118 protein-coding genes, 6 tRNA genes and 1 riboswitch (1 of these 125 running past the window's edge) are annotated in these 115,343 nt (G+C 43.5%); of the genes, 92 read left to right on the top strand and 32 right to left on the bottom strand.

Annotated elements, in window-relative coordinates:
- From P6709_RS14345 to P6709_RS14330, 4 genes are all read left to right on the top strand, one after another.
- Positions 1-313, top strand: the 3' end of a protein-coding gene (locus tag P6709_RS14345) for an ABC transporter ATP-binding protein (RefSeq protein ID WP_278241622.1). 713 nt of this gene lie to the left of the window's left edge; only the last 313 of its 1,026 coding nucleotides appear in the window; the start codon falls outside the window, past its left edge; it ends in the stop codon at positions 311-313.
- Positions 310-1,932, top strand: a complete 1,623-nt coding sequence (locus P6709_RS14340) for an ABC transporter substrate-binding protein (protein WP_278241621.1) — start codon at positions 310-312, stop codon at positions 1,930-1,932. The genes P6709_RS14345 and P6709_RS14340 overlap by 4 nt, the downstream gene beginning before the upstream one ends.
- Positions 1,933-2,021: 89 nt before the next feature.
- Positions 2,022-3,026: an ABC transporter permease gene (locus P6709_RS14335; protein WP_278241620.1), complete on the top strand. Its 1,005-nt coding sequence runs from the start codon at positions 2,022-2,024 to the stop codon at positions 3,024-3,026.
- 29 nt (positions 3,027-3,055) lie between these two features.
- The gene (locus tag P6709_RS14330) at positions 3,056-3,952 is read left to right on the top strand and encodes an ABC transporter permease (protein WP_278241619.1); all 897 of its coding nucleotides are present in this window, start codon (positions 3,056-3,058) and stop codon (positions 3,950-3,952) included.
- A gap of 455 nt (positions 3,953-4,407) precedes the next feature.
- On the opposite strand, the gene mscL is transcribed toward P6709_RS14330, so the two are convergent.
- The 3 genes from mscL to P6709_RS14315 all read right to left on the bottom strand — a co-directional run bounded on the left by mscL (position 4,408) and on the right by P6709_RS14315 (position 6,130).
- Positions 4,408-4,821 carry a large conductance mechanosensitive channel protein MscL gene (gene mscL / locus P6709_RS14325; RefSeq protein WP_278241618.1) on the bottom strand — a complete coding sequence of 138 codons (414 nt, stop codon included), beginning with the start codon at positions 4,819-4,821 and terminating at the stop codon, positions 4,408-4,410.
- Between the two features lie 28 nt (positions 4,822-4,849).
- Positions 4,850-5,650 (bottom strand): alpha/beta fold hydrolase, encoded by an 801-nt coding sequence (locus P6709_RS14320; protein ID WP_278241617.1) that lies wholly within the window; start codon positions 5,648-5,650, stop codon positions 4,850-4,852.
- A gap of 141 nt (positions 5,651-5,791) precedes the next feature.
- Positions 5,792-6,130, bottom strand: coding sequence for a CHY zinc finger protein (locus P6709_RS14315; RefSeq protein ID WP_278241616.1), 339 nt, complete (start codon positions 6,128-6,130; stop codon positions 5,792-5,794).
- A gap of 147 nt (positions 6,131-6,277) precedes the next feature.
- On the opposite strand from P6709_RS14315, the gene P6709_RS14310 reads away from it, so the two are divergent.
- A complete protein-coding gene (locus P6709_RS14310; protein WP_278241615.1) occupies positions 6,278-8,029 on the top strand; it encodes a sensor histidine kinase in 1,752 nt (583 codons plus the stop codon).
- Positions 8,030-8,031: 2 nt separating this feature from the next.
- A complete protein-coding gene (locus P6709_RS14305) occupies positions 8,032-8,757 on the top strand; it encodes a LytR/AlgR family response regulator transcription factor (RefSeq protein ID WP_278241614.1) in 726 nt (241 codons plus the stop codon).
- A 57-nt stretch (positions 8,758-8,814) separates the two neighbouring features.
- On the opposite strand, the gene P6709_RS14300 is transcribed toward P6709_RS14305, so the two are convergent.
- The gene (locus P6709_RS14300; protein WP_278241613.1) at positions 8,815-9,588 is read right to left on the bottom strand and encodes a hypothetical protein; all 774 of its coding nucleotides are present in this window, start codon (positions 9,586-9,588) and stop codon (positions 8,815-8,817) included.
- Between the two features lie 223 nt (positions 9,589-9,811).
- Between P6709_RS14300 and P6709_RS14295 the strand changes: the two genes are divergently transcribed.
- The 3 genes from P6709_RS14295 (at position 9,812) to P6709_RS14285 (ending at position 13,516) form a co-directional block, all read left to right on the top strand.
- Entirely contained in the window at positions 9,812-11,269 is a 1,458-nt protein-coding gene (locus P6709_RS14295; RefSeq protein ID WP_278241612.1) for a carbon starvation CstA family protein, read from the top strand.
- A 173-nt stretch (positions 11,270-11,442) separates the two neighbouring features.
- A complete protein-coding gene (locus tag P6709_RS14290) occupies positions 11,443-12,000 on the top strand; it encodes a methyltransferase family protein (protein WP_278241611.1) in 558 nt (185 codons plus the stop codon).
- 19 nt (positions 12,001-12,019) lie between these two features.
- A complete protein-coding gene (locus P6709_RS14285) occupies positions 12,020-13,516 on the top strand; it encodes a phytoene desaturase family protein (protein WP_278241610.1) in 1,497 nt (498 codons plus the stop codon).
- 41 nt (positions 13,517-13,557) lie between these two features.
- Here P6709_RS14285 and P6709_RS14280 read toward each other — a convergent pair whose 3' ends face one another.
- The gene (locus P6709_RS14280) at positions 13,558-15,087 is read right to left on the bottom strand and encodes a glycine betaine uptake BCCT transporter (RefSeq protein ID WP_278241609.1); all 1,530 of its coding nucleotides are present in this window, start codon (positions 15,085-15,087) and stop codon (positions 13,558-13,560) included.
- 390 nt (positions 15,088-15,477) lie between these two features.
- On the opposite strand from P6709_RS14280, the gene rsgA reads away from it, so the two are divergent.
- The 10 genes from rsgA to P6709_RS14230 all read left to right on the top strand — a co-directional run bounded on the left by rsgA (position 15,478) and on the right by P6709_RS14230 (position 27,187).
- A complete protein-coding gene (rsgA, locus tag P6709_RS14275) occupies positions 15,478-16,554 on the top strand; it encodes a ribosome small subunit-dependent GTPase A (protein ID WP_278241608.1) in 1,077 nt (358 codons plus the stop codon).
- A gap of 138 nt (positions 16,555-16,692) precedes the next feature.
- Entirely contained in the window at positions 16,693-16,995 is a 303-nt protein-coding gene (locus tag P6709_RS14270) for a hypothetical protein (RefSeq protein WP_278241607.1), read from the top strand.
- A 467-nt stretch (positions 16,996-17,462) separates the two neighbouring features.
- Positions 17,463-18,380 carry a DoxX-like family protein gene (locus P6709_RS14265; RefSeq protein WP_278241606.1) on the top strand — a complete coding sequence of 306 codons (918 nt, stop codon included), beginning with the start codon at positions 17,463-17,465 and terminating at the stop codon, positions 18,378-18,380.
- Positions 18,377-19,018: a DUF4166 domain-containing protein gene (locus P6709_RS14260; RefSeq protein WP_278241605.1), complete on the top strand. Its 642-nt coding sequence runs from the start codon at positions 18,377-18,379 to the stop codon at positions 19,016-19,018. Before P6709_RS14265 ends, P6709_RS14260 begins: the two co-directional genes overlap by 4 nt.
- Positions 19,015-20,685 carry a YndJ family protein gene (locus tag P6709_RS14255; RefSeq protein WP_278241604.1) on the top strand — a complete coding sequence of 557 codons (1,671 nt, stop codon included), beginning with the start codon at positions 19,015-19,017 and terminating at the stop codon, positions 20,683-20,685. Before P6709_RS14260 ends, P6709_RS14255 begins: the two co-directional genes overlap by 4 nt.
- Before the next feature lie 150 nt (positions 20,686-20,835).
- On the top strand, positions 20,836-21,846 hold the full coding sequence (locus P6709_RS14250) for a LacI family DNA-binding transcriptional regulator (protein ID WP_278241603.1): 1,011 nt from the start codon (positions 20,836-20,838) through the stop codon (positions 21,844-21,846).
- A gap of 88 nt (positions 21,847-21,934) precedes the next feature.
- A complete protein-coding gene (locus tag P6709_RS14245; protein ID WP_278241602.1) occupies positions 21,935-24,043 on the top strand; it encodes an amylo-alpha-1,6-glucosidase in 2,109 nt (702 codons plus the stop codon).
- 72 nt (positions 24,044-24,115) lie between these two features.
- On the top strand, positions 24,116-25,372 hold the full coding sequence (locus P6709_RS14240) for an ABC transporter substrate-binding protein (RefSeq protein WP_278241601.1): 1,257 nt from the start codon (positions 24,116-24,118) through the stop codon (positions 25,370-25,372).
- A gap of 73 nt (positions 25,373-25,445) precedes the next feature.
- Positions 25,446-26,345, top strand: coding sequence for a carbohydrate ABC transporter permease (locus tag P6709_RS14235; RefSeq protein ID WP_278241600.1), 900 nt, complete (start codon positions 25,446-25,448; stop codon positions 26,343-26,345).
- 26 nt (positions 26,346-26,371) lie between these two features.
- A complete protein-coding gene (locus tag P6709_RS14230; RefSeq protein ID WP_442905337.1) occupies positions 26,372-27,187 on the top strand; it encodes a carbohydrate ABC transporter permease in 816 nt (271 codons plus the stop codon).
- A gap of 83 nt (positions 27,188-27,270) precedes the next feature.
- Here the strand turns inward: P6709_RS14230 and P6709_RS14225 are convergent, their stop codons facing one another.
- Positions 27,271-28,680 (bottom strand): MBL fold metallo-hydrolase, encoded by a 1,410-nt coding sequence (locus P6709_RS14225; RefSeq protein ID WP_278241598.1) that lies wholly within the window; start codon positions 28,678-28,680, stop codon positions 27,271-27,273.
- Between the two features lie 188 nt (positions 28,681-28,868).
- Between P6709_RS14225 and P6709_RS14220 the strand changes: the two genes are divergently transcribed.
- From P6709_RS14220 to P6709_RS14200, 5 genes are all read left to right on the top strand, one after another.
- Complete coding sequence (locus tag P6709_RS14220) at positions 28,869-29,684, top strand: amino acid ABC transporter substrate-binding protein (RefSeq protein ID WP_278241597.1); 816 nt, start codon at positions 28,869-28,871, stop codon at positions 29,682-29,684.
- Positions 29,671-30,369, top strand: coding sequence for an amino acid ABC transporter permease (locus P6709_RS14215; RefSeq protein WP_278241658.1), 699 nt, complete (start codon positions 29,671-29,673; stop codon positions 30,367-30,369). Before P6709_RS14220 ends, P6709_RS14215 begins: the two co-directional genes overlap by 14 nt.
- A 15-nt stretch (positions 30,370-30,384) precedes the next feature.
- The gene (locus P6709_RS14210) at positions 30,385-31,131 is read left to right on the top strand and encodes an amino acid ABC transporter ATP-binding protein (RefSeq protein WP_278241657.1); all 747 of its coding nucleotides are present in this window, start codon (positions 30,385-30,387) and stop codon (positions 31,129-31,131) included.
- A 351-nt stretch (positions 31,132-31,482) separates the two neighbouring features.
- Positions 31,483-32,283, top strand: coding sequence for an HAD family hydrolase (locus P6709_RS14205; protein WP_278241596.1), 801 nt, complete (start codon positions 31,483-31,485; stop codon positions 32,281-32,283).
- 93 nt (positions 32,284-32,376) lie between these two features.
- Entirely contained in the window at positions 32,377-32,841 is a 465-nt protein-coding gene (locus tag P6709_RS14200) for a DUF4064 domain-containing protein (protein ID WP_278241595.1), read from the top strand.
- A 41-nt stretch (positions 32,842-32,882) separates the two neighbouring features.
- On the opposite strand, the gene P6709_RS14195 is transcribed toward P6709_RS14200, so the two are convergent.
- Genes P6709_RS14195 through P6709_RS14185 form a run of 3 tightly spaced genes read right to left on the bottom strand, consistent with a single transcriptional unit; the run spans position 32,883 to position 35,667 of the window.
- On the bottom strand, positions 32,883-33,611 hold the full coding sequence (locus tag P6709_RS14195; RefSeq protein ID WP_278241594.1) for a (2Fe-2S)-binding protein: 729 nt from the start codon (positions 33,609-33,611) through the stop codon (positions 32,883-32,885).
- Positions 33,608-34,669 (bottom strand): FecCD family ABC transporter permease, encoded by a 1,062-nt coding sequence (locus P6709_RS14190; protein ID WP_278241593.1) that lies wholly within the window; start codon positions 34,667-34,669, stop codon positions 33,608-33,610. The genes P6709_RS14195 and P6709_RS14190 overlap by 4 nt, the downstream gene beginning before the upstream one ends.
- Positions 34,666-35,667: a FecCD family ABC transporter permease gene (locus P6709_RS14185; protein ID WP_278241592.1), complete on the bottom strand. Its 1,002-nt coding sequence runs from the start codon at positions 35,665-35,667 to the stop codon at positions 34,666-34,668. The genes P6709_RS14190 and P6709_RS14185 overlap by 4 nt, the downstream gene beginning before the upstream one ends.
- A gap of 156 nt (positions 35,668-35,823) precedes the next feature.
- Between P6709_RS14185 and P6709_RS14180 the strand changes: the two genes are divergently transcribed.
- Positions 35,824-36,795, top strand: a complete 972-nt coding sequence (locus tag P6709_RS14180) for an ABC transporter substrate-binding protein (RefSeq protein WP_278241591.1) — start codon at positions 35,824-35,826, stop codon at positions 36,793-36,795.
- 149 nt (positions 36,796-36,944) lie between these two features.
- Complete coding sequence (locus tag P6709_RS14175; RefSeq protein WP_278241590.1) at positions 36,945-37,370, top strand: pyridoxamine 5'-phosphate oxidase family protein; 426 nt, start codon at positions 36,945-36,947, stop codon at positions 37,368-37,370.
- A gap of 15 nt (positions 37,371-37,385) precedes the next feature.
- On the opposite strand, the gene P6709_RS14170 is transcribed toward P6709_RS14175, so the two are convergent.
- On the bottom strand, positions 37,386-37,526 hold the full coding sequence (locus P6709_RS14170; protein WP_278241589.1) for a hypothetical protein: 141 nt from the start codon (positions 37,524-37,526) through the stop codon (positions 37,386-37,388).
- 94 nt (positions 37,527-37,620) lie between these two features.
- Between P6709_RS14170 and P6709_RS14165 the strand changes: the two genes are divergently transcribed.
- Together P6709_RS14165 and P6709_RS14160 are read left to right on the top strand one after the other, a co-directional pair.
- The gene (locus P6709_RS14165; RefSeq protein WP_278241588.1) at positions 37,621-38,091 is read left to right on the top strand and encodes a GNAT family N-acetyltransferase; all 471 of its coding nucleotides are present in this window, start codon (positions 37,621-37,623) and stop codon (positions 38,089-38,091) included.
- Position 38,092: 1 nt separating this feature from the next.
- The gene (locus P6709_RS14160) at positions 38,093-38,254 is read left to right on the top strand and encodes a hypothetical protein (protein ID WP_278241587.1); all 162 of its coding nucleotides are present in this window, start codon (positions 38,093-38,095) and stop codon (positions 38,252-38,254) included.
- Positions 38,255-38,327: 73 nt separating this feature from the next.
- Here the strand turns inward: P6709_RS14160 and P6709_RS14155 are convergent, their stop codons facing one another.
- The gene (locus P6709_RS14155; protein WP_278241586.1) at positions 38,328-38,516 is read right to left on the bottom strand and encodes a DUF2187 family protein; all 189 of its coding nucleotides are present in this window, start codon (positions 38,514-38,516) and stop codon (positions 38,328-38,330) included.
- A 269-nt stretch (positions 38,517-38,785) separates the two neighbouring features.
- Between P6709_RS14155 and P6709_RS14150 the strand changes: the two genes are divergently transcribed.
- The 3 genes from P6709_RS14150 (at position 38,786) to P6709_RS14140 (ending at position 40,377) form a co-directional block, all read left to right on the top strand.
- On the top strand, positions 38,786-39,241 hold the full coding sequence (locus tag P6709_RS14150; protein ID WP_278241585.1) for a hypothetical protein: 456 nt from the start codon (positions 38,786-38,788) through the stop codon (positions 39,239-39,241).
- A gap of 51 nt (positions 39,242-39,292) precedes the next feature.
- Positions 39,293-40,045: a hypothetical protein gene (locus P6709_RS14145; protein ID WP_278241584.1), complete on the top strand. Its 753-nt coding sequence runs from the start codon at positions 39,293-39,295 to the stop codon at positions 40,043-40,045.
- A 68-nt stretch (positions 40,046-40,113) separates the two neighbouring features.
- Entirely contained in the window at positions 40,114-40,377 is a 264-nt protein-coding gene (locus P6709_RS14140; RefSeq protein ID WP_278241583.1) for a hypothetical protein, read from the top strand.
- Positions 40,378-40,462: 85 nt separating this feature from the next.
- Here the strand turns inward: P6709_RS14140 and P6709_RS14135 are convergent, their stop codons facing one another.
- The 3 genes from P6709_RS14135 to pulA all read right to left on the bottom strand — a co-directional run bounded on the left by P6709_RS14135 (position 40,463) and on the right by pulA (position 43,610).
- Entirely contained in the window at positions 40,463-40,651 is a 189-nt protein-coding gene (locus P6709_RS14135) for a hypothetical protein (protein WP_278241582.1), read from the bottom strand.
- Positions 40,652-40,815: 164 nt separating this feature from the next.
- On the bottom strand, positions 40,816-41,004 hold the full coding sequence (locus tag P6709_RS14130) for a YqaE/Pmp3 family membrane protein (RefSeq protein ID WP_278241581.1): 189 nt from the start codon (positions 41,002-41,004) through the stop codon (positions 40,816-40,818).
- 47 nt (positions 41,005-41,051) lie between these two features.
- Positions 41,052-43,610: a type I pullulanase gene (gene pulA, locus P6709_RS14125; protein ID WP_278241580.1), complete on the bottom strand. Its 2,559-nt coding sequence runs from the start codon at positions 43,608-43,610 to the stop codon at positions 41,052-41,054.
- A gap of 312 nt (positions 43,611-43,922) precedes the next feature.
- Between pulA and P6709_RS14120 the strand changes: the two genes are divergently transcribed.
- Together P6709_RS14120 and P6709_RS14115 are read left to right on the top strand one after the other, a co-directional pair.
- Positions 43,923-44,546, top strand: a complete 624-nt coding sequence (locus P6709_RS14120; protein ID WP_278241579.1) for an FMN-dependent NADH-azoreductase — start codon at positions 43,923-43,925, stop codon at positions 44,544-44,546.
- A gap of 384 nt (positions 44,547-44,930) precedes the next feature.
- A complete protein-coding gene (locus tag P6709_RS14115; protein WP_278241578.1) occupies positions 44,931-45,551 on the top strand; it encodes a flavodoxin family protein in 621 nt (206 codons plus the stop codon).
- A 121-nt stretch (positions 45,552-45,672) separates the two neighbouring features.
- On the opposite strand, the gene P6709_RS14110 is transcribed toward P6709_RS14115, so the two are convergent.
- Both P6709_RS14110 and P6709_RS14105 read right to left on the bottom strand, forming a co-directional pair.
- Complete coding sequence (locus tag P6709_RS14110; protein ID WP_278241577.1) at positions 45,673-45,999, bottom strand: DUF4870 domain-containing protein; 327 nt, start codon at positions 45,997-45,999, stop codon at positions 45,673-45,675.
- A 102-nt stretch (positions 46,000-46,101) separates the two neighbouring features.
- On the bottom strand, positions 46,102-46,911 hold the full coding sequence (locus tag P6709_RS14105) for a DUF368 domain-containing protein (protein ID WP_278241576.1): 810 nt from the start codon (positions 46,909-46,911) through the stop codon (positions 46,102-46,104).
- A gap of 168 nt (positions 46,912-47,079) precedes the next feature.
- Between P6709_RS14105 and P6709_RS14100 the strand changes: the two genes are divergently transcribed.
- The 3 genes from P6709_RS14100 to yidC all read left to right on the top strand — a co-directional run bounded on the left by P6709_RS14100 (position 47,080) and on the right by yidC (position 49,189).
- Complete coding sequence (locus P6709_RS14100; protein WP_278241575.1) at positions 47,080-47,988, top strand: diacylglycerol/lipid kinase family protein; 909 nt, start codon at positions 47,080-47,082, stop codon at positions 47,986-47,988.
- Positions 47,989-48,091: 103 nt separating this feature from the next.
- Positions 48,092-48,391, top strand: a complete 300-nt coding sequence (locus tag P6709_RS14095) for a hypothetical protein (RefSeq protein WP_278241574.1) — start codon at positions 48,092-48,094, stop codon at positions 48,389-48,391.
- Positions 48,392-48,415: 24 nt separating this feature from the next.
- The gene (yidC, locus tag P6709_RS14090; protein WP_278241573.1) at positions 48,416-49,189 is read left to right on the top strand and encodes a membrane protein insertase YidC; all 774 of its coding nucleotides are present in this window, start codon (positions 48,416-48,418) and stop codon (positions 49,187-49,189) included.
- Between the two features lie 176 nt (positions 49,190-49,365).
- On the opposite strand, the gene P6709_RS14085 is transcribed toward yidC, so the two are convergent.
- On the bottom strand, positions 49,366-49,926 hold the full coding sequence (locus P6709_RS14085; protein WP_278241572.1) for a sugar O-acetyltransferase: 561 nt from the start codon (positions 49,924-49,926) through the stop codon (positions 49,366-49,368).
- 96 nt (positions 49,927-50,022) lie between these two features.
- Here P6709_RS14085 and P6709_RS14080 point away from each other — a divergent pair, with 96 nt between their 5' ends.
- From P6709_RS14080 to P6709_RS14065, 4 genes are all read left to right on the top strand, one after another.
- Positions 50,023-50,784, top strand: a complete 762-nt coding sequence (locus P6709_RS14080; protein ID WP_278241571.1) for a (S)-benzoin forming benzil reductase — start codon at positions 50,023-50,025, stop codon at positions 50,782-50,784.
- 190 nt (positions 50,785-50,974) lie between these two features.
- Positions 50,975-51,226, top strand: a complete 252-nt coding sequence (locus P6709_RS14075; protein ID WP_278241570.1) for a hypothetical protein — start codon at positions 50,975-50,977, stop codon at positions 51,224-51,226.
- Positions 51,227-51,464: 238 nt separating this feature from the next.
- Positions 51,465-51,722 (top strand): hypothetical protein, encoded by a 258-nt coding sequence (locus P6709_RS14070; protein WP_278241569.1) that lies wholly within the window; start codon positions 51,465-51,467, stop codon positions 51,720-51,722.
- 149 nt (positions 51,723-51,871) lie between these two features.
- Entirely contained in the window at positions 51,872-52,477 is a 606-nt protein-coding gene (locus tag P6709_RS14065) for a pyroglutamyl-peptidase I (protein WP_278241568.1), read from the top strand.
- A gap of 2 nt (positions 52,478-52,479) precedes the next feature.
- Here the strand turns inward: P6709_RS14065 and P6709_RS14060 are convergent, their stop codons facing one another.
- A complete protein-coding gene (locus P6709_RS14060; protein WP_278241567.1) occupies positions 52,480-53,622 on the bottom strand; it encodes an MFS transporter in 1,143 nt (380 codons plus the stop codon).
- Between the two features lie 1,181 nt (positions 53,623-54,803).
- The gene (locus tag P6709_RS14055; RefSeq protein ID WP_278241566.1) at positions 54,804-55,220 is read right to left on the bottom strand and encodes an organic hydroperoxide resistance protein; all 417 of its coding nucleotides are present in this window, start codon (positions 55,218-55,220) and stop codon (positions 54,804-54,806) included.
- A 304-nt stretch (positions 55,221-55,524) separates the two neighbouring features.
- On the opposite strand from P6709_RS14055, the gene P6709_RS14050 reads away from it, so the two are divergent.
- From P6709_RS14050 to P6709_RS14015, 8 genes are all read left to right on the top strand, one after another.
- Positions 55,525-56,907: a PTS mannitol transporter subunit IICB gene (locus tag P6709_RS14050; RefSeq protein WP_442905336.1), complete on the top strand. Its 1,383-nt coding sequence runs from the start codon at positions 55,525-55,527 to the stop codon at positions 56,905-56,907.
- Between the two features lie 17 nt (positions 56,908-56,924).
- The gene (locus P6709_RS14045) at positions 56,925-59,033 is read left to right on the top strand and encodes a BglG family transcription antiterminator (protein ID WP_278241564.1); all 2,109 of its coding nucleotides are present in this window, start codon (positions 56,925-56,927) and stop codon (positions 59,031-59,033) included.
- On the top strand, positions 59,030-59,464 hold the full coding sequence (locus P6709_RS14040) for a PTS sugar transporter subunit IIA (protein ID WP_278241563.1): 435 nt from the start codon (positions 59,030-59,032) through the stop codon (positions 59,462-59,464). The genes P6709_RS14045 and P6709_RS14040 overlap by 4 nt, the downstream gene beginning before the upstream one ends.
- The gene (locus tag P6709_RS14035; RefSeq protein WP_278241562.1) at positions 59,461-60,621 is read left to right on the top strand and encodes a mannitol-1-phosphate 5-dehydrogenase; all 1,161 of its coding nucleotides are present in this window, start codon (positions 59,461-59,463) and stop codon (positions 60,619-60,621) included. The genes P6709_RS14040 and P6709_RS14035 overlap by 4 nt, the downstream gene beginning before the upstream one ends.
- Before the next feature lie 152 nt (positions 60,622-60,773).
- The gene (locus P6709_RS14030) at positions 60,774-61,631 is read left to right on the top strand and encodes a M15 family metallopeptidase (RefSeq protein ID WP_278241561.1); all 858 of its coding nucleotides are present in this window, start codon (positions 60,774-60,776) and stop codon (positions 61,629-61,631) included.
- Between the two features lie 112 nt (positions 61,632-61,743).
- Complete coding sequence (locus tag P6709_RS14025; protein ID WP_278241560.1) at positions 61,744-62,688, top strand: ABC transporter permease subunit; 945 nt, start codon at positions 61,744-61,746, stop codon at positions 62,686-62,688.
- On the top strand, positions 62,685-63,575 hold the full coding sequence (locus tag P6709_RS14020; RefSeq protein ID WP_278241559.1) for an ABC transporter permease subunit: 891 nt from the start codon (positions 62,685-62,687) through the stop codon (positions 63,573-63,575). Before P6709_RS14025 ends, P6709_RS14020 begins: the two co-directional genes overlap by 4 nt.
- 11 nt (positions 63,576-63,586) lie before the next feature.
- The gene (locus tag P6709_RS14015) at positions 63,587-64,576 is read left to right on the top strand and encodes an NAD-dependent epimerase/dehydratase family protein (RefSeq protein WP_278241558.1); all 990 of its coding nucleotides are present in this window, start codon (positions 63,587-63,589) and stop codon (positions 64,574-64,576) included.
- 616 nt (positions 64,577-65,192) lie between these two features.
- Here the strand turns inward: P6709_RS14015 and cls are convergent.
- The 5 genes from cls to P6709_RS13990 all read right to left on the bottom strand — a co-directional run bounded on the left by cls (position 65,193) and on the right by P6709_RS13990 (position 71,376).
- Positions 65,193-66,641, bottom strand: coding sequence for a cardiolipin synthase (gene cls / locus P6709_RS14010; RefSeq protein ID WP_278241557.1), 1,449 nt, complete (start codon positions 66,639-66,641; stop codon positions 65,193-65,195).
- 1,012 nt (positions 66,642-67,653) lie between these two features.
- A complete protein-coding gene (locus tag P6709_RS14005; protein ID WP_278241556.1) occupies positions 67,654-68,853 on the bottom strand; it encodes a M20 family metallopeptidase in 1,200 nt (399 codons plus the stop codon).
- Between the two features lie 17 nt (positions 68,854-68,870).
- Complete coding sequence (locus tag P6709_RS14000; RefSeq protein ID WP_278241555.1) at positions 68,871-69,689, bottom strand: MetQ/NlpA family ABC transporter substrate-binding protein; 819 nt, start codon at positions 69,687-69,689, stop codon at positions 68,871-68,873.
- 18 nt (positions 69,690-69,707) lie between these two features.
- The gene (locus P6709_RS13995) at positions 69,708-70,358 is read right to left on the bottom strand and encodes a methionine ABC transporter permease (protein WP_278241554.1); all 651 of its coding nucleotides are present in this window, start codon (positions 70,356-70,358) and stop codon (positions 69,708-69,710) included.
- Positions 70,348-71,376 (bottom strand): methionine ABC transporter ATP-binding protein, encoded by a 1,029-nt coding sequence (locus P6709_RS13990; RefSeq protein ID WP_278241553.1) that lies wholly within the window; start codon positions 71,374-71,376, stop codon positions 70,348-70,350. The genes P6709_RS13995 and P6709_RS13990 overlap by 11 nt, the downstream gene beginning before the upstream one ends.
- A gap of 141 nt (positions 71,377-71,517) precedes the next feature.
- A riboswitch (SAM riboswitch) is annotated at positions 71,518-71,620 on the bottom strand.
- Positions 71,621-71,797: 177 nt separating this feature from the next.
- Here P6709_RS13990 and P6709_RS13985 point away from each other — a divergent pair.
- The 3 genes from P6709_RS13985 (at position 71,798) to P6709_RS13975 (ending at position 74,878) form a co-directional block, all read left to right on the top strand.
- Entirely contained in the window at positions 71,798-72,139 is a 342-nt protein-coding gene (locus tag P6709_RS13985; protein ID WP_278241552.1) for a metal-sensitive transcriptional regulator, read from the top strand.
- 14 nt (positions 72,140-72,153) lie between these two features.
- Positions 72,154-72,363 carry a copper chaperone CopZ gene (gene copZ / locus P6709_RS13980; protein ID WP_278241551.1) on the top strand — a complete coding sequence of 70 codons (210 nt, stop codon included), beginning with the start codon at positions 72,154-72,156 and terminating at the stop codon, positions 72,361-72,363.
- Positions 72,364-72,466: 103 nt separating this feature from the next.
- The gene (locus P6709_RS13975; protein WP_278241550.1) at positions 72,467-74,878 is read left to right on the top strand and encodes a heavy metal translocating P-type ATPase; all 2,412 of its coding nucleotides are present in this window, start codon (positions 72,467-72,469) and stop codon (positions 74,876-74,878) included.
- A 107-nt stretch (positions 74,879-74,985) separates the two neighbouring features.
- Here P6709_RS13975 and helD read toward each other — a convergent pair whose 3' ends face one another.
- Complete coding sequence (gene helD / locus P6709_RS13970) at positions 74,986-77,286, bottom strand: RNA polymerase recycling motor HelD (RefSeq protein ID WP_278241549.1); 2,301 nt, start codon at positions 77,284-77,286, stop codon at positions 74,986-74,988.
- Between the two features lie 366 nt (positions 77,287-77,652).
- Positions 77,653-78,057, bottom strand: coding sequence for a CBS domain-containing protein (locus P6709_RS13965; protein WP_278241548.1), 405 nt, complete (start codon positions 78,055-78,057; stop codon positions 77,653-77,655).
- 250 nt (positions 78,058-78,307) lie between these two features.
- Here P6709_RS13965 and P6709_RS13960 point away from each other — a divergent pair, with 250 nt between their 5' ends.
- Together P6709_RS13960 and P6709_RS13955 are read left to right on the top strand one after the other, a co-directional pair.
- Positions 78,308-78,442, top strand: a complete 135-nt coding sequence (locus P6709_RS13960) for an Lmo0850 family protein (protein WP_278241547.1) — start codon at positions 78,308-78,310, stop codon at positions 78,440-78,442.
- A gap of 139 nt (positions 78,443-78,581) precedes the next feature.
- Positions 78,582-79,478: a diacylglycerol/lipid kinase family protein gene (locus tag P6709_RS13955; RefSeq protein WP_278241546.1), complete on the top strand. Its 897-nt coding sequence runs from the start codon at positions 78,582-78,584 to the stop codon at positions 79,476-79,478.
- Between the two features lie 25 nt (positions 79,479-79,503).
- Here the strand turns inward: P6709_RS13955 and P6709_RS13950 are convergent, their stop codons facing one another.
- Positions 79,504-80,688, bottom strand: coding sequence for an FtsW/RodA/SpoVE family cell cycle protein (locus tag P6709_RS13950; RefSeq protein ID WP_336619000.1), 1,185 nt, complete (start codon positions 80,686-80,688; stop codon positions 79,504-79,506).
- A 278-nt stretch (positions 80,689-80,966) separates the two neighbouring features.
- Between P6709_RS13950 and P6709_RS13945 the strand changes: the two genes are divergently transcribed.
- From P6709_RS13945 to P6709_RS13915, 7 genes are all read left to right on the top strand, one after another.
- The gene (locus tag P6709_RS13945) at positions 80,967-81,740 is read left to right on the top strand and encodes a hypothetical protein (protein WP_278241544.1); all 774 of its coding nucleotides are present in this window, start codon (positions 80,967-80,969) and stop codon (positions 81,738-81,740) included.
- A gap of 295 nt (positions 81,741-82,035) precedes the next feature.
- Positions 82,036-83,277 (top strand): ABC transporter substrate-binding protein, encoded by a 1,242-nt coding sequence (locus P6709_RS13940; protein ID WP_278241543.1) that lies wholly within the window; start codon positions 82,036-82,038, stop codon positions 83,275-83,277.
- Positions 83,258-84,124 carry an ABC transporter permease gene (locus P6709_RS13935; protein WP_278241542.1) on the top strand — a complete coding sequence of 289 codons (867 nt, stop codon included), beginning with the start codon at positions 83,258-83,260 and terminating at the stop codon, positions 84,122-84,124. The genes P6709_RS13940 and P6709_RS13935 overlap by 20 nt, the downstream gene beginning before the upstream one ends.
- A gap of 10 nt (positions 84,125-84,134) precedes the next feature.
- The gene (locus tag P6709_RS13930) at positions 84,135-84,932 is read left to right on the top strand and encodes an ABC transporter permease (protein ID WP_278241541.1); all 798 of its coding nucleotides are present in this window, start codon (positions 84,135-84,137) and stop codon (positions 84,930-84,932) included.
- Positions 84,929-85,909 carry an ABC transporter ATP-binding protein gene (locus tag P6709_RS13925; RefSeq protein ID WP_278241540.1) on the top strand — a complete coding sequence of 327 codons (981 nt, stop codon included), beginning with the start codon at positions 84,929-84,931 and terminating at the stop codon, positions 85,907-85,909. Before P6709_RS13930 ends, P6709_RS13925 begins: the two co-directional genes overlap by 4 nt.
- A 1-nt stretch (position 85,910) precedes the next feature.
- Positions 85,911-86,579, top strand: coding sequence for a TVP38/TMEM64 family protein (locus P6709_RS13920; RefSeq protein ID WP_278241539.1), 669 nt, complete (start codon positions 85,911-85,913; stop codon positions 86,577-86,579).
- Between the two features lie 21 nt (positions 86,580-86,600).
- Positions 86,601-87,182: a CDP-alcohol phosphatidyltransferase family protein gene (locus tag P6709_RS13915; protein WP_278241538.1), complete on the top strand. Its 582-nt coding sequence runs from the start codon at positions 86,601-86,603 to the stop codon at positions 87,180-87,182.
- Positions 87,183-88,602: 1,420 nt separating this feature from the next.
- On the opposite strand, the gene P6709_RS13910 is transcribed toward P6709_RS13915, so the two are convergent.
- Positions 88,603-89,688 carry an FAD-dependent oxidoreductase gene (locus P6709_RS13910; protein WP_278241537.1) on the bottom strand — a complete coding sequence of 362 codons (1,086 nt, stop codon included), beginning with the start codon at positions 89,686-89,688 and terminating at the stop codon, positions 88,603-88,605.
- Positions 89,689-89,824: 136 nt separating this feature from the next.
- Here P6709_RS13910 and P6709_RS13905 point away from each other — a divergent pair, with 136 nt between their 5' ends.
- Genes P6709_RS13905 through P6709_RS13895 form a run of 3 tightly spaced genes read left to right on the top strand, consistent with a single transcriptional unit; the run spans position 89,825 to position 91,066 of the window.
- Positions 89,825-90,385 (top strand): TetR/AcrR family transcriptional regulator, encoded by a 561-nt coding sequence (locus P6709_RS13905; RefSeq protein ID WP_278241536.1) that lies wholly within the window; start codon positions 89,825-89,827, stop codon positions 90,383-90,385.
- An 18-nt stretch (positions 90,386-90,403) separates the two neighbouring features.
- The gene (locus tag P6709_RS13900) at positions 90,404-90,748 is read left to right on the top strand and encodes a DMT family transporter (protein WP_278241535.1); all 345 of its coding nucleotides are present in this window, start codon (positions 90,404-90,406) and stop codon (positions 90,746-90,748) included.
- On the top strand, positions 90,749-91,066 hold the full coding sequence (locus tag P6709_RS13895) for a DMT family transporter (RefSeq protein ID WP_278241534.1): 318 nt from the start codon (positions 90,749-90,751) through the stop codon (positions 91,064-91,066).
- Positions 91,067-91,191: 125 nt separating this feature from the next.
- Here P6709_RS13895 and P6709_RS13890 read toward each other — a convergent pair whose 3' ends face one another.
- Together P6709_RS13890 and P6709_RS13885 are read right to left on the bottom strand one after the other, a co-directional pair.
- A complete protein-coding gene (locus P6709_RS13890; RefSeq protein ID WP_278241533.1) occupies positions 91,192-91,434 on the bottom strand; it encodes a DUF2651 family protein in 243 nt (80 codons plus the stop codon).
- Between the two features lie 325 nt (positions 91,435-91,759).
- On the bottom strand, positions 91,760-92,947 hold the full coding sequence (locus tag P6709_RS13885) for a dicarboxylate/amino acid:cation symporter (RefSeq protein WP_278241532.1): 1,188 nt from the start codon (positions 92,945-92,947) through the stop codon (positions 91,760-91,762).
- Positions 92,948-93,232: 285 nt separating this feature from the next.
- Here P6709_RS13885 and P6709_RS13880 point away from each other — a divergent pair, with 285 nt between their 5' ends.
- The 4 genes from P6709_RS13880 (at position 93,233) to P6709_RS13865 (ending at position 98,426) form a co-directional block, all read left to right on the top strand.
- Entirely contained in the window at positions 93,233-94,315 is a 1,083-nt protein-coding gene (locus P6709_RS13880; protein WP_278241531.1) for a D-alanine--D-alanine ligase, read from the top strand.
- A gap of 12 nt (positions 94,316-94,327) precedes the next feature.
- Complete coding sequence (locus P6709_RS13875; protein ID WP_278241530.1) at positions 94,328-95,701, top strand: UDP-N-acetylmuramoyl-tripeptide--D-alanyl-D-alanine ligase; 1,374 nt, start codon at positions 94,328-94,330, stop codon at positions 95,699-95,701.
- 116 nt (positions 95,702-95,817) lie between these two features.
- Positions 95,818-96,537 carry an alpha/beta hydrolase gene (locus P6709_RS13870; RefSeq protein ID WP_442905333.1) on the top strand — a complete coding sequence of 240 codons (720 nt, stop codon included), beginning with the start codon at positions 95,818-95,820 and terminating at the stop codon, positions 96,535-96,537.
- 395 nt (positions 96,538-96,932) lie between these two features.
- Entirely contained in the window at positions 96,933-98,426 is a 1,494-nt protein-coding gene (locus P6709_RS13865; RefSeq protein ID WP_278241528.1) for a DEAD/DEAH box helicase, read from the top strand.
- 41 nt (positions 98,427-98,467) lie between these two features.
- Here P6709_RS13865 and P6709_RS13860 read toward each other — a convergent pair whose 3' ends face one another.
- The gene (locus tag P6709_RS13860) at positions 98,468-99,025 is read right to left on the bottom strand and encodes a hypothetical protein (protein ID WP_278241527.1); all 558 of its coding nucleotides are present in this window, start codon (positions 99,023-99,025) and stop codon (positions 98,468-98,470) included.
- A gap of 246 nt (positions 99,026-99,271) precedes the next feature.
- On the opposite strand from P6709_RS13860, the gene P6709_RS13855 reads away from it, so the two are divergent.
- Both P6709_RS13855 and P6709_RS13850 read left to right on the top strand, forming a co-directional pair.
- Positions 99,272-99,754 (top strand): PH domain-containing protein, encoded by a 483-nt coding sequence (locus P6709_RS13855; protein WP_278241526.1) that lies wholly within the window; start codon positions 99,272-99,274, stop codon positions 99,752-99,754.
- The gene (locus P6709_RS13850) at positions 99,747-101,264 is read left to right on the top strand and encodes a PH domain-containing protein (protein WP_278241525.1); all 1,518 of its coding nucleotides are present in this window, start codon (positions 99,747-99,749) and stop codon (positions 101,262-101,264) included. Before P6709_RS13855 ends, P6709_RS13850 begins: the two co-directional genes overlap by 8 nt.
- Positions 101,265-101,539: 275 nt before the next feature.
- Here the strand turns inward: P6709_RS13850 and P6709_RS13845 are convergent, their stop codons facing one another.
- A complete protein-coding gene (locus tag P6709_RS13845; RefSeq protein ID WP_278241524.1) occupies positions 101,540-102,133 on the bottom strand; it encodes a rhomboid family intramembrane serine protease in 594 nt (197 codons plus the stop codon).
- Between the two features lie 76 nt (positions 102,134-102,209).
- On the opposite strand from P6709_RS13845, the gene acpS reads away from it, so the two are divergent.
- The 23 genes from acpS (at position 102,210) to P6709_RS13730 (ending at position 115,343) form a co-directional block, all read left to right on the top strand.
- Complete coding sequence (gene acpS, locus P6709_RS13840) at positions 102,210-102,569, top strand: holo-ACP synthase (protein WP_278241523.1); 360 nt, start codon at positions 102,210-102,212, stop codon at positions 102,567-102,569.
- Positions 102,570-102,696: 127 nt separating this feature from the next.
- Complete coding sequence (locus P6709_RS13835; RefSeq protein WP_278241522.1) at positions 102,697-102,864, top strand: hypothetical protein; 168 nt, start codon at positions 102,697-102,699, stop codon at positions 102,862-102,864.
- Between the two features lie 72 nt (positions 102,865-102,936).
- Positions 102,937-103,953 (top strand): LolA family protein, encoded by a 1,017-nt coding sequence (locus tag P6709_RS13830; RefSeq protein WP_278241521.1) that lies wholly within the window; start codon positions 102,937-102,939, stop codon positions 103,951-103,953.
- Between the two features lie 69 nt (positions 103,954-104,022).
- A complete protein-coding gene (gene alr, locus P6709_RS13825; RefSeq protein WP_278241520.1) occupies positions 104,023-105,180 on the top strand; it encodes an alanine racemase in 1,158 nt (385 codons plus the stop codon).
- A gap of 158 nt (positions 105,181-105,338) precedes the next feature.
- Positions 105,339-105,620 (top strand): antitoxin endoai, encoded by a 282-nt coding sequence (locus P6709_RS13820; protein ID WP_278241519.1) that lies wholly within the window; start codon positions 105,339-105,341, stop codon positions 105,618-105,620.
- A 4-nt stretch (positions 105,621-105,624) separates the two neighbouring features.
- Positions 105,625-105,975, top strand: coding sequence for a type II toxin-antitoxin system PemK/MazF family toxin (locus tag P6709_RS13815; RefSeq protein ID WP_041056367.1), 351 nt, complete (start codon positions 105,625-105,627; stop codon positions 105,973-105,975).
- Positions 105,976-106,099: 124 nt separating this feature from the next.
- Positions 106,100-106,933, top strand: a complete 834-nt coding sequence (locus tag P6709_RS13810) for an STAS domain-containing protein (protein WP_278241518.1) — start codon at positions 106,100-106,102, stop codon at positions 106,931-106,933.
- Complete coding sequence (locus P6709_RS13805; RefSeq protein WP_041056372.1) at positions 106,930-107,286, top strand: STAS domain-containing protein; 357 nt, start codon at positions 106,930-106,932, stop codon at positions 107,284-107,286. The genes P6709_RS13810 and P6709_RS13805 overlap by 4 nt, the downstream gene beginning before the upstream one ends.
- Positions 107,287-107,290: 4 nt before the next feature.
- Positions 107,291-107,692 carry an anti-sigma regulatory factor gene (locus P6709_RS13800; protein WP_278241517.1) on the top strand — a complete coding sequence of 134 codons (402 nt, stop codon included), beginning with the start codon at positions 107,291-107,293 and terminating at the stop codon, positions 107,690-107,692.
- Positions 107,693-107,707: 15 nt separating this feature from the next.
- The gene (locus tag P6709_RS13795; RefSeq protein WP_278241516.1) at positions 107,708-108,718 is read left to right on the top strand and encodes a PP2C family protein-serine/threonine phosphatase; all 1,011 of its coding nucleotides are present in this window, start codon (positions 107,708-107,710) and stop codon (positions 108,716-108,718) included.
- 77 nt (positions 108,719-108,795) lie between these two features.
- A complete protein-coding gene (locus P6709_RS13790; RefSeq protein ID WP_278241515.1) occupies positions 108,796-109,131 on the top strand; it encodes an anti-sigma factor antagonist in 336 nt (111 codons plus the stop codon).
- Positions 109,131-109,601, top strand: coding sequence for an anti-sigma B factor RsbW (gene rsbW / locus P6709_RS13785; RefSeq protein ID WP_278241514.1), 471 nt, complete (start codon positions 109,131-109,133; stop codon positions 109,599-109,601). Before P6709_RS13790 ends, rsbW begins: the two co-directional genes overlap by 1 nt.
- Positions 109,579-110,373, top strand: coding sequence for an RNA polymerase sigma factor SigB (gene sigB, locus P6709_RS13780; RefSeq protein WP_278241513.1), 795 nt, complete (start codon positions 109,579-109,581; stop codon positions 110,371-110,373). Before rsbW ends, sigB begins: the two co-directional genes overlap by 23 nt.
- Positions 110,373-110,966 (top strand): PP2C family serine/threonine-protein phosphatase, encoded by a 594-nt coding sequence (locus P6709_RS13775; RefSeq protein ID WP_278241512.1) that lies wholly within the window; start codon positions 110,373-110,375, stop codon positions 110,964-110,966. Before sigB ends, P6709_RS13775 begins: the two co-directional genes overlap by 1 nt.
- A gap of 106 nt (positions 110,967-111,072) precedes the next feature.
- On the top strand, positions 111,073-113,253 hold the full coding sequence (locus P6709_RS13770; protein WP_278241511.1) for a Tex family protein: 2,181 nt from the start codon (positions 111,073-111,075) through the stop codon (positions 113,251-113,253).
- A 16-nt stretch (positions 113,254-113,269) separates the two neighbouring features.
- The gene (locus P6709_RS13765; RefSeq protein ID WP_278241510.1) at positions 113,270-113,683 is read left to right on the top strand and encodes a hypothetical protein; all 414 of its coding nucleotides are present in this window, start codon (positions 113,270-113,272) and stop codon (positions 113,681-113,683) included.
- Positions 113,684-113,804: 121 nt separating this feature from the next.
- The gene (locus P6709_RS13760) at positions 113,805-114,299 is read left to right on the top strand and encodes a SprT family protein (RefSeq protein ID WP_278241509.1); all 495 of its coding nucleotides are present in this window, start codon (positions 113,805-113,807) and stop codon (positions 114,297-114,299) included.
- A 505-nt stretch (positions 114,300-114,804) separates the two neighbouring features.
- Positions 114,805-114,879: transfer RNA gene (locus P6709_RS13755), tRNA-Asn, on the top strand.
- Positions 114,880-114,886: 7 nt separating this feature from the next.
- Positions 114,887-114,977, top strand: a tRNA-Ser gene (locus tag P6709_RS13750).
- A 22-nt stretch (positions 114,978-114,999) separates the two neighbouring features.
- A tRNA-Glu gene (locus P6709_RS13745) sits at positions 115,000-115,074 on the top strand.
- 30 nt (positions 115,075-115,104) lie between these two features.
- Positions 115,105-115,180, top strand: a tRNA-Asp gene (locus P6709_RS13740).
- Positions 115,181-115,189: 9 nt separating this feature from the next.
- Positions 115,190-115,264 (top strand) — tRNA-Gln (locus P6709_RS13735).
- A gap of 3 nt (positions 115,265-115,267) precedes the next feature.
- Positions 115,268-115,343: transfer RNA gene (locus P6709_RS13730), tRNA-Lys, on the top strand.

Genomic DNA, 115,343 nt, shown 5'->3' with positions numbered 1-115,343 from the left:
AATCACGTCCAGTGAAAAACTGTACGATAATCCGCTTCATCCTTACACACAAGCGCTGTTATCAGCTGTTCCGATTCCCGATCCGCTTTATGAAAAGAAATCGGTTGTGTTAGAGGGAGATATACCGAGCCCGTCAAATCCGCCTTCAGGCTGCACCTTTCACACAAGATGTCCGTTTAAAATGGATGTCTGTGAAAAGCTTGTACCGCAGCTGCTGGAACATGAAGAAGGACATTACGTTGCTTGTCACCTTTATTCAAAGGAAAAACAGTCAACGAGTCAAAATAAAGAGATGGTTGGAGGGGTAGTATGAATAAGAAAACTTGGTTACTGTTTTTTGTGCTTTTACTAACAGTTTCAACTGCTTTGTTCGGTTGCGCTAGTGATGATGGGGAAGACACCGGCGGAGAATCAGGCAATGATTCGGGAGAAAGCAGCAGTCAGGACACACTCATTTTTGGCCGCGGAGGTGACTCAGTCGGTCTTGATCCGATCACGGTGACCGATGGTGAGTCCTTTAAAGTAACGAAAAACGTGTTTGAAACCCTAATCGAATTTGGCCGTGAAGATACGGAAATCAACCCGGGTCTGGCAGCTGAATGGGATGTTTCAGAAGATGGGCTGACATATACTTTTACGCTTCAGGAAGGCGTAACTTTCCATGATGGAGAAGCCTTTAACGCGGATGCCGTTGTTTACAACTTTGAACGATGGGCGTCTGGTACAGAAGACAAGTTTTATTACTACAAATCTATGTTCGGCGGCTTTGGTGATGATGAAGGCCACGTGATTGAATCAGTCACAGCTGCAGACGACATGACGGTTGAAATTAAGCTTAAGCGTCCACAGGCGCCATTCCTAAAAAATCTTGCGATGAGTCCGTTTGGGATCGCAAGTCCTAAAGCCTTAGATGAAATGGGAGACGAGGCTTTTAATGAAAGCCCTGTAGGAACCGGACCATTTAAGTTTGTGGAATGGAGACGAAATGACAGAATCGTTCTTGAGAAAAACGAAGACTACTGGCAGGAAGGTTTGCCTAAATTAAACGAAATTATTTTCCGTTCCATTCCTGAAAACTCAGCACGTCTGAATGCGCTGCAAAGCAATGAAATCGACCTTGCAGACGGTGTAAATCCAAGTGATGCCGCCATGATCGAAGAAAATGCTGATCTTCAATTGTTTGAGCGTCCTTCTATGAATGTCGGGTACCTTGGATTAACGACTACACGTGAACCGTTTGATGACCCTAAAGTACGTCAGGCAATGAATCATGCAATTGACCGCCAATCGATTGTCGATGCGTTTTTTGAAGGCCGCGCAGAAGTAGCAAAAAATGCAATGCCGCCTGTTATCGCAGGATACAATGATGACATTGAAGGCTACGAATATGACCCTGAAAAAGCCAAACAGCTGCTTGAAGAAGCTGGATTGGGAGACGGTTTTGAAATGGACCTATGGGCAATGCCGGTTCCGCGTCCTTATATGCCGGACGGACAAAAAGTGGCTGAAGCCATCCAAAACAATCTGGCAGATGTAGGAATCACAGCTGAAATCGTGAACTACGAATGGGCAACGTATCTTGAAAAAGCACGTATGGGTGAAGCAGACGCGTTCCTATTAGGCTGGACAGGCGATAATGGAGACGCAGATAATTTCCTTTATGTATTGCTTGATCAGGACAATATCGGAAGCAATAACTACACGTACTATGAAAATCAGGAGCTGCATGATCTGTTAATTGAAGCGCAGTCTGAAGTAGATGAAGATGCACGCAGTCAGCTTTATATGGAAGCACAGGAAATCATTCATGAAGATGCACCATGGGTTCCGCTAGCACACTCCACGCCTCTAATGGCAGGAAGCTCGACACTAAAAGATTTTGTTGCTCATCCGACAGGATCAGATAATTTAATGGATGTATATTTTGAATAATTCATTCTGATTCAGGGGGAAGGTGGACATTCGCCTTCCCCTTTTTACTTGAAAACCGAACAACAGATTATGAAACAGGGGTGAAGAAAATGCTCCAATACATTGTCAGAAGGCTATTGCAATTGATTCCGGTGCTTCTTGGAATGACGTTTATTGTGTTTTTAATCATCCGCGCCATACCAGGCGACCCGGCTATCGTGATATTAGGCCAGCAGGCAACTAAGGAAGCGGTTGCTGCATTACGGGAAACATTAGGTTTAAACAATCCATGGTACATACAATATTTTGAATACCTGAAAAACCTGGCCACAGGAGATCTTGGGAATTCTCTGCGGACACGGACGCCTGTAAACGAGGAAATCTGGCCGTATTTAGCTGCCACATTTGAGCTTTCCCTGTTTGCCATTGTGATTGCGGTGTTCATTGGAGTAAACGCCGGCATAATTTCTGCCTGGTTTCAAAATTCCTGGTTTGATTATGCGGCCATGATTCTGGCACTAGTTGGTGTTTCTATTCCTATTTTTTGGCTGGGGCTTATGATGCAGTATCAGTTTTCTCTTCAGTGGGACTGGTTTCCGACGACAGGACGGGAGAATGTCCGTGACCCTGTTAATGCGATAACGAACTTATATATACTTGATACGATCATTCAAGGGCGCTTTGATCAGACACTTGTCGTACTGCGTCATTTAGTTATGCCGGGAGTGGCGCTTGCAACGATTCCAATGGCGATCATTGCCAGGATGACCCGTTCGAGCATGCTTGAGGTAATGAAGTCAGATTACATTCGTACTGCCCGGGCAAAGGGTGAAAAAATGTTCTGGGTTGTATACAAACATTCTTTGAAAAATGCTGTGATTCCTGTGCTGACTGTAATCGGACTTCAAACAGGACTGCTGCTTGGAGGAGCCATTTTAACAGAAACGATATTTGGTCTTCCGGGTATTGGACGGTATATTTACGAAGCAATTTCCTCCCGTGATTATCCGGTAATTCAATCAGGTATTCTTGTTGTGGCATTTATCTTTGTCATGATCAACCTGATTGTGGATATTCTGTATTCGATTATCGATCCAAGAATACGATACAGCTGAGAAGAACTGTTTAATAGAGGAGTGAGAACATGGCAGAGCCGGCAAAACTTCCGGAACAAGAGTGGGAAGAACAGCAGGAAGAAACACTTTCACCCTGGAAAGAGGGATGGAAGAAATTTAAGAGAAATAAAATTGCACTGGCAGGCTTAAGTATCGTCTCGTTTTTTATTATTCTTGCCATTACATCTCCCTGGATTGCTCCTCAGGGCATAGATGAACAAAATCTATCAATCAGGCTTCAGCCTCCATCATCTGAATTTTGGTTTGGAACCGATGACTTCGGACGCGACGTTTTTTCAAGAGTTATTCACGGAGCGAGATTATCTCTTACAGTCGGCTTTTTAGCTGTAGTAGGGTCGGCAGTAGTCGGCAGTCTGCTTGGCATTCTGGCAGGCTATTACGGGAAATGGGTAGATGCGATTATTTCAAGGTTATTTGATATTCTTCTTGCGTTTCCCAGTATTCTTCTTGCCATCGCAGTTGTGGCGATTCTAGGACCATCCTTGCAGAATGCATTGATTGCAATAGCCATCATTAACATTCCGAACTTTGGCAGGTTGATCCGATCCAGGGTGCTGAGCGTGAAAGAAGAAGAATATATTATGGCGGCACGGGCCGTTGGAATGAAAGATTCACGGATTCTATTCTCTCATGTGCTGCCCAATTCGATGACGCCGATCATTGTCCAGGGTTCATTAGCCGTGGCGACTGCTATTTTAGAAGCAGCCGCACTTGGCTTCCTCAGTCTTGGGGCACGGGCTCCGCAGCCTGAATGGGGAGCCATGCTGTCCGCTTCAAGGGCGCTGCTGGTACAGGCGCCATGGACGCTTGTTTTTCCGGGTCTTGCCATCATGCTGGTTGTTCTCGGGTTTAATTTGCTGGGGGATGGGTTACGGGATGCGTTTGATCCTAAGATGAAGACGTAAGTCTAGAAGAGCTGGCAAGCGCCCGCATTCATCGTTGCTCATTCCGTGCCGGATGCTCATTACCAGCTAAGGTAACTGCGCTCCGTCCCGGCATTCGCGCCTCGAATGACAAACGCTTTCAGCTCTTCTTGCAGAAGAGCTGGCAAGCGCCCGCATTGGTCGTTGCTCATTCCGTGCCGGATGTTCATTACCAGCTAAGGTAACTGCGCTCCGTCCCGGCATTCGTGCCTCGAATGACAAACGCTTTCAGCTCTTCTTGCAGAAGAGTTGGCAAGCGCCCTCATTCGTTGTTGCTCATTCCGTGCCGGATGTTCATTACCAGCTAAGGTAACTGCGCTCCGTCCCGGTATTTGCGCCTCGAATGACAAACGCTTTCAGCTCTTTTTTCAGAATAGCTGGCAAGCGCCCGCATTCGTCGTTGCTCATTACCAAAGCAACACGAAAAATCCACTGGATTATTCCAGTGGATTTTGTTTTGAGTCGGGTTCGTTTTCTTTTTTTAATAGATCCCGGATTTCACGCAGAAGCTCTGTTTGGGGATCAGGAATCGGGACAGGCTTTTCTTCTTCTTTTTTGCTTTTAAAACGGTTTAGTAGTTTTATAAATAGGAAGATGGCAAATGCAATAATAATAAAATCGATGACTGCCTGAATAAATAAACCATATGTAATAACAGCATCGTTGACCGGAAAGGATAAATTTTCAAACGATATGCCGCCAAGCAAGATGCCCATAATCGGGGTAATGATATTATCCACGAGTGCCGTGACGATTTTGCCAAACGCCGCGCCAATGACTACGGCAATGGCAAGGTCCATCACATTGCCTCTCATAGCGAACTTTTTAAATTCCTTCAGCAATAGACTCACCTCCTAAAATAAAACCATCTGAACCCAATCAGATGGTTTTAGATGTACTGATTAATGATTCAATTTCTTTAATATATGCAATGGTTTTTTCATTATAGGTCTGCGGCTGATCGATATTGCAGACATGACCTGCTTTTTGAATCGTGATAAGACCCAGCGTTGAATCGCGGCGCACAAGTTCTTCTACAGGGGCACGGAATAAATAATCTTCTTCCCCCATGATAAACATTGTCGGCAGGCCATTGGTTTCCATCTGCAGCCGGTCAAGGTAAGGGTTGATCACTTTTGTAAGTGAAAACCAGCGGATAAATTCTTTTTGGCACATTTTTTTAGCCGAATTCACAAAGGCAAGCCGTGATTCCTCGTGTGAGCGGTTAGGCATGATAATCCATGCGAAAAGTTTATACAAAAGCATATATGGCACAAATTGTTTAGTTGTACGTCCGATCCACAGCAAAAGCTTTGTACGGATGTCGAGCTTGATGATCGCACCGCTGAGTACTAGTGAACTTACATACTCGGGGTGATGAGTAGATAATGTTTGAACCACAATAGTCCCAAGCGAAACGCCGACGAAATGAGATTTTTTTATAGAAAGATGATCAAGAACATCAATCACTTCTTTAGAGACTTCTATGAAGCTGTCGCCTTTTTTCCAGCGGCCGCGTTCAGACTGTCCGTGTCCTCTTAGATCAACTACCAGCACGTTAAAATGTTTTCTGAATTCTTTAATTTGCTTAAACCAGATGCTGGAACTTCCTCCGGCACCATGGATAAATGTTACCCAGGGAAGCACCGGATCGGATTTATATGAACGGTAATGTAACATTTGGATTAACTCCTTTTATAGTTATCCTATTAATCTAACCATGAATAATAGGGAGATTACAAGATACAACTTTAACTTGGTTTAAAGTTCATAGAAACGACAAAAAGGTATAGTGTGACTGATGCCTGTTTATTTACATGCTCAGCGATCCTGAGTTTCAAAATAATAAGAAGCATGCAGAGTGCAGCCTGGATTAAATAAGGATGAACAGGCTGGGCATGAAGATTGGCAGTTAAGATACTCATTTATGGTTAACTCGGTTCCGCAGGCTCCGCATAAAATTGCTTTTTCGTTAAATAAAGCTGCAGGCCACACAGAGTGGTTTCCGCATCCATGTGAATCATGGCAGCTTTTACAGGGATAATAGGTATCGCAGCAATAAAATTTAATCGCAATAATATCTTTTTTTGTATGATAATGAATGCAGCGGGTTTCCTGATCGAGTACATCGCCTAAAATCTTTTTCCCGTGGCTGTACATGGTAAGATACCTTCTTTCATAATTCTGTAATCTTCATCGTAACACATTCGGAGAAGGAAGCATCGTATTCGAATTCTTTTCCAGTTTAGAAAACCCTTATATTGATGGTATGATTGCGTTATCAGGAAATAGAAAAGAGGGAATGGGATGCTGGTTTTAGCGATGATTGAACGCCTTGGGATTATCGTAACAGTGGCGTTTATTTTAACAAGACTTCCATTTTTCAGAAGGCTGTTTGATCCCCAGTCGACCATTCATACAGGACAGCGGCTTTTGCTCGTAGTGATTTTTGGCTGCTTTGGCATAATTGGAACATACACGGGAATCATTATAAACCCGGTTGAAGACTCTATGGACCGGTGGACAAGAGTACTCAATGAAGACGAAGCGATTGCGAACTCGAGGGTCCTTGGAGTGGTTGTTGCAGGTCTTCTTGGCGGCTGGAAGATCGGCGCAGGAGCAGGAATTGTCGCAGGTGTGCACAGGATTTTTCTTGGAGGCTTTACCGGCGTCGCCTGCGGAATTGCGACGATTGCTGCAGGATTTATAGCCGGAATGATTTCAGCCAAGCAGAAGAAAAACAGAATTGTGACCCCGCAGATCGCTTTTCTTGTTGGTGGTTTCGCAGAAGCAATTCAAATGCTGATCATTTTAGGCGTCGCTCAGCCCTTTGACAGAGCCTTCGCGCTTGTTCAGGATATTGGCATTCCCATGATTGTAGCCAACGCGATTGGAACCGCTCTCTTTGTTTTAATCATAAGAAGCGTTATCCAGGAAGAAGAGCGAATGGGAGCTGTTCAATCACAGAAGGCTCTCCGCATAGCCAATCTTACGCTTACACATATGAGAAAAGGGCTGACGCCTGTTTCAGCAGCAGAGGTTTCTTCCATTCTATATCAGGAAATTCCTTCGCTGGCAGTCGCCATCACTGATCGTAAACATATTCTCTCACATATTGGGGAGGGTGCCGGTCACCATCAAAGCGGTCATGAAATACGCACCGATGCCACCAAATACGTAATCGCAACAGGTAAAGGTCAAACGGTTGGGCGCGATGCGATAGGCTGCAATGAAGAAAGCTGTAATCTGCAGGCTGCTGTAATAGCTCCTTTAAATCGTCGGGACCAGACGATTGGAACATTAAAAGTTTATTTTTCATCTCAGCGAATGATTTCCCCTATTATGCTGGAGCTGATTTCAGGATTATCCACACTTCTTAGTCATCAGCTTGAAATTTCAGAGGTTGAAAAACATCGCGCATTGGCGCAGGAAGCTGAGATCAAGGCTTTACAGGCACAGGTTAGTCCGCACTTTCTATTTAACGCGCTGAATACAATTGTCTCGCTGATCCGAACAAATCCGGACAAAGCTAGAAAGCTTCTGATCGCGTTATCCTCCTTCTTTAGACAAAATCTGGCCGGTGCAACGAAAAACTATTCGACACTCAGGGAGGAAGTTGATCATGTTAAAGCTTACCTTGCTATTGAAGAAGCAAGGTTTTGTGACCGGCTGACGGTTTACTATGAAATAGAGGAGGAAACCATGGGCACCAAAGTTCCTTCCATGACGCTGCAGCCTCTTGTGGAAAATGCTATTAAGCATGGCTTAAAGCACAAATCCTCGGATGGAAAACTGATCCTGTCGAGTACCAGGGCTTCCGATCAGATCACGATTACCGTAAGTGATAATGGAACGGGCATTGAGAAAGACCGGCTTGAAACTCTTTTGCAAGCTCCTGTTAAATCAGTGAACGGAACCGGAATTGGACTTCATAATGTTCATACCCGTCTGGTCAAAATGATTGGAGAAGAATCAGGTCTTCATTTGAAATCAGTTCCAGGAAAAAGAACGGCTGTTACATTTACAATAAAGGCGAACGAAGAGATGGAGGAGGCGTGAAAATGGAGCTGCGGACAATCGTAATTGACGACGAGCCGCTCAGCCGGCAGGAATTAGTGCATTTATTAAACGAACATTCCGAGCTGAATATCATTGGGGAAGCCAGTTCAGCTGAAAAGGGACTGGGACTGATTTTACAGTTAGAACCGGATGCTGTGTTTCTGGATATTGAAATGACAGGGATGACGGGAATTGAATTAGCAGAAACCCTTCAAAAGCTGAAGAACCCTCCGTTTGTCATCTTTGCAACTGCTTACCCTGACTACGCAGTTAAAGCGTTTCGTTTAGACGCAGTGGATTATCTTTTAAAACCTTTTGACGACATTCAGGTAGCTCAAACGGTAAAACGCCTTTTACAGAAAAAGCAGCCTGCCGCTCCTCCTGCAAGTAAAGCTCCTTCCGGAAAGCTGGCGGTGCAGGGGGAAGACCGGATTTACTATTTAGAACCCGAAAAGATTGTTTATATTTACAGGGAGGGGCGGGATACGTTTATTGTGACGGAAAAGGAGAAGCTTTCCTCTAAAACAACCTTAAAGGAGCTCGAGCAAAAACTAACCGGATATGCATTTTTCAGAGTTCATAAAGGATATCTGGTGAACATCAGCAAAGTGGAAGAACTGGTTTCCTGGAGTACAAGCGTCTATCAGCTGAAGCTTAAAAACAGTGATGATCACGTACCGGTAAGCCGTAATTATGTGAAAGAACTGAGGGAGAGACTGGAGCTTTAAATTAAACGACATGGTCAATTTGAAAATAAAAACGAGGAAGGCTGAAACCACTGGGTCTCAGCCTTCCTCATCTATTATTCTATTAAGATCTTGTACAGTTTCTACAGCTGCTGTGTCTTGATCTTCCAGCAGAAGCGTAAAAAGAATACGGTCTTTCTGGATAAACTCGACCCTCTCTGAAAAGGGTAATTCAAGATATTTTTCTGGATGCTTTACGATCTTTTTCTCAAGCTCCTTCGCGTAAATATCCAGCGAAATCCTTATATGATGCAGATTGTTTTCTTTCAGAAATGTGATTAAGGAAAGAAGCTTTTTTAGTTCAACTTCATCGCTCACTTCTTTTTGGCTATATATAATTTGAATAAAAGGAACAAGCTGATCTTGATGGTTGGACAATGCATAGAGCAAATCCTGCCGCTCGGAGGAAATCACTTCTTGTTCCGTAAGATTCTCTCTTACTGAAAATTGAAATTGAATAAAGGCATTCGCACCATATATTTCTGCAATTTCTGATTGAACAATTTTTTCTGCATCCCTGTTCCACTTTTCAGCCAGATAATTTTCTTTGAACGTTTCTTCTCCCGGTACTTTTTCCAGCGTGAAATGCAGCTCTTCTTCTCCAGCCGGTGCGAGCTTTGCATGGATGATCGAAGATCCACCCAACTGTACAGTGTGCTCCTTTATCTCAAGCACATGAAACGATCTTTCATACTTTTCCAGCAGACTGACTTTAATAGCATCTGCCTCATTTTGCAGCTTTTCTTCACCTTGTATGTTGCCAGTACAGGCGCTCAATACTGATATAGTCAGTAATAGCAGCAGCGCAACCATTTTTCTTATTTCGTTCAGCCTCCTCCATGATGTTGTTCACATAACGAGTATTTTTCATGATTATACCAAATAAAAGCAAGGCAGATAGAAGCTGAAGAAGATTTTTAACCTCCAATATGAACATCTTAATCGTCGTTTTCGTCACGTTGACCAGGGAACAGCCCAAAAAGATGAATGAAAATGTATGATGTAAGCGGATACACTATTTTGAGGAGGAAAATAAATGGTTACCTTTCTCGCAGCAATCGTCATACTAATTATAGGTTATTTTACGTACGGCAAGTTTGTGGAAAAAGTTTTTGGTGTGAAAAACGAACGTCTTACGCCAGCTTATTCCCATGCAGACGGCGTTGATTATGTTCCAATGGATACGAAACGAAATTCCATGATTCAGCTTTTAAATATAGCAGGAGTGGGTCCGATTTTCGGTCCAATCATGGGTGCTCTATACGGACCGGTTGCGTTTATCTGGATTGTGTTCGGCTGTATTTTTGCAGGAGCCGTTCACGACTACCTGACCGGGATGATCTCCATTCGAAATCGGGGAGCTCATTTACCGGAGCTTGCTGGGAAGTTTTTAGGAAAAGCTTTTAAGCATGTTGTCAATGCGTTTTCAATTCTGTTATTGCTTCTTGTCGGAACAGTTTTTGTTACGGCACCTGCAGCGCTTATCGCAGATTTGACACCTGCCTGGATTTCAATGGGCGTGATTATTGGAGCTATTTTTGTTTATTATATTGCGGCTACTATGCTGCCGGTCGACAAAATTATTGGACGTCTTTACCCGATCTTCGGGGCTCTTCTGCTAATCAGTGCAATTGGAGTTGGGGGAGCGCTTGTTGTTCAGGGGCATCCAATACCGGAAATTACACTTCAAAATATGCACCCGGGCGGACTGGCAGTCTTTCCATTATTGTTCCTGACCATTTCTTGCGGAGCTCTTTCAGGCTTTCATGCAACACAATCGCCCATCATTTCAAGGACGACTCAAAAAGAAAACCAGGGACGCAAAATTTTTTATGGGATGATGATTTTAGAGGGAATTATTGCGATGATCTGGGCAGCGGCAGGAATGGCTCTATTCAGCGGTGAAAACCTCAATGAAATCTTAGCCGCCGGCGGACCTGCTGCCATTGTAAGAGAAGTTTCCATCACTACGCTCGGTGCAATCGGAGGTACACTTGCCATTATTGGAGTCATCGTCCTGCCTATTACATCAGGGGACACAGCTTTCCGAAGTGCAAGGATGATCATTGCTGATTACATTAAAGTAGGACAAAAGAAAATCATGAGCAGAATCTGGATTGCTCTTCCACTCTTCGTATTATCGATTGCACTTACTCAGATCGATTTTAATATCCTTTGGAGATATTTCTCCTGGGCAAATCAATCAACGGCGATGATTGCACTATGGGTCGGCGCTATGTACCTGGCTCTTCAGCGGAAAAACTACTGGATTGCGGTCCTGCCGGCAATGTTTATCACCATGGCAACCTTTACCTATATTTTAAATGCGGAAATCGGATTACGATTTCCGATAGAAATAGCCTATGGCGGAGCTGCTTTCATTACGATCGCTTCTGCTGTCGCATTCTTTATGACTGTGCGTGCGAGACTGGCAGCGAGTGATTCGGGACTTCACCCAATAGTGGTAGATGATGATTTAAATAAAACAGCTTAAAATAATCTTTAAAACCTTCCGGCTGCGGGAGGTTTCTTCTTGTCCTAAAGAGGCAATAGTAAGGAAGACAGCCCTTGGAATTAAATAGATGAAAACAGCCTATTATTGATTGTTTTGTTTCAGAATGTTCTATATATTTAAAGGAAGAATCAAAGAAGGATGTGATGTAGTTCATGACCATCCTTGATGGGCTTTTTATCCTGATAAGCGTCATCTGGATCAGTGAGTTTTTCATTTTTCGAAACCGGGGGACAGGGAAGGGCGACCCGCTGGAAACACGCAGTTTCCTTTATATTTTCACCTCATTATTTTTCACTATCGCAGCAGCACTGTTTCTTCAGGAATTCAGGGAAGAAGACAGCTTAGTGCTTCCTATGAAAACACTGGGGTTCCTTCTTTTTTTAACAGGGGTGATCCTGAGGTTCTGGGGCATTACACATTTAAAAGCCCAGTTTACCAGGCATGTGACTGTGAGAGACGGTGATGAGATTGTGAGCAGTGGACCGTATCGAAGGCTCCGGCACCCTTTATATACTGGGCTTTTGTTTATAGCTGTCGGAATGGCGCTGTATTTTACAAGTCTGATTGCAGCTGTGGCTGGCGGGCTTTTAACAGGGTTCATGCTGCTGAAACGGATCCGATATGAAGAAAAGCTTCTTGTCGAAAAATTTGGACCAGATTATGAAAAATGGATGAGCCGCAGGGCTCGATTACTTCCATTTATATATTGAAAAGAGTAGGGGTGGAATGATGGAAAAGAAAAAAGCATTAGTCATTGGTGCAGGATTAGCAGGCATGTCTGCTGCAATCCGTCTTCATGCGGACGGATACCAGGTACAGGTGCTTGAAAAAAACAGCAATGTTGGAGGCAAGCTTAACCAGCGAAAAGGAAAGGGTTTCACTTTTGATACGGGGCCTTCCATTCTTACAATGCCCTGGGTGCTTGAGCAGCTTTTTTCAAGTGTTCACCGAAGGGTAGAGGATTACATACCAATTGAGAGAATCGAACCGCAATGGCGGACATTTTTTGAAGATGGCGTTCAGCTTGATGTAACGAGCGATCTTCCAAATCTGATCAATGAAATGAAGAAAGTGGAAAACGGCTCTGCCAAAAGCATGACGGAATTAATCAATTATGCTGAAAATATGTACGAGCTATGCATGAAAAGCTTTTACAAGTACAGCCTGGCAGACTTGAAAGATTTAAAAAAGCATCATACGTTAAAAGATTTACTCGCTATGGACCCGATGAGCACAGTGGCAGAGGGAACAAAAAAGCGATTGAACAATCCGCATCTTGAGCAGCTTTTTAACTTCTTTGTTATGTATGTAGGCTCAAACCCTTATCAGGCACCTGCTATTTTAAATCAGTTGATTTATGTGCAGCTTGGACTTGGCATTCATTATGTGACAGGCGGAATGTACAATATCGCTGTTGGGATGAAAAGACTGATGGATGAGCTGCGCGTTGATGTGAAGGTAAATGCACCGGTGGATCATTTAGTGCTTGACGGAAAAGCGGTTACAGGCGCCGTAACAGAGGATGGCACTTATTATAAAGCAGATGTTGTCGTTTCAAATCTGGAAGCGATCCCTGCCTACCGAAACCTTGTACCAAAAAATCAGGCGAAAAAAGAAGCGAAGAAATTGAATAAGACATTTATGCCAAGTGTATCAGGTCTTGTTCTTCTTCTCGGTGTGGACCGCAAATTTGAAAACCTTAAGCATCACAATTTCTTTTTCTCAGAAAACCCGGAAAAAGAATTCCATGATATTTTTGAAAAAGGAATACCATCGGATGATCCTACTGTTTATATTGGAATCTCTGCACGCTCTGACGATACGCAGGCGCCTCCCGGCAAAGACAACCTATTTGTCTTAACACATGTGCCGCCTTTAAAAGAAGGGGACCACGGAAGGTTCGATTGGGACCAATACAGAGAAATTGTGTTAGATAAACTGGAACGCATGGGCATGACAGGACTTCGTGAATCCATTGAGTTTGAATACCGCTTCACTCCGGAGGATCTTGAGGAACTTTACGGGCCGAATGGCGGATCGATTTATGGGGTAGCATCAGACCGCAAGAAAAACAGCGGCTTTAAAATCCCTGCTAAAAGTGAACTATACGAAAATCTTTATTTCGTCGGAGGCTCTACTCATCCAGGTGGCGGCGTACCGATGGTCACATTATCAGGTCAGCTGACAGCCGATCTGATTCGTCAAAACCAGCCAGTAGAAGTATAAAAAAACGCCGGTCTTTTTCTACTGAAAAAGCCGGCGTTTTTTTATTTGTTTTTAATTTTAGGTCTTGGTACATCTTTTCGTAATAATTTAAATAAGGTGTATACCATCAGGATCAGAATCACGGTAAATGGCAGAGCGGAGATGAGCGACGCCGTTTGCAGGCCTTCAAGACCGCTTGCGATTAGAAGGACGGCAGCGATTGCACCCATTAGTACACCCCAGATGATTCTGACAGGCAGAGGAGGATTGAGACTTCCGTCTGTTGTCATGCTGCTGATGATATAAGTTGCTGAGTCAGCTGATGTAACCAGAAAAGTTAAAATCAGCAGAATCGATAAGGTAGATAAAATGAAACTTAGCGGAAGTTCATCAAATGTTACAAACAGTGCACTCGTAACATCATTGTTCACCGCCTGTGCAATAGATGTTCCTCCAAATAAATCAAAGTGCAAAGCAGTTCCACCAAATACAGCGATCCATAGTAAGGCAATTGCTGGCGGAACAATGAGAACACCTACAACAAATTCGCGAATCGTTCTTCCTCTGGAAACCCGTGCAACAAAGGCTCCGACAAATGGAGACCATGCAATAGCCCACGCCCAGTAAAAAATAGTCCAGTCATGCACCCATTCTCCACTCTGGTAAGGCTGAAGTCGAAGGCTGTATCGAATGAAATTTTGTAAATAGTCCCCCAACCCAAGAGTGAAGGTTTCAAGAATAAAAACAGTTGGGCCAAAAATAAATACAAACAGCATCAGTAAAAGGGCTGTACCTAAATTAATATTGCTCAGCCACTTGATTCCTTTATCAATGCCAGTGGCAGTGGAAGTCAAAAACAGTGCGGTTAAAATGACAATGATAATAACCTGAACCGTCGCGTTGTTTGGCAATCCAAACACATTATTCAACCCTCCATTAATTTGGAGAATTCCAAGACCGAGTGAAGTAGCTACACCCATTATGGTAGCGATTACAGCCAGAATATCGATCGTCTGGTTCAACGGCTTTTTATGCCGTCCTTCTTTAATCATTGGTGATAAGCTTGTTGAAATCAGGCCATTTTGATTTTTGCGGAATTGAAAATAGGCAATGATAAGACCTACAACTGCGAAAACAGACCATTGGCTGAGTCCCCAATGAAAGAAGGAATATCCCATCGCTAAGCGGGCGCCTTCCTGAGTTAAAGGCTCTGTATCGGCATAAGGAGTAGTGAAAAAATGACTCATCGGCTCCGCTACGCCCCAAAAAACAAGTCCAACTCCGAATCCGGCAGAAAACAGCATGCCGATCCAGGTGAAAAATGGATACTCGGGCCGTTCGTCATCCCTGCCGAGACGGACTCTTCCATAACGGCTTAACGCCAAAAACAATAAGAAAATGACAAAGAAGAAGACCGCCAGCAAATAAAGCCAGCCGAAGGATTGCGTAGTAAAAGCGAAGACTTGATTGGCTCCTGCTTCAAATAATGAAGGAGCGATGGCGCCAAATAAAACTAAAATGGCAATAACTGCTGCTGAAACAATGAAAACTAAATTAAATGATTGACCTTTACCCTCTGAATTTTTTTTCATGTTTACTCCTTCCAAAAATTTTTGTATGTAAGGGATAAAACACCTCTGTATACCCTTCCCTAACAACCCGTGCATTAAACAGTAAAGGTTTCTTCTTCCTATTTCAAGGGGTCTTTAAGTATTTGCTCTTGAATTATCCGAATAAATCAAAAAATGGATTGCAATAGCGAGGACCTTTTCGTATAATAAAAAAAACACATGGAAAGGGTGAAGTGCTATGAGAAAACAACTTAACTTGTTCATTGAAATCTCGTGTACACAACCCGTCCGGCTTAAAGTCGGTCCATTTTAGGACAGCTCCTGCTAATTTAAGCTGAAGTCCACGGGATTGTGTACGCGAACGCACATGTATCCGTGGTTTTTTTATGCTTAAAATTAGGAGGAAAAAAATTGAATCTTATTCAAAATGAATCTTTAGTACGTATAGGGTGGAATAAAGTATGGCAGGAAAAGGCTGAGGGATATCCGGCCCTTGTTCCAGGAAGAATTGTAGTGGAGCATAAGCGCCTTTACAGAATCGAAACGGCAAGCGGACTGCTGCTCGGGGAAGTATCCGGTAAATTTCGTCATACTGCCGGCGAAAGAGAAGATTATCCGGCTGTCGGAGACTGGGTCATGCTGACTCCTTTTCAAGGGGAAGAAAAAGCCATCATTCATGCCATCCTTCCAAGAGTCTCCAAGTTTTCACGAAAAATGGCTGGTGAGACGAGTGGAGAACAAATTGTTGCAGTCAATATAGACGTGGTTTTTCTGGTTATGGCGCTGAACCAGGATTTTAACCTGAGAAGACTGGAACGATACTTGCTTTCCACGTGGGAAAGTGGTGCGACCCCTGTGGTTGTCTTGTCAAAATCTGATCTCTGTGAAGAAGAGGAAATAAAGGATAAAGTGCAGCAGGGAGAAACAGCTGCATTAGGTGTGCCGATTATTGCCTGCAGCACGATCAATGGGAACGGCGTATCCCGGCTGCTGGAGCATATTAACGAAGGCACTACTGTAGCAGTTATGGGTTCATCAGGAGTCGGCAAGTCTTCTATTATTAACTCCCTGATGCAGGAAGACAGAATGGCCACGCACGAAATTCGTGAAGGCGATGACCGGGGGAAGCATACGACCACCCACCGTGAATTGCTTTCACTTCCAACAGGTGGCGTCATGATCGACACACCGGGAATGAGAGAGCTGCAGCTGTGGGAATCTGAGGGCGGACTTGAGCATGGCTTTCAGGATATTGAAAGGCTTGCCAGGGAATGTCAGTTCAGAGACTGCAAACACGAAAACGAACCGGGCTGCGCAGTTGCTGCAGCGATTGAAGAAGGCAGCCTGGACGCAGATCGTCTGGCAAGCTACAGAAAGCTGCAAAAAGAACTTGCTTATATGGAGCGGAAATCAAACAAACGGGAACAGCTCATTGAAAAGAAAAAGTGGAAAAAGATCAGTCAGTCTCAAAAAAATATGAGGAAGTAAGAGTAGGAATAGCAAGATAACACAAGGCTGGGACAAATTTGTCTCAGCCTTTTATTAGAGGGTTTAAACTGGCCCATATTACGCAAATACCCGTGGTCCATATCTTATTTTGATATTAAGTAAATAGGCGGTAAAATCTTGAGGAATGAAAAAGGAAATACTTATTTTATGCCTACCGGAATAAAAATCAGTTACACCCATGTTGATCTATCAAAAAAACAAGTTACAGCCATAATTTCTTGCTACAATGACGTTCAAATAACTTTAATTGCTGATTTGACTCTAAACCAGGTAAACAAAAATGGGTCTTTTGAAAAAGTATTTGCAGTACTGCCTGACAGGGACGAAGAATTATATTTTGAAGAAGTTAATGCTTGGGCAAAAATATTCATCGAACATAAAATCACTTACCCTAAGAAGTATTTCGATTCGTTTATATAATGAGTCAAATACCAAAAGAATAGGTTCATTGGAGCGGAGGCCGGGGACTCCTGCGTGAAGAAGCGGGAAGGGTGAGACACGGCAGATGCGACAGCATCAACGAGGCTCACCTCCCGCCACGCGGAAAGCCTCCGGCCGGAGCGGAAATGAACCGGTCTCTTTCTCTTTATCAAAATTTCAACTTTCAAAAAGGAAAACGCAGCTTCCTAACATTGTTATTTACTAAGGACATACCAAAAGAATAGGTGCATTGAAGCGGAGGCCGGGGACTCCTGCGTGAAGAAGCGGGAAGGGTGAGACACTGCAGATGCGACAGCATCAAAGAGGCTCACCTCCCGCCAGGCGGAAAGCCTCCGGCCGAAGCGGAAATGAACCGGTCCCAGTATAATCCGAAACTTCTAAAAATCACCCGGACCGCCCCCTTCTTTTGATATACTTTTAAAGGAAGAACTGGAAAGGGTGGTCGAATGCCAAAGCAAAAACAAATTTACGTAGAAAGGATGATTCAGGCTCCCATGGAAAAGCTGTGGAAGTACACACAGCAGCCTGATCTGCATCAGAGATGGGACTTAAGATTCAGCTCCATTACCTATCTGCCAAAAGAACATACTCTTGCAAAACAGCATTTTACATATCGAACGAATATAGGATTTGGACTTCGAATCGAAGGAACAGGTGTCAGTCAGGGAGAAAAGGAAAATGAACGGGGAGAACGTATTTCCTCTCTGGCTTTTGGAAGTGAACAGCCCATTTCGCTCATTAAAGAAGGGGCAGGCTACTGGAAATATACACCCGTGAATACAGGAATTAAATTCGAAACGCTTTATCAATATAAGGTGCGGTTTGGCCGGGCAGGACAATGGTTCGATTCTTTGATCTTTAAACCAATGATTGGATGGGCAACTGCATGGAGCTTTGACTGCCTTGCCAAATGGCTTGAAAACGACATCCGACCTGAAGACAGCGTAAGAAGATCCCTGCTTCATGCTGCTTTATGTCTGTTAATGGCACTCATTTGGATTTACCAGGGGCTGGTCCCCAAACTACTGTTTCCTGAAACAGGGGAAGTAGCGCTTCTCAAAAATTCTTTATGGCTGAGCCCTTTTGCAGAGCCGATGATCACGCTCGCCGGCACAATTCAGATTTTGATTGGACTGGCTTTTTTACTTCCTTGGAAAAAGGACTGGCTGTTTTTCGGAGCAGCAGCTGCCATGATTCCACTAGGCTTAAGTGCCATTATGCTGGATCCTTCTACGGCAATTGCTCCATTTAACCCGATTGCATTAAATGCCGCTGTGGCGGGGGTGGGGCTGGCAGGAGGACTAAATGCTAAAAACCTGGTGCTTGCACGGAATTGCAGGAGAGTCCGGGGGGAGAAAACGTGAAATCCATTTATGAAAAGGTGCTGGGAGAAGAGTTTAAACGGCTGCATCCAGTGCTGCAAAAAAAGTTTGGTATCCATAGTCAATCATCCTATGCAGTAAGAGGAAAAGGGGAGATGGAGGTGATTCAGGGGGGAAGCCGTCTGATTCGTCTGCTGTCCTGGATGGGTGTGCCTTTTAAACTGACCTTTCCGGAAAGGGGAGCATGCATCCCATTCACTATTTTAAATGAGGCCTACAGAAATGCCGATGGAAAAGAGTGTGTGAGCTGGAAACGAAACTTTTTCTTTACGGAAGCGGTCCGTTCGTTTGACGCTGTAATGAAAGAAGGGGAAACGGCTTTTTTGATTCAGGATGACTTTGGAAAGGGAGGATTTTTGACAACCACTTTGACTTTTCAGGTTACAAAAGAGGGCGGTTTGTTAATCCACTCCGAAAATACAGCACTTCAGATTGGCAGTAAAACGATACTCCTTCCAAAACAACTGGGCATTAAAGCCACTGTTCTGGAAGATTACAATGTGGATAAAGATTTGATCCGCATCCACGTACACCTCTACCAGCCTAGGTTTGGAACCGTATTAATGTATAAAGGGAATGTTCAGACGGACTTTCCAGAAAAAGAAAGAGGATCAAGATGAAAATAAGGACAGTTATGGGTTTTATTGTTTGGTTGGCATGTACATATTTTTTTTCATTGGGAACTATTGATTCAGCACTTATTTTTTCCATCGCCTTTTTAACTCCCTTGCTGCTTAAAATGGTTGCGGGAAGAAAAACGGACGGAGATGAGTATAGTAAACGTTTGCTATTCAAAGCGATTCACTGGCACTGGATATTTGCAGCAGCCGGGGTATTGGCGATTCTCCTGCCTGATGGAGGATGGGGAGTGTTTGCCGCTGCTGGATGGTTCTTGTTTACTGTGGTCATCGCACTGATTGGCCTGCTCCGATTTATGGAGAGAGGAATGAAGGATTGGGAGGAAATTACGTTTCACTTTGGTTTTATGTACATGGGAGAAGGAGGAGCCTGGCTTGTGCTTTCGAGAATGGATGGCTCCTTTTTTCTTCCCTATTCTGAAATCATTATTGATCTAACGGCCATTCATTTTCATTACGCTGCCTTTTGCGTGCTGATTCTGACCGGCATGTTTGGAAGATGGATGAAACATCATTCGTACTCTTTATCGAGCCGTTTTCCTTATCTGGCAGCAGGATTAATTTTGGGGCCGGTTATGGTGGCAGTCGGCCTGGATGCCGGACCGCCCCTTGAGCCTGTGCTGGTGGCTGTATATGTTGTATTTTTAACCTGGCTTTCAGCTGAATGGTTTACTGCGTCATTCAAAATGAATGGCTGGAAAAAAGCAGGGATCCTGATTTCCTCACTTGTTCTGCCCCTTACGATGATGCTGTCAGTGTTATACAGCATTGGATTAATGATGAACTCTCCTCTTGTAGGAATAGGTGAAATGATCCCATGGCATGGAGGCGTCAATGCCTTTGTTTTTTCCTTTGTTGCAGTAGTGACCTGGTCTGCTTTTCATTTACCTGAAAAAAATCCACCACTCCGTTTTCCGATCAGCTTAATTCGGGCTGAGGGAAACGTGACACGGAAGGAAGAATGGTTTACCCATGAAAATAGACCAGGTTTGATCAGAAACTGGAATGACTACGTGCGTCCAGGATTTGATCCGGCTGGAATCGAGGACTCAATTCGGCAATTTTATCTTAACACTGCACAATTCGACATGAAGGCAGATTTGAAATGGCATGGCATGTTTCTGCCGCTAAGCAGCTTGACCCGGATATTGACAAAAAGATTCGGCCAGCTGAACCTGCCTCCTTCAAGCCGTTTTGCTATGACCGGCACCATAAAGAAGGTTTCTGCACAAGATGGCAGACCTCATGGGGCAACTGCCTGGCTGCGGGATCACAGCAGCACAGCAGAACCCATTTTTACTGCGCTTTATTCCAGCCATTCCTACAAAGGCGTTGTGTTTATGAATATTGCCCTGCCGCTTCCATTTGGTGCGATGACAGCTGTTCTCTTGCCAGAGCATGATGAAAATAAAGGATTGATTCTTACCAGCGAAAGAAAGAACAAGAATGATCATCTGCAGCAGGGAGTTTATTTAACGATCGGATCTGTCACATTCCGCACACCTTTTACAGAGTTTTTTCATGTTCATGGGAAGGAACTGACAGCTGTTCATAAAATGAAATTTTTGGGCTTTAATCTGCTCACTATAAAATATGAGCTTCCTATGAGAAGTGAGGGACAGGCAGCAGATACCGGGTCGGGGCATTGAACAATCCCTTGATCCTGCTGTGGACAATTAGAGATACTACTATTCTCGTTAAATGAATGCAGGGAAAAATGAAAATTATACTTGCAATCGCTTTCAAACTACTTTATAATTCAAGTCAAATACACATCCGAAACGTTTTGGAGGTTTAAAATGGCGACGATCAAAGACATTGCTAAAAAAGCAGGTGTGTCCATCACAACTGTCTCTAGAGCGCTAAACGGCTATTCGGATGTAAATGAAGACACTCGAAAAAAGATTGTTGAAACAGCAAAACTGTTAAACTATTCACCTAATACCATAGCGCGCAGTCTGGTTATGAAAAAATCAAAAACGATTGGTTTGCTTGTGTCCGGTTTTATTAGAGAAAATGCAAAAGATAATTTTACGATTGAAGTCATGACCGGAGTGAATGATTATGCTTCCCAAACCGCTTATGACATTGTGCTCTTTACGACAAATTCTTCAAAGCAGCGAGAAAAAACGTATACACAGCTGTGCAAGGAACGAAAAGTAGACGGTGTGATTATTCAGGGGATCAGAACAGATGACCCTTATCTCGAAGAAGTGATTGAAGGGGAGATCCCGTGTGTGCTAGTGGATATCCCGAAAATCGGCAGGCATGCAGGCTTTGTTTCCACTGATAATTATGCCGGAGCATGGGAAGTAGGAGACTACCTGGCTGGACTTGGCCACACCTCCATCGGCATGATTAATGGACATGAATTTGCTTTTGTAAGCCAGGAAAGACTGAAAGGTTTCAAGGATTCACTCTCCAAGAAACAGATCGAACTGCCGGAAGACCGGATCATCAGCGGCGATTTTACAGAAGAGAGCGGCAGGAATGCAGCGCTTAAATTGATTGAAAGCAATCCCTCGGTCACTGCCATTTTTTGCGCCAGTGATTTAATGGCTATCGGGGCCATGACGGCACTCAAAAGTAAGGGCTTCCGTATTCCGGAAGACATATCCATTGTGGGCTATGACAACATCCTGTTATCAAGATATGTTCAACCTGGCTTAACGACGATTTCACAAGATACGTATGGTCTTGGCTATGAAGCAGCTAAACTGCTGATTGATATGCTTGACCATGAAGGAGAGCCAAGAAAAACAATTGTTAAACATGAATTAATGGAACGTGACTCAAGTGCGAAGCTATAGCGACTATCCATAAAAGTTGGCTGAAACTTAAGCTTGAGTTTATTTTTTGAAAAAATCCGAAACGTTTCGGATGATTGGAGCTGCTGACATGAACTACAGAGTAATTAAAGAAAATGATTTATTTTTATTAAGTGATGAAAAGGGAGATATTGTTGGAAATCACACGTATGAGCTTGGCTTATATACGAAGGACACGCGATTTCTAAGCACAATGAAGCTGCTGGTGAACGGGGAATCACCTATCGCCCTGCACTCAGACGGTGGAGAAAACTATCGCTCGTCCATTCTTCTAACAAACCCCCATCAGGAAAATGAAGAGGGACTTCAATTATGGAGAGAATCCATTCAATTTGAACGGACAAGATTTATATCTGAAGGCGTCTTGTATGAAAAGGTAAAAGCGACATCTTACTTTCCTAAGAAAGCGGCGTTTAGAATCGCTCTTGAAATGGATGCGGATTTTCTCGATATGTTCATTGTAAGAGGCTTTCAGAATGGTAAAACAGGCAGCCGCGGGGAAACTGAGGTTGCAGCACAGGAAATGACCTTTACCTACAACGGAAGTGATCAGATTAAAAGAAAGACCGTTGTTAAATGGGATCAGCCAGAACAGGAAGCACGCGGCGGCTACGTTGGGTTCGACTGGGAGCTGCAGCACGGTGAATCGAAGGAAGTAATCTTTAAGATTGAAGCATTGCATGATCAGGAGACTAGCAGAATACAGGATGAAAAAGATGCGTTGAACAGCCTGAAGAAGTCATATGAAGAGTGGAATGGCTCACTTCCAACCATTGAAACGGATGTGAAACAGCTTGAAAAGCTTGTGAGGCGGGGGACAGATGATCTCAGAGTTCTTATGAACGATGTCGGATTTGGTTCATTCCCGGTCGCAGGGCTCCCTTGGTTTGGCGTTCCATTCGGAAGGGACAGCCTCATTGCCGCCCTTCAGCTGCTGCCATTTAACGCTGCGGTTGCAAAAGGTACGCTGTTAACAATGGCGCATTATCAGGGAACAAAAGTGGATGCCTGGAGAGATGAACAGCCAGGGAAAATCATGCACGAAATCCGGTATGGGGAACTAGCAAATACCGATCAAATTCCGTTTGCCCCTTACTATGGAAGTGTGGATTCTACTCCGCTATTTCTGATGCTGCTTGTTGAGTACGTGAACTGGACAGGCGATCTGTCACTTGCAAAAGAGCTGCGTTCCAATATTGACCGTGCCATTGACTGGATTGATGAATACGGAGACCGTGACGGCGATTTGTTTGTTGAATACCATCAGGAAGCATCAAAAGGAATTGCCAATCAGGGCTGGAAGGATTCAGGTGATTCAGTAGTTCACCGCAATGGTGATTATGCAGTCTCACCGATTGCGTTAAGTGAAGTACAGGGATATGTGTACCAGGCTAAAAAAGGAATCGCTCAGATTTTTACTCAACTGGGTGAAACAGAAAAAGCAAACCATCTGGATCTTACAGCAGAGAAACTGAAGACGAAATTTAATGAGGCATTCTGGATGGACGATGTTCAATTCTATGCCATTGCATTAGATGAAAAGAAAAACCAGGTAGGAACGATAACCTCAAATCCAGGTCACCTCCTTCAATCAGGTATTTTATCTGATGACCGTGCCAAAAAAGTGGCGGAAATACTGGTAAATGAAAAAATGTTCTCAGGCTTCGGCATTCGGACAATGGCAATAGGCGAAGCCGGCTACAACCCAATGAGCTATCACGATGGCAGTGTCTGGCCGCATGATAACAGCATGATTTTACTTGGAATGGCTAAATCAAACAATCAGGAAGAAATGAGTAAAGTCATTCAAGGCTTGCTCGATGCTTCCCTCCATTTTGAATATGACCGCCTGCCGGAACTGTTCTGCGGGTATGATCAGTCATTAAATACGGTTGTACCATATCCGGTGGCCTGCTCGCCTCAGGCGTGGGCAGCAGGAACTCCGCTTACTTTTGTGCAGTCACTGCTCGGAATTTTTCCGGCAGGTTTAAATAAAAAAATTATTCTCAGCCCATCGCTGCTTCCGTCAATGGATGAATTACATGTAAAAGATCTGCGAATAGGTGAAGGGGTTCTATCCGTTTCACTTACCCGCATCGATGGTAAGACCGAAGTCGACGTTAAGAAAAACACAACAGGGTGGGAGATTATTCAACGGCTTGAAACACCAGCTTTGTAATCAAAACGATTTACTGTGGATGGCTGCATTTCGCAGCTTTCCTCAGTAGATTAAAAAAAGGGGAGAATGTACATGGAAAAGAAATGGATTTCATCAGTCAGTTTGTCTTTATTGCTTGCAGGAAGTGTGTTAGCGGGATGCAGTACAGATAACGGAGGAGAAGGCGGAGGAGGAGACAGCGGCGATAAAACGACGGTCACTCTTGCAGGATGGGGAGGAAACCCTACTGAACAAGCTCTTCTTGAAGAAACGCTTGCCGATTTTGAAGAAAAAAACCCGGATATTGATGTAAAGCTTGAAGTCATTGCGGACCAATACATGGATGTCATGAAGACTCGTCTGATTGGCGGAGAAGGGCCGGATGTCTTTTATCTTGATGCCTTTGAAGCTCCTGGAATGATTGAAACTGGCGTCATAGAGCCTCTTGATGAATATGTGACAGATGAATTTGAGGTGGAGGACTTTGAAGAGCCGCTGCTCGATGCCTTTAAACAGGATGATGCAACGTATGGTTTTCCTAAAGACTATTCCACTTTAGCTCTTTTCTACAATAAAACAATGTTTGAAGAAGCAGGCGTGGAAGTGCCAACGACATGGGAAGAAATGATGGAAGTATCGAAAGCGCTTACGAAGGATGGTGTCTATGGCTATGGAGTAGCACCTGAGCTGGCGCGCCAATACTATGTTGCTGAATCTCTTGGCGGCAGTGTAGTAGAAGACAATATGGCTAATTTCGGCAGTGATGAAGTCATTGAAGCATTGCAGCCGGTCATTGATCAGCATAATGTGGACAAAACATCCGCTCAGCCATCAGAAGTAGGAGCTTCTTCCGGCGGGGATATGTTCGGTCAGCAGCGTGCTGCTATGGTCCTTGAAGGCAACTGGAATATTCCTTATCTTGAAGAAACCTTCCCGGATCTTGAGTACGGTACAGCTGAAGTTCCAACAATAAACGGAGAAAAAGGAACAATGGCGTACACGGTTGCATATGTAATGAACGCAGCATCTGAGAAAAAAGAAGCTTCCTGGAAGCTGATTGAGTATTTAACTGGCAAAGAAGGCATGGAAACATGGACAAGCAAAGGGTTCGCACTCCCAACACGTAAATCAGTAGCAGAAAAGCTTGGCTACGCTGATGACGAGCTTCGCGGTTCTCTTGTTGCAGGAGCAGAGTACGCGACTGTATGGGCAAACGGAACCAACCTTCCAATCATTACAAATAACTTTAACAATCAATTTATTAGTGCATTCCTAGGAGACCGTCCTTTAGATGAGGCACTTAAAGAAGCCGAAGAACAGGCAAATAGTGAAATCGGTTCTGAGGAATAACCAATAAATTTTAAAAGATAAAGCTGACGAAAAAATGCGTCAGCTTTATTCTTGAACCCGGGAGTGACATAAGATGAACCGAAAATACAGCAAGCGTTCGTTAAAAGAGGCGGGACAGGGATACTTTTTTATGTCCCCTACCATTTTTGTTTTACTGATCTTCATTTTAGGACCGATTTTCTATGCGATTTTTCTTTCATTTAACAATGTGAGACTGCTTGGAGAAACTTCCTTTGATTTTGTCGGCTTAGCCAATTATGAGCGTGTGTTTGATGACAGAAGAGCAGGTATTGCTCTGTGGAATACGTTTAAATACGTAATGATCGTGGTGCCTTCTCAAACCATTCTGGCGATTGTTCTGGCTGCTACATTAAATGCAGGCATGAAGGGGGAAAAGTTTTTCAGAATCATTTATTTCCTTCCGACCTTAACTTCATCGGCCGTACTAACGCTCATTTTTATGTGGATGTATAACCGCGAAGGGCTGGTAAACTTCGGGTTGGAAAAAATCGGTTTGCCAACCTATGATTTTATCGGAGATCCAAATGTGGCTCTGACAGCTATTATGGTCATGAATATTTGGGCAACGGCACCGTTTTTTATGGTGATCTACCTTGCAGCCCTTCAGGATATACCGGATTCTCTTTATGAAGCGGCAGAGCTGGATGGAGCAGGTCCAATCAGGAAATTCTGGTCCATTACGGTGCCCCACCTTAAACCTATTACATCATTTGTCATCATTATGGGTGTGATCGGAACCTTTCAATTATTTGATCAATCGTACATTTTCTCAGGCGGCTCAGGCGGACCGGATAATTCAACGCTGACAGTCGTGCTGTTAATTTATCAGTATGCTTTTAAATCAATGGACACAATGGGCTACGCAGCAGCAATTGCCTTTGTTCTTGCGATTGTTATTCTGGTTTCAACTCTCATTCAGCGGAAGCTTTCAAATGAAGAAAATCTCTATTAGGCAGGTGGACTAAAGTGAAGAAAAAAATGAACTTCGGAAAGATCTTTTTATACATTATTTTATGCACCTATGCAGTTGTAACACTGATTCCCTTTTTATGGGCGCTGTCCTCTTCCTTTAAGCCGCTGTCGGAAATCGTAAGTGGAGCGATAAACTTTATTCCACAGAACTTTACATTGGACAACTACCGTCAAATTTTTATTGAACAGGAATTGTTCCCTCGCTGGATGTTTAACAGTGTATTTATTGCCACGGTAGGAACAGGCCTCAATATCCTGTTTAATTCCATGGCAGGCTACGCTCTTGCCCGTCTGACTTTTCCGGGGAAGAAGGGTCTGTTTATCATTATCCTTGCTGTTTTAATGATTCCAGCACAGGTAACAATGATTCCAAACTATTTAATTCTGCGCGAATTTGGGTGGTTAAACAGTTATCAGGGCATGATCGTTCCTTCTATGATCAATGCAACGTTTATCTTTATGATGCGCCAGTTCTTCGTTAACTTTCCAAAAGAGCTTGAGGAAGCTGCAGCGATTGATGGACTCAGCCGGATCGGTACATTTTTCAAAGTGGTTCTGCCGCTTGCCAAACCGGCTCTTGCTGCTCAGGCAATCTTTGTTTTCATGGGATTCTGGAATGACTTTATGCGTCCGTTGATCATCATGACAGATTCAAGCATGTACACACTGCCTCTTGGATTGAATACGTTTAAGGGTCAGTTTGTCAGCTACTGGAATTACATCATGGCTGCTTCCATGGTCTTTACACTGCCGGTGCTGCTGATCTATGCGTTCTTTAATAAATACTTTATTAAGGGCTTGTCTCTTACTGGAGGAAAGTAAGACCGAGGAAAATTAGAATGGCATAGAAAAGAAAAAATTAAAGACTGTCCGGAAGTGATTTAATCACTTCTGGACAGTCTTTTTTACCTTGTCACTTTTTCAGGATATTTTTCTTTCCAGGCACCAAAGCCACCTTCTAAATGAATAACCTCTTTAAAGCCGAGTGACAACATGACACTTGCTGCAATGGCTGATCTGGCCCCGGATTGGCAGTGAATCAGCACCGGCTTCTCTTCATCAAGCTTCTTTCCTTCTTCACGTAAATGGCCGAGCATCTTGTGCTGTACACCCTCCATATGTCCGCCGGTCCACTCCGTGTCATTGCGGACATCAATGATCTGAACCGGGTCTTTTTCCTTTAACTGCTCGAACATTTCCTTGCTTACAGTTTTATAAGAAGCAGTTGCAATGGATTCAATCGATTTTGGATCGATCAGCATGATAATTTGATCCAGGTGAATGGATTGAAGAGCAAGGATCGCTTCATCTGCTTGAGATGAATTGACGATTAAAGCGATTTTTTCATCATAATCCACCAGCCAGCCGGCCCAGTTTGGCAGCATTTTTCCCAGCGGTATATTGATTGAGCCGGGAACGAGCCCTTTTTCTGCTTCTTTAGAGGGACGGGTGTCCAGTAAGAAATGTCCTTTTTGAGCGGCCCATTTTACTACTTCCTGTGGATCTGACACCCAATTCTGCTCGCTGCTTTCTAAAATTGAAGGTCCGAGCTTATTAACTTTCTTCATTTGGGCAAAATAAGCTGGAGCTTCCGGTTGTTCCTTTAAGAGTATATCGACAAAAGTTTTCTTATCCTTCTCCTGAAGAGCCCAGTTGGTTTGTTTTTCATAGCCGATCGTTGAGTGCGGTACAGCTCCCAATGATTTACCGCAGGCACTCCCTGCCCCGTGCCCCGGCCAAATCATCAAGTGGTCTGGAAAGTTTTTAAAGCGCTGAAGCGATTCGAACATATCTTCCGCACCAGATCTTGCAGTGCCTTGTGCTCCAGCAGATTTCTCAAGTAGATCCGGGCGCCCGACATCGCCCACAAACACAAAGTCTCCTGTGAAAATTCCCATAGGCTGATCGGCTCCTCCTCCAACATCTGTTAACAGAAAGGAGATGCTTTCCGGAGTATGGCCCGGGGTATGAAGCACGTCAAACTGAACATTTCCAATCTTAAATGAATCCTGGTCTTTCAGGTTCGTTACATGAAGGTTGTCTGTATAGTCATATTTCCAATCAGCATCACCTTCGTCAGAAAGATATAGTTCAGCTTCATGTTTTACGGCAAGCTGACGTGCCCCTGATACAAAATCTGCGTGAATATGCGTTTCCGCAGCTGCTGTAACGCGAAGTCCCTCTTTTTCCGCGTCTTGAAGAATGCCCTCAAGATGCCGGGGAGGATCAATGACAATGGCCTCGCCTGTTTTCTGGCATCCCACTAAATAAGAATATTGGGCAAGCTTTTCGTCAAAATAGGATCGCAAAAACATAAAATACGCCTCCTCTATTCCAAAAGTACACCGTTTTAATACCCAGCAGGGTATATGAGTAGTTAATCATGTTATAGCTGAATATTCAAACCTTTTGTTTCCGAGTCAATAGTGTTTACATTTTCACAGCTTCATAATACAATCACATAAGTTATTTATTAATCCGATAAGAATGGGTGGTTATTAAGATGAAAAAATGGATTGGAATTTCTGCGATAGCGCTGTCAGGGCTGCTTGGTGCATGTGGATCAGAAGATGCGGCAAATGAAAATGAAGGAGCACAAAGCAGCGGCTCCGAAGAAAATCTTCTGGCTCAAATTCAGGAAGAAGGCACGATAACAGTGGGAACGGAAGGCACGTATGCTCCTTTCACTTTCCATGATGATACAGATAAATTGACTGGGTATGACGTAGAAGTTATGAACGAGATTGCAGAGCGCATGGGCGTTGAAGTAGAGTATAAAGAAACACAATGGGACTCCATGTTTGAAGGATTAAACTCTTCCCGTTTTGATGTGATTGCCAATCAGGTTGGGATCAATGAAGAGAGACTTGAAACGTATGATTTTTCAATTCCTTATACGTACTCAGGGGCTGTTGTAGTCGTTCCGGAAGATAACTCTGACGTTTCTGCTTTTGAAGATCTGGAAGGGTTGAATTCTGCACAGTCTCTTACGAGTAATTACGCTGAAATAGCGAAAGAATATGGTGCTGAATTAGTTCAGGTAGAGGGACTTGCCCAGGCAATCGAATTAATTAAAACAGGCCGCGCAGAAGTGACCGTAAATGATAAACTTGCTATTTTGGATTTCCAAAAACAACAGCCAAATGCAGGAATTAAAATTGCTGCAGAAGAAGACAATGCTTCAGAGAATGCTTTTATGTTCCGCCAGGGAAATGAAGAATTAATTGAAGAGTTTGACAAGCACTTAGAAGAAATGCAAGAAGACGGGACATTGGCTGAAATCTCAGAAGAATGGTTTGGTGAAGATGTATCTCAATAATCTATTGGCAGCAGCGGATCCTATAGTGGATTGGGATTTATTCCAGTCCTCGCTTTGGCCGATGATTCAGGGCGGAATTCAATACACGATTCCGCTTACTCTTATTTCTTTTGCTATTGGGCTACTGATCGCATTATTGACAGCATTAGCCCGGTTATCCAACAGTAAGATTCTAGCCGGGATTGCAAGAGTGTATGTGTCGGCTATACGAGGGACGCCTTTGCTTGTTCAATTATCCATTATTTTCTTCGGGCTCGCGAGCATCGGGCTCGTCATTGATCCATTCCCAAGTGCTGTGATTGCGTTTTCCCTGAATGTTGGGGCATACGCTTCAGAAATTATCCGTGCCTCTATTCTCTCTGTGCCTAAAGGGCAGTGGGAGGCGGGACAAGCTATTGGAATGACACATAGACAGGCACTGGCGCGGATCATTCTGCCTCAGGCCACACGTGTTTCCATTCCCCCGCTTTCCAATTCCTTTATCAGTTTAGTAAAAGATACGTCGCTTGCTTCTACGATTCTGGTAACCGAATTGTTCAGAAAATCACAGGAAATTGCTGCAAGAACATATGAATTCATGCAGCTTTATATTACTGCTGCCATTCTGTACTGGATTGTTTGCTTTACCTTGTCTGTCATTCAGGGCAGAATTGAAAAACGACTCGATCGCTATGTGGCGAAGTAAGGAGGGATCTTTATGCTGTTATCTGTTGAAAATCTTCACAAGTCATTTGGTGAGATGAATGTGTTAAAGGGAATTGATCTTTCAATTGAAAAAGGCAGTGTCGTGGCGATTATTGGTCCCTCCGGATCAGGCAAAACGACGATGCTTCGCTGCTTCAATGCACTTGAAATGCCTGATAAAGGGACCATACAATTTGAGCAGGATTTCAAGCTCAGCTTTGATAAGGCGCCGTCAAAAAAAGAAATCCTGCAGCTTCGGAGAAAGTCAGGCATGGTTTTTCAATCGTACAATTTATTTCCACACAAAACAGCGATTGAAAATGTAATGGAAGGTCCTGTCGTTGTACAGAAAAAAGAGAAAGCAGCCGTTAAGAAGCTTGCGGAAAGCCTGCTTAAAAAAGTCGGGTTAGAAGAGAAGATGCATCTGTACCCGCACCAGCTATCCGGCGGCCAGCAGCAGCGCGTCGGCATCGCAAGAGCTTTAGCGATTGAACCGGAGCTCATGCTGTTTGATGAACCGACCTCTGCACTTGACCCTGAAATTGTAGGTGAAGTGCTGCATGTTATCCGTGATCTTGCAAATGAAGGCTGGACCATGGCGATTGTAACGCACGAATTGAAGTTTGCTGAAGAAGTTGCCGATCACGTTATCTTTATAGACGGAGGGCATATCGTAGAGCAGGGGCCTCCTGCAGAACTATTAAAAAATCCTCAGGAACCGAGAACGAGACAATTCTTAAACAGGATATTAAATCCTTCATAACAAGAATCAAAGAAGTAATCTTATAAATAATAAGAGGTGAGCGGAGCGGATGGTGGCGACTCCAGCAGGAGATGGCGGCAAGCTGAGACTTTCCAGGGCAAGGTCCTGAGAAGGCTCAGCGCCGTCTCTGCCGAAAGCGTCCACCTGAAGCGCAGCGCCGGTAAAAGAGCTTGAGACAGTTTTTGTCCCAAGCTCTTTAGTTTATCCGATTCCTCTTGAAGGGATACATATGAAACCTCAATGCCCAACTCTTTTTTCACTTTAAAATGTACCCGCCCTTCATAATAATCGTGCATTCCTGAAGATTTTTTGTCACAATAAAGGAATCAAGTAATGAAAAGAGGGTTCAGAATGCCAAAAGCGATTTTTTTTGACTTGGACGATACACTTTTATGGGATAAGAAAAGCATAGAGGAAGCGCTGCTCTTAACAGCACAGCAAGCAATGGAGACCTATAAAGTCGATGCAGAACGCCTTATTCAGGACGTAAGAGAAATTGCCCCGGCCATTTATTCTTCCCTGTCAACACACGACTTTACTCAATTAATCGGTATAAATCCTTTTGAAGGACTTTGGGGAGAGTTCGGAGACCCCATCCACCATATGTTCAGAGAAATGGGAAACATTATGCCGGAGTATCGAAAACAAGTCTGGACAAAGGCTTTAAAGAAACAGGAAATATTTAATGAAGAGTTTGGTTTTGAATTAGCCCATCAATTTATTGAAAACAGAAAACGAACGCCTATCCTGTATGAGGAAACCTTTGAGGTGCTTGATGCGTTAAAGGGACAGGGAATCCGGCTGCTGCTTCTTACAAATGGAGCCCCTTCTCTGCAAATGGAAAAGCTGAAACTGACGCCGCAGCTCGTTCCTTATTTTGAGCATATTGTGATTTCAGGAAACTTTGGATTTGGCAAGCCGCATGCGGAGATCTTTGAACATAGTCTCCGGCTAATGGACCTTCCGCCTGAAGATGTCTGGATGGTGGGGGACAACAAAAAAACGGATATTCTTGGAGCAAATCGTGTAAACATCCGAAGTGTATGGATTCAGCATGATGATCTGGATGAAAAAAGAAGTGAGAAAGACGGGGTTCCGGATACCACCATCAATCGATTAAAGCAATTGTTGACTCTGGTAAAAAATAATTAGTAATTTTTAAGCATAATTCCGAAACTTTAGGTGTATTTTTCCGTAGAATAGGGGAATTGTTTAATAAACATACATATTCAGGAGGTCGTAAAATTGAAAAGAACCGCAGAAATTGTTTTAAGTGTGATTGGTGTTATCTTAAATATTTTAGTCGTTTTAGGTATATTTTTAACCAACAACTTTCTTTCGGATGAAGAGGTCAGAACTGAGCTTGAGGCAGAAATGGCGAATGACCCTGATCTTGCAGCGACCGGTACGGATATGTCCGGCGTTATGGATATGTTAAGCGGCTTAGGCATGTTTTTTAATATCGTCATCATCATCAGTACGATATTAAGCATTGTTGCAATTGTGGTTTTGCGTGGTAACCGTAAACCGAAGCTTGCAGGAGGATTGCTTTTAGGAAGCGCCGTACTAGTATTCCTTGGTACCTTTTTTATTGGTTTTCTGCCAGCGCTGCTTTTCCTCATTGCCGGAATTATGTGCTTTGCCCGCAAACCAAAGGTTCAGGACGAGCATATGCATGACCAGCGTGATGATGAGTTAAGACCCTTATAAAATGCGTAAAGGCTGTCCCAATTAGCGGGGCAGCCTTTTTTTCATATCACCTTAATTTGAGAGCAGGTAGAGCACTTTGTTCCGCCGGGCAGTTTGTGCTTATAGCAGCATGTATGCCTGACCCGCATTCCGTTCTCCATCACCCTTTTTGATTTTACAGAAGATAGATAAGCAAATGGATTGAGTGTTTCTTCGCCAAAAAATGATTCGCTGGTCAACTCATTCCATTGACCTTCCCAATCATTACGCCCAAGCTCCGGAAGGGAGGGAGCAAGTCCCTCGTAAAACCACTTTAGATAGATAAAAACATTTTCCCATAAGATTATTTCGTGTACCCTGCATGCCTCTGATATCGTTGACACTAAAGGCTTAAGCCACTTATGAAATTGCATTTTAACGGCTTCGTCCCATTGTTCAGAAGTCAGACGGACGGGATAAACGGTAATTTGTGAGGCTTGAAGCTTTATATAAAAAAATAATGGGTCATCGCTTTTTACAAGGTGAAGGGAAGATGCCTGCAAGTCCCACACTTCTCCCTCTTTATAAAATGCCAACAAAGCACCCACATAAGCAAAGGCAGCACGTTTCATGACAAGAGAACCTGTTACATTCAGCTTAGGCGCCCGCTGAATCGCCTGTATCGCTTCAAAATCGCGAGTGGCTGCCTGCGCATTGCTCCAGGATGATAGGGTCCAGTTTTGTTCATCAGGCTCTCCAAAGGAGATCGCAGCGTTTTCACTTATAAAATGCTTCAATTCAACCTGTGTCATGTTTTTTTGCTCCTTTCTTTAAACAGTAAGTAGATAAAATAAGGCGCGCCAATTGCAGCAGTGAATACACCAGCCGGAACTTCAAGTGGAGCAGCGATTAAACGGCCAATCAGGTCGGCCAGCATAACAAGAGCAGCACCAATAATGGCCGACATCGGAAGCAGGGCGCCGTAAGAGGAACCGATCAATTTACGGGCTAAATGGGGTGCCATTAAGCCGACGAACCCTATACCTCCAGCAAACGCTACAGACCCGCCTACAAGCCCTGTACTGAGTAATAAAATAAGAATGCGCTGCTTGGTCAACTTCGAACCCATGGCCTTTGAGACGTCGTCTCCAAGCTCAAGAAGATTCACATGTCTTGCCATAAACAAGCTTAGTATAAACAGAACCAGGACCCAAGGAAAAAGGATCCACACATGGCTCCAGGTTGAGCCGTTAACCGATCCGGTAATCCATATATTCGCCTGGCTTGCCCTGTAAATAGGACCAATGAGCATTAAAAGGGTTGTGCATGCATTCATAAACATGGAAAGCCCAATTCCAATAAGCACAAGTCTGACAGGAGCAAGCCCGTTTTTCCAGGAAAATAAATAAACAAGAATTGCTGCTAAAAAGGCACCTGTAAAAGCAGATACAGGAAGCCATTGGATAGAGACCATCAATGCCCCGTTTGAATCACTGAAAAGCACAAGGAAGCCGACGACAAATACGCTCGCCCCGCCTGAAACTCCAATAATATCCGGTGAGGCAAGGGGGTTGCGCACCATTCCCTGCAAAAGAGCACCTGCGACGGCAAGAGCTACTCCAACAAGAAGTGCAATAAGGATTCTTGGCAAACGGAAATCCACCACAATGAGCTGGTTCAGAGGCTCACCGCTGCCAAAAAAGACCGTTAAAATTTCAACAGGATTGATCCATACATCTCCAAGTCCCAGACTGAAAATAAAGATACCGATTGCAGCCAGCAGCGCAAAGATCGTACTTAAAAAGGTTTGTTTATCGAATAAAAAGGAAATGACGTTTTTACCGATTCGGACGGGAACAAATCGCTTCATGATGCAGTCCCCACCTTTCGTGCAATATAAATAAAAATTGGCGTTCCAATAATGGCAGTCATTACGCCTACTGGAATTTCCTGAGGCATAATGACGTAGCGCGCAAGGATATCAGCTGCAAGCAGCAGGTTCGCTCCGAGAAACGCAGACATGGGAATGAGCCAGCGGTGATCAATCCCGATCCATTTTCTGGCCAGGTGGGGAATCATGATGCCGATAAATCCTATCGGACCTGCAATTGCAACAGATCCGCCTGCCAGTAAAACCACGATCACACCAATCCATAGCTTTACCATTCCAGTTTTTATTCCCAAACCGCTGGCTACATCGTCTCCCATCGCCAGTACATTAAAGGATGGGGCCAGTAATAATGAAAGAATAAATCCGCCTGCAATATAAGGGAGAGAGGTCCAAAGAAGGGCGATATCCCTGCCTTGAACAGAGCCGGCCAGCCAAAAAAGGACCTGCTCCAAAGCAGATTCATTTAAAACGAGAAGTCCTTGAGTAAGTGAACCAAATAAAGCGCTCATCGCAGCCCCTGCTAGAGTCAGCTGCAAAGGAGACAGGCCTTTCCGGTCCAATGATCCAAGCCCAAAGACTGTAATAATGGCAATGGCTGCGCCGAAAAAAGCCAAAACCGCAAATGCCTGCAGTGAATTAAGTTGAAAAATGGTTACACCTATTACAACAGCAAGACCAGCGCCTGCGTTAACACCAAAAATGCTTGGAGAAGCAAGCGGATTTTTGGTGAGCGTCTGCATCAGTACACCAGCTACAGCAAGAGCAGCCCCGACGACAGCTGCAATCAGCGCACGGGGAATTCGGACAGACTGTATAACCAGATGGGCGGTAGAGCCGTCAAACTGAGTAAGCGTTTGATAAATTTGGGTAAATGAAGTTTGCTGGTAACCGAATCTAACACTTGCTGTCATGAGCAGAAGCGTAAGAAGAAACGATCCCGTCAGCGATATAATGGCAAAAGATGTTGTTTTTTTCATACGTATATTCCCTTCTACTGAAACAGTCGTCCTCATTATAACGAACTTTCCCTGCATTGAAAACGGTTTTCAATTAGTAGTTGACATCATCGTTCCAGTAAATTATGATAATGATGACATTTGAGAACGATTATCATTATCTTTGGAGGAAAAAACATGAACCGAAATGCATTATTCTTTTTATTATCAGGTTTGTTTGCATTAATAGTGGCAGGCTGCAGTTCATCTGATACCGAACAAAGCAGCGAATCTTCCGACAGCTCTGGAAACTCTGAATCAGAAGAAACCTATACAGTTGAGCACGCAATGGGAGAAGCAACAATTGAGGGAACACCCGAAAAAGTAGTGATTTTAACAAATGAAGGAACAGAGGCGCTTTTATCAATGGGCGTAACACCGGCAGGCGCAGTACAATCCTGGACAGGAGATCCTTGGTATGAGCATATCAAGGAGGATATGGCGGATGTTGAAGTCGTTGGGACAGAAAGTGAAGTAAATGTTGAAGCGATTGCAGCGTTGGAGCCCGACTTAATTATCGGAACAAAGCTGCGTCAGGAAGCTGTTTATGAGCAGCTGGAAGCAATTGCCCCTACCGTTATGTCCGAGACGCTAAAGGGTGACTGGCAGGAAAATTTCGAACTTTATGCCGAAGCTCTGAATAAGCAGGAAGAAGGCAGCCAGGTAATGGATGAGTTTAATCAGCGGATAGAAGAGTTAAGCGGTGAGCTTGGTGATGAGCACCTGGAAAAAGAAATTTCTATGGTTCGCTTTATGGCCGGAGACACAAGGATTTACCATAAAGATTCTTTTTCCGGCATTATTCTGAATCAGCTTGGTTTTGCACGTCCTGAAGAACAGGACATCGATGATTTCTCAGAAAACGGAGTAACCAAAGAACGAGTGGGAGCAATGGAAGGTGATGTTCTTTTCTACTTTACCTATGAATCCGGTGATGGGGAAGGAGTTAAAGTGGAAGAAGACTGGTTGAATGATCCCCTTTTCCAAAATCTTGAGGTTGTCCAAGAAGGCAATATTCACGAAGTAAGTGATACGATTTGGAATACAGCAGGCGGTGTAAAAGCAGCCAATTTGATGCTTGATGATATCGAGGAGTACTTTTTAAATTAACTGCATGCACTGGAATGAAACCGGGGAGATGATCTTCCCGGTTTTTTGCCGGGCAAACCAGTCCAATTCGCACGCCGCTGTAAAAACATGTTTTAAATACATATCTCGTGGAAAATAAGGAAATATAGAAAGTAAAGGAGCTGACCATAATGAATCAACAAGAATTAAAAGAAAAAGTTCTGTCTGTATTAGAGCAAAATAAAATCGGAACACTTTCAACTGTAAAAAACAATAAGCCTCACTCAAGGTACATGACATTTTTTAATGAAGGCTTAGTACTTCATACACCAACAAACCGTGAGACGCATAAAGCCGAAGAAATTGATGAGAATCCATTTGTCCACATTCTTCTTGGCTATGACGGAGAAGGCTATGGAGACAGCTATTTAGAAATTGAAGGAACAGCTGTGATCAGAGATTCTGAGGACTTAAAAGAAAAGCTATGGAGCGACCGTTTTTCAAACTGGTTCGAAGGTCCGAATGATCCTGAGTACATCGTGCTCGAAATCGAACCAACAGCTATTCGTTTAATGAATAACAATGAAAAGCCGCAAACACTTGAAGTAAACGTATAAAAGAAAATCCTGCCGCTATTTTCTGCCGGCAGGATTCTTTTTTTTAGAGGCTGCTTTCAGCCGGATATAAAAAGCGATAGCACCAAGGATAAACAGGATCACGGCTATGCCTGTCCAAAATAAAAGGTCCACTATAAGCGAGGCTGCTTGTTCCATTTGATCATTCCTTTCAAATAGGAAGGATGAATTTTTCCCGCAATCTAATTATAATAGAAGTACCGAGTGGAATAAAGGACAGGAGAGTGCAGGTATGGAGTGGGAATTACATACATTTGAAGAGTTAACCGTGCATCAGCTATATGAAATCCTGATGGCGCGAAATGCAATATTTGTCGTGGAGCAGGAATGTGCTTATCAGGAGATTGACGGTCATGATCCAAGGAGCTTTCATCTGACTTTGAAGGATGGAGAAAGGCTTATCGCCTATGCACGGCTGCTGCCGGCAGGGGTAAAGTATTCAGTTCCATCCATAGGACGCATCATCGTTGATCCTGCATACCGCGGCAGCGGCTCTGGGAGAAAGCTTCTTGAAAAGTCGCTGGACATCATGCTAAACGAGTGGGGAGCAGACGAAATAAACCTGCAGGCGCAGGTCTATTTGAGAGAGTTCTACCGTTCATTTGGCTTTGAAGAAACGTCTGGGGAGTATCTGGATGATGGCATTCCGCATGTGGATATGAAGATGATGGTGAAGAAAAAAGCAAGTAAAGGAAGTGAGTAAGGTGGAAGGGAAGAAACTTGTGCTGATTATTACCGCTTTAGTCATCGTTATGGCCATTATAATCTTTATTCTTGTCAGCAATTTTGAACCGGGCGGAATGGATCCGGAGGAATCGGCGATTGGTCTTCTGCCTCTATCAAAGTTCATCGCTCTAGGTATGTAAATACGTGCAGGGGAACAGTTTTAACAAAAATCAGATGCGATTTCTTTATAAGAAACCCCATCTGATTTTTTGCTTATTTTTGAACTAATTCATAATTTTCGTGTGAAACCACTGTAAAATTTGTGCCGTAATCGAGTAACAAAGCATCGTCTTCAGAAATATTTACAATTACAGAACGCTCGAGAATTTTTGTGACTTCTCCTGTAATTTCAAATCCGTGACGAGTAAATCGCACAAATTGTCCTACATTTGCCATTGTCATCATAACACCCCGTATTCCATAGTGAAATAAACTGATATTATTCATTTTTACCTATTTTACAGCAGTTGCGGAAAGAATGAAACTTTTGCCTCTTTCAGCCTCACAGAAGAACCAGCATCGTTACTGGTTCTTTGTATTTTACTATATATTTTTACAAATAGGGTGAAATTTCAGTGATTTGTGTACATTCTTTACTCAAACACTTTAGTATGATGTAAACAAGGTGTTTGTTACAATGAGTTCTATGAAAAAGTTACATGGAGGTTTGCATGGAAAAGAAAAAAATCCGCTCTTATTATATTGCTTTAACAGCCATCATTATGCTAATGATTTTAGCTGCTTTTACCGTTCAAGTTTATCCGGGTGGATATGGATATGACTTTAATGAAGAAACGAATGAGCTAACGATCGAACAGGGCATGATAATAAAAGAATACAAAACCATCCAAATGGAAGAAGAGACGCTGCGCTATGCCCTATTTCAGGACAGAACAGATTTAGCCATTCAAACCTGGAGCTACGTGCTGCTGATTCCTTTGTTTTCAATGTTTTTTCTTCAGCGCACCATACAGGCCGTCAAAGGGCGGAAGGAAAAAGGGCTGGTTATCAAAGACTATGTGAACGTTTTTGCTTTAGTGGCTGCTTTTACATTGATCGTCATATTATTAATGATGCTTAGCGAACATCTTCAATATTTGTCTCAGGTATTTAACAGTGTGTCATAAGGTGGATTGTATCAATGGGAGATTGTTTGTAAAGAAAGGGGCATAGCTAAGATGAGAAAAAGCTCATGGGTGGGTGCAGCCATTTTTACTCTTGGAATTAGTTATTTCGCCTCTGTGTATTTCCTGGATGACCGATCCGGCGGGGATAATAAGGAGCTTCATGATTTTACTTCCAATGGTCTGGAATTAAATGTAGTGACCAACGGGCAGGTATTTGAAAAAGGGGACGAAATCATTGTCGAAGCGACGCTGACGAATCAATTGGGAGCACCTGTAACGTATAATACGAAATGCGAAGAAGCACTTATGATTGAAGTCAGTTCTCAAACACTCGACCATACACTCGTTAAACAAGTGGAAGAACCGGCTTGCAAAGCGGACGAGGAACGGGACCGAATGATCTCCAATGAGCAGCTGTCAGCTTCTTCTGAGTTTATTCTTGCGCTTCCCTTAACTGAAGACGAAAATACGCTGGCACCAGAGGGAGACTATACGATCGAAATTACGTTTTACCCTACAGCTCAGCCGGCATTTGAATCGAAAATTCCTATTACAATCAACCAGCAGAACGAAGAACTGATTGATCCTTCACAAGCTAAACAGCAGGCATTACAGACCTATGAAGCAAGGTCCTGGTTTTCGGTTCATGGAGACACCGAAAAATATCTAATCTCTGAAGAACTGCCTTATTTAAAGGATGGGAAATGGGTATTTGAATGGAGCGCGATGAATGCTGATCAGGCTGCAGACAACAAGGATGAAAAATTAATTTTGTATGAACCTGCCTTAAAAAAAGAAGAGTAAAAAAGTTGTGAATGATCTGTTTTTTCATGCTAAACTGGATGTATTAAACTGGATAAGCAGGTGAAGCAATGAGCAGAAGAAGTAAGGCATCATCGGAAGGTCCCGTTAATTTCCTTTTTCTTTTCTTATACATCATTTATTGGTGGTTTGTTCTCCAGCAGATTTTTCAAGGCAGACTTATCCTTATTTACGTAAGCATCATCCCGTTTTTCCTTTTGCTGTATCTTCAATCCCTGACAATTAAACTGATTGAGAGGAAAAAGGAGAAAAAACTTCTGATCTCTGTTGAGCGAAGTATTCAAAGAGGGAGAGAACGGGCAAAGACTACATAAGAAAACCCTTTGCAGAGGAGATGGCTTCTGATTTAATCAGTTGCAGCCATTCCCAGGCAAAGGGTTTTTCATTTGAAGAAGCAGTTTAATTTTTCATTTCACGGTGATGATTCTTTGGAGGCGGCTGGAAGGTTAATATAAACAAGGCCAGTGCGGCGCCTATCCCGACCAATGCCTGAATTGACCAATCTCCATATACTAAGCCGAAAAACAGCTCAAACGCTCCAAAAAAAATCATGGCCAAAACGGCACCATATCGCAGCAACTGGTCCATTCATAAACTCCTTCCAACATATCTAGTGCTTATTAATACGATTAAACACGTGATTTGTTTCGGTTTTTCCTGTGATTTTCTTAGTTATAGTTATACTATGTACAACTCTGGCTGAGTGATTCATCATGGGGTATTTTGAAAAAGAAAAAAAGAAGCTGAATAGATCAGCTTCTCTGGTTCATATAGTTTTTCATTTCCTTTTTATGCCTCTCATCTCGAATGACAATAACTGCATGGATAAGCCCGGGGATAAATCCTAGAATTGTCAGCAGAATGTTGAGCAGAAATGAACCGAATCTTCCTGTAAATAAAACCGCTAAAGGCGGGAGGAAGATGGCGATGATATATAACATGTACGTCAACTGCCTTTCGTCTTTTTAATCCTGTTCCCTACTTTTACTTATCGTAAACGGAAAGGTTTAGCCAGTACGAATGTAGACAGCCGTGACACTTCAATTTGATTTCGATTAATCATACTGAGGGCTTCTGTACCTGCCTGGTGGGAATTAGCCAGAATATGCCAAGGGCCATTCGACTCTAAATGAAATTTTACCGGATGATGGTGGGCATTGTGAATCACGATATATTCTTCATATGGCCCTTCATCGCGTAAAGCTTTTAATTGATAAGCAATTAAATGTTCATCAGTAGGATAAAAGTGAAGACGTTTCACAATGTCTTCTTTTGTTTTCATGCGAAACACATTATTGGATTTTCTAAGTGAAATCAGGCCTTTAATATAGCGCACTTCCTGTTCAAATTCAGCTTTTCGATTCCAATCAAGCTTATTAATGTGATCGGGTGAGCGGTAGCTGTTATGATCACCGTTTTTGGTTCTCATAAACTCCTGCCCCGCATGAAGAAAAGGAATGCCTTGAGATAACAGGATAATGGAAGATGCGAGCTTATGCATACTCTTTAAATCCTCCTGAGAGGCACCCGGATTCGTCAAAAGCAGTTTATCCCACAAAGTGTGATTATCATGAGCTTCTACGTAATTAACCACCTGCGAGGGCGATCTGTATTCCTGATTATCATACGTAAGATACATGCCTGCTGTTATTCCCTGTTTAATTGAATAGTTATAGCCGCTCCGTCCATTCACGAACCCAGAATCATGATCTGAAAAGTTATTCCCCTTAAGGTGGTCACGAATGGAATCATTAAAATGAGCGATGCCTGGCATTTTATCTGCATTTGCCTGACTGGCTTTTAAATGAGAGGGGAGGGCAGTGGCGAGATCCCAGCCTTCTCCAAGCATGATAATCGATGGGTCCACTTCGTCCAATGCCTTTCTGGCTGCATTCATCGTATCGATATCGTGAATTCCCATCAAATCAAAACGGAACCCGTCAATTTTAAATTCGGTTGCCCAGTAAACAAGCGAATCTACAATGAATTTTCTCATCATCCGGCGTTCTGACGCGGTATCATTCCCTACTCCTGTGCCATTTGACAGAACGCCATCTTTTTTGTAGCGGAAATAATAGCCCGGCATCAGAAGGTGGAAATTTGAGCGAGGGACATCAAACACATGGTTAAAGACGACATCCATGATTACCCTCATCCCTTTGCTGTGAATGGCATGGATCAGTTTTTTTAACTCAATGATTCTAGTGGCTGGTTCAAACGGATTAATGGAATAAGATCCTTCAGGGGCATTAAAGTGTTTTGGGTCGTACCCCCAATTGTATTGAGGGGTATCAAGCTTCGTCTCATCTACGGTCCAATAATCGTAAATAGGCAGCAGCTGAATATGAGTGATGCCAAGCTCGCTAAAATAATCCAATCCGGTCTTTGCTCCGTCCGGCGTTACGGTGGCAGGCTCTGTCATTCCAAGGTATTTACCTTTGTGGATGACGCCGCTGTTTGGATCTATAGAAGCATCACGAACATGAAGTTCGTAAATAACGGCATCTTCCGGCTGATGAAAAGGGGGGGACGGCATTTCCCATAGTGGCGGGTTGGTGTGGGCAAGGTCGATCACCACACCTTTTTCACCGTTCACTGTAACGGCTTTTGCATAAGGGTCCACAGCTTCCTGCCACTGTCTGCCAATTTTGACTCTGTACATATAGATGGTTCCATCCAAATTTCCGGAAGCTTCAAATTCCCAGGTTCCCGAAGGTCCCTGTTTCATTTTATGTTCTTCCTTTTTTTCGTTCTCTTTTGTATACACGACTAAAACAGCTTCTTGTGCAGAAGGAGACCATAACCGGAACAGTGTTTGTTCTTTTGTAAAAAGAGCACCAAGAGGACCATCGTAGGCAAAATCCTTATCAAATTGCTCAGTGCGTACAATGTTTCCATACGAAACATCACACTCACCAAAATGGGAGATCATTACTTTGTATTTTTCGTGAAGGGAGAGAGTTTCCTTTGTTTTTATCGTCATTTCATGAGAGAGATCAGAAGCATGATGATCTTTGGATACAATGATGTCCTGAATGGCGGCTCCATGCAGATCAACGTCGATTGTATCGTGTTCCCAATCAAACGCAAGATTTGTGGTGACGGTGATATCATGCCAGTCGTTGAATTTTGCGCTGATAATTTCCGGCTTTACGTTCACATCATCTTCACGATGAAAGATTTTTTCTGTGCCCTGCATCAGCCAGACTTCTGCATGCCCATTTTCATCAAATTGTGTAATAAACCGGTCATCAAAACGTTTGCTCGCCCAGTCATTTTCGTCCGTACTCTTGCGAATAATGAATCCGACACGGGCAATGCCTGACGAGTCCTCCATTTCAAATGTTGCCGTTTGTCCAAAAGGGCGGCCATCTGTGAATTCCACCATGCGTCCGTTTTTCCCTTCAAGCCACACCCACAGATTCCATCCGCTGTAGTCCCCGTCGTACCGGTGATAATGAAGCGTAATTGATACTTTTTTATGTTCTATAGTGGAGAGGTTGTCAGCTGAAAAATCTTCTTGTTGTTGACCATGAATCGTTACCATATACATCCTCACCTTTTCTCACTTATAGTTTTAAGGGTTTTTCATATATATATTTTACGCTTGTGATCGTGAATGGTGTAATAAAAATAGGCTGCTGCCCTATTCGTCATTTTTACCCTCAAAGCAGATTGTTTATTCCACTCATTTTGTCTCTACCTATTTTATCGGTCCATCTTCAAAAAAATTAGTGTAATAATAAAATAATCAGGTAATTGGAAAACAGACGGGGAAAAATTATCAGAAAGCTTTTAATATTTAATTAAAGAGTTATCATATAGGTAGAGCTGTTAAATGTAAAGGGAGGAAACCAAAATGAAAATCTTATATATTAATGCAAACCCAAGAAATAAAACATCCGTAAGCGAAGAAATTGCAGATGTATTTGTAAAAGAACTTCTTGATCTGGAAAAAGACGCAAGCGTTGACTATGTGCATTTATATGAAACACAGCTTCAGGAAATTGATGAAGAAGTATTAGCGGTATGGGGAAAAAACAGATCCGGGGAGGCACTGACGGAGTCGGAAAAGCAAAAGTCTGAAGTTATGGATGCCGTATTGGAACAATTTTTATCAGCGGATGTGTATGTCTTCATAACACCATTTTGGAATTTGTTATTTCCGCCTCGATTAAAAACCTACATTGACTCCTTATGCATACCGGGAAAAACCTTCCGTTATACTGCAGGAGGTCAGGAAGGTCTTGTAGAAGGAAAGCGTGCTGTTCATATTCAGGCAGTAGGCGGCGTATATAAAGGAACAGGCTTGAACTTTTCAGAAGATTATTTAAGAGAAATTATGCGATTTTTAGGCATTAAAGAATATGATTCGGTGATTTGCGAAGGAATGAGCCAATACCCTGACATGGCCGATAAAATTCTGGAAGAGAGCAAGGAAGAGGCCTCCCAGCTCGCGCATAAGCTCGCACGTCTTGAGTAAATGTGTAAGGTGTTTGAACCGATCCAAAAGAAGTTGAGACAAAACTTAAAAAAATTAAATATGAGGTAGTATTTTAGGAGAGCGTCTGCCTGAAGCGCAGCGAGCCGATCAAAGATGCTGGGACACTTTTGTCTCAGCATTTTTTTATGTAAATTTGAGGGACCTTCGATTCTTAAATCAGACGATTTAAAACTTTGCAAAAAGCGAGAGAGAATATCAATCACTGTCTAGAAGCGAATGCACAGAGCAGCTCAATCAAGTGCGGTCAGATTTAACGGAATGCAGCATGAGGCGTGACACCATGCCTGCAAATGCAGGATGTATGATTGAAGTTTCGACAAAAGGGAATAGGACGGAATAGATTAGGATTGAAAGGATGATTGGATGCACGCACTATTTTTAAACGGTTCCCTAAAACCCAGTACAGATGACTCGAATACGGATGCATTAATCCGTAAAGTAATTAACTACTATGAGGATCTGGGAATCACATCAGAGGTCATACGGCTCGCAGATTACAAAATTGCTCCCGGAGTAGAAGTGGATATGGGCAATGGCGACGAGTGGCCGGAGATTTTTGAAAAAGTAAAAGAAGCTGATATTGTGATCCTTGGAACCCCAATCTGGATGGGAGAAAAAAGTAGCATAACCAAGCAGGCGATTGAACGCCTTGATGGCGGCAGCAGCTTAACCAACGAGCACGGACAGGCGATTTATTATAATAAGGTAGGTGGAGTGGTCGTTACAGGCAACGAAGATGGGGCTAAAAACGCTGCTTCATCTATAATTTATGCACTTTCTCACATCGGTTTCACGATTCCGCCGAATGTGGATACGTACTGGGTAGGAGAAGCAGGTCCTGGACCTTCCTATATGGAAGCCATGCAAAAAGGAGAAAGCGAATTTACAAATCAGCATGTTCAGTTTTTAGCGTATAACACGGCTCATTTTGCCCGTATGCTGAAAAGCAGCCCGATTCCTCCTGAAGGAAACACGATGGAGTGATGAAAATAGGAACGGATCCTCTTGATGGATCGTTATAGAAAATTGAAAGGTCCTTGATCCAGCGCTGTTCTTCTTTTAAAGAAAGAGCGTGGATGAAGGACCTTTTTAAAATGATCCCTGATCAGCTGAAAAAACGGATCACAAGGGGGATGCGGAATTGTTTGCCCTGAAACGCATAAATTCCAGCGATCACAATAAAAATGGCCATCAGAACACTGAGAATCATGTTAATGACAATCCCAATTCCGATAAAGTAAAAAAATCCGGCTGCTGCCTGGTATAAAAAATAGCTGACAAGAAAATTTAAATAATGCAGTCCGTGACGGTAGACGAATGGAGACTTCCTTTTAATGTACCAAATGAGAAAAGGGCCAATAATCGCGGTGAAAAAATTCAGGAAGTATAGAAGGCCGGCTGACAGTCGTTCATCAGAAGTTGCTGGTTGCATACTACCCCTCCTTTTAATTAACATACGGATGATGCACGTGATTGGATTCAATTATAACGAAAAAACAGCCTGTTTCACATGGAAACAGACTGTTTTGCTAGGTTATCCCCTTTTGCCAAGCCATACAGCTGTGCAAAAGCCAATCGTTAATGATGCCAGGCTTAGCAGAACGTTGCTGACATTCAAATCAAGTCCAGGGAAAACGACGAATAATGAACCAAATACCAGCCCTATAATTAGTGAATACATCATAAGAGGAAAGCGGTTCAGTAAATAGCGTATGCCTTTGCTGCTTAAAATAAATCCGGTGGCAATTCCTGCACCTACTACCAGAATGACAGGAATATTCATCGTCGTTATCGAATTAAGAACAGTGGGGTACACGCCGATAATGAGCAGGATAAACGAGCCGCTGATTCCGGGCAGGAGCATAGCCATACTTGCAATCGCACCTGAAAAAAACAGCAGGATTAATGTGGAAGCGGCAGTATCCAGAATGGCGCCATCTTCCACTGGTTTCAAAAAGGCCATACTCGCAACCAGAACGGCACCAATGATCAGGATTGCGGCGTGTTTGCCTTTAAAGGATCCCATTTGTTTTGCTTCATTTATTAAATAAGGTAGAATTCCGCCGATCAGACCAATAAAAAAGAAATTAGTCGGCTGCGGGTAATAAACAAGCAGCCACTCAACAACATGGCTTAACGTCAGGATGGCAGTTGCCATTCCAAGACCGATCATCAGCAGAAATGGGACATGCTTTTTCCATTCTCTTGTCGTAATGCCGCTTATTGCATTAATGAATTGGTCGTAAATTCCCATTAAAACGGCGATCGTACCGCCGCTGACACCAGGAATGACATCACTTGTTCCCATGGCCATTCCGCGCAAAATATTTCTCCAATCAAACATAGATCGTTCTCCTTTTACTTTTAAAGAATTTATAAAAACAGACTGTCAGATTCGCTAAACTCAACAGTCCTCATTATACTTGAAGATAGACGATTCGTCATTGATAAAAGAGAAAAAAGGAATACAGAAATGTTTAAACGAGCTGTTGAAAATCAAGGGGGTAAAAAGATGAAAAGAGCCATGATTATCGCCAACCCTTCTTCCGGAAAAGAAGAAGCGAAAAAGCATTTAGATAAAGTAGCAGAAGTACTTCAATCTCTGAATTATGATATCGTAATAAAAGAAACAGAGAAAGAGATGGATGCCACCATATTTGCAGAGCAAGCATGTGAAGAGCGCTATGATTCGGTAATTTCAATGGGGGGAGATGGCACTCTCAACGAAATTGTAACGGGATTGGCTGAAAAAGAATATCAGCCGACGCTCGGGATTATTCCCCTCGGAACGGTGAATGATTTTGCACGTGCGCTGTCCATTCCCCTTGATCCTGAAGAAGCTGTAGGCATATTAAAGGATGCTGACAAGCGTCATGTGGACATCGGGAAAGTGAACGGAAAGTATTTCATGAATATTATTGCTCTTGGCGGGATAGCAGAAGCCACATTTGGGGTGACAGTGGAACAGAAAACGAAGCTTGGCCCTCTGGCTTATATGATTGAAGGCTTTAAAAAAATTAAAGACAAAGAACCGTTTGATGCTGTTATTCATCATGATGATCAGGAATGGAACGGCGGAGCTCTTTTGATCCTGATTGCTCTGACTAATTCAGTCGGCGGCTTTGAAAAACTGGCACCGGACGCGGAAGTTAATGATGGGAAGCTTCATTGTTTCATTATTAAAAATGTATCGATGGTGAAACTGGTCAGCATTGCGACAGCCCTGCTGAAAGGAACGCTGAAGGAAGATGAAAACGTAGAATACCTGACTGCATCAAACATTAAAGTAGCTTCCTATAAAAATCTGATAGCCAATGTGGATGGAGACGAAGGAGACAGTGTTCCGATTACAGTGGAAATTCTTAAAAGACATCTGCCGGTATTCGTCCCTAATCACGCTCTCGAAAGCAGCGGAGAGTAACCCAACTTGTGTCAATATTTTTAACGTATGAGGATTTTTTGCTTTTCGCTTTTGGGATGCTTTATACTGAGTCTATCTAAATGCATCACTAGGAGTCTTGTTAATGGAATTGCTTATACAGGCATTAATGGAATCGATAAATGAAGGCACACTTCCTCTGGCATTCATGCTCATGATGATCTGGAACTGGGACAAGCCTTTTTATATGACCGGATGGGGAAACAGATGGTCTGAAGGCAAGGTTTCTGTGCCGCCAGCAAAAAAATTAGTTTGTTACCATTTAAATTCAGTGGAAGCCAGATGCAGCAGGATGATTTTTGGCAAAACGATTAAAAAGAAAACCTGCCCGGATGATTCGGACGAAGCCTCTTCTTTTCTTTTACACCCATTTATCGGATGTTAAAAAAGAAAAGGAATGGTGAACGTTTTGAAGAAGACGCTTTTATTTTCAATAGGTATCCTTGCAGCTGTTCTCTTATCCGGCTGTACAAATGTACAAAATGAATCAGGGATTTTTTATCACCTGTTTGTTCTGCCCTTTGAATTTGGAATATATGAAATTGGAACACTGTTAAACGGCAACTTTGGTTTGTCGATTATTATCATCACACTTATTATCCGATTGATTTTAATGCCTTCCATGCTGAAAAATTACCGCAATCAACAGGTCATGAAAGAAAAAATGAATGGCTTAAAGCCTGAAATGGACGAAATCCAGAAACGTTTAAAAGCAGCTGAATCAAAAGAAGAACAAATGACAATTCAGCAGGAAATGATGGGCTTGTATAAGAAGCATGGTGTAAATCCATTAAACATGGGCTGCTTGCCGCTTCTCATACAGATGCCAATCCTCATGGGGCTGTATTTTGCCATCTCGTACTCAGAGGAAATTGCAACACATTCATTTCTCTGGTTTAACCTGGGCTCACCGGATATTCTCATGATGCTGATCGCTGGAGCCATCTATTTTGTTCAGGGATTTGTAACACTGAACAACCTGCCGGAAGCGCAAAAAAAGCAGATGAAAATCATTACATTTATTTCTCCGATAATGATTATGTTTATTTCGTTTTCGGCACCTGCTGCACTCCCTTTATATTGGGCAGTGGGAGGAGCCTTCCTGATTATCCAGACGTTAATCGGTCAGCGCTTTTATCAAAAGCACCCCGAAAAAGCACTGGAAGCAGCTCAGAATTCATAAAATAAAAAGAACGTTTTCGCGAGCATGGTTTAAGCTCGTGAAGACGTTCTTTTTAGTTTCATAATATTCTTATGACAACAAGCAAACCAATTAAATCAAAATCCATGGAGTATTGTTTTAGTAAGGTAAACGTAACAGGCGGCAACTATTAGTAGTAAGCCTAAATTCGCAAGCCGTTATAGTGAAATGCTTTTAATCACTCTGGCCGGATTTCCGCCCACAACCGTATTGGCCGGTACATCTTTTGTTACGACGGCACCGGAAGCAATCACCGCGTTGTCCCCAACGGTAACCCCCGGGTTGATGACGGCTCTTCCGCCAATCCATACATTATGGCCGAATGTGACCGGCTTAGCATATTCCAGGCCGCTGTTGCGCTGGGTTGGGTGAAGCGGGTGTGTAGCGGTATAAATGTGAACTCCTGGTGCAAGCATGCAATTATCGCCAAATTCAACCTTGCACACATCCAGGATTAAACAATCAAAATTGGCGTAAAAGTTCTCGCCTGTATGAATATTGTAGCCATAATCGCATCGGAAAGGAGCTTCTACATAAATGTTCTCCTGTGTTGAGCCAAACAGCTGCCTAATCAGTGTTTGTTTTTTTAGATCATCAGTTTCGGTCAGAGCGTTAAATTCCCTTGTCAGCTTTCGGGCAGCCTGCCGATCTGCTATAAGCTCCGCATCATTGGCTGCATACATTTCTCCTGCCAGCATTTTCTCTTTTTCACTGTTCATAATACCCTCTCCCTGTCCTTCAATAGGTGATTACTTAATGGTAGTCGAGGGTAATAAATAGTACAAGGGAAACGTTGAATAAGGAGAGATAAGTATATGAAATACGCCATTGTAACAGGAGCCTCAAGAGGATTGGGAGCCGCGGCAGCCGAACAATTACTGGCTGAAAATTATCATTTAGTCGATATATCGCGGTCCGGCAATGAATCACTGGGCAAGAAAGCCGAAGAGATGAATGACATGTCATACACACATATTAAAGCAGATCTCAGTTCGTCTGAACAAACTCAGTCCGTTATGGAAGAATGGCTGACAGACATAAAAAAATCATCTCCTGAAGAAATTCTGCTGATTCAAAACGCTGGAACCGTCGAACCGATTGAAGTCACTGGGAAGCTAGACAGCGAAAAAATCAACTATGCTGTGCAGCTCAATTATGTTACACCTGTGTGTATGGCAAACGCCCTGCTTGCTTCACTAGAAGAACTGGACACTCGGGTGATTATCGTAAATATTACCTCAGGGGCAGCGGATAAACCGAATCATGGATGGAGTATATATGGAAGCACGAAAGCAGCGTTAAATTTATTTACCGAAACAGCTGCTCTAGAACACCAGAACCGCCATCCTGAAGTGAAAATCATCTCATTTAGTCCAAGTATTATGGATACAGATATGCAGCAGGTAATCCGGTCGTCTTCTTCAAAGGCATTTGCTCAAGTTGAACGTTTTCAGGAATACAAAAAGCAGGGGAAGCTAAGAACACCTGAGCAGGTCGCCAGTGCACTGGTTCATTTAGTGATAAACGATGATCTGCAAAGCGGTAAGTTGTACCATATTAATGATTTTTTAAATTAAAAATGAGTATACGCAAGAAAAAGTTGGACATACTTTTTCTAAGCTGAAAATCTTGATGGAATATTTACTATTGAAATATTACGGTGAAAAATCTTTACATTACTATAATATTGCACCTGTTTAACCATAAAATGGCGCGGGTAAAATATAAGCAGTACTACATTTTAAAGTTTGAAAGGAGTTTTACAGTATGGATCTTAAAAAGTGGACACAATTAGGTGCAGCAAGCGTATTAAGCTTAGGTTTACTAGCAGCATGCAACGGTGACACGGAAGAGGAAACTCCTCCTACAGAAACGGAAACAGAAGAAGAAGCACCGATGGATGAAAATACAGACATGGAAGAAGAAGAAACTGATATGGAAGATGAAGAAACAGACATGGAAGATGAAGAAACAGATATGGAAGATGAAGAAACAGACATGGAAGATGATGAAAGTTAAAACTAATTATTAATCAGAAATACCAATGATAAAAGCTGCTGGGCACGATTTCAGCAGCTTTTTTGAATACCTAAAAAAGTAAATGATGATGCGTTTATAAAAAAATGAGAAAGATCATTCTGTTGATTTTCTAAATGATACGATAACAGCGTGAGCGTAGTTAAACTTGTTTGACTACTAATAGGCCCGGGTAAAATACCAGTAGGAACAATATATACTTCGAAAGGGGTTTTATAAATTGAATCTTAAAAAGTGGACACAATTAGGTGCAGCAAGTGTATTGAGTTTAGGATTATTAGCAGCATGCAATGGTGACACGGAAGAGGAAACTCCCCCAACAGAAACGGAAACCGAAGAAGAAGCACCGATGGATGAAAATACAGACATGGAAGAAGAAAACGGTGAAGAAACAGAAGTGGAAGACGAAGAAACTGATATGGAAAATGATGATGAAGATACCACGCTGGACAATGAAGATGAGGATTCAAACGAATAACAAACGATAACGAAAGCTGCTGGGCAGAGGCCCGGCAGCTTTTTTTATTTTCTAAATAGTTGGATGCCTTTACTAATTAATTTTTCGTTTTACGAAGTAATATGGTAACGTAGTGATGAAGATCATCTACATTGACCAGGAGGCTAAGGATGAAAAAATTATTGATTACAGGCTTTGAACCGTTTTTACATTTCAAAACGAATCCTACCATGAAGATCGTGGAAGAACTGAATGGAAAAGAAATAAACGGCTATCACATCCACGGCCGAATTTTGGAAGTGGATTTTTCGAAATCCGGAAAACAAATATTGGACTGCTGGAATGAAATTCAGCCTGATGCAGTGATATCACTGGGACTGGCTGCAGGGCGTTCAGCTATTACACCGGAACGCATCGCGATTAACTGCAACGACGGTGAACAGGATAATAGCGGAAATCTTCCATCCGGTGAAAAGATCATAGAAGACGGACCGGATGGGTTATTCAGTACACTTCCGATCAGGTCCATGGTCAATAGGTTAAAAGAAGAAAATTATCCAGCGGCTATTTCTAATTCAGCTGGAGCTTATTTGTGCAATCATGTGATGTATCAAATCCTGTTTATGCTTAAGCAAAATGAACTGAAGATGCCTGCAGGCTTTATACATATTCCCGCATCGCATGAATTAGCTGTGCAAATTGGCAAGGCGCCGAGCTGGTCACAGGACGATTTAACACAGGCGATTCGAATTTGCATCGAGACGCTTGATACATAGACTTAATAAGATAACGTTCTTCCCTTTAATAGAAGACCGAGAAAAACAGCCGGAAGAACCGCCGCGCTCATGCCAATAAAGGAAAGACCGGGAGACACTTCGTAAAGGTAGCCTCCTGCCGACGTAAGAAGTGCGGTGCTGAATCCCATCCCAACAGAAGCATACAGCCCCTGAGCAGTCGGCAGAAGCTGTTTATCCACTGCCCGGTATACATAGTTGATAAATGCATAATGAGCGAGACCGAAAGTCATTGAGTGAAATGCCTGTGTGAAAATAAAAAGCCATAGAGAGGGAAATAAGCCTACAAGCAGCCAGCGGATCACAGAAGCCATCCCAGCGATTATAAACATGGCCGCAACAGACGTGCGTTTTAACAGCCGGTCTGCCACTGCAAAAAAGAGTATTTCAGACAGCACGGCAATATTTAAAATAAGTCCTATGTAAACACTTGATACATTAAGCTCCTGTAAATAGATAAAACCGTAGCTGTAATAAGCAGCATGTGCTCCCTGAATCAGGACGCAGATCGTCAGGACAATTAAAAATCCTTTCGTCTTAAAAATTGCCTGGTAGCCTCCAATTTGAGGAGCAACTTTTTCCTTTAATGCATCCGGAGCGGGCCGAAGCGCGCACACAGCTAAAAAGACACTGCCAATTATCATAGCGGCAAGAATAGAGGATTCTGTCCACAGGTCTGTTGTTATGCCAATAACAATTAAGCTGACAGTATAGCCGGCAGAGCCCCATGAACGGCTCCTGCCATAGTTTATTCGGTTTGTTTTCATCAATACAGTGGCATTGCTTTCCATGAGCGGCAAAATGGTAGGGTAAAACAAACTGTATATAATCATAACCGCCAGTAAAGCTGAAAAGGACTCAGCTGGAATAAAGAGCAGCAGTAAAAGAAATGAAAGACCCGGCATTAGTTTAATCAGCACGGAAAGGCTAAAGTGCTTTGTCAGTGCCGGAAATAAAAACAAAGTGGAAAACGACCGGGCAAACAGTCCTGCGGCGATCACAGTGCTCGCTGCAGCCACCGTTAAGTCTTTTTCGGAGACAAGCCAGCCGGTCCAGTAAGGCAAAAAGATGCCCCAGGTAAAAAAGAAGGCGAAGAAATTTGTGGATAACCATCCTTGCTGTTTCAATCTGTATCACTCCATTTGGTTTTACTCTCATAAGTTACAAGTATAGCAGAAATGGAAGATGAAGCAGGGGGAAAAGACCGGTTCATTTCCGCTCCGCCCGGAGGCTTTCCGCGTGGCGGGAGGTGAGCCCTCTTGATGCTTTCGCATCTGCGTGGTCTCACCCTTCCCGCTTTTTCACGCAGTAGTCCCCGGTCTCCGCTGCAATGAACCTATTCTTTCGTCATTTCACTCGTACATATAATGTAGAACAGCTGTCTACTGCTCTTTTTGTCAGTCACTGATTTTTTTGAAAGAGGAAAGGGGACCGGTTCATTTCCGCTTCGTCCGGAGGCTTTCCGCGTGGCGTGAGGTGAGCCCTCTTGATGCTTTCGCATCTGCGTGGTCTCACCCTTCCCGCTTTTTCACGCAGGAGTCCCCGGCCTCCGCTGCAATGAACCTATTCTTAGGTGATTTCACCTGTAAATACACTACGCAACAGCTGCCAATAGTTCTTTACGCAAGCAATTATTTTTTGTAAGAGGGAAGGGGACCGGTTCATTTCCGCTGCGTCCGGAGGCTTTCCGCGTGGCGTGAGGTGAGCCCCTTTGATGCTTTCGCATCTGCGTGGTCTCACCCTTCCCGCTTTTTCACGCAGGAGTCCCCGGCCTCCGCTGCAATGAACCTATTCTTAGGTGATTTCACCTGTAAATACACTACTCAACAGCTGCCAATAGTTCTTTACGCAAGCAATTATTTTTTGTAAGAGGGAAGGGGACCGGTTCATTTCCGCTGCGTCCGGAGGCTTTCCGCGTGGCGTGAGGTGAGCCCTCTTGATGCTTTCGCATCTGCGTGGTCTCACCCTTCCCGCTTTTTCACGCAGGAGTCCCCGGTCTCCGCTCCAATGAACCTATTCTTTTGTTATTCACTCATCCAACCACTTTGTAAGTTCATTAGTAAATAAATATAGTAACTGTCTACTGTTCTTTTTGTCAGTCACTATTTTTTGAAAGAGGGAAGAAGGGACCGGTTCATTTCCGCTTCGTCCGGAGGCTTTTCAATACGGAGAAGATGTGAGCGGTCTTTGCGCCTGGGGACCACTGCGTTTAATTAAGAAATGGTCAAAAAAAGCCGCAGTGATCTCCAAATGGAGGTCATTGCGGCTTTCGCTATTTTTATACGATTGGTAGACTTTGAAAGGGAAATTAGCCTGCTTTAATTTCAAGTGCTACGTCAATATTGCCTCTTGTCGCTTTTGAGTAAGGGCAGAATTGGTGTGCTTTTTCAAGAAGTTCCTCTGCTTCGTCCTGGCTGACGCCTGTTACGTCTACGACCAGCTTCACAGAGATTTTAAATCCGTCATCTTCCGGATCTTTTTCAAGACTCACATGAGCTGTTGTTTTAGATTCAACTTCTTTCTTTTCTTTTTTTGCAATTAGGTTAAATGCTCCATCAAAACAAGATGCATAGCCGGCAGCAAATAATTGTTCAGGGTTTGACTTTCCTTCCGGACTGCCTCCGTCTTTTGGCATTCCAAGTTCTAATTGAATTAAACCGTCAGATGATGATACTTGTCCTTCACGTCCACCTTGTGCAACGGCAGCTGATGTTAATACTGGCATGCTTCTCATCTCCTCATTTTCATTGCGATTTGTCATGTCAATTGTGATTGACAACATAGTTCTTGTTTTCACACTTCATCCGTTTTCTAAACATCTTATTAAAAATACTTTTCTCATTAGGCGACAATCTGTCACAGCGGTCATTGCCAAAAACGAATTTGGATTTTGTTGTAGTAGGGTTGTAAGCGTTTTATGATAAAGATAGAGATTTAGTAATGTAAGAGGAGGAATGAATGTGGAACAGACACAAAAAAAATCTGGTATACGGGAAAGAGTTCAGCGCTTTGGCTCGTTTTTAAGCGGCATGATTATGCCGAATATTGGTGCCTTTATTGCCTGGGGGTTAATTACAGCTTTATTTATTCCAGATGGCTGGATTCCTAATGAGGACTTAGCTGAATTAGTTGGTCCAATGATTACCTTTTTGCTGCCGTTGTTAATTGGTTTTACTGGCGGGCGAATGATTCATGGCAACCGGGGAGGTGTGGTAGGTGCCACTGCGACCATGGGTGTCATTGTCGGAGCGGACATCACCATGTTCCTTGGTGCGATGATCATGGGTCCTCTTGGCGGCTATGTCATGAAAAAAATTGATGGGTTTACAGAAGGAAGAATCCGCTCAGGATTTGAAATGCTGGTAAACAATTTTACTGCGGGAATTGCAGCTGCGATTCTTGCGATTATCGGTCTGCTAGGTATCGGACCGGTCGTTGAGGGGATTACTACAGTACTCGCTTCAGGTGTAGAATTAATGGTTAATGCAGGCTTGCTGCCATTAGTGAGTTTGTTTATTGAACCAGGTAAGGTGCTATTTCTAAATAACGCCATTAATCACGGGATTTTAACTCCGCTTGGAACTGAACAGGCGGCACAAGCTGGTAAATCTGTTTTGTATCTTCTTGAGTCCAATCCGGGGCCTGGTCTTGGCATCCTGATTGCTTATATGGTTTTCGGAAGAGGAACAGCCAGACAAACTGCTTCAGGTGCTTCCATTATTCACTTTGTTGGAGGAATTCATGAGATTTATTTCCCTTATATTCTAATGAAGCCGATTCTAATTGTGGCTGCCATTGCCGGAGGAGCGAGTGGTGTTTTCACTTTCGTCCTTCTTGATGCAGGATTAAGTGCTCCGCCTTCACCGGGAAGCATTATTGCAATTCTCGCACTTACGCAGCAGGGCAACTATATTGCTGTTATTTCAGGGGTGCTGATTGCAACAGCGGTATCTTTCGGTGTGGCCTCAATCTTCCTTCGTACTGCGAAAGCGGATGAAGCGGATGATATTGCAGAAGCAACGGAAAAAATGCAGGAGATGAAGGGCAAAAAGAGCCAGGCATCCCAGCATCTTTCAGCTTCACAGCAGGAAAATGTGGACGACACGCCATTGGCAGCGCCGAATGAACTTTCAAAGGAAAACATTAAGAAAATCATTTTTGCATGTGATGCCGGAATGGGCTCAAGTGCGATGGGTGCTTCACTTTTGAAAAACAAAATGAAAAAAGCCGGACTTCAATACGATGTGACAAATACGGCAATCAATCAGATCCCTGATGATGCAGACCTGGTCATCACGCATAAAGACTTAACAGAGCGTGCGATGACGAAAAAACCGGATGCGTATCATATCTCGGTCGAAAATTTCCTTAACAGTCCAAAGTATGACGAAATTATTGAAGCTTTAAAATAAAAAGGAGTTGCTGAGTGATGGTCTATGTGACGGGCAGAGAAAGAAAAATAATAGAATCTTTGCTGCGCACTCAGCATCAATTTACCACGATTCGCGAGCTGGCAGACGCAATGGATGTCAGTTCTCGGACCATTCACCGTGAGTTAAAGAAAATAGAGCGGATGCTTGCGAAGTATTCAATCGATATTGAAAAACTGGCTGGAGAAGGGATCCGGCTCTCTGGAGATGGGGACAAAATCCTTCAGCTTGAGGCTGGAATTCGGGAAGGCAGCGATCATGATCTGCAGCAGGACGAAAGGATTGTCCTGCTGCTGCATTATTTAATCCGTCACCGTGAGCCAGTTAAAGCAGCAGTTGCAACACGTGCCTTAAATTGTGCACTCGGCACACTGATGCAGGACCTGGATTTATTAGAAGAAGCCATCAAACCGTATGGACTCTCGATTATCCGCAAGAGAGGATTTGGCATCCAGCTTGCCGGATCTGAACGCGAACGTAGAAGGGCTCTTGCAACATTATTAATTGAACAAATTGACACCGCTTCTCTTTATTCAATGGTGGATGAGCATTTTGTGATTCCAGGCGGTCTTGATGAAAAAATTGCGAATATCGTCAGCAAGGATTTAGTGACTCAGATTGAACGGCTGATTATGGATGAAGTGAAAGAACTGCCCTATACCATTGCTGATTCAGCGTATATGGCGCTTGTCATTCATATTGCACTTGCGATGGACCGTATACAAAGCGGAGAGCAGATTGAGCTTGAGGAAAATGTAATTCAGGAACTCAGGGAGTCACCGGAATTAAAAGTAGCAGAGTCATTAGCAAGGTCTTTATCTGCAGAATTTAATGTCGTGATACCGATTGATGAAATCGGCTATATGGCGATTCAATTAAAAGGGGCAAACCGGAAAGAACAACTATCTGTTACCACTCTGGAACAGTCAGAGTGGACATTGATTGTGCAATCCATCATTCAAAAAGTTGGAAAGCAGGTAGGGGTTAATTTAACGGACGACCACTCTTTGTTTGAGGGATTGATCGCGCATCTTGAACCTGCCATTCATCGTGCTGAAGAAGGCTTGCAGGCATTTAATCCCCTTCAGCAGACGATTAAAGACGACTATCCTATTTTGTATCATTCACTTGAGCAGGTGCTGAAGGAAGTCTTTCCTCAGCTGGAATTTTCAATGGGTGAATTGGCTTTTCTTGTTCTGCATTTTGCGTCCACGCTCGAAATGAGAAAAGAAGCCGTGTCTATTTCAGCTCTTGTCGTTTGTTCTAGCGGCATTGGAACCTCAAAAATGCTGGCAAGCCGGTTGAAAAAGGAATTTCCGGAAATCACAGATATCACACTGTCTTCTCTTCAGGATGCAAGGATGCTGACACTTGATCAATTTGATATGGTCATTTCAACAGTCGGCTTAATGGATCTGGATAGAGAGTTTCTTTTAGTCAGTCCGCTGCTTCCTGAAAACGAAGTGGAAAAGGTAAAACGGTATCTTCAAAAAAATATGCCGTTCATTACGAATAAAAAAGGGTATAGAACTACAGAAGTAAATTTATTATCTGATGTACCTGTTCTTGATTCTCTTAAGAAAATCAATCATCTCACGTCTGTAATGATGGACCTTCTGACTGATTTCGACGTAATTGAAGCAGAGGATGGCAAAACAGAAGAAGATTTATTGAAAATGGTGGATGCTTACTGTGCGGGCATACAGGCAGTCAGCAGGGAAAACATTGTAAAAGAACTGCTTGAGGCAAGAGAACATTTAGGCGGTCTGGGCATCCCGGACACCGGACTTGCTCTTTATCATGCAAGATCTCAAAAAATTGAACGGCCTCTATTTGTACTATTTGACTTGAAGACGCCAGTCTCCATTAAAGCGATGGATTCTTCCAGCATTAATATGGAGCGGCTTCTGCTTCTTATCGCACCGGACGGACTTGATCAGGATGTGTATGAATTGCTGAGTTTAATCAGTGCTTCCATCATCGAAGAAGACCATCAGCTAGCCTTGTTCACTAATGGCAGCAAGGGGGATATTTACCGCTTGCTGGAAAGAAAATTTGATCAGTTTATACGAAAAAAAATGAATTTATTTTTGGAGGGATCAACATGAGTACATTGCTAACAGCTCAAAACATCTTATTAAATACATCACTAAGCACAAAGGAAGAAGCGATTGAAAAGGCAGGAAGAATATTGGTAGAACAAGGGTATGTTACTGAAAATTATGTGGCAGAAATGAAAAAACGGGAAGAATTGACGTCCACATTCATGGGGAACTTTGTTGCCATTCCTCATGGCACGGAGGAAGCGAAAACAGAAGTGATTGCTTCCGGCCTGTCCTTTCTTCAAGTCCCTGAAGGAGTGGAGTGGAACGGAGAAGAAGTGAAGCTTGTGATTGGGATTGCAGGCAAGGACGGAGAGCATCTTGAACTGCTTTCTCAAATTGCCATTGTCTGCTCGGAAATGGAGAACGTTGAAAAACTGGCTTCGGCTTCATCAGAACAGGAAATCATTCAGATTTTTGAGGATGCAGACGTATGAGACGTGCCGTTCACTTTGGTGCAGGGAATATAGGACGCGGATTCATCGGCGCAGTCTTGTCAAAAGCCGGTTATCACGTAGAGTTTGTGGATGTAAACGAAGAAGTCATTAAAGAATTAAATCGTACAGGACAATACACGGTTCAAATTGCTTCAGAGCAGAAAGAGTCGTTTACCGTAAATCAGGTTTCAGGTATTCACAGCTCCACTCAAAAACAGGATGTCTATCACGCAATCGCAGAAGCAGATCTTATCACAGCATCAGTAGGGCCCAGCATTCTGCCGATCATTGCAAAGGATCTGGCAGGCGGACTGACAGAAGCTGCGCAAAAAGAAAAACTGCACGAACTGAATATCGTAGCCTGTGAAAATATGATCAACGGAACGAGTTTTCTAAAAGAAGAGATAGAAAAGCATCTTTCCCAAGAAGTGAAACAGAAAGTAAATGAAAAGATAGGATTTCCAAACTCTGCTGTAGATCGCATCGTACCCATTCAGCATCATGAAGATCCTTTAACAGTTGAGGTGGAGCCGTTTTTTGAATGGGTGATTGAACAGGGAGAGTGGAAAGGCGACGTTCCGGTTCTTGAGGGAGTGCAGTTTGTTGAGGATCTGAATCCGTTTATTGAACGGAAGCTTCTGACGGTCAACACCGGTCATGCTGCCATTGCCTACTTAGGTCTTGCAGAAGGCTTTACGACAGTAGATCAGGCAATCGCCGACCCGTCGATCAAGCAAAAAGTCGAAAAAGTGCTGGATGAAACAAGTGATTTCCTTATTCAGAAGTATGATCTTCAAGAAGAGGAACATCAAAAATATGTGCACAAAATTATTGGACGTTTCCAAAATCCCTACCTTTCAGATGATTTATCCCGTGTAGGCCGTGCACCGATCAGAAAGCTTGGAGCAAAAGAGCGTCTGGTTTATCCTGCAGTCTCCTTAATGAAAGAAGGAAAACAGCCTGAAGGCCTCATCCAAGCGATTGCTGCTGCCCTTTTATTTGATGAAAAAAGTGACGAGGAGAGCAGCAAGCTCCAGCATGCGGTGCATGAACAAGGCGTAAAACAAGCATTTGCCCAAATAGCCGATTTGACGCTTGAGGATGAATTAGTGCTGGAAGTGGAAAAACAGTTTACTAAGTATGCAGAAAAAAGATAAAGACAGGCAGTCTGTCCAAGTAGAACAAGTTACTTGGGCAGACTGTTCTTTTTTATTTCACGACTTTATTAGTCTTATACGGTAATTGTTTGATAGAATGGAGGGTAGGTAAATAAATGATAACTGGGTCTTAGGAAAGGAAATGTTTCATCATGAGTAATGATCGTTTATTTAGAAACAAGAAGAAAGGGACAAAGGTGTGGATTACGCTTGCTGTTCTTTTTACCATATTCCTTGGAGCCTCTTTAGGCGCATTAAGTGTGTATAATTGGTCAGTTGAAAAAACGATTCAGGGATTGTTTTATAGTTCCAGTCAGACGGAAACAGAGGAAGAGAACCAAACCGAAAATGAAAAAGAAAACGAGGCAGAGCCCGATCAGCAGCAAAATCCGGATGAGACTGCTCAGGAGCCTGAGCCGACAGAGGAAGAACTAGCAGAAGAGCCTGCACCGGCTGAAGAAGAAGAGGCAAAGACGCCTGAAACAGTGACAGAACCGACGTACATCCAAGGTGTGCTGATCGCCAATAAACAGTACCCGCTCCCGGTAGACTATGCACCCGGAGAAAGTGAAGAAGCAAAGGCTGCTTATAACGAAATGGAAACAGCTGCAGCAAATGAAGGCTTTGAACTGATTGCTTTTAGTACGTACCGCTCCTATGAATACCAGGACGAACTGTATCACCGGTACGTAGATGAGCATGGCCAGGAAGAAGCAGACCGTTTCAGTGCAAGACCCGGCTACTCTGAACACCAGACAGGACTCGGCTTTGACATAGGAGAAGTTGGTCAGGAAGCTCTGTGGGCCGACGACGCCTTTAAAGATACAGAAGCAGCAAAATGGCTTGAAGAAAATGCGCACCAATATGGCTTTATTCTTCGATACCCTCCAGGGAAAGAAGACATCACTGGCTACCAGTACGAATCCTGGCATTTCCGGTATTTAGGGAAAGAGCTTGCTGAAAAAGTGTACAGCAGCGGCTTAACGCTGGAAGAATATTTAAATATCTAACTTTCGTCATTTAAAACTGTCCGGGGACCCCTTCGGACAGTTTTTTCGTTTCTCTAATGAAATGAATAGGTTATACTATTTAGAATAGTGTGAAAAAAGAGGGTGCATGTATTTGGGGGTAAAAATTTTAAAATTGGTGGGAGTATGGGTGCTGGCATTTAGTCTATTGCTTATCTTTCTGCTGGTGCCAAGAACCATGGATATTCAGTCAAATGAAGTGGGAGCGTTCGTATCTCCCGGCTACACATACTCATTTGCAGTCCATTGGGACAATATTCAATTATTTTTCACTCAGCTGATGAGTGAGGAAGGGCTGGGAATGGATCGATATAATCAGCCGCTGCTAGGCCATGCCTGGGAGATGATGCAGAGAAGTCTGTGGCTAATTGTGCCGGCTCTTGTTCTAAGTTTTTTTGTGGGAATTGCAAAAGGAGTTTTTGATTTCAGCACCAGGAACAGCAGGAAAAAAACATTGGGTTTACATACCACCTGGCTTGGCCTGTCCATACCCGATCTGTTTGTAATCGTCGCTTTGCAAATGGGTTTTATGTATTTGAATGTGAAAGGAATCGTGACCGGTTTAAGCTTATATGGATATGGAAGTGTTGAAATTATCATTGTTAATATTTTTTATTTATCTCTTTTTCCCGCGTTCTACATAGCAAAGGCAACCTATAATGCCCTCAGTGCAGAGCAGGGTCAGGACTACATACGAACCGCTAAAGGAAAAGGGATTGCGCATTTTAAAATTTTGTATATACATATGTTGAAAAATGGTTTGGCGCATGTCTTCCTTCATACCAATACGATGGTCTTATATGTCCTGTCTAACTTATTTGTTGTTGAATTTCTTACCCAGTACCGGGGAGCAGCCTATTATTTTAAAAAACATACAGAGGCTGCTCAAAGGATTATAACAAATGATGCCCTTGTGGTAGACGTCGGAGCGGTTGTCGCTTTCACCTTCTTCTTTACGGTGCTTATTCTTATATCTTCAATTATAAGCCAAATTGCACGGTCTCTTCTGATGCCGATTGAAAGGGGAGACGAAGCATGAACCGGTCCCTGGCCGTTGGATTTACAATGCTTATATTATTATTACTCATGACATTTATAGGACCGTATATTTCTTACATTGACCGCAATATTGAGCATCTGGGCGCTGTTTATACAGATGATGGTATTTTGGTGCCGCCTTTTTCTCCCTCTCTTGACTTTCTTTTAGGATCAGATCGGCAGGGAAGGGATGTCCTCAGCTTACTTGTTGTTGGAGCAAGAGAAACACTATTTGTCCTCCTGGCAATCGTCGCTATTCGATTTGCTTGTGCCAGTGTACTGGGAATTGGCGCTTATTATTCTTCTGCGATAAAAGCTTTGCTTGCACTCTGGAATCAAGTGTTCTCATTCATGCCCTCCATCTTTTTTGTCATTTTTGTTATGGGGCTGCCCTTTATTATATTTTCTGAACAAAGACAGTTGTGGTTTATTCTAACGATTGCCCTTGTGGAAGTAGGCAGATCCGCAAAAATACTGCACGGAAGCATAGAGCAGGTATCTAAAAAAAGCTATGTGGAAGCCGGTGTTGTCTCAGGGTGTACGCCGTTCACATTATTTATACGCTACTTTTGGCCAAGCCTGAGAATTCCGCTAGTAACTAATTTTATCACCGATATGGGGAGAGCCCTCTTTTTACTGGCTCAGTTTGCGGTCATTGGTGTTTTTCTGCAATTTTCATTTGATTCATTACGATATGGTGGGGTGGATACAGTTAATGATTCGTACATCTGGCCATCATTACTTCATAACATTCACCAGGATATTCTGTCTGCACAATGGGTTGTCCTTTCCACTGTAGGCATCATTGCATATACCATGATGACATTTCATTTATTAAGTGACGGACTCGGGAACTATTATGAAAAGAAATACAATCGAATTCAATAGGAGGCGGTTACATGAATCTGTTAATTTTAGGCGGAACACAATTTTTAGGGAAGCATTTGGTGGAAAGCGCTTTAGACGCAGGTCATCACGTGACGATCTTTAATCGTGGAAAAACCAATCAGGATTATTTTCCAACCGTGGAAAAAAGGAAAGGAGACAGAAATGGAGATCTCACTTCTTTAAACGAAGGACAGTGGGATGCCGTCATTGATGTTTCAGGGTATACGCCGAGCCAGGTGAAGGCGACCGCAGAACTTTTAAAGGACCGTGTTCAGCAGTATGTTTTTATTTCAACCATCTCCGTATATGGTGATTTTGCTAATGGACCTGCAAAAGAAGACGAAACAGTGTTAGCCGAAATGGAAGGGGAGAGTGAAGAAATTACAGGTTCTACATATGGTCCTCTAAAGCAAAAATGCGAAGAAACAGTGAAAAACCTATTTGGTGAGGCGGCACTTTGCATTCGTCCCGGGTTGATAGTGGGGCCGGATGATCCGACAGACCGCTTTACGTACTGGGTGGAACGAACAGCACGAGGCGGAGAGGTCTTAGCGCCAGGAGAGCCCTCGCGTATTGTTCAGTGGATAGATGTGCGGGATTTAGCTCAATGGGTGATTCGGATGACTGAAAAAAAGACTTCCGGAACATTTAATGCAGCCGGTTCACTCGACACGACAATGGAGGATCTGTTACAGACGGCCAAACAAGTGACCGGTTCAAATGCAGCATTTAAATGGATTAAAGATGAGTCGCTTGTAAACCATGATGTCGGAGCTTTTGTTGAAATGCCTTTTTGGATCCCGCGAAGTGAAACACATCCGGACGGTTTTGTTTTAGCAGATGCGCAAAAAGCGATTGAGCAGGGACTTTCATGTCGTTCACCTGAGGAGACGATCCGCGACACTCATCATTGGCAGGCTGCAAGAAAAAATCATACCTGGAAAGCAGGTCTTGCGGCAGAGAAAGAAAGGAAGATTCTGCAGTCTGCGGGTAATGAGTAGGGGACCGGTTCATTTCCGCTCCGCCCGGAGGCTTTCCGCGTGGCGTGAGGTGAGCCCCTTTGATGCCATCGCATCTGCTTGGTCTCACCCTTCCCGCTTTTTCACGCAGGAGTCCCCGGTCTCCGCTTCAATGAACCTATTCTTTTGTCATTTTCACTCGACCATATAATGTAGAACGGTTGTCTACTGGTCTTTTTGCCAGTCACTAATTATTAGAAAGAGGGGAGAAGGGACCGGTTCATTTCCGCTCCGCCCGGAGGCTTTCTGCGTGGCGTGAGGTGAGCCCCTTTGATGCTATCGCATCTGCTTGGTCTCACCCTTCCCGCTTTTTCACGCAGGAGTCCCCGGTCTCCGCTTCAATGGACCTATTCTTTTGTCATTTGCCTCGTAAGAACAATCAGAATAGCTGCCAATTGATCTTTATGCGAGCAACTATTTTTTGTGAAAGGAAGGAATGGACCGGTTCACTTCCGATCCGTCTCTGCGGAAAGCGTCCACCTGAAGCGCAGCGAACCGAACCCAACCGGTAAAAGAGCTTGAGACAGTTTTATGTCCCAAGCTCTTCTCAAATTAATAGCATTTATATTTTGTTTCACTCGTACCAATGAGACTAATATTACAAAATAGGCGACAGGAGTCTTGAGATCGATTCTTTAAACTTAATGTAGTTGGATCGTTTTTTGTAAAGTTCAGGTGTCAGTTCAGTTGAGAGCTCCATATCCTCCATAAAAATCTGACAAAGAGTCGTGACAGTTTCCTGGTGATACACGAAGGCATTGACCTCAAAGTTTAAACGGAAGCTCCGCAAGTCGATATTTGCAGTTCCAACGGAGGCTGCTTCATTATCTGTGACGAGCGTTTTCGCGTGAATAAATCCGTTATCATAAATATAAATGCGTGCTCCTGCTTTCATCAGTTCACCGACATATGAATAAGTGGCCCAGTACACGAACATATGGTCAGGCTTGTTTGGAATCATAATTCTTACATCCACACCTGATAGCGCTGCAATTCTCAGGGCATCGAGTAAACTGAGATCCGGAATAAAATAAGGCGTCTGAATATAAATATATTTTTTTGCGCTCGTAATTAATTTAATATAGCCATTTTTGATTTGTTCCCACTCTGAATCTGGTCCGCTTGATACAATTTGCATGGCCACCTCGCCTTTAGTGGGAATAGCCGGAAAATAATGATCCTCATATTCAATATCATATCGGTGCGAAGCCTGATTCCAGTCTAAGACAAATCTTGTCTGGATCGGATGGACTGCGCTGCCTTCCACACGAAGATGCGTATCCCTCCAGTACCCGAACCGTTTGTCGATTCCAAGGTATTCATCGCCGATATTAAACCCGCCGATGTAGCCGACCCGCCCATCCACAATAATTAATTTCCGATGGTTTCTGAAATTAAGACGGGGGTTAATAATTGGTACATTAGAAGGGAAAAACGCTTCAACTTCACCGCCTGCAGCTCGAAGCTCCCTGAAAAAGCGTTTGGTCATGCCTCTTGAGCCCATGTCATCATATAAAATCCGTACTTTAACCCCTTGATTGGCTTTTTTAATGAGAAGGTTCATGAGACGTTTCGCCAGATCATCACGCCGTAAAATATACGTTTGGATATGGACATGATTTTTTGCTTCTTCGATATCCTGAAACAGCGCTTCAAACTTTTTTTGACCGTCTACAAAAATATCTACTGAGTTATCCTGTGTCAAAACAGCGTCATTATTATACAGCTGCATATAAATCAGATCTTGTTTTAATTCAGTCTCACGCGATTTAAATTCGAATGTTTTGTCTTGTATAGCATCGATTTGATAGCGAATCAGCTGCTCAATCCCGACGCGCCGTCTTCCATCCCAATCAAATAAATCTTTTTTGTACAGCTGCCGACCTAATAGAAGATAAAGAGCAAAGCCTGCTATGGGAATAAAAAATAAAACCATCAGCCACGCCCACGTTGCTCCAGCATCTTTTCGCTCCAAAAATATAAGGACGCCGGCAAGAACTAAGTTTAAAAAGAAAAAGAAACCGACAACAATTGATATCCAGTCCATAGGTGTCCCTGCCAATCTGTTAAGTAGTATTGTTTCTCTTATCGTACCCTGTCTGTTTAAAGAAAAACAGCCAGAATCCCTTAGAACAGTATGCTTTCCTGAAAAAATGAATCTCTTATGATCATAGCATACAGAAAAAGGATAAGAACCGTTCATGTAAAATTAATTAAAATGGAGAAAATAGATATTTAAAAAAACACCTTCATGAATAACTTATTCATGAAGGTGCTCTTAACTGTGAAGAATTATTTTAATACTGCTGATCAGCTATCCGCTGTCTTTTTTGCAAGAAACTCGTTTTTTCAAAAAGGGAAGGGGACCGGTTCATTTCCGCTCCGTCCGGAGGCTTTCCGCGTGGCGTGAGGTGAGCCCCTTTGATGCTTTCGCATCTGCATGGTCTCACCCTTCCCGCTTCATCACGCAGGAGTCCCCGGTCTCCGCTGCAATAAACCTATTCTTTCGTCATTTCACTCGTACAGATAATATAGAACAGCTGTCTACTGTTCTTTTTGCCAGTCACTGATTTTTTTTTGAAAGAGGGAAGAGACCGGTTCATTTCCGCTTCGCCCGGAGGCTTTCCGCGTGGCGTGAGGTGAGCCCTCTTGATGCTTTCGCATCTGCGTGGTCTCACCCTTCCCGCTTTTCACGCAGGAGTCCCCGGTCTCCACTTCAATGAACCTATTCTTTGGTTATTTCACCTGTAAATACACTACGCAACAGCTGCCAATTGTTCTTTACGCAAGCAATTATTTTTTGTGAAAGGGAAGGGGATCGGGCTCCGTCCGAAGGCTTTCCGCGTGGCGGGAGGTGAGCGTGAGCCCCTTTGATGCTTTCGCATCTGCATGGTCTCACCCTTCCCGCTTTTTCTCGCAGGAGTCCCCGGTCTCCGCTGCAATGAACCTATTCTTTAATAAGTTCATCCGCAACCAGAATACTGATCAACTTTCCGTAATCTTTTCGGAAGAAACTCATTATCTTAAAAAGGAAAGAGGAGCGGTTTAATTCCTTGCCATTATTTTTCTCGAATCTGCCAAAACTGTTGCTGGATCTGTTTTAGTTTTTCTTCTTCGGTAAACAGAGTAAAGGCGGTTAAGGCAAGTGCCTTTGCTCCGATCATCAACCCGCGGTCGCCTGCCTTGGATTTAGCCGCTTCTCTAAACGCATCTGTGTGAAGGACAAGCTCCTTGGGACCGATCTGAATATAGGGATGAATTGTAGGGACGACATGACTGATATTGCCTGCATCCGTTGAGCCGATTCCATTGCGGCCATCTTCACTAAACGTATCGCCAAGAGAGTTGAACGCTTCTTCAAATACATCATCAAACAGCGGGGTAGGGATTAAGTTATCTACTTCATTTTGAAAAGCAATCACATTCAGTGAAGCCCCGGTTGCTAGTGCAGCTCCTTCAGCAATGGCACGTACTTTTTTGGTGACGTCGTTTAAAACACTGCGGCTGGCAGCCCGGATGTAAAAGCGGGCTTTTGCATACTCAGGGACAATATTCGGTGCATCTCCGCCATGAGTAATGATTCCATGAATCCGTACATCGTCCTGTACATGCTGACGAAGAGCATTGATGCCATTAAACAACTGAAGTACACCGTCGAGCGCATTGATGCCATCCTGAGGGGAAGATGCTGCATGGGCAGGCTTTCCGATAAATTCAAAATCAAGCGGATCTACTGCTAATGAAGTGGTAGTGCGGCCTGATTGGTAAGAAGGGTGAATCATCATAGCTGCATCAATATCTTCTAAATAGCCGTGTTTGACAAAGCTTCCTTTTGCACTGCCGTTTGGTCCGCCTTCTTCTGCAGGAGTTCCGAAAACGACCACTTTCCCGCCGATTTGATCCAGTACACTCGCTACGCTGTTGGCCGCAGCGATACTGGCCGTTCCAATGATGTTATGACCGCAGGCATGTCCAAGGCCTGGAAGTGCATCGTATTCAGCTAAGAATGCAATAGTAGGTCCTGGTTTACTGCTCGATTTCACTGCATAAAAGGAAGTCTCATGCCCTGCGACCCCCTTTTCAACCTGGAAGCCTTCAGAAATTAAATGGCTCGTCAACAAGTCTTGAGCGAAAAATTCCTGATTACCTATTTCGGGACGTTCATGAATGGAGTGGCTGGTTTGAATATAGCCTGCTTCACGGGCCTCAATATGGCTGGTGATCAAATCTTTCACGGATTGGGCTGAAACTGAATTCATCACTAAAACTCCTCTGCTTAATAGTCTGTAAGATCTTCTACTGGAATGAACGTAGGGATCATTCCGCCGTCATATTCCTCTTCAATAAACTCAGCGACATCGTCTTCCTGATAAAGTTCACCGATGCGCTGCAAGTCTTCCCGGTCGGTGTCTTCTGATTGCGCTGCAATAATATTGATATAAGGCGTTGCTGTGTCGCTTTCACGGAAAATCGAGTCATTTACAGGACTGAAACCGGCATCCACCGCGATTCCATTATTAATTATCGCTGCATCTACATCCGGAAGGGAACGTGGTGCCTGTCCTGCTACTACAGGAAGAATTTCAATATTTTTAGGGTTGCTTGTAATATCCTGTTCGGTGCCGGTCAATCCTGCCTCATCACTTAGTTCAATTAATCCTGCTTCTTCAAGCAGCAAGAGCGCTCTTCCTAGATTCGTCGCTTCATTTGGAACTGCGATGGTCGCGCCTTCAGGAAGCTCTTCAATAGAGGCTATCTTTTCAGAGTACAGAGCCATAGGCGCAATGACTGTTGAAGCAATAGGTGCTAAATCAAGCTCTCTTTCTTCTATAAAATCATCAAAATAAGAGATGGTTTGAAAGGCATTTAAATCAAGCTCGCCCTCTGAAAGTGCGATATTCGGTTGTACATAGTCTGAGAACGTAACGATTTCAATTTCAATATCCTCTTCCTCAGCTTTCTCGGCAACAAAATCCCAGATGCGTGTATCTGAACCGCTGATTCCGATTCTGACCGGTCCATCTTCATCCCCTCCGCACGCCGCAAGGGTAAGGCTAAGTAATGATACAAGTGAAAGAGTAGTCCATTTTTTCATTTTCATTTCCTCCTAAAATTAACTTCTTCGAATTTTTTTTGACATAAGATTGCCGGTCGTCTGTAAGCCTTGAACCATAATAATTAAAATCCCGAGTGTGATATACATCGTGGTCGTATCAAATCGCTGATAGCCGTATGTGATGGCAAGATCGCCGAGTCCGCCGCCTCCGACTGCCCCCGCCATTGCTGAAGCACCAACCAGACCGACTGTCGCAATCGTGAGTGCAAGCACAAGAGAGCTGAGAGCTTCAGGGATGAGAAAACGAAAAATAATTTGATTGGGAGTGGCGCCCATTGCTTCTGCAGCTTCAATTACGCCTTTATCTACTTCTAAAAGAGAGTTTTCTATTAATCTGGCAATATAAGGCCCTGCATAAAACACCAACGGTACGACTGTCGCCGCTGTCCCAATCGAAGTACCGACAATGAAGCGTGTCACGGGTACGATGGCGACGAGTAAGATGATAAACGGAACAGACCGAAATACATTGACTACGCCATTTAACACATTAAAGAGCGGGGCGTTTTCCCAAAGATGCCCTTTTCGTGTAATGACAAGTAAAATACCTAAAGGCAAGCCGATCAAGGCTGAAAACAAGAGAGAGAAACCGACCATCCAAAGCGTCTCCCAAAGCGCTTCAATAATTTGAGTAGAATCAACCAGCATCCCGGATCACATCCTTTACTGTTATATGCTGCTGCTGAATAGAGAGGAGTGCTCGTTGAATGTCTGCGCGCTCTCCGATAAATTCAACAATAAGATTCCCGTAAGGAATTCCCTGCAGCTCTGTAATATTTCCATAGAGAACATTTAAATCAAGTGCAAACTCTCTCGATACTCTCGATAGGAGAGGATAACCTGTCGTGCTTCCGGTAAATTGAATCCGGTAAATATGTTTATGCTCCTTGCGGTTGATCTCGTTTAAAATGCTCTCCGGCAAGCCGTCATTCATGATTGAGCGGACGAATTTCTGGGTAGTCCGGTGCTGTGGATCGGTAAAGACATCGAATACCGTCCCCTGTTCAATAATAGAACCGCTCTCCAGCACGGCGACTTTATCGCAAATTTCCCGGATCACACCCATTTCGTGCGTAATCATTAAAATCGTAATTTTATATTCCTTATTTACTTTTCTAAGAAGTTCAAGAATCGATTGTGTCGTTTCCGGGTCAAGTGCGGACGTTGCTTCATCACATAGCAGGATGGAAGGATTGGTGGCAAGCGCCCGGGCAATGCCGACTCGCTGCTTCTGTCCACCGGAAAGCTGGTCCGGGTACTGATCCGCCTTGTCGCCAAGCCCCACAAAATCAAGCAGGTCTGCGACACGCTGAGACACTTTTTTCTTTTCTTCACCTGACAAAAGCAGCGGCATCGCTACATTGTGGTAGACCGTTTTTGAATTTAATAGGTTAAAATGCTGAAAAATCATCCCGATATCTTTCCGGGTTTGCCGCACTTCTTTTTTAGATAGAGAGGTAAGATCCTTGCCGTGTATTTTGATGGTGCCCTCTGTAGGTCTTTCTAATAGATTGACACAGCGTATTAAAGAGCTCTTGCCAGCCCCGCTGAAGCCGATGACCCCGTAAATTTCGCCTGTTTCGATAGTCAAATCAATCCCGGAAAGCGCCTGCACTGCGTCTTTGCCGCTGCCATATGTCTTACTTACCGATGAAAATTGAATCATACGCCTTCCTCCTTTTTATTTGAACTAATCTCATTTGATTAGTCGGTTTAGTGCAGGGAAGAGGCCTGGTTTAACGATTCAGTTCCATTAAAAAAGCCTCTTCCCGAATAAACAAGAAGAGGCCGCATACGCTAACACCTCTTCTCATCTCTCAGACTGCTGTCTGCTGGAGTTGGCACGGTGCTAATAATAGTCCGCTGCCGAGGTATCAAAGGGCCAGTCCCTCCACCTCTCGTGATAAGAAGAAATTGTTCTATTTAATTGATGTCCCTTACTTTACTACTGCAGGAAAACCATGTCAAACCATTTTTTAAAGTTCGATAATTCAGAAAATAAATCAAGGATCGAATCTCTTTTGTTTACATACCTCTATAGGGTATATTATACTTATAACATAATGACAGCGCAGGGAGTGAATGGGATGGAAAGTGTAAAAACTGATCAGCTGGTTATAAAAGAAGATCATTGTCCAAGCGGTCACAGTCGAAAAAGCCACCACTCTGAAGAAATGAAACATAATTTAACATCCCGTTTAAATCGTATTGAAGGACAAATCAGGGGGATAAAGGGTATGATTGAAAAAGATACCTATTGCGATGATGTGATTACTCAAATCGCAGCTACACAATCTGCTTTAAATAGTGTATCCAACCTGTTGCTTGAAGGTCATATGAAAAGCTGTATTGTAGACAGAATTCAAGAAGGCGATCTCGAAGTGGTAGATGAACTGCTTGCAACGATGAAGCGCCTAATGAAAAAGTAGGAGGATGATTGTATATGGTAGAAGCAGTAACGTTAAATGTTGAGGGAATGTCCTGTCAGCACTGTGTAGATGCAATTGAAAGCAACGTCCGGGATCTTGGCGGAGTAAATGAAGTGAAAGTCAATCTCCAGCAGGGAACGGTAGATGTTGATTTTCAAGATTCATTTGTTACATTAAGCGAAATCCGCGCTAAAATCGAAGAACAAGGCTATAAAATTAAATAAGAAAAGTGAAGTGTGCAGGTTATCCGCACACTTTCTTTTTCACTGTTATATACCCTATGTGGGTATGTGTCTCAACGGACTTTAAGGCGAAAGGAGTGAAAAGATGACACAAGTAAAAAGCGACCTGCATATTACAGGCATGACCTGTGCTGCTTGTTCAAATCGGGTTGAAAAAGGATTGCTGAAACTCGATGGAGTGGAGCAGGCTGCGGTTAACCTGACACTTGAACAGGCAACAATCATTTACAACGAGGATGAGCTATCTTTAAAAGATATCGAGAAAAAGGTAGAAGATCTTGGCTACGGAGTCGCAACGAAAAAAGCCGAACTTGAATTGACAGGGATGACATGTGCAGCCTGTTCTTCCCGGGTAGAAAAAGGACTCCAGAAAATGACGGGGGTTCAGTCTGCGACAGTCAATCTTGCGCTCGAACAGGGAACCATTCAATATTTGGATGGCGCAATCACTGTAGAAGACATAATTGGCCAGGTTGAAAAACTTGGATATGGAGCCAGACAAAAAAAGAACGATGACGATCCTCAAAAAGATCACAGGCTAGTTGAAATCCAAAAACAGCAGCGCCGATTTATTCTTTCACTGATTTTATCTCTCCCGCTTTTATGGACCATGGCAGGGCACTTCAGTTTTACCGAGTGGCTGTATGTTCCTGAAGTGCTGATGAATCCATGGGTTCAAATGGCACTCGCGACCCCGGTTCAGTTTTATATAGGGAAAGGTTTTTATAGGGGAGCGTACAAGGCACTTCGAAATGGCAGTGCAAATATGGATGTTCTCGTGGCACTCGGAACCTCCGCTGCTTACTTTTATAGTGTTTATCTTGCCATTCAATCCATTGGTATGCCGGTTCATTCCATGGGTCTGTACTTTGAAACGAGTGCGGTCCTGATTACATTAATCGTACTCGGAAAGCTGTTTGAAGCAAAAGCAAAGGGAAGATCGTCAGAAGCCATAAAAAAACTGATTGGTCTTCAATCGAAGACAGCAGTGATTATGAAGGGCTCAGAGGAAACAGAAGTGCCGATTGAAGAAGTAAGAATTGATGATATCGCAGTCGTAAGGCCGGGAGGAAAAATACCGGTAGATGGCATCATTACAGAAGGCCGCTCTGCAATTGATGAATCGATGATTACAGGAGAAAGTGTTCCGGTAGATAAACAAACAGGTGATCCTGTTATCGGATCAACGTTAAATAAGCAGGGATATATCAAGCTTCGTGCAACAAAAGTGGGAAAAGAAACGGCTCTTTCCCAAATTATTCAAGTGGTAGAGCAGGCACAGGGTTCAAAGGCCCCCATTCAGCGTCAAGCAGATAAAATATCAGGAATTTTTGTACCAATTGTTGTCGGAATTGCTTTACTCACGTTTGCTGCCTGGGTTTTGTTTGTGTCTCCTGGTGAAGTTGGGGCAGCCTTGGAGGCGACGATTGCTGTTTTAGTCATTGCTTGTCCGTGCGCCCTGGGTCTTGCTACGCCGACATCCATTATGGCAGGATCCGGCCGTTCTGCAGAATATGGAATTTTATTTAAAGGCGGAGAACATCTGGAAACCACGCAATCTGTGAATACAGTTGTCCTCGATAAAACAGGAACCATCACCGAAGGAAAGCCTGTTCTTACTGATGTGAAAGCTTATGGCGCATTTTCTGAGGAGAATTTGCTGTATTACGCAGGGTCAGCCGAAAGAGGGTCTGAACATCCGCTTGCAAAATCCATTGTTCAGGGGGCAGAAGAAAAGGGCATTGCTGCATCTTCCTTCCTCGATTTTGAATCAGTCACAGGCTTTGGCATTAAAGCGAAGGTAGACGGAAAAGAAGTACTGGTTGGAACGCGCTCACTGATGAAGGAGTCAGCCATTCAAACCGATGCGCTTGAAGAAGACATAGCGGCTCTTGAACAAGAAGGGAAAACGGTCATGCTTGCGGCGGTTGATCAGCAGCTTGCTGGATTACTCGCCGTTGCGGATACAATCAAGGAAACCTCAAAAGAAGCGGTCGCAAGACTTCATCAGGCTGGCATCGAAGTGATCATGATCACAGGAGATAACCTCCGTACAGCACATTCCATTGCAAAAGAAGCTGGCATTTCAAATGTGATTGCAGGAGTTCTGCCGGAAGGAAAAGCGGATGAAATCAGAAAGCTTCAAAAACAGGGGAAAGTGGTGGCAATGGTTGGTGACGGCATAAACGATGCACCGGCCCTTGCAGTGGCTGATATTGGCATGGCCATTGGAACAGGAGCGGATGTCGCGATGGAAGCTGCCGATATCACCCTGATGCAAGGCGACTTAAATCGTATTGCTGATGCCATTGTCATGAGCAGGAAAACCATGAAAAATATTAAACAAAACCTGTTTTGGGCATTTGGCTACAACACCCTTGGGATTCCAATTGCAGCGGCAGGTCTTTTAGCGCCATGGGTGGCTGGAGCCGCAATGGCATTCAGCTCGGTCTCCGTTGTATTAAATGCCTTAAGACTTCAACGGATTAAGCTGTAAGAAAACGATGCATTAAAAAGCCCCGAACCGAATAAACAGCTCGCACTCGTGAACCCTTCTGCTGGTTCTCACGATAAGCTGTTTACTCTCTTTCGGGGCTTGTTTTTTTAGGAATTCTGCCAGGTCAATTTTTCTTTTGCCGCTTCGTCGAGCAGCAGATCCTCCGGATGCTCGCTGTAAAGAGCAAGGCGGTGCATCGCGCGGGTCATGGCTACATACAAGAGCTTGCGGTCAAGCTCATTTCCTTTATAGGCTTCAGTCAAAGAAGGAATTAATACCGCATCAAATTCAAGTCCTTTTGAAAGATGAGCAGGAAGAAGGGTAATTTGATTTTTCTTTAGTTCTTCATTTTCTGTCAGAAGCTGAACGGAAAGAGTACTCGAAGCAAACAAGCTGAACATTTTTTTGCATTCGGATGGTGTTTTACAAATCACAGCAATGGTTGTGAAGTGTTCCTTTTGAAGCAGGTCAATATCCTGCTCCATTTTTTGAACCAGTCTGTCTGCAGAAAGCTGGTGATAAGCAGGCACTAATCCGTGACGAACCACGGGCTCTACGAGAGGAAGGGATTCCTCCATTTTTTCTAAAACGGTATTTGCCAGATTCATAATTTCAATGGTCGTACGGTAGCTTTTCTGCAAAGTAAAATAATGCGCTTCTCCGAATATTTCTTTTTCCACCACACCCCAGTCCCGCATCCCCCGGTAGGAATGGATGCCCTGTGCTAAATCTCCAACGATCGTAAAAAGACTGGTATCGAGAATTTTTCTGAGTGCAGCTAGCTGAAAGTAGCTGTAATCCTGCGCTTCATCAATAAACACATTTTTTACTTTCGATTCATCATCAAGCCCGTACAGGCGCCCATGCAAATAATAAATGGGTGCAAGGTCTTCAAGTTCAAACCTTCTTCTTGCCATCATGAGCTGACTGTGATGGACCAGCTGATCAATGTCCTCACTGGTTAATTCAGGGGCACAAGATTCAAGCAGCTCGGGAGACATAAGCAGTTCTTTGTAATAATCCACTGCGCTTTTTTTCTCAAACTGCTTCATATACATATGCACGGTAGAACGCGCTTCTTTTTTGACGGCTTCGGTTCTTTGTGCTTTTGTGTCCATAATGAAGGTCACTCGTTTTCTGCGTTTAGCATCATTCCGAATGCCATACAACGCTTTTTCCAGGGCTTCATCATACACATCTTCTATTTTTTTTAGAACATGCTTTTTCTTTGTGCGGAGATGATTTTGTATGACGCCTTTGATTTTATCAAATCTTCTATAGACAGGAAGATACCGGTAGTCATGCAAAAAAAGATCCGCAAGACGCGATCCGCGCAGGATCCTGAATTTTTCAAGCATCACATCTCCTTTAGGAGCAAGCGATTCCTCCATTAAATTCAAGTATCGGTCGATTATTTTCATAAAAAGCAGGGAGCCTTTAAATTGAGAGAGTTTCTTTATTTCCTCACTGGAATCCTCTTGTTCAATTAACGCAACCAGCTTTTTTACAGGATCGTCAAGACGGATGTTCACTCCAGCAGCTTTTGACATATAGTCAATCAAGGTGGTTTGTTTAATTTTATCTACACCTAATTCCGGAAGAACGTCTGAAATATATTCGATAAATAATTGGTTAGGTGCAAGGATCATGAGGTCAGAGGGATGGAAGGTTTCACTGTTTACATATAAAAAATAGGATATTCGATGAAGGGCGATGGTTGTTTTTCCACTGCCGGCAGCTCCTTGTACGATGATCGGACGATTCAGGGGAGCGCGGATAATATCATTTTGTTCTTTTTGAATCGTGGAAACAATTTCGGTCAGGCGATTATCGGCTTTTCCAGCAAGCGACTGCTGAAGCAGTTCATCTGTTGTCGTTAAATCCACATCCTGAATATTGAGCAGCTCTCCTTTTTCAATTTGATACTGCCGTTTTAGTGATAAGTAGCCCTGTGTCGTTTCACCGTTGACTTCATATTCCACGTCTCCAAGACGTCCGTCATAATAGACATTTGATACCGGAGACCGCCAGTCCACAATAATTTGCGACTGATTTTCGGGATTGTGAAGCGAAGCTTTTCCGATATACAGCGACTCTTTTTCTTCGTTTTTCTTTTGATAGTCAATTCGGGCGAAATAAGGTTTGTCATAGGCGCTTTTTAGCCGTTTCACCTGGTCTGTGTTCATTTGAAGCAGACTGGCTCCGGTTAAAAGATTCATATAGCTTAAGCTGCTGTCTAAGGAGTCGAGAGTTTCATACGCTTCCTTTAAATGCTGTCTGGCGTTTCCTGCGCTCTGCTCTGATGCCGCAAGCGCCTGGTCAATGTAAAGCCGGGTGAAGAGTAAACGATCTACTTCGTTTTTATAATCGGGGTGTGTGTAAGAAGATTGCTTTGGTTGATCTGCCAAATTTGTCACCTCATTCGCAAGATATCGATCGCAGCCGCGAAAAAAGAGCGTTTACAATCGTATCACAACAACAAAGAAAAAAGAAGAGGATATGTAAAAAATCCCCTTCTGGTTGTTTGGCAGCACATTTACGAACCTGTGATAAATGAGTCCCAGGCTCTTTGACCGGTTCACTTCGCTTCAGGTGGACGCTTTCCGCAGGGACGACGCTGAGCCTTTCCAGGGCCCTGCCCAGTAAAGTCTCAGCTTGCCGTCATTTCCTGCTGGAGTCGCCACCTTCCGCTCCGTTCACCTCATACTTTAGATACATACTGCCTCATTGATCTAAACTTTTTTAAGTTATATCCACACCACGTTAATTGCAAGTTAAGGCTGTGAAATATCTGTGAGGGCGTCTCCGGCCTGTTCGTTTGATTGGGTGGAGATGGAGAGGTCGCCAAGTGAGACCATTCCAATTACTTTGCTTCCTTCTATGACGGGCAGTCTGCGTACCTGATGCTCAGCCATCAGTGCAGCTGCTTCCTTGGAATTTGTATCCGGTTTTACACTGATCACTTGATGAGTCATAACCTGATCCACTTGTTCTTCTTTGTGCTCTGCTACTCCGCGAATGACTACATCACGATCGGAAATCATTCCGATTGCTCTGCCTTGATCCAGTACAGGCAAAATGCCTATATTATGATCCTTCATGATCTTTGCCACTTGAGCGACTGAATCCGTTTTTTCACAGCTGATTACTTCATCTGTCATTACTTCACGAACATTCATTTAAAGCACCTCCATAGTGTAAAAATCTTATGTAGTATAGGGAAAACAAGATAATTTATACATTCTGTTTAGTCAGTCGTTCAATAAATGTTCATGAATATCGATTTTTTCAATGATTTTGGATTAACTTATGAGATTGGTGGTATTATACCCGTAAACAAGATGAATAAAATTTTAAAAAAATGAAACTATATAGATGAACCATACGTATGAATAAGACAAGCACTTAAAACAAAGAGAGGTGTCGATCATGGCTAGAGACAGCGAAAGTCTAAAAAGAATGATTGCCAAACTGTCAGGAATAGGTGTCAAAATTACGAAAACAAAATCACGACTGGAAATTCTGGAGACGGTGAAAAGCTCTCATCAGGTATCCAACACGTAAAAAGCAAGGAAAAATTACATAAACACAATCAAGGTGCTCATCTTATTTGAAAATGGGGACCTTTTTTTGTATTACATGCACGATCAGAGAGAAAATAGGGTATAGAGAATTAGAAGCTTATGAAAGGGGCAAGTGCGTCATGTACAAGTCAGCGATGTTAATTTACAACGGAAATGCAGGCCAGAAGCAAATGGATAAAATTCTGGCCCAAATTATAGGACCTATCAGTTTGGCCATCCCCAATCTTACCCTGCTGCAGACACTGAAGCCTGGAGATGCTGAGCACTTTTGCAGGCAGCATGGAGAAGAGGTCGAACTGGTTATTGCTTTAGGAGGCGACGGCACTGTCCATGAATGTATAAATGGACTCTCTCCTTTAGACAAGCGCCCTGTTTTCAGCGTTATTCCTTCAGGCACATGCAATGATTTTGCACGCGCATTAGACATTCCGCTGAATGTTAAACAAGCGGCAGCTCTTATCAGCGAAGAAGGAACAGAAGAAAAAGTGGATATCGTCCAGACAAGCGACCAATATTTCGGCAACTTTTGGGGAACTGGTTTAATCGCTGAAGCATCACTGAATATAGACGAGCAGTCAAAAGGTGTCTTTGGGCGGTTAAGCTATTACATCAGTGCGTTTAAGTCGATGACAGCCCAGGACCGCTTTTCATTTGAAATGGAAATCGATGGGGAGACGCTGACTGATGAAGCGGTTATGGTTCTCGTATTAAACGGAAGATTTATAGGGGCTACTGAATTTCCGCTGTCAAGCATTCAGCTGAATGACGGCAAGGTGGATGTTTTGATTGTGAAAGAAGCCGGATTTCCATTGTTTAAAGAGATCCTTTCTGCTAAAACGACTGTGGATTGGGAAAAAGACAAAAGCACGATTGATCATTTCCAGGCATCCTCTCTGAAAATTTCCACCTCTTCCACACGCTATATTGATTTAGATGGAGAGCATTACAAAGGAAAAGATCATAGCTTGACGGTGCTTCCGGGGCATATACATGTGATAAAAGGAAATACGCAATAAAAAAAAGAGGCAGAGGCCTCTTTTTTTACACTTCTTCTTCTGAAGAAAACATATAGGTTCGATGATGAAATTTCATCGAAAAGATTAAGCCGAGTGCAAACATAATGCCGATTAACGAGCTTCCTCCATAACTGATCAGTGGAAGCGGGATGCCTGTAATTGGCAGCAGCTGAATCGTCATCCCGATGTTTTGAAAGGCGTGAAATGTAATCATCGAAATGATACCTGCACACACATAAACATTAAATGGACTCTTCGTTTGCAGCGAGACCTTAGTCAAGTGATAAATCAGCATGAAAAACAAACTGACAATAATACTCGCGCCGATAAAACCATATTCTTCTCCAACGACGGCGAAGATAAAGTCCGTATGATTATCCGGAACATATACCTGACGATCCTGATACCCTTTACCAAAAATCTCTCCGGATCCAATAGCGCTCATCGAAGTTGTGAGCTGATAGGCGTCTCCGGATGAAAATTGATAAGGATCAAGCCAGGAATAAATTCTTCGCAGCTGATAATCATCAAAATACTGAGCGATTAAGTTGGGTGCAAAGATAACAATTGAAATCAAAGAGGCTGCCAGTGCGCTTACAGATAAAAATGCAGGGAGCAAAATCTTCCATGTAATCCCTGAAACAAGCACAATCCCTATAGTAATCGCGATAAAAACAAGCATTGTACCAAGGTCAGGCTGTTCATTAATCAAAAGGAAGGGAACTCCTGCTACAGCCCCGATTTTAGCAAGCATCCATAAATCGCTTTTAACCGTGCGCTGGCCGAAATTTTCATTGTGAGAAGCGACGACTCGTGCAAGCGCGATAATGGTGAAGGTTTTCATAAATTCTGACGGCTGCAGCGTCCCGATCACAGGGAAGTTATACCAGCTGTAAGCTCCATTTATGTAAGGCACGATGCTTTCAGGTGCGACAAGAAGACCGACCAGCAAAACGATGCCAAAGCCGTACAGAACCCAGGCAATCCTTCTGAACTGGTCCATATCGAGCACCATAGTGATGCTTATAATGACAAAACCCACCACATAAAGCATGCCCTGTCTGAGTGCAAAGTTCATATTTCCATATTGCTCCGTGGTTTGTGCGGATGAAATGGCAAGAATACTGGCCATCATAAAAAAGATCAACAGGATCGCAAGGCTCCAATCAATGCGATCGGAAAATTGTTTCTGGTTATTCAATCTATTCACCTTAATTCTATATACTTTTAGTCAATGTGATCAGATACCGTGAAGTAATTTTGTCACTTCTACTAGACTATCAAATGTCAGGTCAATTCACAATTGACAGGAAGACTTATCTTGCTTAACTGTAACATGATTCTTTTGATGCATGTGATTCATAAGCTATAAATAGCAGTTCTACTTTAATGAGACGGAAAAGGTGTAACAAAAGTTTCTTTTTTTCTTCTTTCTTTTGCAGTTTGATACACTATACTTAATGAAAAAACAGAAGGGGTGATGGTCAGTTGAAACCTCAAGCAGGATCTTCGGAATGGATTTACATACATCTTAACTCAACGCAGGATTACGTCATGTCTGCTGGTATTGAATTTAAAGATTTTTATCATGCATTGTCCACAAATCTCCATCACCTCTTGCTCCTGAAGCATCAGTATGACAATGCATCCTTTAATATGCATACCCACCTGGAGTACGTCAGCGCAGATGAGATGAGCAAGTTGGCAAAGGACCCGGTTTACACATACGGGGATTTTTGCTGGATTGATTTTGAGGATGAAGCAGGCGTTGATGAGATGACTTCACAGGAAATTGCCGAACTTTTATATATCGGACATATGAAATATCATCTCCGCCCTCCATTTTACCGGAAGCTGAATAATCAATTTGTTTACCTTACCGCTGAAGATGGAACGATGAACCGTACTTACTACCGGAGTTGGGATGATTTTTATACGGTGCTGGGCAGTGTGCTGCCGGCGAAATGGAACCTGCTTCGAAGCGGCAAAAGTATGCTGAAATGGAAAAAAGAAAAAGCCGTTACGGTGATGCCGAGAGAAGTCGTAAGGACGGTTACCCATTTACTGCAGGAGGGGATCGTCATTTCACTGGCCAAATCCAGTTCTGCGAGAAACAAGATCGACATTCCTATCTGGCTGGTGGGAGATTACGAAAGTCTGAATGATCTTGAAGAAGAGATGGTTGTAAGAATGAAAGAAACCCCTGATGCCTGGCTCAGCTATGATCGGAAATCCAAAGATTGGACCGCGGTGATTGAATAATAAGCTTAGTTAAAGGAAATACAGGTGGGGACATCACTGGAAAAATTTAACTTAGACCCTGCCGCTGCGTCCATCTGAAAGCGAAGTGAACTGTTGAAGAGCCTGTGACACCTTGTCACGGGCTTTTTATTTAGGTTGCATCTTACAGGCTCTTAGAAAGGACAAAATGGTAGTGATCTTTTTTTAGAGCACTATCGTTACCTTTATAGAGAAAAAAAGACTACACTGTTAATAGAAAGACTAGGTTTAACTATCCATGCAATAGAGGGTTATAAGAAGAGAAAGTGGTGATCGCATGAAAAAATCTTTATTTCTTACACCAGGCATTCTGATTCTTGCTTTAGCAGGATGTACAGGCCAGCCATCCACATCCAGTTCCTCAGATCAAACAGAGCAATTGTCCTGGGACGAGATTCAGCAGGAAGCAGCCGGAGAAACGGTCCGCATGTATATGTGGGGAGGAGATGAAGGGATCAATCAATACATGGATGAATGGGTGAAGCCCAGGTTAAAGGAAGAGTATGATGTGAATTTTGAACGAATCCCCTTAAATACAAATGAAATCATTCAAAAGCTTGAAACGGAAAAAAGAGCCGGTCAGCAGGAAGGTACAATTGATCTGATCTGGATGAACGGTGAAAATTTTAAACGGGCGAAAGAAAGCTCGTTGCTGCACGGTCCATTTACAGAGCAAATCCCCAACTTTCAAACCTACTATGATACAGAAAGCCTCGATTTTACCTATGATTTCGGTACGGAAACAGAAGGATTCGAAGCACCCTGGGGGAAAGTGCAGTTCGTGTTTCATTATGATTCTTCAAAAATGGATGTCCCGCCTTCTTCGTTAGAAGAGCTTCAGGAATGGATCGGCGAAAATCCCGGAAAGTTTACGTATCCTGCTGCAGGAGACTTTACCGGTGATGCATTCATCCGTCATGTTCTTTATGGAAAAACTTCTTCTTTAGAGCAGCTGCTTGAAGAACCGTATTCGCTGGACTTAGTTGAGGAAGGAGCTCAGGAGGTATGGGGCTATTTAAATGAAATTGAACCTGATTTGTGGAGAGGCGGAGAGACGTATCCATCATCACTGACTGAGCTTGACCGGCTTTACAGCCAGGGAGAGATCTGGATGACGATGGGCTACAATGAAGCCCGAGCGGAGGTTCTTGTGGAAGATGGCGTTTTTCCTGAAACCACGGAATCCTTTATCCTTGAAGAACCAGGCTCAATAGGAAATGCGCATTTCCTTTCGATTCCTTTTAACAGTCCGAACAAAGAAGCGGCCATGGCAGCCATAAATTTCATGCTGTCACCTGAAGCCCAGTCTGTAAAGCTTTCACAGGAATACTGGGGTGAAAATACACCGATTGATTTTACCACATTAAATGCTGAAGAAAAGAATCGTTTTGACGAAATTGAACGGGGAGAAACGGTATTGGATCAGCAAACGCTCGACGATGCTTTTTTGCCGGAAATAGATGCTGCGTATGTACCGTGGCTGCAGGAGCAGTGGATAGATGAAGTGGCATCTGAATAAGCAAACCACCCTATTACTAGTACCCGCTTTTTTATTCCTATTACTCGTTCTCTACAGTCTGGTTATGTCATTTGTGGAAAGTGTAAAAGGGCCGGATGGATGGACACTTTCTTATTATCAAAGCCTGTTTGAAGAGGAACGGCTCTATGCTTCATTTGGCTACAGCCTTTGGATTACATTGATCTCCACTGCATTATCGATCGTTATAGGATGGGCGCTCGTCCGTTCGTTTCATACATTTATTGAAAATAGTTTAGGAAAATGGATTCTGTGGATTCCGATGCTGTTTCCTCATTTTGTCTGGGGGTATTTTGTCCTCCTGCTTCTTGGCCAAAGCGGGGTGCTTTCATCCGTTCTGTTCAATCTTGGCTGGCTTGAGTCAAGAAGTGAGTTTCCTGTACTGGTTCAGGACAGGGAAGGAGCAGGAATCATTATTACGTATTTATGGAAAGAGATTCCGTTTGTGGTGCTCATGCTGCTGCCGGTTTATACACAGCTGCCGAAGCAGTATGGTGAAGTGATTCAGGTGTTAGGCGGAACGAAGAAAGAGTATTTTAAAACGATTGAGTGGCCGTGGGTTCAGCCGGTCATTGTAGAAGTGTTTTTAATTGTGACTGCATTTATTTTTACAGCGTACGAGGTGCCTGCACTGCTTGGCGTTCAGTTTCCTCAAATGACAGCTGTTTTAGCTTATGATTGGTTTTACGGAATCAGCTGGGATGAGCGATCCTTCGCATTTGCCCTGCTGTTTATGATATCCGTTGTGATGAGTCTGTTTGCTCTGCTGTCTTTTCTTATGCTGAATAGAAGAAGATGGCTGATTTCAAAAAGTCAGCATCAGCGATAGGAGTGGCAATATGAAAAAGACCATTTTTTATATTCTTTCAAGCTTGCTTTTTCTGCTTCCTGCTTTGATGCTGGCGGTTAAAAGCTTTACACCTGTCTGGAAATGGGGGGAGCCGCTTTCTTTTGAGTGGACGCTCCGCGGATGGGAAGTTTTTCTGATGGATCCTAGGATCTATGAAGCACTATTTGTATCTATTCTCATTGCTTTAGCGGTAACGTTCTTAAATCTTATGGTCGGTTTTCTTACAGGTAAAGCCCTTTCTCACTCCGTTTTTAAAGGGAAGGGGTTGCTTGAAACGTTTCTCCTGCTGCCTTTATTTATTCCAACGATGGCAGCAGCACTCGGGCTGCACATCACCATGATTCGTTTAGGTCTTGCGAATCAATGGCTTGGCGTGGTAATCGTTCATCTTGTTCCCACCATTCCCTATACCATAAAGGTAATGAAGGCAGGCTACGACAGAGTGGGTTCCGGCATGATCCAGCAGGCGAAAGTGCTTGGAGGCAGTCCCTTTCATGTCTTCAGATCTGTTGAACTTCCATTATTAATGCCGAGTGTGCGCAGTGCCGTTTTTCTGACAGTCACAATCAGCATGAGTCAATATGTTCTGACGGCTGTAATCGGGGGTGGGAATGTGATTACGCTTCCCATCATTTATTATCCATTTTTGCAATCAGTCAATGATACCGTGATGGCGGCCTTTTCCATTGCATTTGCCATGCTTCCCGTCATAGCAGTAGCAGCGGTTGAATTGCTGTCCAAAATTTTGACGTACAAAGGGACTTTCGTAAACAGAGGTGTAACATGACGTATTTTTCGCTTGTAAAAGCCCATAAAGAGTATCAGAAAAAAGAAATTTTTACCGGTATTGATTTTTCACTTGAAAAAGGAGAAATTCTTTCGCTTGTTGGTCCATCTGGAACCGGAAAATCCACACTGCTCCGCTGTATTGCAGGACTGGAACAGTTTACAGCAGGTCATGCCCTCCTTGAAGACCAGCGGGTAGAGCACCTGAAAGGAAAAGAACGAACCGTCGGGATGGTATTTCAGCAGCCGCTGCTTTTCCCGCATTTAACGATTTTAGAAAATGTGATCTATGGGTTAAAGCTGAAACGCTCGAAAAGAGAAGCAGCAACAGAAGGAATCAAATATATAAAATCCGTGGGGCTCGAAGACTATATTCATGCCTACCCGCATGAACTATCAGGCGGCCAGCAGCAGCGAATTGCTTTAATCAGGGCACTGGTGCTCAAACCAAAGCTGCTTTTACTGGACGAGCCCTTCAGTTCGCTTGATCCCGACTTAAGACGGGAATTAAGAGACTGGGTCAGAATGCTGTTAAAACAGGAGAAAATGACGGCTATTTTTGTCACACACGATCGGGAAGAAGCCATGCTGTTAGGGGACAAGGTTGCGGTGTTGGCAGAAGGAAAAATCCAGCAAATAGGTCCTCCGAGGCAGGTATACGAGCAGCCTTCTAATGAATTGGTTGCCAGACATTACGCGGATGTCATTGTGCTGAACGACCGCGAGTACGCACCGAATCACTTTTTTGTATGGAGCAGCTCGAAGGCAGCATTTAGCGCAGAGTTCTGCGTACTCGAAGCGCAGTGGCTTAACCAGACATATCAATTCGGAGAATCCTATGCACATATTCAGATGACTGGTACGAAAAGAAGACATATCATACCTGCGAAACATGATTTGTCGCACCTGACGCCTGGAAAAACTGGATACGTGGCGGTAAACCGAAACGAGATCCGATCTTTTGATAAGGAGGAATAATATGAAAACAAAAATAAAACAGCTTATTCCCCTTGTATTATTTATATCAGGGCTTGGGGTGCTGCTGTGGTTCAGCAGCCGCTACATAAATGTAGGTCCTCGTGAAATCCAGGAGTGGATCCAATCCTTCGGTGTGTGGGCGCCTTTGCTCTTCATTCTGATTTATACGATTAGACCGCTTATCCTTTTTCCTGCCTCTGTCATATCGCTTGCAGGAGGGCTAGCTTTTGGTGCATTTGAAGGATTTCTTTATATCTTAATTGGAGCCACTTCAAGTGCAGCTGTTGCTTTTTGGGTTTCCCGAGTATTTGAAAAATCGTTCGTTAAACGAAAAGAACAGGGAAGAATCTCAGAAATTATGAGACTGATGGAAAAGAGAGGCTTCTTTTATGTGCTTGTTCTACGGTTAATCCCCTTGCTCAATTTTGATGTAATCAGCTATGCGGCAGGTCTGGCAAGTGTACGCTTCAGGTCTTTCATTCTGGCAACAGCCCTTGGAATTATTCCGGGAACATTTGGCTATGCTTTTATTGGTTCGAGCTTTGCACAAGGGGACACGCGAGTGATCGTCATTAGCGTATTAGTTGGGTTAGCCCTTATTGCAATCCCCGTTTTTTACAGAAAAAAAGTAGCTTCCTGGCTTGGAATAGAAAAAGTAAATAAACCGTAAGAAAGGGAGGAAGTACGAGAAATGCTGGATACGCATGCAAGAAAATATGTACAGCCGGTCATACAGAAAACGGCTGACAGTCTGCTGAAAGTGGGTCTGAGCGCAAACCAGGTAACGGTATTGTCCTTTATAATTGGAACGTCATCCGGCGTGCTCGTTTACTTCGGCTTCCCCTGGGCCGCTGTGATCGCGCTATGGCTTTCCGGTTACCTGGACGCCGTAGATGGATCGATGGCAAGAGCTACGAAAACCTCCCCGTTTGGAACGGTAATGGATGTAACATTTGACCGAATCGTGGAAATCAGCGTCATTCTAGGTGTAGCTTTTTTATTGCCTGATATTTTATGGGCTGCCTTGCTGCTAATGGCTTCCATCGTAGTGTCTATGACCATCTTTTTAACCGTAGGAAATGTATCCGAAAATAACGGTGTCAAATCCTTCCGCTATCAGGCCGGCCTGGCTGAGCGAACAGAGGGATTTATCTTTTTAACGGCTTTAATGATTTTCCAGGACTATGCGTTGTGGATTATGCTGGCGTTTTTTGCAGTGGAGGTTTTTACGGCGGGGCAGCGTTTTGTGGAGGCAAAGCGTTTACTATCTTAAAACACAGACCGCTGCCAAGCGCTCGCATTCTTCGTTGCTCACCCCAGTCCAGATGCTCATTGCCAAAGGAGGCAACTCCGCTCTGTCCTGAGGTTCGCGCCTTGAATGACAAGCGCTTTCAGCTGGTCTGCTGGGCTGTCTTTTGAATATAAACTTTCAGTGGATCAAGTTTTTCTTAGTTATTGGGGCAGACCGCTGGCATGTGCTCACATTCTTCGTTGCTCTCCCCAATCCAGATGCTCATTGCCCTCATAGGCAACTCCGCTCTGTGTCGGGATTCACGCCTCCAATGACAAACGGTTTCAGCTAGTCTGCTGGACTGTCTTTTGAAAATAAATTCTCAGGAGACTATGTTTTTCTTAATTGATGGGGCAGACGGCTGGCAAGTGCTCGCATTTTTCGTTGCTCTCCCAAGTCCAGATGCTCATTGCCGGAAGAGGCAGTTTCGCTCTGTGTCGGGATTCACGCTTCGAATGACTGCAGACCACTGAGAAGCGCTCGTATTCTTCGTTGCTCACCCTGCCCCAGATGCTCATTGCCCATTTGTGCACCTCCGCTCTGTGTCAGGGTTTGCGCCTCCAATGGCAAACGCTTTCAGCTGTTCTGCGGACTGTCTTTTGAATACAGACTTTCAGAAGACTATATTTTTTTAATTGTGGGGGAAGACCGCTGGCAACCGATCGCATTCTTCGTTGTTCATCTCGCGCAAGATGCTCATTGCCGGAAGGGGCAGCTCCGCGTTGTTTTGGGGCAGGTGCGACAAACGATTTCAACTGGTCTGCTGCTGGATTGTCTTTAAATGAACCGATCCTGACGGCTTGATTTTTTAGTGTTTGGGGGGCAGGCTAAGGACAAGAACCTAAATTCTTTGATGATAAATGGGATTGGTGAGAGTTGCAGTTGGAGGTGCTTGGATGCTTGTGGGTGGGGTTGTTACATGTGTTCTGGTAAGTTTGATGCTTTTCTTTTTTAGTAATTTAATTTGGAAAAAGAAGAAGTTTTCTTTGATCGCTGGCTATAGTGAGCATACCTTTAAGGGAGATAAAGATAAGTTAGCTGGTGCAGTTGGTTTCTTTCTTATGACGGCCGGATTTTTTGACTCTTATTCTTCCGTTTGCATTGGAATTTCTAGGTTCCATTGGAGGAGTTATTTTCTTAACCAGTATTATTGCAGGAATCATTGTCTTAGTGATATACATAAATCTATTAAAAAGTAAGTAAATGATCTGTGAAGGTACCCGCTAGAGCAGTGTGAATTGAGTCTGTTCTTTAAGATGAGAACATAAATAGGGCTGTGCTGGAAGGGACTGCGCACTGAAGCGCTGGACTTTGACGCCGTCCCTGGCAAATGAGGCCGATAAAAAAGTGCTGTAAACCAGCAGCAAAGAGGTTGCGACATAGTTGTCGCAACCTCTTTTTGTTACTGGTATTCTTTCATAAATTTCCGGTCAATATAGTTTTTGAGCTGCCAGGGCAGGGAGCCGTATAGGGATGTTTTACCTCTTAGAAGCAGCCCTTTTTTATAGCCGGTGGAAAGGATGGCCAGACTGTTTTTTTGAGGCTGGTAGTCCATCAACGGTTCTTTTGTTGCGACCGCGTTAAGATTGTGCCATAAGACCTCTCCCTGTTTAACCGCGTGCACGCCGTTTTTCTCCATTTCCGGATGAGTAGACAAAGTAATGCAGTCACCTGCTCCAAAGATGGATGGAAAATCAGGAGATTGAAGCATGCCATTTACCTCCAGGAATCCCTTTTCATCTACAGGGAGTCCGGATTCCTTTAGGAGTTCAGGTGGATATGCCCCGCCTAAATATAGAAGCTGATCAAAGGGGATGACTGTTCGGTTTGCGGTGACAACTTTTTTGCTGACAATCTTTTTGGCCCGTTCATCTTCATACAGCTTGATCGAGTTCTCCTTCATGAGCCGGTGCATGATCTGCTGGGCTTTACGACCATGCTTTTGAAGAAGAGTTCCGGAATAGATAAGCGAAATTTGATCATATCTCCTTTGATGCTTGCGCTTCCAGGCCGCTAGAGACAGCGCCATTTCGCATGCTGCAGCCCCTCCGCCAATAACGGCTGTCTGTCGTGACACATGCAATTCGTTAATATGATCAGGAAATGTATGTGCAGGCTTTAAGCGCGTCAGTTCATTTTTCAGTCCGGGTATTGCTGGATTCGTTGTATGTGAGCCGATATCCAGTGAAAGGTAGTCATAGGAAAAGCTTTGTCCGTTGACAGAAATAATCTTCTGAAAAGGATCGATCGTATCGACTGATCCCTGATAAAATTCGCAGTTTGCTTTTGCAGCCAGACTTGGCAAATGAATCCGGATGTCCTCAAGCGAATAGAGGCCTTCAATATATCCGGAAAACATGCCGGAATAATACTGATAATCGTCACTTGAAACCAAGATCCACTTGATATCATTATTATTTGATTTAGTAAGCTGTTTTAAAATCGACAGATGCGTGTGCCCGCCGCCTGCCAGTATGATGGTTTTCATTGAAGCCTCCTCAGTGATCTGTATAGTCTAATCATACAAAAGGATGGTCAAAAAGCAAAAAAACTTGATTATTGTATCGAAGTCTAGTAAATTAGAAACGAACGATCGGTAGGTAAAGTATAGAGAGGTGATCCAGTTGACGGAACAAAAATTAAGGCAAGCAGCTATAGAACTTTTTATTGAACATGGATATGAAGGAACCTCAATCGCTAAAATTGTTCAAAAGGTTGGGATTAGAAAATCTTCTTTTTATGCTCATTTTAAGTCGAAGGGCGAATTGTTTCTTGCCGTATATAGAGATGCGGTAACAAAGGAAAGTGAACGAATCATTGATATTGAAAAGCAGCTGGCTGAAAAGGATCCGGTCATGCAGCTGCATGAAATCTATATAAATCTTTCTGATCCTCAAAAAGGGGGAATGGAAACTCACTTTCTGCACAGGATGCTTTTTTATCCGCCCGTGGAATTTAAGAGTGAAATGAAGGTCATATTTGGTGAGATGGAAGGGCAGGCGTCGCAGATTATCCGGAGAAAAATAGCCCAAACGGCAAAAAATGAGAATGATACAGAAAATTTACTGGCTGTGTTCTATGCCCTCATTGACGGGCTGGCGATTGAATCACATCTATATACAGAAGAGGAATATGTAAAAAGACAGCAGGCAGTATGGACGGTTTTTCGTTCAAATTTAACGTAATCAGGAAGGGTGTATAAATTGGCTTGGATCTATTTAATTGCAGCAGGTGTGACAGAGATTATCTGGGCACTCGGATTGAAATTTTCGGAAGGATTTACGAATTTGATTCCCTCCATTATTACGATTTTTTTCATCACGGTGAGTTTTTATCTTTTATCAAAAGCAATGAAGCAAATCCCGGTTGGAACAGCTTATGCTACCTTTACGGGGATTGGGGCGGTTGGAACAGCAGTAATCGGGATGATTTTCTTTGGAGAATTCGTCAGTATCGCAAAGGTATTCTTCCTGCTTCTATTAGTGGGGGGAATCGTCGGATTAAAGCTGGTTGATTCAACAGAAGAAGTAAAGGCAGGTGAACAGTAAATGGCTTGGATTTTACTCGGAGTAGCGGGAATCTTTGAAGTGCTTTTTGTTCTTTCCATGAAGCTTTCAGAGGGGTTCACGAAAACAAAATACTTTGTCTCGTCTGTTCTAACTGGAGGAATCAGTTTTTATCTCTTATCACTGGCCCTTCTTGAGGTTCCGGTCGGCACAGGGTATGGAATTTGGACAGGCATCGGGGCAGTCGGCAGTGTAGCTGTGGGGATGCTGTTTTTTAAGGAAAGCAAAGACGTTAGAAAGCTGTTATTTGTAGGAATGATTGTCACCGGAGTTATAGGCTTACGACTCGTATCAGGATAACCTGGATCGTATTTAGTAAAGCCTGAGCAACATGTGCTTAAACTGCAGCAAAATGAAAAGCCGCCTGAGACCGAATTGAACCGGTTCAAGCGGGTTTAATAATATTCAGCGAACAGGTCTCAAAATCACGCTGCCAGTTTACGATTTCTAATAAATGTAAACAAGAATGTGATGACAGCAGAAAGACAGGTATACATGATGACCCAAATAAAAAAGCTCTGGTTGAAGAATACAAACATCAAAACAGTAAAGACACCAAACGTAACGAGCGGCATGATATACCTTTTAGGAAAAAGAAAAAAACCGGCAGCGGATGTAATAAGCACAATGACAGGACAAATGATGAATAGGAGTAAAAAAAGGTCCATATCCATAACGCCTCCTTCTTGATTTTAATATAGTGCAAATGATGCATTGATGGTACAAGAAAAGTTAGTTTCTCTCTATAAGAAGATGCTGGGACAAAACTCAAAAAAGTTTTAAAAAGAGAGGATATATTTATTAAAAGTAATAGGTGAGCGTAGCGGAAGGTGGGGACTCCTGCAGGATATGACGGCAAGCTGAGACCCCGCAAGGCGAAGCCTTGAGGAGGGCTCAGCGCCGTCCCTGCGGAAAGCGTCCACCTGAACCGCAGCCGAACCGTCAAAGAGCTTGAGACACTTTTGTCCCAAGCTCTTTTCATTTTCGGCTAATTCAGCCTGTTTTCACTTTGTCTGTATCACCGGCAGCTTCGTTTGAAAACCGGTCAACGATTGAGGAGATGGCACCGTCGCCTGTAACATTGCAGGCTGTACCGAAGCTGTCCTGTGCCAGGTAAAGAGCAAGCATCAGGGAGGTCATCGTTCCTGTGAAACCGAGGATGGATTCAAGCAGCCCAAGCGATGCAACAACCGCTCCTCCTGGAACACCAGGTGCTGCAATCATGGTGATGCCAAGCATTAAGATAAAGCGCAGAATCATATCAAAATCAGCGGTCTGTCCATTTATGAGCATTACTGCCATTGCACAGCTGACAAGTGTAATGGTGCTGCCGGATAAATGAACAGTAGCTAAAAGCGGAACACAAAAATCTGCAATACGTCCGCGGACACCTGTTTTTTTCGTCCGCTCCAGGGTGACCGGAATCGTAGAAGCGGAAGATTGGGTGCCGAGAGCTGTAAAGTAAGCAGGAAGCATGGTTTTTAACATCTTTACGGGGGACTGCCTGCGCAATGAACCCGCAATGGAATATTGAATAAACAAATAAAGTATATGAAGAACAATAATCATGATAAAGACTTTCAAAAATACACTTAATATTGAGCTTACCTGCCCGCCTTGCGTCATATTGGCGAAAATGCCGAAAATATGAAAAGGGAGAAGAGGAATGATGATTTTTTCAATGAGCTGCTGAATGATTTTTCGAAATTCCTCTAAAATATTCAGCAAATACGAGCTTTTTAAAGATGCCATGCCGATTCCAAGGACGAAGGCTAAAAGAAGTGCGGTCATCACACCCATTAAAGGAGCCATTTCGACCTCAAAGAATCCGGGCAGCAGCGCGGTTTCTGGATCATCAAAAGCTTGGGCGGCCTGATTTTCCATTAACACGGGATAAAGAAGTGATGCTGCTCCGTATGCAAGCAGACCCGCTGCAATTGTGGAGGCGTAGGCAATTCCGGTTGTCAGACCAAGAATTTTACCGGCCCCTCTGCCCATTGCGCCGATCCCTGGTGCAATAAACGCAATAATAATAAGCGGGATGGCAAAGTTTAAAAAGTTGCCGAATAAATCATTAAATGTAGCAAAAACCCTGATTAAGCCTTCAGGGGCAAAGCTGCCGATCACAACCCCTAAGGCAATAGCGAGGATGATTCTTGGAAGTAAACCGATCTTTTTCATGATGAGTCCTCCTGATGTGTACAACTGTATTTAATAGAAGGATTATATCGTCTTGCTTCTCATTTGTTAAGAGAAAAAGAGGGAGATATTAAAGTACATCTTTTCTGAATAATCCGACCATTTTCTTTCTGCTCGTCACCATCCGGTTCATTTGGTATATTGGGCAAAGAAAAGACCCGACTACAATCTCATCAATAAATCTTGTAAACATGTTAAAATAGAAAAGTATGCAAAAATTAGAGCCGAATTTCTCTACAACCATGAATTAATTGGAGGACATTATAAATGAAAACAAAGTTATGTTTGTTATTTGGAGGAAAATCAGCTGAACATGAAGTATCGCTTCTGACAGCAAAAGCGGTTATTCAGGCGCTTGATCTTGAGAAGTTTGAAATTGATCCCGTTTTTATATCACCAGAAGGAGAATGGAGAAAAGGCGCATCGCTTAAAAGTCCTGTTGAAGATGTAGCGGCCCTTCAATTCGGTTCCGAGCAAAGCGTGTCTGCTGCTGAAGGCTTGCAGTCGACTTCTCTTCAGACGACTGATGATCGTGACGGCGGATACGATATTATATTCCCGCTGCTTCATGGACCCAATGGAGAAGATGGCACGGTTCAGGGACTTATGGAAGTACTCAATCTGCCGTATGTTGGCAACGGCGTGTTAGCTTCATCTGCCGGCATGGATAAAGTCATTATGAAAAATCTATTTAAAGAAGCAGGACTTCCGCAGGTTTCCTACGTATCCTTTATCAGAAGCACATGGGATAAAGATCGTGAAGCAGCGTACAAAAAAGTGGAGCAGGAAATTGGCTATCCGTGCTTTATCAAACCAGCCAATCTTGGTTCTAGTGTCGGCATCAGCAAATGCACAAACCGTGATGAACTTCAAAATGGCTTTGCAGAAGCCTTTTTATATGACCGTAAAATTATTGTGGAGCAGGGAGTTAAGGCGAGAGAAATTGAAATCGGGGTTTTGGGAAATGATTTGCCCGAAATGTCCGTTCCCGGCGAAATTAAAGCGAAAAAAGACTTTTACGACTATAAAGCAAAATACGTAGACGGCGATTCTGTCATGATCATCCCGGCTGAATTGCCGGAGGGGATGGCTGAGACGCTGCAGCAAATGGCGAAAACAGCTTTCCAGGCTGTCGATTGCTCAGGACTGGTCCGTGCTGATTTCTTTGTTACTGAAGACAATGAAATTTATATTAATGAAATTAACACGATGCCCGGCTTCACTCCGTACAGCATGTTTCCGCTTCTATGGGAAAACTCAGGCGTACCTTATTCCGAGTTGATCGAAAAATTGGTTGCTCTTGGAATTGAGCGCCATAATGAAAAGCAAAAAATTAAATATACCGTATAAGGAGTTTTTCAAATGAAGCGTACATTAAAGCAAATTGCTGACATGCTTGGGATTAACCCCCCGGAACCCGCTTTTCATGACACGGTGATTGAAGGTGCAAGCATCAACACGCGCACACTGAAGAGCGGAAATTTATTTATTCCGTTTCGGGGAGAAAAAGTGGATGGCCATCAATATGTCGATCAGGCTTTTGAAATAGGAGCTGGCGCTTCACTTTGGCAGGAGGACGCGGGTACGCCTCCGGCCGGGGTTCCTGTATTGATCGTAAAAGATCCCGAGATTGCTCTTCAAAAGCTTGCCCGTGTATACAGACAGCAGGCTTCTTTTAAAGTGGTCGCGATTACCGGCAGCAACGGTAAAACGACGACCAAGGACATGATTGCGGGTATTTTGTCCAATTCTTTCAAGGTCCAAAAAACAGAGGGAAACTTCAACAACCAGCTGGGCCTCCCATTAACACTGCTCGATGTAGAGGAAGATACAGAAGTTTCTGTCCTTGAAATGGGCATGAGCGGGTTCCGGCAGATCGCGTTTCTAACAGAGCTTGCACAGCCTGAAATTGCTGTGATCACTAATATTGGCGAATCGCATCTTCAGGACCTCGGTTCAAGAGAGGGCATCGCCAAAGCAAAATTTGAAATTTCAGAAGGACTAAGTGAAGAAGGAATTCTGTTCTATTATGGGGATGAGCCATTGCTGACAGATCTTGTCGCATCCTCTAAAGGCTTTCGTACTTCATCCTACGGCTACGGTGAGAACAATGACTTTAGCCCGAAAAAAATTGAGATGTCCGAAGAAGGCAGCCGGGTTTATTTAAATGACGGAACCGGTGAATGGATTGATGTACCTGTCCTCGGCAAGCATAATGTGCTGAACGCACTTGCCGCTATTAAAGTAGCGCTTCACCTGGGGATGGACACACAGTCTATTACACAGGGCTTTTCGCAGATGAAACTGACAGCAATGCGCATGGAGAAGGTGGAAGGCTCTAAAGGGGAAATCATTATTAATGATGCGTATAATGCCAGCCCTACCTCAATGAGAGCTGCCATTGCGTTTGCTGAAGAAGTACAGGGGCAGGGCCGTAAAATCCTGCTGCTTGGAGATATGCTTGAGCTTGGAACAGAGGAAGAAGTGTTTCACCGTGAAATCGGCAGGGAGCTGAATCCTGATAAAATTGATTTCGTTCTGACATTCGGCGACAGAGGCCAATGGATTGGGGAAGAGGCACTCAAGCAATTCCCTAAAGGACGCGTCCGCACGTTCGGTCAAAATAAAAAAGAGCTGATCTCCATTTTGCAGGAACTGACGGCCAAAGGCGACTTGCTGCTTGTAAAAGGTTCCCGCGGCATGCAGCTTGAAGAAGTGGTAGAAGCGTTAAGATAAACAAACCTGTTCATTCTCATCCCTAAATAGGGGTGGGAATGTTTTTCTTTTTCACCGTGGCTTTACTGCTTTTATTTTAGGGTAAAAGTAAATACTTAGAGAAGAAAGCAGGAGTGATGGATGTGGGTCAGAAGGGCTGTTTGCTGATACATGGTTTTACGGGCGGTGCCTATGAGGTGAATCCTCTCGCCCGATATTTAAGAGAACATACAGACTGGATTATTTCTGTTCCGGTGCTGCCGGGGCATGGCAGAAAGCTCAATTTGAGGGAAACGACGGCAGTTGAGTGGATTACGTTTGCAGAGGAAGAGTTAAAGCGTCTGTGGCTGTATTGTGATGAGGTGTATGTCGTCGGTTTTTCCATGGGCGGATTAATTGCTTCTTACCTTGCCATTCACTACCCCGTCAGCAAACTCGTGCTATTAAGTGCCGCAGCGATGTATGTAAATACAAAGCAGATTGCAAAAGATGTAAACATCCTTATTAAAGACATCTGGAGCAAAAAACTGAATGAAAATGAATGGTTTGGCCATTATAAATACAAGCTCATTCATACTCCGGTCCGTGCGATGCGTGAATTCCGGAAGATCGCGAAAGCAACTGTTCCTCTACTATCCCAGGTGACGATTCCAACCTTTATTGCCCAGGGGGAGATGGACGGAATTGTTCCGCCCCGCGCAGCCCGTTTTGTATACGACCGGATCGGCACCTATGAAAAAAAATTATATTTATCAAAAACGTCCAAACACCTTATCTGCTATGGAGCCGACAGTGAAGCGCTTTTCAAAGAAATCGCTTTCTTTTTGTCAAGGACCGATCACCCCGATGATGGGTGATTGTCTTTTGCTAAAATGCGTGATAAGATAACTAAGACATCTGGTACATTTGTGCAATGAGCTCTTTTAAAATAGAAGAGTGTATTTTTTTGTTGGTTGTCTTTATCAACATGAAGACCAATTTTATAAAAATTGGCATCTTTGGCGCACTCGGCATATGACCGAGTTTTATTTTTTGCTTAGAAGCAGAAATTTTAATGCAGCCTTTTAATTCTAAGCAGAGTCGACGATTCGGTTAAGCGGCTGTTTGGCCGGCTGACCTAAATGCGACTTGGGCAGAGTTCGCCCTATATATCTTTATAAGGACAACGATGAAAAGCTATCGCAGTCTTCTAAGCGATCATAGCGATGTGTATGAAATAGATGATTCACAATACAAAGGAGATTGAAATAATTTGACACTTTTTTCAGAATTACCAATCAGTCCAGCAATCCTAAAATCCATAAAGCGTATGGGCTTTGAAGAGGCTACACCGATTCAGTCAGGTACGATTCCATTGTCTGTTGAAGGCAGAGACATCATCGGCCAGGCACAAACAGGAACAGGAAAAACAGCAGCATTCGGAATTCCTATGCTTGAAAAAATCGATGCTAAGTCACCTAATATCCAAGGGTTGATCATTGCTCCAACACGTGAGCTTGCGATCCAGGTATCAGAAGAGCTTTACAGAATCGGAAGCGACAAGCGCGTTCGCGTTCTTTCTGTATACGGAGGCCAGGACATTCAGCGCCAGATTCGTGCGATGAAGAAAAATCCGCATATTATCGTAGGTACACCAGGCCGTCTGCTTGACCATATCAACCGTCGTACATTGAAGCTTGAAAATGTAAACACTCTTGTACTTGACGAAGCAGATGAAATGCTGAATATGGGATTCATCGATGACATCGAGTCAATCCTTAAAAACGTACCAAGCACTCGTCAAACGCTTCTGTTCTCAGCAACAATGCCAGGACCGATCCGTAAAATTGCTGAGCGTTTCATGAGCAACCCTGAAACAGTAAGCGTTAAAGCGAAAGAAATGACAGTTGAAAACATTGAGCAGTTCTTTGTGAAAGCACATGAGCGTGAAAAGTTTGATGTCCTTTCCCGTCTTCTGAACGTTCAATCACCTGAGCTTGCAATTGTATTCGGCCGTACAAAGCGCCGTGTCGATGAGCTTGCCCGCGCACTTGAAATCCGCGGCTATATGGCTGAAGGAATTCACGGTGATTTAACTCAGGCTAAACGTATGTCTGTTCTAAAGAAATTTAAAGAAGGCCGCATCGACGTTCTTGTAGCAACAGATGTAGCTGCCCGCGGACTTGATATCTCAGGCGTTACACATGTATACAACTACGATATTCCTCAGGATCCTGAAAGCTACGTTCACCGTATCGGACGTACAGGCCGTGCAGGAAGAACCGGTATGGCAATGACGTTTGTGACACCGCGTGAAATGAACTATCTTCGCGTTGTAGAGCAAACTACGAAGAAGAAAATGACGCAGCTTCGTCCGCCAAGCTCTTCAGAAGCATTGGAAGGCTTGCAGCGTGCTGCTGTTGATTCATTAAAAGAAGCGATTGAAAAGAATAACCTGGAAGAATACAAAGTGCTGGCACGTGAGCTAATGAATGAAAATGATGCATTAGACGTAATTGCGGCTGCACTTAAAACATTAACAAAAGAGCCGGACAGCACACCGGTTGAAATCACACCTGAAAAACCACTTTCATCTAAAAAGCACGGCGGAGGCGGCAAGCCTTACCGTAAAGATGACAAAAAGTACGGCAACCGCGGTGGAAACCGCAGCGGCGGAGGCAGCGGAAGCAAAGGCGGATCAAAGCCTTATAACAGCCGTCAGCGCCCTGCATCAAGACGTCCTTCGACAACTCGTTCTGAAGGCTAATTAAACAAAAAAGCTGGCGGGAATGTTCCCGCCAGCTTTTTTTAACGATCTGTGAGTTCATACATGATGCCATTGCTTTGCAGGATGTAATCGATGCGGTCGAACTTCTGTTTATCCAAACTCGGTCCGCGTTCAAAATCCAGCTTAACCCCGTTATTCATCGTAAGGACGAGGGTCTCATAAGGGATATCATCATTTCGCTTTAACAAGATAGCGTCTTCGACATCCGACCATTTGTATTCCTCGGAATTCAGGGATAGCAGTTCATTGTGTAAAATGCGCTCATCGCGCAGCACGGAATAATTGGTGATGCTCACCGCAATAAGAGCAACGGACACAAGGACAAGACCTGCTGCAGCAATCTTTGCTTTTTTAGCTTGAAAATACATAACGAAACAGAATATTGAAAGTAAAATGATGCCGGTGCCAAATAAAATATTGGAGATGGACGGGGTTTTAATATAGATTAAATCTCCTGCTGAAAATAAAACAAGGTGAATTAAGTTCGGTGCAACAAATCCGAGCAGCACACCCATCAGCAGCGTGATAATCCCCATGACAATCCAAATCATATTCCCTTCTGTAAAAGATGAATTCATGTGTTGATCTCCTTCCAAGTGATGATAAATAGATTACGAAAAACAAAAACAAAAGATTCACTAAATTTAAAAATAATTGAATAATCAGGAAAAGATGTCTTTATAAGTATACAAAATTGGTCTTAATATGGGAATACTTTTTAAGAAGATCCCATTAAACGTATTCCCGCTAAAACGAAACATCTCATCAAGCAAGTACGTAGTATACTATAGAAAAGAAGCAGCAAGCAGATTGGAGAGAAGAATATGGACCGAAGAGAACCAAACAAAAGAATTTCAGAAAGAGCGCTCACAGTCTGGAAATTATATGGCTGGATCAGCACGGGAATTTTAGGAATCGCCGGGATTGGGGTCATCACACTGAGCGTGCTTTTCGACTGGCCTTTCTGGTTTATCGTGGGAGGAGCAGCGGTTCCTGTGTTAAACGCCGTTCTGTTTGTTTATATTTTTCCAACATTAAAATGGAAAAGATGGCGTTATGAAGTAAGAGAAGAAGAAATAGAGCTTCAGCACGGTATTTTTATCGTAAAAAGGACGCTCGTTCCCATGGTTAGGGTTCAGCATGTGGATACAGAACAGGGACCGATTCTGAGAAAATACCGTTTAGCAACGATTTCGATCTCGACAGCGGCAACCGTTCATCAAATTCCTGCGCTCGATATTGACGAAGCAGATTCATTAAGGGATTCTATTTCTGCTCTGGCAAGGGTGGCGAAAGACGATGTCTGAAGAAAAAAGACTTCATCCGGTATCCGCAGTCATTAATTTTGTAAAAGCATTGAAAGAAGCACTTATTCCACTTGTTGTGCTGGTATTTTTAAATCAGGGAGATCGTGATTCTCTTCTGGATTATCTGCCATTTGTCGGCATGGGCGTTTTTATGATTATTATTTTATTTGTCGGTATTTTAAAGTGGTGGAGATTTACATATCGGGTCGAAGAAGGCGAGCTGCGCATTGAATATGGCTTGTTCGTAAAAAAGAAACGGTATATTCCATTTGAACGAATTCAGAGCTTAAATTATTCAGAAGGCATTCTTCACCGGCCGTTAAAGCTTGTAAAAATAAAGGTGGAAACAGCGGGCAGTTCAAATTCACTTGAATCGGAAGCTGAATTAACAGCCATCACCAAAGAGGAAGCCAATGAACTAAACTCTTTCATCGCAAAGGCTAAGAAGAAGCTAAAAGAAAGCGGCGCAGTGGATGAAAATGGACTGCCGATTGAGGAACCTGCTGAAGAGGAAAAAGAAGCAGAAGGGAAAGTCCTCTACAAAATGAGTGTCAAGGATTTAGTCATTATGGCGACTACATCAGGAGGAGCCGGTGTAGTGATCTCCGGTATTTTGATTTTTCTTTCGCAATTCAGTGAATTTATTCCGTTTGAAACCGTTGCAGATGAATTTCTTGAAGTGGTTCAAAGCGGCGTTCTCTTTGTAGCGGTTATGATTTTTCTCGTATTATTTTTTGCCTGGGTGATTGCCGTGGCCATGACATTTATCCGTTACGCGTCCTTTACCGTAAGACTGGTGGAGAAAGATTTAATCATCACAAGAGGACTTTTGGAGAAAAAGCAGACGACCATACCGCTCAACCGTATTCAGGGCATCCGTTTTAATCAGAATTTACTCAGAGAGCCCTTTAAATACGCTTCTGTTACGATCGAGAGTGCAGGCGGATCGGCACTGGAAAAAGATTCGAATACGATCCGTTTGCTTCCGATGATTCGCTCGGCCGAGGCACCGAAGATCTTAGAAGAAATTCTGCCGGAATATGAGTGGAGCACAGACTTTACAGGAGCCCCAAAACGTTCTATTTTCCGCTATATGTTTTGGAATCTGTTTTTTATTTCGTTCGTCATTGCCCCGGTGTCCTATTTCTTTTATCCGCTTGGTCTCCTGTCATTGCTGCTGTATCCGATTATGGCGGGTCTTTCCTGGCTGCAATACAAAAATGCCGGCTACCGACTGAGCGAAGACCAGCTGACGATGCAGTACCGTGTGTTTGATAAGCAGATTGTGTATTTGAAGAAAAAGAGAATTCAATCATTGGAACTAAAAGAAACCTGGTTTCAACGAAAAGGCAGAGTCGCTACTCTATCAGCCACGATCAAATCGTATCTGGCTGGAAGTGAGAACACAGTCAAACACCTGGATGTGAAAGACGTGGAAAAGGTGATGGAGTGGTATCAGCCTGAAGGATCCCGTGCAGCGAAACAAAGTGAACCTCTGCAAGAAGAATAAGAGGAAGACGATTGGGAAACAAAAAAACGAGGCTGGGACATAACTTATAAAAGTTTTAAAAAAAGAGGACATATTTATTACTAGTAGTAGGTGAGCGGAGCGGAAGGTGGCGACTCCAGCAGGATATGACGGCAAGCTGAGACTTTACAGGGCAAGGCCCTGAAAAGGCTCAGCGCCGTCCCTGCGGAAAGCGTCCGCCTGAAGCGAAGTGAACCGGTCGTAGAGCTTGAGACACTTATGTCCCAAGCTCGTCCTCATACTGCGCGTATAAAGGTTTAATTCTTCCTGGAATTAAACACAAACAGACCGATAAAAAATCCTGCAGCGAGTCCTGCGAGATGGGCTGTAATGTTTACATTCGGTGTAAAGAAGGTCATGATGACACTGATAATCAGCAAGGGAAGCATGATCTGTCTTAATTCTGCCGGGGCCCGTTCCTTAAAAATAAACAGGATGGCCGCATATACACCAAACAGTCCGAAGATGGCTCCGCTAGCCCCAACTGATAAATACATAGGCGGATGAATCAGCCAGGTGACCAGGTTGGCAATGATGCCGGTCAATAAATAAATGACCGTGAACTGCACATGTCCCGCAATTCGTTCAAGAGCCGGTGCAAACAGGACAAGAGAAAAGGTGTTGAACAGCACATGCCATAAGTCAGCATGAGCAAAAATGGGTGTGACAAGCCTCCACCACTCACCTGCAGAAATCAAAAAATTTGCGCCAATCATAAAGCTCATCGTACTGTCCCCGATGCTGCCTGGAAGAGAAGTTAAAATAAACACAACAGCGTGAATGATGACAAGAGCGGATACTACAGGATATAGTTTAATAAATTGTGATAGACTTTCGGTTCGTAAAAACAATGAAATGATTCCTCCTCTGTAAAACCTGGATCATTCCTTTCATCATACAATAAAACTGCGTAAAAAGGGTGATTAGATGATTAGCGGAATAGGGCTCGACTTAATCGAGCTGAACCGGGTCAGATCTGTTGTGCAGCGGCATCCAAAACTGGCTGCGCGTGTTCTGACAAAAAATGAGTTAATGCAGTACCGGCAGTATCCGGAAGAAAGAAAGATTGAATTTCTTGCCGGCAGATTTGCAGCAAAAGAAGCGTATGCCAAAGCGCTCGGCACGGGTATAGGCTCATCGCTTTCTTTTCAGGATATTGAAATTATAAAAGATTCAAACGGCAAGCCTTTTATAAAAGTGAATGCAGAGGGGGCAGTGCACCTCTCGATCACCCACTCAAGAGAATATGCTGCTGCGCAAGTCATTATTGAGCACAGTGAAACATAAGCTAAAGCGTAAGAACGGGAAACCGGTTCTTGCGTTTTTTATTTTCCCTATGAAGACGAGCCTGTATAAGAGACAAGCACAGGAAAGGAGAGGGTATAGGGGTGAGCTGACAAGCAGGAGTCTGCTGGTGCTCCATCCGTTCAAAGACGCGTATAAAATTCCGGTGCAAGCAGCAAAACAGCCCCAAAAGAAGATCGGTTCGACCGCCCGTACCCGTTCATTTTTCACTTCTGCTTACGTCGTCATGATCTTCTATTCAACTCCTGCTGCCGGATTTGTTTTTACGAATATTTAACAGGCTTGTCTCATATGATCATATGGCACCAACACATGAACGGAGCGTTGACTCAACAAAGGGGAGGAAGCCATGAAGAAGCTAGTCTGGTCGTTGTTAATTGGATGTCTGGTCCTTTTATTGTCTGCTTGCGGAGAGACTACGAAAGAAGAAGCAACAAGCGATTTATCCGAAAAAGTTGAAGAAGTGGATGGGTACAAGGCAACGGCAAAGATGGTATTTGAAACAGGTGAAGAACCGCAGGAGTACGATGTAGAGGTTTGGTACTCAAAGCCGAACTACTATCGGGTGCATTTAAAGCATGCTGAAGAAAAGCAAAGTCAAATGATTATCCGCAATGATGAAGGTGTCTTCGTCTTGACTCCTGCCTTAAATAAAAGCTTCCGTTTTCAAAGTGATTGGCCAAGCAATGGAAGCCAGGCGTATTTAATCGAGTCTCTGGTTAAAGACATTGAAGAAGATGATGCCGCTACATTTGCTGAAAAAGATGGCTCTTATGTGTTTGAGTCCAAAACACGGTACAAGCACCAGCATATGTTCCCGATGCAGGAAGTGATTTTTGATAAAAAATCGCTTACTCCATCTTCTGTTAAAGTAAAAGATGCTGAAGGAAACGTTAAAATCAGTTTGACCTTTACGAAAGTGGATCTTGAAGCCGCATTCGAGAAAAGTGATTTTAATTTAGAGAAAAACATGATGGGTGCACAGCTTGAAGTACCCGTTTTAGGAGACGGTGAAGAGGAAGAAGAACCATTTGCAGTGCTGTACCCGACCGTAGAGCTGGAAGGAACAGCACTTCATGAAGAAGAAGAAATGGACGTGGATGGAGGCAAGCGCGTGATTATGACATTCAGCGGGGAAAAGAACTATACGCTGATTCAGGAGAAGCTTGATGCTGCGCCGGTCATGATGACAACAACGGATGCCCCTGGGGACGTAGTGGATCTTGGCTTTGCAGTAGGATCGATCACGGAACAATCTGTGTCATGGACCTACAATGGGGTGGACTACATGCTCGCTTCAACCGACTTAACACAGGAAGAAATGGTAAATGTCGCTCGATCCGTTCAGGGTACTATGATAAAATAGCCACATCTTTATTTAAGGAGCTGATTCTTTTGAGTCGCTCCTTAAATGATTCCTAAGGGTGTGGATAAGATGAAGGCAAATGAACAGTTTCACCGGGATACATGGGTTGATGTGAACTTAGATGCAATACGGCATAATATTCAGCAGGTTTCTCAATTAATTGGACCTGAGGTGGCCGTTATGGCTGTCGTAAAGGCGAATGCCTATGGACACGGCTATGTACAAGTTGCCAATACGGCTCTTTCAAGCGGGGCCACACATTTAGCGGTGGCATTTATCGATGAAGCACTTTTTCTGAGAAAACAGGGAATTCTGGCGCCGGTCGTCGTCCTTGGAGCTTCAAGGCCGGCAGATGCCGAACTGGCAGCCGAACATAATATACAGCTCACCATCTATTCAAAAGAATGGGTGCTTGAGGCAAAAGATTATCTTACGCGTGGATCCAATCTTCGCGTGCATCTTAAATGCGATACAGGTATGGGGAGACTTGGAATCAAAACAGCTCAAGAGCTGAAAGAAATAGAAAGGGTCATTGCTGGAACAGCAGTGATCTCGATTGAAGGGATCTACACTCATTTTGCGACTGCGGATGAATTGGACAAGTCATACACAGACCACCAGATGGAGACCTTCTCTTCACTTGTCGCAGAGCTGAATGAAAAGCCGCCTCTGGTGCATGCATCCAACAGCGCAGCTTCATTACAGAGAAAAGATTCACTTTTTACGATTATACGATTTGGAATTTCTATGTATGGCTTGTCTCCATCAGATGAAATTGCACACAGGCTGCCGGTGGAGCTTATTCCTGCGCTTTCACTGCATACAACCATTGTTCAAATAAAAAAACTGCAGCGCGGTGAGAAAATTAGCTACGGTGCGACCTATGAAGCATCCGGAGAAGAATGGATCGGAACGCTTCCTATTGGATATGCTGACGGGTGGATCCGGAAAATGCAGGGCTTTGAAGTGCTTGTAGACGGACTGCGTGTTCCGATAGTCGGGCGGATCTGCATGGATCAGTGCATGATTAAACTCCCTGCTGCCTATCCTCAAGGTACAAAAGTTACCTTGATCGGAAGACAGGGGGACAGCGAAATCAAGATTGATGAAGTGGCAGCGTATCTTGACACCATCCATTACGAAGTGACATGTGCTATTTCTGCACGGGTACCGCGGGTTTACTGGAAAGACGGGCGGTCTATTTCTGTATTAAATACACTTATTTAGTCAATGCTTGCAAGTAATTGTCAGAAATATACCGATTGGTCCTTCTCACATGGCGCGTTTAGTGGTACTATAAAAATGGACTTGAAAGATGAACGAACATTTATCAATATTGAAAAAACAATCAAATAGGGTATGCAATGATGGTGGAGGTGTAGTTTGTGTCGGAATCCAGCGTAACATCCGAAATTTTGGTACGTTTGCCAAAACAGCTTTTAATCGAACTGGAAGCATTTGCTGAGCAGGAAGAACTTAGCCGCAACGAATGCATTTACCGCGCGACGAAAATGTTGATGCGGGAACGGCGTAAGAAACAGACTCAAGATGCAATGCGACGAGGGTACATGGAGATGGCAAAAATCAATCTTTCTATGGCATCCGAAGCATTACAGGCCGAGTACGAGGCCGGGCATACCGTGGAACGATTGGTAAGCGGGGAATAACGCTTTGATTGTTAAGCGTGGTGATGTATTTTTTGCTGACCTGTCTCCAGTTGTCGGTTCAGAGCAAGGTGGAGTCCGCCCCGTTCTCATCATCCAAAACGACATCGGAAACCGGTTCAGCCCCACTGTGGTGGTCGCAGCCATAACAGCGCAAATCCAAAAAGCAAAGCTTCCTACCCATGTTGAGATCAGTTCAAAGCGAAACGGCTTTGAACGGGATTCGGTTATTTTGCTTGAACAAATCAGAACGTTAGACAAACAGCGGTTAACTGACAAAATAACACATCTCGATGATGAAATGATGGACAAGGTAGACGAGGCTCTTCAAATCAGCTTAGGATTAGTCGACCTCTGATGTGGAAACGCTCCGGAAAAAGGAGCGTTTTTTTCTTATGGATAGACCGGGCACCTATACTGCTTTATAATAGAGAATAAGATTCGCTGTAAGCACGGCAAAAGAGTTTAAAGAGGTGAACGGATTGTACAATGAAGTAATCGCTCATATAAAATCAAGAAAAGGGGAATTGATTGAAGAGTGGATCGACCGCGTAAAGGAAGAAGCGGATGAACGGATGGTCAATGTCGTTTCAGAACAAGTATTTCAAGGGACAAGCTATGAATTTGTCGACTTGATTCTGCTTAATCTGGGTGAAAAAGACCGTGAATATAAAAGCAAGCTGCAGATGTTTTCCGAGAAAGTCGTCCGGCTGGGATGGCCGATTACCTTTGTCGTCTCGGGGCTGAGGACATTTATCCATCTTGTGCACGATGACCTGATCAAGCAAGGCGTCGTTTCAAAAGAACGTGAAGGTGAATATTTGGAATCTCTGGATGAATGGATGGCGCCTTTGTCAAATGAAATAATCCATACATATGCATCTACGTGGGAAAAGACCGTTTCACTTCAGAAAATTGCCCTGCAGGAATTGTCAGCTCCATTGATTCCTGTAGTGGAACATATATCAATAATGCCTTTGGTGGGAACAATCGACACTGAACGTGCTAAACTGATAATGGAAAATTTGCTTGAAGGTGTTGTAAGCCACAGAGCAGAAGTGGTTCTCATAGATATTACGGGTGTACCTGTAGTGGATACAATGGTCGCTCACCACGTGATTCAGGCTGCAGAAGCCGTTCACTTGGTCGGCGCGCGATGCATGCTTGTTGGAATTCGGCCGGAGATTGCCCAGACAATTGTGAATCTGGGAATCGATTTAAATAAATTTATTACGACAAGCACGCTGAGAAAAGGCATGGAAAAAGCGCTTGAGATGACCAATAGAAAAATTGTGGAATTGGAGGGAGAAATTTGAGGATCCCGATATTAAAATTAAAGGACTGTCTTTTGGTTTCCATTCAGTGGGAACTCGATGATCAGACTGCCCTGCAGTTTCAGGAAGACCTCCTGAAAAAAATACATGAAACAAATGCGAGAGGCGTTGTCATTGACATCACTTCTATTGATTTTATTGACTCTTTTATCGCCAAGGTGCTAGGGGATGTGATCAACATGTCCAGACTGATGGGGGCAAAAGTAGTAATTACAGGTATTCAGCCGGCAGTAGCGATCACATTAGTTGAACTCGGCATCCGATTAGACGATGTGATGACGGCTTTAGATCTTGAAAAGGGCTTAGAGAAACTTCAACAGGAATTGGGGGACTGACTATATGGAAACCCAATCCTGTGTAACCATCTTAAATGAATGGGATATTGTAGCTGCAAGACAGCTTGGTAGAAATGTGGCGAAGGAACTGGGGTTTGGAACAGTGGACCAGGCAAGAATCACAACAGCCATTAGTGAATTAGCCAGAAACATTTATCTTTATGCGGGACAAGGCCAGCTTTGTATAGATCGTTTAAACGAGCATGGAAAAACAGGTCTTCGCATTATAGCAGCTGATGAAGGACCAGGAATTCCGGATATAAGAAAAGTTATGGAAGATGGTTTTTCTACATCAGGAGGTCTTGGAGCAGGTCTCCCGGGCGTAAGACGTCTAATGGATGATTTTAATATAGACTCCAATCCAGGTGAAGGTACAGATATACGCGCTACCAAATGGCTCCGATAGGAGGATAAAAGCTAAATGGACTTCCGTGAAAAAATGGATGAGAAATATATTAGCGTTTTAAAAGATTTCATGCAATCACAGTCTGAGGAATCATTATATGCAGCCCAGCAGTTCAGCAGACTGGCACTTGAACACAAAATTCCTCCTGAAGAAATTGTAAATTTGCAAAAAAGTGCAATGCAGGAACTGATGCCAGACCTTCCTTCTGAGGTTTGGCATTCCTTTGATATTCTCCTTGAAGTAATGACAGCCTATGGTTTTGCTTTCAGAGAATATCAAAGTCTAATTGATACCCAGAAGGAATTTAAAAACGAAATGGAAATCGCATCAAGTGTTCAGGAAACGCTTCTGGGTACTTCTGTTCCTACCATAGATGGCCTTGAAATCGGTGCACTGAGTGTGCCTGCAAAGCAAATGAACGGGGATTATTTCCATTTTGTACATGACGGCGACCACTCAGTGAATGTGGCTATTGCGGATGTAATAGGAAAAGGGATACCGGCAGCACTCTGCATGAGTATGATCAAGTACGCAATGGACAGCCTGCCTGAGTATCGCAAGGATCCAAGCGCAGTGCTTGGCAGCTTAAACAGGGTTGTAGAACAAAACGTGGATGATTCGATGTTTATCACTATGTTTTACGGCATGTATGAATTAAAAAACCATATGCTTCATTTTTCTTCAGCAGGGCATGAGCCGGGATTCTTTTATTCAAAGCAATTTGGTGAATTTCTGGACCTCGAAGCACGGGGGCTCCTGCTTGGAGTGGATAAAGATACAACCTACAAGCGCTATGAACAGCAGGTGGAAGTTGGAGATATGATCATCCTCATGTCCGATGGTGTAACGGAATGCCGGACAGATGATGGCTTTATTGAAAGAGAAACACTGGTTTCTTTCATCAATAATTATATTGATCTCCCCCCTCAGGAAATCGTCAATAAAATCTTCAGGGATCTTGAAAAATTACAGCATTTTCAACTTCGGGATGATTTTACATTAATCATCATGAAACGCGTAAAGTAATGAAAAAGACGTTTTAAGATTAAAATAGAGGGTACACAACGATTATAATGTGTTCAGATATAGAAGAGGTGGAATAGATGAATATAACAGTTAACATAACAGAGCAAACAGAAGAATTGGTGCGTGTAGCCATTGCTGGTGAAATTGATGCATTTACCGCTCCAAAGCTGCGTGAAAAACTTGACCCTGTTTCAACGAAAGATCCTATCACCCTGATTGCAGACCTTTCACAGGTGAACTATATGGACAGTACAGGGATCGGTGTATTTGTTGGACTTTTCAAAGGGATTAAAGCAAACGGTGGGCATTTGCAGCTGGTTGGGCTGTCAGACCGCTTAAAACGTTTATTTGATATTACCGGGCTTGCAGACATCATGGATATTAATCCCGAAGTAAAAGGTGGAGTGGAATAATGCAACCATTTGATTATATTGAAATGAAAATCCCCGCCAAAGCCCAGTATGTGGGAGTAATTCGTTTAACGATTTCGGGGATCGCCAGTCGTATGGGATTCACATATGACGATATCGAGGATCTGAAGATTGCTTCAAGTGAAGCCATCACCAATGCTGTTCAGCATGCATACAGCGAAGATGACAACGGAGAGGTTGTTGTGGGATTTGCTCTTTACAATAACAGGCTTGAAGTCATCGTAGCTGATCACGGACACAGCTTTGATTTCAAGAAAATCAAAGAAGAAGTCGGTCCATACGATGAAAGTTCGTCCGTAGACATGCTGCGTGAAGGCGGATTAGGTTTATATTTAATTGAAAGCTTAATGGATGAGGTAAAGATACACCATAAAGAGGGTGTTACAGTCTTCATGACGAAGTATATTGAGGAAGAGCAGGTGGAGAGGGATGCGAAAACTGTCTCAACCTAATCAACCAAGCAAAGACGAAGTGCTTAAATGGATTAAGGCATATCAGGAAACAGAAGACGATGCTGCCCAGCATAATCTTGTGGTACACTACCGCAATTTAGTTGAGTCCATTGCAAGAAAGTATTCAAAAGGCAAATCCTATCATGAAGATATCGCTCAGGTAGGAATGATTGGTCTGTTAGGAGCGATCCGCCGCTATGATGATACTTTTGGAAAAAGCTTCGAAGCTTTTGCTATACCAACGATTATTGGTGAGATCAAACGATTTTTACGTGATAAAACATGGAGTGTTCATGTACCGAGACGCATTAAGGAATTAGGCCCTAAGATCAAAGCAACAGTAGAAGAACTGACCACAGATCTGCAGCGTTCACCTAAAGTGAATGAAATAGCAGATTATCTGGAAGTATCCGAAGAAGAAATTCTTGAAGCAATGGAAATGGGGAAAAGCTACCAGGCACTTTCTGTTGACCATTCCATTGAAGCGGATTCGGATGGCAGTACGGTTACGCTGTTGGATATCGTTGGAAGTATGGACGATAATTACGAAAAAACGGATCAGCGCCTAGTACTTGAAAAAGTACTTCATGTGCTGAATGACCGTGAAAAGCAAATTATTCAATATACGTATCTGGAAAACCTGAGTCAAAAAGATGCTGGTGATCAGCTCGGAATTTCCCAAATGCATGTTTCCCGCTTGCAGCGCCGTGCTATTAAGAAATTACGGGATGCCATTCAGCAAGAAAATCAGCAGGATGAGGATTTTAATTAATGGATGTCCTCCATCATGAGAATGTGAAGGCAGTAGCGGGACAGTATACAAAAATGGGTAAAAGCGTTTGTGGTGACAGTTATTTTATGATCGCCACAGAAGAATATTATATCTGTATTTTAGCCGACGGGCTGGGGAGTGGAACATTTGCTCATGAAGCATCCTCTGCTGCATGCGAAATCGTATCCATGCACCACGAAGAAGATGTGGAAACACTGATGAATCGATGCAACGACTCCCTAATGAGAAAAAGAGGAGCAGCAGTTGCGATTGTAAAAATTGACTATGCATCGAAAATTGTGCAGTACAGCTGTGTCGGCAATGTCCGCTTCTACTTTTACTCACACGAAGGCAATTTAACCTACCCGCTTCCGGTAACAGGCTATCTATCAGGCAGAAAGCAGAAATTTAAGATTCAGAGATTTCCTTATGAAGGTGGATCTTCATTTTTACTGCACTCAGATGGCCTTGAACTGACCCGTGTACGTCCACTGTTGCAGCCGCAGCATTCCTTAGATTATATTTCCTCGCAGCTTGAGTCAATTGTAAGTGGGACAGACGACACTACGTTTGTTATTGGGAGATTGCCATAAAAGGCGGTCTCTTTTTTTGTTTTCGCTGCATGTTCCGGCAAAATAAACCAGAGGACGTATGATACAATGAGACCAATCATAATGGAAAGGCTGTGACGATTCATTTATGTCAAGCGAAGGTAACAATCAATTACTATCCCAGCTGTCAAAAGAAACAGCAATTAACCAAAAACAGATTGAACAAGTCATCCAATTACTAGACGAAGGCAATACCGTTCCATTTATCGCCCGGTACCGAAAAGAAATGACTGGAGCTTTAGATGAGGTACAAATAAAAGAAATTGATGACCGGTGGAAATACCTGCAGAATTTAGAAGAACGCAAAGCAGAAGTGATCCGATTAATTGATGAGCAGGGTAAGCTGACCCCGGAATTAACTTCGGCTATTACGAAAGCAGCAAAGCTTCAAGTCCTTGAAGACCTATACCGTCCTTATAAGCAAAAGCGGAGAACGAGGGCTACCGTTGCAAAAGAAAAAGGACTTGAGCCACTGGCGCAATGGCTTGCATCCTATCCGAAAAATGGATCGATCGACGAAGAAGCAAGCCGGTACATCTCAGAAGAAAAAGAAGTTCTTTCTGCAGAAGAAGCACTTGCAGGAGCAAAGGACATTATTGCAGAACAAATTGCGGATGATGCGGCATATAGAGAATACATACGAAGAGAAACCTTCCGTCACGGGAAAATACGCTCATCTGTCAAGAAGGCGGAAAAAGACGAAAAAGGCATTTTTGAAATGTATTATGAATACGAAGAGCCTGTAAATAAAATCGTACCGCACCGCGTGCTTGCCTTAAACCGTGGAGAAAAGGAAGAAGTTCTGCGAGTGTATATCCAGCCGGATGGTGAACGAATCGTAGGGGAACTGAACCGTAAAATTATTCGATATCCTCATTCTGTAACCGCCAGCGTTGTTCAGGAAGCGATCGAAGATGGATATAAACGTCTTATTCAGCCGTCAATTGAGCGTGAAATACGAAATGAACTCACAGAAAAAGGGGAAAATCAGGCGATTCACATCTTTTCTGAAAACCTGAGAAACTTATTGCTTCAGTCTCCCTTAAAAGGAAAAAGAGTATTAGGGGTTGACCCGGCCTACCGCACTGGCTGCAAGCTTGCTGTTGTCGATGAAACAGGGAAAATGCTGAAAGTGGACGTTATTTATCCGCACACAACCAAAGACCCTTCCAAAGCAGCAGCCATTTTCAAAAAAACACTTGCAGAGTATGAGATTGAGCTTGTAGCAATAGGCAACGGCACCGCTTCCCGGGAAACCGAATTATTCGTTGCTGAACAGCTGAAAAACCTTTCCCAGGAAATATTTTATTTAATTGTCAATGAAGCTGGGGCAAGTGTTTATTCTGCCTCAGAGATTGCCAGGGAGGAGTTCCCGGATCTTCAGGTAGAGGAGCGCAGTGCAGTTTCAATCGCCCGAAGACTTCAGGACCCTTTAGCGGAGCTTGTCAAAATTGACCCGAAATCTGTCGGAGTAGGGCAATATCAGCACGACGTTTCCCAAAAGAAATTAAATGAATCCTTGTCCTTTGTTGTGGAAACCGCAGTTAATCAGGTTGGTGTAAACGTGAATACCGCTTCCCCGGCTCTTCTTCAGTACGTAGCGGGGCTTTCAAAAACGGTGGCGCAAAATGTAGTGAAGCAAAGAGAGGAACTGGGCAAATTTGAAGACCGGATCCAGTTAAAGAAAATTCCGAGACTTGGCTCAAAAACCTATGAACAATGCATTGGATTCCTGAGAATAACAGATGGGAAAAATCCTCTTGACCGTACGCCGATACACCCTGAGCAATACGCATATGTTAAACAAATGCTGAAAATCCTGAATGCTGTGCCTTCTGATATCGGAACAGATGAGCTGAAAGGTAAAATCATTGAAAAAACACCAGAGCAATGGGCAGAAGAGGTTGGAATCGGACATCTGACCATGAAAGATATTATCGAAGCCCTTATACGCCCGGGGAGAGACCCGCGTGAAGAGCTTAGCAAGCCTCTTCTCAAACAGGATGTTCTGAAAATGGAAGATCTTGAAAAGGGTATGGAATTACAGGGAACGGTTCGTAATGTGGTGGATTTCGGAGCATTTGTGGACATCGGTGTGAAGCAGGACGGACTCGTGCATATCTCAAAACTAAAAAACGGCTTCGTTAAGCACCCCTTAGATGTTGTGGCGCTTGGCGATGTGGTAACGGTCTGGGTAGAACAGGTCGATGTAAAAAAAGGAAGAATCGCGTTAACAATGCTTGAACCAAAAGACCAGGGAAATCCGTAAATAGAGGAGAGAAAGCATGTTTTATATTTTAATTACAGCAGCGACCGTCATCGCAACACTTGGCATTACCTTTAATTATATTGCGCACTTAGGAACGATTGTGAAAATAGGAAATGAGGGAGAGCAGCATGGAATGACCGTCCAGGCTGCGATGACCCGCTTCTTTTTTGCCACAATCATCATTGAATTAGTTCCACTCGCAATTATTATCATTACCTACATCACTGTAGAGAGACCAGACACAGGTCTTCCGGTAATCCCGCTAGTGGTTATTTTTGCCGCCATGATCTTTGGAATTATTCAGGTTGCCACCAGAATGAGGCAGCCTGTCCCTGAGGAAATGAAAAACCAGGTGCGTTCCTTTTCTCTGCTGGCTATGCAGCTGATTACATCCGTCCCGATCATTGCGTTAATTTTCCTATTTATTTAAAAGAGTAAGAGTGGAAATCCGTAGAGCAGGGGAGAAGCAACAGCCCCTGCTTTCTTGCTTTCTTGCTTAATGAAAACAGATAAAAAAAGAAAGTGGAACAAACCAGTAAGGAGAAGGTAAGGTGGAGCAACAAACATTGCAGCTTCTTGTAGAGGAAATTTCGTTAAAAGAATTTGGCAGGCCGTTTAAGCATAAGGCAGTGTTTAATTCCCGTCTGCGAACCACAGGCGGACGATACATGCTGTCCTCTCATCATATTGAACTCAATATTCACTATCTGAATGAACATGGCATGCAGGAACTAATCGGCATCATTAAACATGAGCTTTGTCATTATCATCTTCATATAGAAGGGAAAGGGTATCAGCACCGGGATAAAGACTTTAAAGAACTGACCAAAAAAGTAGCAGCCCCAAGGTTTTGCACACCCCTTCCATCGCAGCAAAAAAAGAAAAGAAGCAACGTGACTTTTCATGCCTACCGGTGCAAGCAATGCGGACAATCCTATATTCGCAAAAAAAGAATGAACATCAGCAGGTATGCGTGCGGAAAATGCAGAGGGAAACTGTCGTATCTTGGTGAAGCGAAACCCAACGAACAGGGCGGGCTTACCTAACGCCTTGATCTCAATTCTATAAAATAGCTTGTCTGTCATATGAATACTGGTGGGCGATAGTAGTATGAGGAGAGCGGAGCTGAAGGCGGTGAGTCCAGGAGCAGATAAAGATAACAGTGGCTTAAGATTCTGCGAAGCTTTGCCTGCAAAGTTCCAGCGGCATGCCTGCAGAAAGCATTCGCCTGAAGCACAGCCAACTGGTCGAAGAGCCGGACACACATTTCGTGTCCCCGGCTCTTCTTTTTTATTTGAACTCCAGATTAAAGCAACCTTTTAGATTAAAAAGGGAGAGCCCGTTAAACTTTGACAGCAGGACATTGTTATGGTAAATTAAAAACATTCCTCAATTTCGACATGCTTAATGAATTTATAAAAACTTTAAAAAAGTAGTTGACTGTCGAAAAAAGGTCTGTTAATATTTTAAAAGTCGGAAAGACGACAAAACAGTAATAAAAAAGAAATACATCGTTCACCAGCTTTCGATACATACTACTATTAATATCGTTCCACAGTAGCTCAGTGGTAGAGCAATCGGCTGTTAACCGATCGGTCGTAGGTTCGAGTCCTACCTGTGGAGCCATTTTTATGGGGAAGTACTCAAGTGGCTGAAGAGGCGCCCCTGCTAAGGGTGTAGGTCGCGTAAGCGGCGCGAGGGTTCAAATCCCTCCTTCTCCGCCAGAACATTACATAGATAACAATCGGCCCGTTGGTCAAGCGGTTAAGACACCGCCCTTTCACGGCGGTAACACGGGTTCGAATCCCGTACGGGTCACCATTTTAGAAATGAATGAATACATATGTTAAGGGTCCCGTGGTGTAGCGGTTAACATGCCTGCCTGTCACGCAGGAGATCGCCGGTTCGATCCCGGTCGGGACCGCCATTTTATTTTTGGGCTATAGCCAAGCGGTAAGGCAACGGATTTTGATTCCGTCATGCGTTGGTTCGAATCCAGCTAGCCCAGCCAGATGAGCCATTAGCTCAGTCGGTAGAGCATCTGACTTTTAATCAGAGGGTCGTAGGTTCGAATCCTACATGGCTCACCA

The sequence above is a fragment of the Jeotgalibacillus sp. ET6 genome (assembly GCF_029667115.1).
Taxonomy (GTDB): Bacteria; Bacillota; Bacilli; order Bacillales; family Jeotgalibacillaceae; genus Jeotgalibacillus.
The sequence above is the reverse complement of the archived record's forward strand: the minus strand, read 5'-3'. Positions and strand labels throughout refer to the sequence as shown.

Bases quoted from the DNA above. Each gene is read 5' to 3' on its own strand.
- P6709_RS13770 (WP_278241511.1), top strand. From the start codon at position 111,073: ATGTCAAGCGAAGGTAACAATCAATTACTATCCCAGCTGTCAAAAGAA.
- P6709_RS14075 (WP_278241570.1), top strand. From the start codon at position 50,975: ATGGATCTTAAAAAGTGGACACAATTAGGTGCAGCAAGCGTATTAAGC.
- P6709_RS13935 (WP_278241542.1), top strand. From the start codon at position 83,258: ATGAAGTGGCATCTGAATAAGCAAACCACCCTATTACTAGTACCCGCT.
- P6709_RS13940 (WP_278241543.1), top strand. From the start codon at position 82,036: ATGAAAAAATCTTTATTTCTTACACCAGGCATTCTGATTCTTGCTTTA.
- P6709_RS14055 (WP_278241566.1), bottom strand. From the start codon at position 55,220: ATGCCAGTATTAACATCAGCTGCCGTTGCACAAGGTGGACGTGAAGGA.
- cls (WP_278241557.1), bottom strand. From the start codon at position 66,641: ATGGACTGGATATCAATTGTTGTCGGTTTCTTTTTCTTTTTAAACTTA.
- P6709_RS14150 (WP_278241585.1), top strand. From the start codon at position 38,786: ATGGAAAAGAAAAAAATCCGCTCTTATTATATTGCTTTAACAGCCATC.
- P6709_RS13830 (WP_278241521.1), top strand. From the start codon at position 102,937: ATGAAGAAGCTAGTCTGGTCGTTGTTAATTGGATGTCTGGTCCTTTTA.
- P6709_RS14130 (WP_278241581.1), bottom strand. From the start codon at position 41,004: ATGTTATATATCATCGCCATCTTCCTCCCGCCTTTAGCGGTTTTATTT.
- P6709_RS14250 (WP_278241603.1), top strand. From the start codon at position 20,836: ATGGCGACGATCAAAGACATTGCTAAAAAAGCAGGTGTGTCCATCACA.
- P6709_RS14080 (WP_278241571.1), top strand. From the start codon at position 50,023: ATGAAATACGCCATTGTAACAGGAGCCTCAAGAGGATTGGGAGCCGCG.
- P6709_RS14135 (WP_278241582.1), bottom strand. From the start codon at position 40,651: ATGGACCAGTTGCTGCGATATGGTGCCGTTTTGGCCATGATTTTTTTT.
- P6709_RS14120 (WP_278241579.1), top strand. From the start codon at position 43,923: ATGAAAATCTTATATATTAATGCAAACCCAAGAAATAAAACATCCGTA.
- P6709_RS13985 (WP_278241552.1), top strand. From the start codon at position 71,798: ATGGAAAGTGTAAAAACTGATCAGCTGGTTATAAAAGAAGATCATTGT.
- P6709_RS13965 (WP_278241548.1), bottom strand. From the start codon at position 78,057: ATGAATGTTCGTGAAGTAATGACAGATGAAGTAATCAGCTGTGAAAAA.
- P6709_RS14310 (WP_278241615.1), top strand. From the start codon at position 6,278: ATGCTGGTTTTAGCGATGATTGAACGCCTTGGGATTATCGTAACAGTG.
- sigB (WP_278241513.1), top strand. From the start codon at position 109,579: ATGCGAAAACTGTCTCAACCTAATCAACCAAGCAAAGACGAAGTGCTT.
- P6709_RS14280 (WP_278241609.1), bottom strand. From the start codon at position 15,087: ATGAAAAAAAATTCAGAGGGTAAAGGTCAATCATTTAATTTAGTTTTC.
- P6709_RS13915 (WP_278241538.1), top strand. From the start codon at position 86,601: ATGCTGGATACGCATGCAAGAAAATATGTACAGCCGGTCATACAGAAA.
- P6709_RS14330 (WP_278241619.1), top strand. From the start codon at position 3,056: ATGGCAGAGCCGGCAAAACTTCCGGAACAAGAGTGGGAAGAACAGCAG.
- P6709_RS14205 (WP_278241596.1), top strand. From the start codon at position 31,483: ATGCCAAAAGCGATTTTTTTTGACTTGGACGATACACTTTTATGGGAT.
- P6709_RS13790 (WP_278241515.1), top strand. From the start codon at position 108,796: ATGAATATAACAGTTAACATAACAGAGCAAACAGAAGAATTGGTGCGT.
- P6709_RS13860 (WP_278241527.1), bottom strand. From the start codon at position 99,025: ATGAATTCATCTTTTACAGAAGGGAATATGATTTGGATTGTCATGGGG.
- alr (WP_278241520.1), top strand. From the start codon at position 104,023: ATGAAGGCAAATGAACAGTTTCACCGGGATACATGGGTTGATGTGAAC.
- P6709_RS14320 (WP_278241617.1), bottom strand. From the start codon at position 5,650: ATGTTACATTACCGTTCATATAAATCCGATCCGGTGCTTCCCTGGGTA.
- P6709_RS14105 (WP_278241576.1), bottom strand. From the start codon at position 46,911: ATGTTTGATTGGAGAAATATTTTGCGCGGAATGGCCATGGGAACAAGT.
- P6709_RS13775 (WP_278241512.1), top strand. From the start codon at position 110,373: ATGGATGTCCTCCATCATGAGAATGTGAAGGCAGTAGCGGGACAGTAT.
- P6709_RS14285 (WP_278241610.1), top strand. From the start codon at position 12,020: ATGGAAAAGAAAAAAGCATTAGTCATTGGTGCAGGATTAGCAGGCATG.
- P6709_RS13890 (WP_278241533.1), bottom strand. From the start codon at position 91,434: ATGGACCTTTTTTTACTCCTATTCATCATTTGTCCTGTCATTGTGCTT.
- pulA (WP_278241580.1), bottom strand. From the start codon at position 43,610: ATGGTAACGATTCATGGTCAACAACAAGAAGATTTTTCAGCTGACAAC.
- P6709_RS13895 (WP_278241534.1), top strand. From the start codon at position 90,749: ATGGCTTGGATTTTACTCGGAGTAGCGGGAATCTTTGAAGTGCTTTTT.
- rsbW (WP_278241514.1), top strand. From the start codon at position 109,131: ATGCAACCATTTGATTATATTGAAATGAAAATCCCCGCCAAAGCCCAG.
- P6709_RS14180 (WP_278241591.1), top strand. From the start codon at position 35,824: ATGAACCGAAATGCATTATTCTTTTTATTATCAGGTTTGTTTGCATTA.
- P6709_RS14170 (WP_278241589.1), bottom strand. From the start codon at position 37,526: ATGGAACAAGCAGCCTCGCTTATAGTGGACCTTTTATTTTGGACAGGC.
- P6709_RS14265 (WP_278241606.1), top strand. From the start codon at position 17,463: ATGCCAAAGCAAAAACAAATTTACGTAGAAAGGATGATTCAGGCTCCC.
- P6709_RS14225 (WP_278241598.1), bottom strand. From the start codon at position 28,680: ATGTTTTTGCGATCCTATTTTGACGAAAAGCTTGCCCAATATTCTTAT.
- P6709_RS13990 (WP_278241553.1), bottom strand. From the start codon at position 71,376: ATGATTCAATTTTCATCGGTAAGTAAGACATATGGCAGCGGCAAAGAC.
- P6709_RS14240 (WP_278241601.1), top strand. From the start codon at position 24,116: ATGGAAAAGAAATGGATTTCATCAGTCAGTTTGTCTTTATTGCTTGCA.
- P6709_RS14085 (WP_278241572.1), bottom strand. From the start codon at position 49,926: ATGAACAGTGAAAAAGAGAAAATGCTGGCAGGAGAAATGTATGCAGCC.
- P6709_RS13855 (WP_278241526.1), top strand. From the start codon at position 99,272: ATGGACCGAAGAGAACCAAACAAAAGAATTTCAGAAAGAGCGCTCACA.
- P6709_RS14305 (WP_278241614.1), top strand. From the start codon at position 8,032: ATGGAGCTGCGGACAATCGTAATTGACGACGAGCCGCTCAGCCGGCAG.
- P6709_RS13975 (WP_278241550.1), top strand. From the start codon at position 72,467: ATGACACAAGTAAAAAGCGACCTGCATATTACAGGCATGACCTGTGCT.
- P6709_RS14235 (WP_278241600.1), top strand. From the start codon at position 25,446: ATGAACCGAAAATACAGCAAGCGTTCGTTAAAAGAGGCGGGACAGGGA.
- P6709_RS13960 (WP_278241547.1), top strand. From the start codon at position 78,308: ATGGCTAGAGACAGCGAAAGTCTAAAAAGAATGATTGCCAAACTGTCA.
- P6709_RS14020 (WP_278241559.1), top strand. From the start codon at position 62,685: ATGAACCGGTCCCTGGCCGTTGGATTTACAATGCTTATATTATTATTA.
- P6709_RS14195 (WP_278241594.1), bottom strand. From the start codon at position 33,611: ATGACACAGGTTGAATTGAAGCATTTTATAAGTGAAAACGCTGCGATC.
- P6709_RS14155 (WP_278241586.1), bottom strand. From the start codon at position 38,516: ATGACAATGGCAAATGTAGGACAATTTGTGCGATTTACTCGTCACGGA.
- P6709_RS14220 (WP_278241597.1), top strand. From the start codon at position 28,869: ATGAAAAAATGGATTGGAATTTCTGCGATAGCGCTGTCAGGGCTGCTT.
- P6709_RS14040 (WP_278241563.1), top strand. From the start codon at position 59,030: ATGAGTACATTGCTAACAGCTCAAAACATCTTATTAAATACATCACTA.
- P6709_RS14065 (WP_278241568.1), top strand. From the start codon at position 51,872: ATGAAAAAATTATTGATTACAGGCTTTGAACCGTTTTTACATTTCAAA.
- P6709_RS13885 (WP_278241532.1), bottom strand. From the start codon at position 92,947: ATGAAAAAGATCGGTTTACTTCCAAGAATCATCCTCGCTATTGCCTTA.
- P6709_RS14340 (WP_278241621.1), top strand. From the start codon at position 310: ATGAATAAGAAAACTTGGTTACTGTTTTTTGTGCTTTTACTAACAGTT.
- P6709_RS14140 (WP_278241583.1), top strand. From the start codon at position 40,114: ATGAGCAGAAGAAGTAAGGCATCATCGGAAGGTCCCGTTAATTTCCTT.
- P6709_RS13795 (WP_278241516.1), top strand. From the start codon at position 107,708: ATGGACTTCCGTGAAAAAATGGATGAGAAATATATTAGCGTTTTAAAA.
- P6709_RS14335 (WP_278241620.1), top strand. From the start codon at position 2,022: ATGCTCCAATACATTGTCAGAAGGCTATTGCAATTGATTCCGGTGCTT.
- P6709_RS14115 (WP_278241578.1), top strand. From the start codon at position 44,931: ATGCACGCACTATTTTTAAACGGTTCCCTAAAACCCAGTACAGATGAC.
- P6709_RS14165 (WP_278241588.1), top strand. From the start codon at position 37,621: ATGGAGTGGGAATTACATACATTTGAAGAGTTAACCGTGCATCAGCTA.
- P6709_RS14030 (WP_278241561.1), top strand. From the start codon at position 60,774: ATGAGTAATGATCGTTTATTTAGAAACAAGAAGAAAGGGACAAAGGTG.
- P6709_RS14255 (WP_278241604.1), top strand. From the start codon at position 19,015: ATGAAAATAAGGACAGTTATGGGTTTTATTGTTTGGTTGGCATGTACA.
- P6709_RS14005 (WP_278241556.1), bottom strand. From the start codon at position 68,853: ATGAATTCAGTTTCAGCCCAATCCGTGAAAGATTTGATCACCAGCCAT.
- P6709_RS13920 (WP_278241539.1), top strand. From the start codon at position 85,911: ATGAAAACAAAAATAAAACAGCTTATTCCCCTTGTATTATTTATATCA.
- P6709_RS14315 (WP_278241616.1), bottom strand. From the start codon at position 6,130: ATGTACAGCCACGGGAAAAAGATTTTAGGCGATGTACTCGATCAGGAA.
- P6709_RS14290 (WP_278241611.1), top strand. From the start codon at position 11,443: ATGACCATCCTTGATGGGCTTTTTATCCTGATAAGCGTCATCTGGATC.
- P6709_RS14175 (WP_278241590.1), top strand. From the start codon at position 36,945: ATGAATCAACAAGAATTAAAAGAAAAAGTTCTGTCTGTATTAGAGCAA.
- P6709_RS13880 (WP_278241531.1), top strand. From the start codon at position 93,233: ATGAAAACAAAGTTATGTTTGTTATTTGGAGGAAAATCAGCTGAACAT.
- P6709_RS14095 (WP_278241574.1), top strand. From the start codon at position 48,092: ATGGAATTGCTTATACAGGCATTAATGGAATCGATAAATGAAGGCACA.
- P6709_RS14295 (WP_278241612.1), top strand. From the start codon at position 9,812: ATGGTTACCTTTCTCGCAGCAATCGTCATACTAATTATAGGTTATTTT.
- P6709_RS14145 (WP_278241584.1), top strand. From the start codon at position 39,293: ATGAGAAAAAGCTCATGGGTGGGTGCAGCCATTTTTACTCTTGGAATT.
- P6709_RS14000 (WP_278241555.1), bottom strand. From the start codon at position 69,689: ATGAAAAAATGGACTACTCTTTCACTTGTATCATTACTTAGCCTTACC.
- acpS (WP_278241523.1), top strand. From the start codon at position 102,210: ATGATTAGCGGAATAGGGCTCGACTTAATCGAGCTGAACCGGGTCAGA.
- P6709_RS14300 (WP_278241613.1), bottom strand. From the start codon at position 9,588: ATGGTTGCGCTGCTGCTATTACTGACTATATCAGTATTGAGCGCCTGT.
- P6709_RS14215 (WP_278241658.1), top strand. From the start codon at position 29,671: ATGTATCTCAATAATCTATTGGCAGCAGCGGATCCTATAGTGGATTGG.
- P6709_RS13955 (WP_278241546.1), top strand. From the start codon at position 78,582: ATGTACAAGTCAGCGATGTTAATTTACAACGGAAATGCAGGCCAGAAG.
- P6709_RS13800 (WP_278241517.1), top strand. From the start codon at position 107,291: ATGGAAACCCAATCCTGTGTAACCATCTTAAATGAATGGGATATTGTA.
- P6709_RS13995 (WP_278241554.1), bottom strand. From the start codon at position 70,358: ATGCTGGTTGATTCTACTCAAATTATTGAAGCGCTTTGGGAGACGCTT.
- P6709_RS14245 (WP_278241602.1), top strand. From the start codon at position 21,935: ATGAACTACAGAGTAATTAAAGAAAATGATTTATTTTTATTAAGTGAT.
- P6709_RS13875 (WP_278241530.1), top strand. From the start codon at position 94,328: ATGAAGCGTACATTAAAGCAAATTGCTGACATGCTTGGGATTAACCCC.
- P6709_RS14100 (WP_278241575.1), top strand. From the start codon at position 47,080: ATGAAAAGAGCCATGATTATCGCCAACCCTTCTTCCGGAAAAGAAGAA.
- P6709_RS13850 (WP_278241525.1), top strand. From the start codon at position 99,747: ATGTCTGAAGAAAAAAGACTTCATCCGGTATCCGCAGTCATTAATTTT.
- P6709_RS14230 (WP_442905337.1), top strand. From the start codon at position 26,372: ATGAACTTCGGAAAGATCTTTTTATACATTATTTTATGCACCTATGCA.
- P6709_RS13910 (WP_278241537.1), bottom strand. From the start codon at position 89,688: ATGAAAACCATCATACTGGCAGGCGGCGGGCACACGCATCTGTCGATT.
- P6709_RS13925 (WP_278241540.1), top strand. From the start codon at position 84,929: ATGACGTATTTTTCGCTTGTAAAAGCCCATAAAGAGTATCAGAAAAAA.
- P6709_RS14035 (WP_278241562.1), top strand. From the start codon at position 59,461: ATGAGACGTGCCGTTCACTTTGGTGCAGGGAATATAGGACGCGGATTC.
- copZ (WP_278241551.1), top strand. From the start codon at position 72,154: ATGGTAGAAGCAGTAACGTTAAATGTTGAGGGAATGTCCTGTCAGCAC.
- P6709_RS14190 (WP_278241593.1), bottom strand. From the start codon at position 34,669: ATGAAGCGATTTGTTCCCGTCCGAATCGGTAAAAACGTCATTTCCTTT.
- P6709_RS14045 (WP_278241564.1), top strand. From the start codon at position 56,925: ATGGTCTATGTGACGGGCAGAGAAAGAAAAATAATAGAATCTTTGCTG.
- P6709_RS14110 (WP_278241577.1), bottom strand. From the start codon at position 45,999: ATGCAACCAGCAACTTCTGATGAACGACTGTCAGCCGGCCTTCTATAC.
- P6709_RS13765 (WP_278241510.1), top strand. From the start codon at position 113,270: ATGTTTTATATTTTAATTACAGCAGCGACCGTCATCGCAACACTTGGC.
- P6709_RS13930 (WP_278241541.1), top strand. From the start codon at position 84,135: ATGAAAAAGACCATTTTTTATATTCTTTCAAGCTTGCTTTTTCTGCTT.
- P6709_RS14050 (WP_442905336.1), top strand. From the start codon at position 55,525: ATGATTATGCCGAATATTGGTGCCTTTATTGCCTGGGGGTTAATTACA.
- P6709_RS13870 (WP_442905333.1), top strand. From the start codon at position 95,818: ATGGATGTGGGTCAGAAGGGCTGTTTGCTGATACATGGTTTTACGGGC.
- P6709_RS14185 (WP_278241592.1), bottom strand. From the start codon at position 35,667: ATGAAAAAAACAACATCTTTTGCCATTATATCGCTGACGGGATCGTTT.
- P6709_RS14015 (WP_278241558.1), top strand. From the start codon at position 63,587: ATGAATCTGTTAATTTTAGGCGGAACACAATTTTTAGGGAAGCATTTG.